This is a genomic window from Bradyrhizobium sp. USDA 10063, assembly GCF_054063735.1.
The window spans coordinates 8,252,183-8,367,525 of the sequence record NZ_JBSSGP010000002.1; the positions used below are offsets into that span (position 1 = coordinate 8,252,183).

Sequence of the window (115,343 nt, forward strand, 5' to 3'; positions counted from 1 at the left end):
TCGCGGGTTCGGCGTCGCCAGGTTTCTGTCTAACGTGATCCGCGACGGCCTCCCTCAATTTGTTATCCGCCGCCGGGATCCTGGCTTCGCGCGCCGCTTTCGGCTCCGGCGTTTCATTGTCATTCGGCACTTGCAGCTTTGCTCTATGATCGACGGCCATTGTGAGGGATGGATCGGCGAGGGTGCCGAGGCTCTTGGCAACGCTTGGGCCGACCTCGTTCGCGTCCTTCCCCTGTGCCTTCGCCATCGCGGCGAGGCCGACGCCGCCTTTTTCCAGGAAGGCCGGCCCCTTGATCATCTCGTGGTACACTCCCTTGCGAAGATGCGTCTCGGCAAGGATATGGATGGCGCTCGGAGCAAAGCGGAGGATTTCGGGGCTGTTTGCCGCCCACCCCACGCCGCACGCGGACCTGTTGGTTTTTATCCGTGGCGTTGAGCCGAGAGCTGCCGATAGCGTTCGCGTGAGCGTCCTTTGATGATCAGGGTGCAGGAGTTTTCCGGCCGAGGGCCCGAAGGATCGGGAAGCTATCTGAAGGACTTGTTGCTTGCGAGCCGGGATTTGCCCAGCTCCTCGATCCCCAGTCGTTGACTGACATTTTGCGAGGCTTGCACAAAGCCACAGATCTCATTCCCTCGCGAGAAGCTGAGCAACTCCGCCCGTCGCGGGGCGCCAGATCAAGCGGTGGCCGGGACGGCGCCGACCCGCAATTCCCATTCTCCTGAATTGCCGATCTTTCCGAGGTTACCCAATATTACCCAAGTTTGGGTCGAAAAGCCGCTCGAGACGGAAAAGTGGCAGCTTAGCCTTTGTTGGATTACGCGCCTGAAGCAAGGGCGCGTGAGGTCCAAAGAGCTTAAGGGGAGGGAATCATGTTAACGAAGCGCGCCGCTTTTCGCGGCTATTCGGTGAGTCTTGCTAAAAGTGCTCTCGTCTGTTCCACGCTTTTGGCCGGAACAGCCGTTGCGTTTGAGCAAGCCGACGCAGACGGCATCAACTGGCGGCAGTTCGAAGGTACTTCGATCGTCTGGGCTTACGACATTCATCCCTATGCCGACGCGGTCGCAGCTCAACTGCCCGAATTTGAGAAGCTAACTGGTATCAAGGTAACGCCGGAGCTTTATCCGGACGATGCCTACTGGAATAAGCTAACGATCCAACTCAGTACAAAATCTCCGACTTGGGATGTCGTGGGTACGGGGATTCAGCCGGCCTGGGATCTCGCACCAGGCCAGTTGCTCGAACCTCTCGATCGCTATCTGAACGACCCGAAGCTCACCGCAGCGAGCTACGATTACAAGGACTTTTTCCCCTCGCTTCGCGATGCGCTGACCTGGAAAGTGAAGGATGGACAAATCGAACCGGCAAGTGGCCAGGTGTGGGCCATTCCGCATGGTTTCGAGAATATCCAGCTATTCTACCGTAAGGACATCCTCGACAAATTCAACATCAAGGTTCCGACAACTCCGCCAGAGATGTCCGCCGCATGCGAAAAGCTGAAGGCTGCGGATCCCGCGATCACACCTTTGGGCGTGCGCGGCGTGCGCTTCTGGAGCAGCATCCACACGGCTGCGATATCGATTGCCAAATCTTACGGCGTGCATGACTTCGTCCTTAAGGACGGGAAGTTGGACACGGGTCTGGACTCGCCCGAGTCGATCGCGTTCCACAAGGACTATGTGGACATGATCAAGATGTGCGCGGCGCCGTCCTTCGCTAACGACAATTGGTATCAGGTGGTCGATGGCATCAACTCAGGGCGCACCGCGATGGCCATCGATTCCAACATGTTCGGCTTTTGGAATGACGTGGCGGGCAAGCCCGCCTCAGGTAAAATCGCATTCGCACCTCCGCTGCGCGCCCCGAACAGCAAAAATTTCGAATCGAGTATCTGGATATGGTCGTTAGCGATGAACGCCGCTTCCCAGAAGAAGGGGGCAGCTTGGCTGTTCATCCAATGGGCGACCTCAAAGCAGGTTGATCTGAACGGCGCCGTTGCCGGCAAGCTCGTTAACTCCCCGCGTGCCTCGACGTGGGCCGACAAGACCTGGCTAGAATATGCGGCAAAGCCGGAGTTCAACAACTTCGTCAATGCATTCGAAAAAGTGCAGGACAGAGCTGCACTGGCCTTTACGCCCCGCGTCGGCTTTGCCGAAGCGATGAATGCTTGGGCCGTCGCCATGCAGAAGATGGTCAATGGCGCTGACGTCAAAACCACGCTGCTCGACCTCGCTTCTGAGATCCGTTCGTCCATGTAAGGCGGAGAAGGGGCGGCGGGGAAAATTGCCGCCCCTCATAGCTTAAGAGATCCAATGCGATGGACCTTCGCGGATTCGACGCAATCGTCACGCTGCAGCCTTCAACCAGCCAATTTCCCTCGTCGAAGGATGAGCTGGTGAGGAACGCCAAGGAGCCGGGTCTGGACTGGTGGGCCATCGCTGCGATCGCTCCAGCCGTCATCATACTGCTCGGATTTCTTTTCCTGTTCTTCTATGGCGTCTTTCAGTCGCTGACCGACCTCAAGTTTGGTCGGCCGCTTGTCCGCTTTATTGGCTTCGACAACTATGCGGCCCTGATCAAGACAGATGATTTCTGGAACAGCGTTCGCGTGACTCTCGTTTACGCCGGGTCTGCGGTATTCATGGAGGCGGCGTTCGGGCTGGCACTTGCGAAGCTGTTCGCGACGGAAGTCTTCCTTGCGCGTTTGATACGACCCGTAATCCTGCTGCCATTGGTCCTGCCACCGATGAGCGTAGCGCTCATGTGGACGACAATGATGGACCCGCAAAGCGGGATTATGAACTATTTGCTGTCACTTGCTGGGATCAGCCCGTTTCGATGGATTTCGGACCCCGGCACCGCAATGTTCTCCCTGATCCTCATTGACGTGTGGACTTATACGCCCTTCTTCGCGCTGATCATATTCGCCGGCCTACAGGGTATTACCGAGGACGTGAGGGAAGCCGCGCGGGTGAATGGTGCGAAAGGGTGGCCAACCTTCCTGCATATCGAGCTGCCGCTCGTCGCTCCATACATCTTGATCGCCGCAGTGTTTCGGCTGATCGAATCTCTCAATCAATTCGACATCATCTTCGGGACCACGCAGGGAGGGCCCGGAAACAGTACCGCCGTACTTTCGGTACGGGCCTATATCACCGCGTTCCAGAATCTCGCCTTTGGCCGTGGGGCCGCGCTCATGGTCGTCAACTGGACGATCGTGCTGGTCGGGACGTTCGCCATGATCAAGCTGTGGCGGTTCGTGCGGCGGAGCGTAAGCTGAAGAGGTAGCACATGCGCTTGAAACGCGCGACCTGCACCAATTGGGTCCTTAACCTGCTCGTCGGTCTTTGTGCGGTGATCCTAACCTTTCCACTGGCCTGGATCGTGATGATGTCGCTGAAGCAGCAGGTCGAGGTTATGGCCTGGCCGCCGACTTTCGTCTTCACGCCGACCCTGGAAAATTTTCGTGTCTTGTTTGATGTCGCGCAGGCGGGATCGACCAGCTACGGCACCATCAAAGTGGACTTCCTGACACCGATCACGAACAGCGTCGTCATAGCGCTCGGATCGGTCATCATTTCTCTGCTCGCGGGAGTACCTGCCGGCTACGTCCTGGCGAGGCGGGACATACCCCTGAAGGAAGACATTGCTTTCTTCATTCTTGGATTCCGCTTCGCTCCGGTATTGCTGGTTGTCATCCCGCTGTTCAACGTGTTCCAGACGGTTGGCCTCTATGATACCTATTTCGGCATGATCTGGGTGTACCAGGTCGTTACGCTGCCGATGATCGTGTGGCTGAGCCGCTCCTACATTGACGATATTCCAAAGGAGATCGAGGAGGCAGCCGCCATGGATGGCGCGAAACCATTCCGCGTCGTGTTGCACATCGTGCTGCCGCTGTTGAAGCCCGGCCTGATCGGGGCCTCATTGCTGATCTTCCTGCTCGCCTGGCACAATTTCGCCCTCGGTCTCATCCTCAGCTCGACCAAGGCACCGGTCACGGTCGCTCTCCTCAAGCTGCTCAATCCGGGTGTGCAGTTCTATCCAGTCATGGCCGCCGGACTGGTCGTGACGATGATCATCCCCGTCATTTTGATCGTCATCGGCCAACGTCATCTCGAGCGTGGGCTTACTTTCGGTGCTGTGAAATGAGTGCCAGGCCATTTATGTTCTTCGGAACAACAAATCTCGATCTCTGCTTCAATGTCGAGCGGCTTCCGATGCCGGGTGAAAGCCTGATGGGCACCTTGACCCGCAACCCGGGAGGGAAGGGCGCCAATCAGGCCGTTGCAGCTGCTCGGCTCGGTCTTCGGCCACGCTTCTACACGCGTCTCGGCGATGATGACACCGGTCACTCGCTCTTCCAGTCGCTAAGTGAGGCCGGCGTTTGCGCGGATGCAATCGAGATCTGTGCGGGAGAGGTGGCTGGTTCAGCCTTGGTTATGGTCGGTGACGACGGCTCTAACATGATCGTCATTGACCCGGGCGCCAATCTTAACGTGACGCCAGAAATGATCGAGAGCGCAGCGGAATTCATAGAGCCCGACGCGATTGTCGTGGCCGAGATGGGCATGCCTATCGCGGCGCTCAATAGGCTCTTCGAGATGAAGTCACACAAGGGCTTCGAGCTCATCTTCAACCCAGCGCCGGTGAGGCCGGGGCTTTCATCGGCAGCATGGAGAAGTGTCGATTTCGTCACGCCGAACCAGACAGAAGCTTTTGAGCTGACGGGGATCGAGGTGTACGACTTCGACGGTGCTGCGCACGCGGCCGGGAAGCTTCTTGATCTCGGGCCGAGAGCCGCGCTGATCACCTTAGGAGCGCAGGGTGCCTATTATGCCGATGCGAAGAGCTCTTTTGCCCTGCGCGCCTTTCCTGTCAACGTCGTTGATACCACAGCCGCAGGAGATGCTTTTAATGGAGCATTCGCCGCATCGCTCGCCCAACGGCTGCCGTTGAGGGACGCAGTGAGCAAGGCGCTGGCCGTTGCAGCCCTGTGTGTGACACGGCGCGGCGCTCAAAGCTCGATGCCGACCGCCCACGCAGTTGACGAGTTTCTGAAGTCCCAAACGATCTTGGAGTTGGAATGACCGAACAGTTCTCAGTTTCAGATAGAACGGTGCTCGTAACCGGGGCAGGCGGCGGCATCGGTTCTGCCATTGTGAATGCGTTTCGCCAAGGAGGAGCAAACGTCCTCGCCACCGATACCAACTTGAATAACCTCAGAGACACTCTGGCCGGATTGCGCTATGGCAACGGCATATTGCCCATGGCAATGGATGTCGCGCGCGAGCAAGATGTCACGAAAGTACTCGATGAGGTTGCCAAACTCTTTGGTCGGCTCGACGTGCTGGTCAACAACGCCGGTATCAAATCTGCCCAACCGCTCCTGAATGGCAGTGTCGAGAAAATTGAGCGCACGATTCAGATTAACTCGGTCGCCGTCCTGCGCTGCTCAAAATTGGTCGTCGAGCGCTTCATGAAAGGCAAGGGGGGGCGCATCGTCAACGTTGGCTCCTCGTTGTCTTCGCAGGGGGCAGTGTTCAACTACCAGGCTGGCGGAGCGGACTATTGTTTGTCGAAGGCGATTGTTCACGATGTCACGAAGCTGCTCGCCTATGAATGTGCCCCCCTCAATATCAACGTGAACGCAATCGCACCTGGGATCATCGATACCCCGATGCACGGGCGTGCGCGGGAGGAGACCGAAGCGCGCCACGGTGGCCGGATCCCGTTGGGAAGGGTCGGAGTGCCCGAGGATATCGCTGGCCTTGCCGTCTTCCTCGCCAGCCCCGCGGCCGCCTACATCACAGGGCAGATCGTTCACGTCAACGGCGGGATGCTGATGAATGGCTGAAGCAGGCTCTTACTCCTGGCCGTCCATCGAAGGCATCATTTCCGATCTGGACGGCGTCGTCTATCGCGGGAATGCTGCGATTTCAGATGCCATACAGGCATTTGGACGATGGCGGGCGGCCGGATTGCCGTTCTGCTTCGTAACCAACAACTCGACGCATACGCCGGAGGATGTCGTCCGCAAACTGGAGAGGTTCGGACTTGCGATCGAGCCGCGAGACGTGGTTACGAGCGCCATTACCGCAGCGGAGGTCATCCGCGCGAAATACCCGGACGCGACACGCGTATATGTCATTGGCGCGCCATCCCTTGTGAAAGCTGTCACCGACGTGGGTTTCGAGGTTGCCGACCGAAAGCCCGAGGTCGTGGTGATGGGTCTCGATCGTCAGATCACGCATGAGAAGATGCGGATCGCCGTCGAGGCAATCTTGAACGGAGCAGCCTTCATCGGCACCAACCCTGATCTCCTCTTGCCGACCGATCGCGGGTTCGAGCCAGGAGCAGGCGCAACGATCACAGCCGTGGCCGCTGCGACGCAAGTAAAGCCCCTGATCGTCGGCAAACCCGAGTTGCATATGATCGAGAGTGCACTTTTGCGTCTGCGGACGGCTCGCAACTGCACATTGCTGATCGGTGACCAGATTCCAACGGATATTCAGGCCGGCAAGCGGGCGGGCCTTCCGACCGTGCTGGTCACGACCGGGGTGCGGGCACGAGAGAACTCATCATTGATGCCGCCCGATTTCACCGTGTCCAGTCTGGCTGAGATTGAGGTGGCGCCGGCGGTAATTGGACGTGCGCGACAGAGGAGAGAATGATGGCCGATGTTCGCTTGGAGGGAGTTAGCAAGGCGTATGGAACTATCCAGGTCCTACGGAATATCGACCTGGCAATCGACCACGGTGAATTCGTCGTCTTCGTCGGACCATCTGGATCGGGCAAGTCTACGCTCCTCAGAATGATCGGGGGGCTGGAGCGAATTAGCGGAGGGCGGCTCCTAATCGATAACGAGGTTGTCAACAATGTTGACGCCGCTGACCGCAACCTCGGCATGGTGTTCCAGAGCTACGCTCTCTATCCGCACATGACCGTGCGAGGGAACCTTGCGTTCCCTCTGCGTATGGCCAAAATTGATAGGGCCCAGATAGAGACGAGGGTCGCCGAAACTGCGTCCCTCTTGCAGATCGATCATCTGCTGGATCGTAAACCTCGACAACTTTCAGGCGGGCAGCGGCAACGCGTGGCGATCGGGCGAGCGATTGTGCGCGAACCCAAAGTTTTCCTGTTCGACGAACCCCTGTCGAACTTGGATACGGAATTGCGCGTGCAAATGCGGGTTCAGATTGCCAAGCTTCACAAGCAGCTAGGAAACACCATGATCTATGTGACTCACGATCAGGTCGAAGCGATGACCATGGCTGACAAGATCGTCGTGCTCAAGGACGGCAATATCGAGCAAGTGGGCAGCCCGCGTGATCTCTACCACAATCCGGCCTCTCGCTTTGTGGCCGGGTTCATTGGCTCGCCCAAAATGAACTTCCTCAAGGGCAAGATCGAGGCGGCGCACGAAGAGGGCATGGACGTCAGACTGGACGCTGGTGCGACAGTATCCGTCCCCGTCCAACCGGATAAAGTGCTCGTGGGCAAACCCATCATGCTCGGAATTAGGCCGGACGATTTCTCTTTATCCTCTGCGGAGAAGAACGAGATCGCGATCGAGCTCGACGTCGACTTCGTCGAGCATCTCGGTAGCGTCACCTATGTGTATGGCAACGCTGGAAACGAAGCAGTGATCGCAAGGGCGCCCAAGCCCGAGGCACCCAATAGCGCCGGCAAGATTCGTCTCGCTGCCTGTCCGGCGGACTGCCACCTTTTCATGACGAACGGAAAAGCATTGCGACGGTTGCACCCGCCCGCGAATTGGAGCTAATTTCGCGTTACCAGCCGTGCAAGATGTGGGGTCGGTATGCAGTCGCGGACGGACCAGGTGAAGGCCGGCGGGATCCGGCAGTTCTTTCGGAATTCCCGTTCGTTTGTGCTTGGGGCCGGAATCGGATCGGGCATGACCGCGAGAGCGGCCGAACGAGCGGGAGCGGATTTCGTATTAGCGCTCAATGCCGGACGCTTTCGCGCGATGGGTGGATCTTCGCCAGCCTCGATTCTTCCAATCCGCAATAGCAACGAATTCGTGGCCGGCTTCGCCCGGACCGAAATCCTGCCTAGCACCAGATTACCGGTTTTTTTCGGGGCCTGTACCTTCGATCCACAACTCGATATTGACCGCTGGCTCGACCGGATCATCAGATGGGGCTTTTCGGGTGTCACCAACTTCCCGTCAGTGATCCACATTGATGACTACAGGAGGTCGTTGCTTGAGAAGTGCGGTCTTGGCTACGCCCGCGAAATCGAACTTCTAGTCAAGGCCGCAAAGCGCGGCCTGATGAGCATCGCCTATACCCGCACCCAATCGGAAGCAAGACGCATGGTTGAAGCGGGCGTGGAAGCCATCTGCATTAATTTCAATCTCAATCGCAGCGTCGAGAATTCATCGCAACCATCGATCAGCTTATCAGAACTTGCTGCGCGCACAAGTGCTGTTGCGCGCGTCGCTCAATCCATCGACAAGAGCCTTATCTGCCTGCTTGGCGGCGGACCGATAACAAAACCCGACGAATTGCTGGATATCTGCCGCGAAACCGGTATCCGGGGATTCATCGGAGGCTCTTCGCTGGACCGCGTACCGTTGGAGATGTCGGTCCTTGAGGTGACTTCGCGCTTCAAGACCATTCATTTGTTGCGGGAGAAGGTCGATCTTCTTGAGCGTCAGCTCCAGTTGAGCGGGTATAGGCACGGAGTGATCGCGCAGTCGTCGGTCATGAAGCGCGTTCTCGAAGCCGCAAAGCGCCTGGCCACGAATCCCAATCCTGTGCTCATTTGGGGCGAGCCCGGCTCAGGCAAACGGAGGATAGCCGGCTTGGTCCATGCCTTTAGCGACCATAAGCACTCGAACGCGGTGCTGTTTCATTGTCGCAGGGGGCTGGCGATAGACACGGTCGGTGCGTTGTTCGGCGCGGAGCGCGATGAGAACAGGAGACGCCAACTATCCGCCCTGGAAACTGCAAGCGATACTGCCATTTTGTTGTTGCATCTCGATCAGCTTTCGCGCGACGGGCAGGAGCGTCTTGCAGATTACCTCGAGACTGGCAACTTCACGCCCCTGAATGGCAACTCTGTTCTCCGGTCCACTGCACGAATAATTGCGACCGCGAAGGTTGCTCGCGGAGCGGGGCTGGAAACTGTGCTATGTCCCCGGCTTCTCGCCTCGTTTGCCGGGCTCGACATTGCGCTCCCAGCTTTGCCAAACCGCCTGGAGGATCTTCCGCAACTTGTTCAACATTTCACCATAGAGGCGAAGGGACATTCGAACGCCCAAACGCTCGCCATTGAAAATTCTGCGTTCCTCGCGCTCGCTGGCCATCATTGGCCCGGCAACCTCAGGGAATTGCGCCAGGTCGTCAACCAGCTGGTGACGCTGCCAGATACCCATATTACAGCGGACTTACTAAGGCCGCTATTGAACGCATCTTCACCCGTCAAGCCCACAGCTGCGTTCTCAGAGCGCGAGTGGATCATCGAAGGCTTGAAACGAAACAGGCTTCACCGCGGAAGGACCGCACGCTCCCTGGGGCTTTCAAGAAAGACCTTGTACAACAAAATCAAGAAGTTGCGGATACTGGAATAGCCTGAGCCAATCAATTTTTTCGGACCCGCCGCTTCGACGCGATCCCATCCGAGAGCGCAAGCTTCGGCACCGACGATCCGTCCTCGCTGCCAAGGCTTATCAGCTCCATGTCGTCGCCAATCGTCAGCGTGAGAGCTTCTGGCGGAAAATAGACGATACCGTCGAGATGGGAGCCGAGCCTGCTCTCCGCCGTTGTAATTTCAAGATCGTTACTGGCGACAAATAACGCCTTGAACCCTAGGCTGGCGAACCACTCCATACGCCGAAGTTCGAGCTCCTTTCCAGCATCAAGCGGCACACCCGCGATCGATCGCTCGATGATGGATGCGGGTGGGAAGTTTATGACGCCAAAGATCCCCGCATCGTTCAATGAGTCGGCAAGATCCTCCCAGCACGCGAATGGATCGATCATGACCATCGCCGCATAGGCCCGAACGGATGTCCTCTTGTGAATGGTACGCAAGTCTCGCAAGAGGCAATCGTTCCAGTCGACGACGGGCAAGGTTGCCATGACGAGCATGGAGCCTTCTGGAAGATGACGCAAAGACGGCGCATAGATTTCCAGGTAGCGGCCCGAGGGGGCAGCCGACGGGCGTGAGGCAAGCTTACCGATGAGTGTCGCTTTCGCTTTCACCGCTTCTACCCAATCTTACCCATTCAGACCTTTCGCCGATCTTATACTCAGGTTCAGCCCGGTCTAGAGAATCTGTTGTTAAGAATGGTCCGGGAGGAAGATCGTGTCTCACCATGGCGCGGACGACCAGGGGTCGGTCCGGGATGGTAAGCTGTCCGAAGTTGCAGCTACCGCCTGCGGCGCCGTCGCCATCGTGGCCACACTGGATACAAAGGGCCGCGAAGCGTCATTCCTATCGGATATCGTCGAAGATTGCGGCCGCAAGACCGTCCTGATCGATATCGGCACGTCCAAGGGCGTTGCCGGGGCGAAACAAGCAGATGGTGACGACGCTCGCGTGACTTCGCCCGCCGAGCTCTTGAAGGAAATAGCGGCAGTCACCAGCGCAAAAGTCAAGGGCCTCCAAGCATCAGGAACTATCAGTGCGATCGTCGGTCTAGCGGGCGGCAAGGGCAGCGCAGTCTTCGGCGAGGTGGTGGCTGATTTGCCTTATGGCTTCCCCAAGCTTCTGGTCAGCAGCGCAAGGCCAGCGCTACTCGCCGAATTGGCGGTCCATAACGACATCATGCTCTATCCGACCTTGGTCGATCTCTTCGGCATCAACGCGTTCACCGCAAAGATGTTGGAGAATGCGGGACGCGCCGTTGCGGCGATGCATTATGCGCCCTCCACGCAGGCGCGGAGAAAAAAGATTGTTGCCATTACGGCCTTTGGCGTCACGACGCGCGCGGCAAATCAGTGCGTGGAGCGCTTTGCCGAGGCCGGCGTAGATGCGATCGTTTTTCCGGCCAACGGGGCCGGCGGCCGCAAAATGGAATCGCTCCTCGCTGCCGGTGAGTTCGACGCTGTCCTTGATCTGACCACAACGGAGCTCGCCGACGAAATCGTTGGAGGCACCGCCAGCGCCGGTCCGGATCGGCTCAACGGAGCTTCGCGACGCTTGATCCCACAAATGATCGCGCCTGGCGCGGTAGATATGGTCAATTTTGGCCTGCCATCCAGCGTCCCAGATCAGTTTCGAGGGCGCCAATTCTATTCCCATACACCTTACACAACGCTCATGCGCACGACTGCGTCGGAGAACGCGCGTATCGGCCGGCTCACAGCCGAGCGGCTGTCGCAAGCGCACGGGCCCAGCATTGTACTTTGGCCGGCGAAAGGCGTTTCCGATTACGACCGCGAGGGCGGCATTTTTCGTGACGCCGCTGCTGACAGAGCTTGGCTCGATGCGGTCAAGGCAAATCTCCCGCCGACTATCACGTGCCAAGAACTCAACTGTCACATCAACGATCCCGAGTTTGCCGAGGCCGCCACGACGTGGATCCTGAAACAGTTGCGAGAAGGAGGCCCATGCGATGCGGATGTTTGAGCGAACCGAAATACTTTCCAAGATCGCGCAACAGGTAGCGGAAGAGAAATCGCTTCTTGCTGCTGGGAGCAGCTGCGGTTTAGTTGCGAAATGCGCCGTTCTCGGCGGGGCTGACATGCTGGTGGTCTACAGCACCGGGCTCTCGCGTCTGATGGGCCTGCCCACCAGCCGAATAGGCGACTCCAACGCACGCACGCTCGAGTTGGCTGCGGAAATCCGCAACGTCGTGTCCTCCGTTCCTGTCATAGGCGGCGTCGAGGCATGGGATCCTCTCCGGCTCGACCTCGATGCGCTTCTGGACAGGTTCCGGGCGGCCGGCTTCTCAGGCGTGATCAACTATCCGACCATCTCCACCATGGGTGAAAAATGGCGTGAACGGCGCGGCCACGTCGGGCTCGGCTTCGAACGCGAGCTCGAAATGATCGCTCTCGCTCGCAAGAAGAGCATCTTCTCTCTTGCCTATGTTGCGACGGCGGAAGACGCCAAAGCGATGGCCAGTAGCGGAGCTGACTGCATCGTCTCACATGTCGGCGCAACCCGCGGCGGGCTCGTGGGTCATGAGGAAGGGCAGTCAATCCAAGAGGCGATCAAGCGCATCAATGAAATCAACGCGGCGGCGATAAGCGTCCGATCGGACATCATCCTCCTTTGCCATGGAGGGGCAATTGCGGAACCGCAAGATACGTTCGAGGTCTTTCGGTCGACGCAGTGTGTCGGCTTCGTTGGCGCCTCGTCCATCGAAAGAATCCCAATTGAACGAGCCGTGAAGGCGGCGGCAGAGGAGTTCAAAGCCGTCCCTCTACCGCGAAATCGTTGACGTTGATCGCAATACGGGCAGCGAGGCTGGCATGAACACGCCGAACGACCAATCAGCCGATCACGAGACGATCGCATTTCCTTCCCGAGGCGGATCCAGGCCCGATCAGGATTGGGAAACAGAAGTGCTCGTCATCGGCAGCGGTGCAGCCGGACTGTCGGCTGCGCTCTATGCGGCAAAGGCCGGACTGCGAGTGACCGTATGTGAAAAGTCTTCACAGCTTGGCGGAACGACAGGCCTGTCGAATGGCATGATCTGGATTCCGTGTTCATCCCAGGCGGGGTCTGCAAAGATCGATGATTCCATCGCGAAGGCGAAAAGCTATCTGCAGCATGAACTCGGCAAATACTATCGGGCAGACTTTATCGATGCCTATCTTGAGGATGGCCCAACCGCCCTCACCGAACTTGAAGACGGCACGGAGGTAAAGTTCACGCTGGCGTCGGCGCCCGACTATCACTCGAACCAGATCGGTGGACTTGATATGGGCCGGGCACTCAGTCCCGCGTCCTATGATGGACGGCATCTCGGCGCAGACTTTGATCTGATAGGCGATCCCATTCGTGTTGTGTTTGGGGGAATGATGATCTCATCTGGCGAGGTGAGAAGTTTTTTGAACCCGTTCCTGTCTTTTGCTTCGCTCAAGCATGTTCTGCGCCGCGTAAGCCGCTACGCGCGGGATCGACTCAGTTACAGGCGTGGTACTGAGCTCAGCGGAGGCAATGCTTTGATTGCGCGCTTGCTCGTAAGCTTACGCAGATGCGGCGTAGAGGTATGGCCGGGCTCTCCCTTGGTAGAACTCATCAAAGAAGAGGGACGCGTCACGGGTGCCGTGGTTAAACTGATCGGTTCTGACGTTCGGGTTCGCGCTTCACATGGGGTCATCCTCGCCACCGGCGGCTTTGCTCGCAACGCCCAACTAAGATCGAAGCTGAGCGGGGCGCACCAGCACAACGACACGCTGGCCCATACCGACGTAACCGGCGATGGAATTGTCCTTGCGAGCAGAATCGGAGCCGCGATTGACAACGATGTCGCTTCTGCCGGCTTCTGGACGCCAGTGTCGATCCTCAAGAGCGGGAGCGGCGCGCAGGTTGTCCCATACGGCTGGCTCGACCGTGGCCGTCCCGGTGTCATTGCGGTCGGGCCAAACGCCCGACGCTTCGTCAACGAATCCAATTCGTACCATGACATTTGCCTGGCAATGTTCGCAAACGGGTATCCCGCGGACAAGCGGTTCTACTTCATCTGCGATCAAGATTTCGTCCGCCTGAGAGGCTTGGGATACTTGCTGCCCTGGCCCTGGACCTTGAGCGTCGGAAAATATGCGCGTCTCGGCTACATCAAGATGGGCCGAACGATACCTGAGCTTGCCAAGAAAATAGGAATAGACCCCGGCGCGCTTCAAAGAACCGTCGAGGAACATAACGCGCACGCTGCCGAAGGACGCGATCCGTTCTTCAAACGCGGTGAAACAGCATTCAATCGTACGCTGGGCGATCCAACGGTGGGAACGAAAAATCCAAATCTCGGACCGATCAAGTACGGACCGTTTGTGGCTCTGCCTATCGTTCCGGCAACGCTCGGCACGGCGACTGGATTGGCAACCGACACTTACGGAAATGTCCTGGACGCAGAACGCAAACCGATCCCAGGTCTCTATGCTTGCGGCAACGACATGACTTCGCCAATGCGGGGAATTTATCCCGGAGCAGGCATTACGATTGGTCCCGCGATCGTGTTTGCATACCGCGCCGTCAACAGCATCCTGCTATCCGCTCATGAGGGGCAAAGAGTGGTGGCTTCCGGAGCCTGATCGTCAGGCTCGGGACGGCGTGTATTCGGTCGTACGGCGAAGGGCGAAGGACGAGTGACCCAGACAGCCTTGGCAAGGTGCGATTGTTCTGATCGACGTCCCCGGACGTCGCGATCGAGCTTCACACAGAACTCATCTCTGACCTAGAGGGTTCACGATGCGTCGTTCGCGCCATGCCAAGATCGTCGCAACAGTTGGTCCCGCAACCGCGGAGCCTGAAAAGATCCATGCTCTCTATCTTTCGGGTGCTGATACCTTTCGGCTAAACTTCAGTCACGGAACGCATGATGACCATGCGCGCGTCTATGCCTCGATCCGCGCGATCGAGCAAGAATTTGGCCGGCCGATCGGGGTGCTACAGGACCTGCAAGGTCCAAAAATCCGCATCGGCTCGCTTGAAGAGGGCAAGCTGGCTCTGACCGCTGGCGAAACAATTCGCTTTGTGCTCGATAGAGCGAAAGGCGGAAAGCAATCAATCCCGCTTCCTCATCCCGAAATATTTGCAGTCGCCCATCCCGGACAGAACCTTCTCATTGATGACGGCCGTGTGCGCCTGAGCATCGTTAGTCCGGGGGATGGCGAACTTGTCGCGCGAGTCGTTGTGGGCGGCGTGATCCGCGACCACAAAGGCGTAAACCTTCCCGGGGCGGTGCTCGACATATCTGCTCTCACCAAGAAAGATCGCGCCGACCTCGCCTTCGGCCTCGCACTCGGCGTCGACTGGGTGGCCTTGTCCTTCGTTCAAAGGCCTTCGGACTTGCTCGAGGCGCGGGCGCTGATCGGCGATGCGGCTGGCCTGATAGCCAAGATCGAGACGCCTCTGGCACTCGATCGTATCGACGACATCATTCAATTGTCAGACGGCATCATGGTCGCTCGCGGTGATCTCGGCGTCGAAATCCCGCCTGAAGAGGTGCCTGGGCGACAGAAGGAACTCGTCCGCGCCTGTCGGCTTGCCGCAAAGCCCGTGATCGTCGCAACGCAAATGCTTGACTCCATGGTGATTGCGCCGACGCCGACGCGCGCGGAAGCCTCAGATGTCGCGACCGCCATCTACGATGGCGCCGACGCGGTGATGCTGTCTGCTGAATCGGCAAGCGGGGCTTATCCGATCCAAGCAGTTGCCATGATGGATCGGATCATCAAGAGTACAGAACAGCATCGTCTCTATCGGTCCCTGGTTGAAGCCTCGCAAGCTGACGAAGACGTCACGGCTCCGCACGCCGTCGCTGCCGCAGGCGCAGATCTTGCCGCCATCATTGACGCCAAGGCGATCATCGGCTTCACCGCAAGCGGCACGACGGCCGCCCGGATCGCGCGCAAGCGGCCGCCGGTGCCGATCCTGGCTCTTACTCCGGATGAGAGGCTGGCCCGGCGCATCTGCTTGTTCTGGGGCGTGCACAGCCTCGTATCGAGCGATCCCTCTAGCTATGAGGAGATGACGCAGATCGCCACAGTGGCGGCGCATCAGGAAGGCTACGTGCGATCGGGCGACTTGGCCGTTGTCGTCTCTGGCGTGCCATTTGGACATAGAGGCGCGACCAACAATCTCCGTGTTGCCGCCTGTTAAGACGACGGCCCGCCCAGACTGGATCCGCTGGCAGGCCGGTCAGTCTGCTTTCTCCCGAGACTTGCGCCGCTGTTGGAGAAATCCGACAGCGGCGTTTTTTTCAGGTGTCCGCGTCGATTGCGTAGCGAAATGGGGCGAGTGTTGGCGCTTCGGCGAGAGCTCCTCACCATAGGGCCGCAATGTCGCTCACCGGTGCCGCCTTACCCAACATTACTCAGATCGCGTTGCGAGCCCTCTAGGCGATGCACTTGCGCCGCATATCGTCACGAAGCGTTCATAAGCGGCCGTAGTGGAAGCCGACGAGCGGCCCAACTTCCGGGATGAAACCTTCAGGAGAGCCTCGTGTCAGTTGCCCTTCCGACGCCAACCCAGCTTCGCAGCGTCGCCGAACAATGCGGTCTTTCGCTGAGCGATGAAGATGTCGCCTCGTTTCGCGGCCTGATGCAGAGCTCGATCGACGCCTACAACCTCGTTGCGGCGATGCCCGATGAATTGCCGCCGGTCAAATATCCACGTACGCCGGGCTACCGACCATCGCCGGCGGAAAACCCGCGCAACGCCTGGTACCGCAAGACGAAGGTCCAGGGTGCGGCCAGCGGTAAGCTCAAGGGCAAGACGGTTGCGCTAAAGGACAACATCATGCTGGCGGGCGTGCCGATGATGAACGGCTCGGCGACCCTCGAGGGCTATGTGCCCGATTTCGACGCAACTATCGTCACGCGCATGCTCGACGCCGGCGCCGAGATCGCCGGCAAGGCGCATTGCGAGTCCTTTTGCCTCTCCGGTGGTAGCCACACCAATGCAACCGGTCCGGTGCACAACCCGCACAAGATGGGCTATTCGGCTGGCGGCTCGTCCTCGGGAAGCGGCGTTGTCGTCGCGCTCGGCGAGGTCGACATGGCGATCGGCGGCGACCAGGGCGGCTCGATCCGCATGCCGTCCTCGTTCTGCGGCACCTACGGCATGAAGCCGACCTGGGGCCTCGTCCCCTATACAGGGATCATGCCGATCGAGATTTTTATCGACCACACCGGGCCGATGACGGCAACAGTGGCCGACAATGCGCTTCTGCTGGAGGTGATCGCCGGTGACGACGGCTACGATCCACGCATCAAGGCACCGAAGGTCGAGGAATACGCCAAGGCGCTAGCTGCCGGCGTCAAGGGGATGAAGATCGGCATCCTCAAGGAAGGCTTTGAGCAGCCGAGCGCGGAGGCCGCGGTCAACGAAAGCGTGCGCGAGGCAGCCGAGCGCTTTAAGGATCTCGGTGCGAGCCTTGAAACCGTCTCGATCCCGATGCATCTCTTGGGGGCGGCGATCTGGACCCCGATCGGCACTGAGGGGGCAGTCCAGACCATGATGTTCGGCGACGGCTATGGTCTCAGCCGAGGCGATCTGTACCCGACCTCGCTGATGGATTTCCATCGCGGCTGGCGCCGGCAGGCGGACTCATTGTCCGAGACAAACAAGCTGTTCCTGCTACTCGGCGCCTACATCAACAACGCCTTTGGTCCCCGGTTTTACGGCAAGGCGCTCAACATCTCCCGCCGCTTGGCTGCGGCCTACGACAAGGCCTTCGGGACCTACGACCTGTTGCTCATGCCGACGACGCCAATGAAGGCGACGCCGCTGCCACCGGTCAATGCCAGCCGCGCCGACTATGTCGCCCGTGCGACGGAGATGTTCACCAATACCGCCCCGTTCGACATCACGCATCATCCGGCGATGTCACTGCCTTGCGGCATGGTCGATGGCTTGCCCGTCGGACTGATGCTGGTCGGCCGTTATTTCGAGGAATCGACGATCTACCGCGCTGCCTATGCCTTCGAGCAGATCGGCGACTGGAAGAAGATGTGAGAGGAAGGCACATACTGGCGGACCGGATCGCAGCCTATGGCTAACGCATTCGTCGCGGCATTCGAGATCCTAAGCTTCGGCGCGATCATCGTCCTGATCGTGCTTGGTCTCGGGATCATCGCCAGCATGATGGGCATCTTCAATTTTGCCCAAGGCGAGTTCGTGCTGCTCGGCGCCTATATCACCTACCTCAGCTATAGCCACGGGCTCCCGATCTGGGTCGGCATGGCGGCCGCACCGTTTCTGGTTGGCATGCTCGGTTTCGTGCTCGAAGGACTCATCATCCACCGTTTCTATACGGCGCCGATCGTGGCGATGCTCGGCACCTATGCGCTTGGCCTGATCATCCGCGAGACGGTGCGCGGCCTGATCGGCGGCTTCTATCTGACGGTACCGGAGCCGATCGGCGGATCCATTGACATCGGCGCGATCCATATCTCGGCCTGGCGCTTCACCATCATCGTCATCACGGTCCTGGTGATGGGTGCCTGCTATCTTCTCTTGTCGCGCACCAGCTTTGGATTGCGCGTGCGCGCCACGCTGGAAAATCCCACGCTTGCCCGCGCCTCCGGCATTTCTACTCCGTTCATCTATGGCGCCACCTTTGCCTTCGGCGCGGCGCTGGCGGGGCTCGCGGGCGCGCTTATCGTGCCGGTGTTCACTTTGTTCGCCGATCTCGGCATTCGCTTCCTGATCCAGGGCTTTGTTGCCGTCATGGTCGGCGGCGTCGGCTCCTTTATCGGGCCGGTGGCAGGCGCCGGTGTAATTGGCGCACTGAGCGCGGCGCTGCCCTGGGTCATGGCGCCCGTGGTCGCCGATGTTCTCGTTTTCGTGCTTGCCATCGCCTTCATCAAGTTCCGGCCGCAAGGCCTCATCGCTGGAAGAGGAGTTTAGTGATATGATTGCTGATCGCGTCCAACTCACATGGCGTCGTTTTCTTTCGAATGTTGCTTTCGCGGCCGGTGCGATCGCCACAGGCGCCGGCAGTTGGGTGATCCGCCCCGACTGGGCCAATGCGGCGGAAGGTCCGATCAAGGTCGGGATTGCGACCGATCTTACCGGCCCGATCGCCTACGCCGGCAACGCGGATGCCAATGTCGCCAAGATGGTGATCAAGGAGATCAACAATGCCGGCGGCATCTTGGGCCGGCCGCTCGAGCTCTACATTGAAGACACCGCCTCCAATGAATCGGTTGCGGTGGGCAACGTCCGCAAGCTGATTCAGCGCGATAAGGTGGACATGGTGCTCGGGGGCATCACGAGCTCGATGCGCAACGCGATCAAGGATCCGATCGTGGCGCGCGGCAAAACGCTCTACATCTATCCGCAGCTCTATGAAGGTAAGGAATGCACGCCATACCTGTTCTGCACTGGCCCCACACCAGCCCAGCAATGCGACGAGTTCATCCCCTGGCTGATCAAGAATGGGAGCAAGAGGTTCGCCCTTCCAGGCGCCAACTACGTCTGGCCACACACCCTGAACGCGCATGCTCGCAAGTTGATCGAGTCCAATGGCGGTGAGGTTGTGTTCGAGGAGTATTATCCACTCGACCAGGTCGATTTCTCCGCAACTGTCAACCGCATCATCTCCAATAAGGTCGACACCATCTTTAACACCGTTATTCCGCCCGGGGTCGGTCCGTTCTTTAAGCAGCTGAGCGAAGCGGGCTACCTCAAGAACGGCGGGCGGCTTTCTGCCGTGACGTACGATGAGAACATGCTCAACATTCATCAGGCCAACTAAATTGAGGGACTTACGAGTTGTCTCGACTATTTCAAGGCGGTCGCCAAAGATGATCCGGTGTCTGCCAAAATCCAGGCGGCCTATGAAACGGAGTTTCCCGGGAACTTCCTGTTTGCCGCCGGCAGTGCTGCGACCGGCACCTATCGCGGCCTGAAATTGTGGGAAGCCGCCGTCAAGGAAGCCGGGAAGATCGACCGCGAGTCGGTGGCGGCGACGCTCGACCATGCGAAGATTGTCGAGGGACCGGGCGGGCCGGCGGAGATGGTGCCGGGCAAGCGGCATTGCAAGATGAACATGTACACGGCGGTGGCAAAGGGTGGGAAGTATGAAATCATCCGACGCAGCAACGGTCTCGTCGATCCCAAGGAATGCTGAGGCGGAATGCTGAAGGCGATGAGCGCGGTAAGAGAGGCCATCGACGCCAACATTGGCGACGAAGTTGACGTCACGATGGCTGCAGGCGAATCTGCGGGACGAGCTGGCCCTGGCAGAAAAGTTTTGCTCATCATCGAAGGGCTGGTTCTAATCGCAGCATTAGTCATGCCGCTGGTGCTGCAGGACTATCTCACGGTGTTCGCAACCCGCGTCGTGATTCTGGCGCTCTTCGCCCTCTCGTTCGATCTGGTGTGGGGCTATGCCGGCATCATGAGCTTCGGCCAGGCCCTGTTCTTCGGCTCGGCCGGGTACGGTGTAGCGCTCTTGGCACGCGACCTCGACATCACTTCGGTTTTCCTGGTGCTGCCGGCGGGAACGCTGATCGGCCTTGCCTTCGCGCTTCTGCTCGGCGGCTTCCTGCTGCTCGGCCGGCATCCCTCGAGCGTGATCTTTGTCGCGCTCGGTACCTTGACGGGCTCCTACGCCGCTGACCGCCTCGCACGCGGCTGGTACTATCTCGGCGGTCAGAACGGCATTCCCTCGATTGCGCCGATGACGTTCGGCTCCTACGAATTTTCGGAGGGGCCCGTCTATTACTATCTGGCGCTCGGCCTCCTCGTCGTCGTCTACCTCCTCTGCCGGTTCCTGGTGCGCTCGCAGTTCGGCCTTGCGCTCGCAGGTTTGCGCGAAAACGAGCAGCGCATCGCCTTCTTCGGCTACAAGACACAGCATCTCAAGGCCATCGTGTTCACGGTTGGCGGCGCCATCGCAGGGCTTGCCGGCAGCCTCTACGCCTTTCACGAGGGGTTCGTGTGGCCCAACATGGTCGGCGTGGTGGTCTCGACCCAGGTCGTGCTCTACGTGCTGTTTGGCGGCTCTGGCACGCTGATCGGCGCCGTCATCGGCACGGCCATCGTCGAAGCCGTCAGCTTCTGGCTGTCGGGCAACTATCGCGACATCTGGCCGATCATTCTCGGCGTCCTGCTGCTGCTCGTCATTCTGTTCCGGCCGCTCGGCCTGATCAGCGTCGTGCTCGGAGAGCGCGAGCGGGTCGGCAGCTTCGGCGCCAAACCCAAGGAGAAGCGCAATGCCGCTTCTTGAGGCCGCGGGGATCACCAAGATCTTCGGCAAGCTCACCGCGCTTGACGGTGCGGCGCTGACCGTGGGTCAAAACGAATTCCACGGCCTGATCGGTCCGAACGGCTCGGGCAAGAGCACGCTGATGAAATGCATCGCGGGTGCCGAAGTGCCGACGCAAGGCAAGATCAGCTTCGTCAACACCGACATCACTGCGTCCACGTCGACCGAGCGGGCGCGGGCCGGCATGAGCCTGAAATTCCAGATCACCTCGGTGCTCCCGACGCTGACCCTCTACGACAACGTCCTGCTCGCGCTGCAGGCGCAGTCCTCGCTGTTCGATCTCGTGTTCTCCCGGACCCGAGGACGTCTGCACGACCAGATCATGACGATGCTTTCTCAGTTTCGCCTCGCCGACCGCGCCTTTGATGCGGCGGCGACGCTGTCGCACGGCCAGCAGCAATGGCTGGAGATCGCGATGGCGCTTGCAGGCCGACCGCGACTGTTGCTGCTGGACGAGCCCACCGGCGGCATGAGCCTGGAGGAGCGCCGCGTCACCGGGGAGCTTCTGCAGCCGATCAAGAAGCACTGTTCGCTCGTCATCGTCGAGCATGATCTTGATTTCATCCGCGACATCTGCGACCGGCTCACCGTGCTCGACCAGGGTAAGGTGCTTGCGTCCGGCACCGTGGCGGACATCCAGGCCAACAGAAACGTCCAGGAGATTTACTTGCGCCGTGCCTGAGTTTCTCGACATCAAGCATCTTGACGCCGGCTATGGCCGCAGCCAGGTTCTGTTCGACGTCACCCTCGGCATTTCCTGGCGCGGCGGCGTCGCCGTGCTCGGCCGCAACGGCGCGGGAAAGACCACGCTGATGAAGACCATCGTGGGCGAACTGCCGGCGTGGAAGGGGGAGGTGACCTTCGATGGACGCGACATCAGCCGCCGCCGCACCGAGCAGCGGGTGCGGGCAGGCATCGGCTACGTGCCGCAGGAGCATTCGGTGTTTGCGCGCCTGTCGGTGCGCGACAATCTTGCGGTGGGCTCGCTGTTCAACAGCGATGCGCAGACCGTCGAGCGCGTGCTGACGATCTTCCCGAAGCTCGGCCAGCGACTCGACCAGGCGGCCGGCACGCTCTCCGGCGGCGAGCGCAAGATGCTCGCCATCGGTCGTGCGATGCTCGGCAATCCCAAACTGTTGTTGCTGGACGAGCCGACCGAGGGCGTTTGGATCGGCGTGATCGAGGAGATCACCGAGCGTCTGATCGAGCTCGCAAAGGAGATCGCCGTCGTCATCGTCGAGCAGCATCTCGATCTCGCCCTCCGCGTCGCCGACTACGCCTATGTGCTCGATCGCGGCCGCATCGCACTGCAGGGCGCGGCCGGCGATGTTCGTGGCAATCCCGAGCTGCTGCGGTATCTCGCGCCATAGGTTGTGCCGCAGTATCAGTTCTATACTGAGTTTGGAAACATTTGACGACTCTTAATCAGCGGGTCCCAGGTTCGAGCCCTGGTGCGCCCACCAAAAATCCTTTCGCAAAATAAAGCATCTAGCGTCTCACTCGCCAAGCACAGAGTGAGAACGTTTAGACGCTTTTTGACGCCATTTAGACGCTCTCGTGCGACAAACGTTCTCCCGAGTAACCGAGCCCATCTTTCTGAGCAGCCGCTTCCAGGTTGCGCATCGTCCCTCAAACAAGACAACCTATGCAATCATTGCCTGCAGCGCGGACCTCAGCTTTGCGTGGCCTTGCTTGCACTGCATGAGTGACGACAACTTCTTGTATCGGAAGCGAGAACGCGTCTAGATAATTGGGCTCGATGCCTTTCCCTGTTATCCCGATCCGAACGAACCCGCACCATGTTCTTTTTTGCACGCAACCATGTTTCGGAGCATTCCACTTAGATAGGGACATGGCTTACGCAAGGTTTGGATGCATTCTGCCCAGGAAGCAAAGTTCACCACGACACCACTTTAACTAATGCTGAAACCGTGGTTGTCCTCCAAATGCCTGATAACTTTGTCCAGGGCCCGCATTATCAGTAGCTGGTTCGCTCCGAACGCATAGTATCCGGTAATCGCTACCTCAGCGGATAGCGAACTATCTACATTCTTCCGCTTTATTTTGTCGCCGTTCGAGTCGATGAATGTGATCGGAAAGTGACGGCCTTCCCCTTCAAAGACCTCGTTAGGTCCCCATTTTTGCGTTTTTGCGTTGTAGCACTCCCGACCGATGATCCTCTCTATCTCTAAGAGCAGGCGAAGGCGTCTTTTCGTAATCTTTTTCAATTGCTTCCCGTGCACAATCACAAGCGCGGACCCTAGACTGCGTACTGCCGCCTTAGTCAATCATCCGACAGCAGCAGGTTCCGCGATGCAAGTTCGGCGGCCCCGTTCCGCCGGCCGCCAACGTGCGGGTTAAGATTCAGACGTTCTCGGTCCATGAAAGCGCCGCGTTCACCAACGTGTTGCCGTCGAGCATTGCCTCAAGCTTGCGGGCAGCGCTCTCAGCCATCCGCGCCTGCAGGAAGACCCCGTCGGCCCAGACGTAGACATAACGCCGCGCCGACAAGTCGCGCTTCTGCCAGCGCTCGTACTCGCTCTGCCATTGGCTCTTCAAGCCTGAGATCACCGAAGGCGACAGGTTCGGCGTATCCTTGCCGAGCAGCGCCAACAGCGCTTCCTGGAAATCGCCGCTCGAGATGCCGCGCAAATAGAGGATCGGCAGCATGGCATCCAGGCTCGTCGTCCGCCGCGCTCACAGCGGCAGGATTGCCGAGGTGAAGCGAATCCGATCAGCTCCAGTCGCACCGCGGTCCCTGACCTTGGGCCGCGCGACCTCGATCGCGCCGATCCCCGTAGCGATCTCGCGTGCAGGGCCAAAGCCGTGCCGCACCACCCTGGCACGGCCGTCCGGCAGCTTCAGCTCCGCGGTAGTCTCCAGAAATGCCTGCAGCTCAATCTCGACAGCCCGGGCGAGCAGCTCTCGGGCGCCGTTGCGCAGAATTTCTGTCAGTGGATCGTCAACCGCAGATGGCTGGCGGAAGGGGCAGGATGTTGGTAGTCTCGTCCATGGCGTATCGCTCTCCTCGAGAGGTTCTGGCAGGCTCGACACCCGCCTCGATACGCCGCCTCTCTCAACCCGTCATCACGCCACTTTCCCGCATAGCTCATGGCAAACTGCCAAACGTTGTATTGCTCGTTGCACAGACCTACTATAGTTGACGATCGCTCGCGGATATCAGTCAACGATGGATTGCAGTTTCGCAGAAAGCACTGCAAACTCTACTTGGCTAATCAATCTGACGTCCGGGGCCATCGCCAGGCGGGTGGTCATTCGACGCCAGACATTCAGAGCTACAGGTTGCAACACATGCTCAACTTCACACGCGGCCTTAACAAAAAGCCTGTGGCAAGCGAGTTGTTGCAGAAGGCGTTGTTGAAAGTGGATAGTGTCAGCGGAGAGTGTTTTTTCGGCTACCCTCTTGTCGCTACTCCAGACGGAAAATATTCGATCGACGCGACGATGGTGAGTCCTCAAAAGGGAATCGTCTTGTTCGATTTGGTAGAAGGTCCCAATATCGGTGACTACGCCGCTCGACAAGACGATCTCGCAAACAAGATTGAGGCGCGCCTCAAATTGCATCGCGAGCTTGTCAAAGGCCGCAGCCTTCAAGTCCCCCTGACTGTAGTCACCTATGCGCCAGGATTGCCGGACCCTCGGCGGCCGGCTGAAGACCGTTACCCTCTAGCGACGGACCAGACCCTCGCCGCAGTTCTAGCCGAGATTGATTGGCAAGGCGGAGACGACAATCTCTATCGTATGACTTTGTCGGCCATCGAGAGTCTTTCGTCAATTCGTAAGAGTCGGTCGAAGAGAGAAGTAACAAAGGCGGATTCGCGCGGAGCCAAGCTTAAGCAGCTCGAAGACAGCATTGCGACGCTGGATCATAGACAGAACCGAGCCGTGATTGAAACCGTGGAGGGCGTCCAACGAATTAGGGGGCTGGCTGGCTCTGGAAAAACTATCGTCCTCGCGCTTAAGGCGGCGTATCTTCACAGCCAACATCCTGAGTGGCGTATTGCGGTCACCTTCCACACGAGAGCACTTAAAGGTCAATTCAGAAGACTGATCAATAATTTCTGTGTCGAACAGAGTGGCGAAGAACCGGATTGGACAAAAATCCGCATTGTAAATGCCTGGGGCGCTCCGGGAGGCGTCGACCGGGATGGCATTTACTATGAATACTGTAGATCCGCGGGACAGGAGTTTTTGGATTTAAGAAGCGCCAGTCGACGCTTTGGAGGCAATGACAAGGCGTTCGAGGGCGCATGCCAAGCCGCCTTGGCGGCTCCTCCACATCCTCCTCAACTTTACGATGCGATACTTGTAGACGAGGCGCAAGACTTTGCGCCGAGTTTTCTGAGGCTTTGCTACGCAATGCTTCGCGAGCCGAAGCGCCTTGTCTATGCGTATGACGAATTACAGAACCTTTCTGGAGTCTCCCTTCCTCCGCCGGAGGAAATCTTTGGCAATGACATTGATGGTCATCCGCTTGTCACTTTGGGCGACGACTCTCGGCGCGATATAATTTTGCAGAAGTGCTACCGTAATTCTCGTCCAGTTTTGGTGTCAGCGCATGCGTTAGGTTTTGGAATCTATCGACAACCACCGAAGGCTGGCGACATCGGACTGGTGCAGATGTTTGAGCAGCCCGCTCTGTGGCACGAGATTGGGTATCGAATTGACGCTGGCGAATTAGCCAAAGGCAGTCCAGTAGTCCTTGAACGAACTACTGAAACGAGCCCATTGTTCCTCGAAAATCATTCACCAATAGACGATCTGGTGCAGTTTCGTGCGTTTAAGAGCGAGACAGCGCAGAACGACTGGTTGGTCGATCAGATACGGTCAAACCTGGAGCGCGATGAGCTTAGACACGACGACATCATTGTGATTCATCCGGATCCTATTTCTGCAAGAGACCGATTGGGCCCCATACGTCGAGAGTTATTTGCGGCTGGAATACAAACTCACTTGGCGGGAGTGGACACTGAAGCAGATGTATTCTTCCGTACCGAGACGCCCTCCGTTACGTTCACCGGGATCTATCGCGCGAAGGGAAATGAAGCGGGGATGGTGTATGTTGTTAATGCTCAAGACTGCGATGGAGCTGGTGCCGGGCTCGCTAGCCTACGCAACCGGCTATTTACTGCCATTACGCGGAGCAAGGCATGGGTAAGGGTCGTCGGCCACGGTCTGAGGATGAACAATCTTATCAACGAATTTTCCACATTGAAGGCCAAGCAATTCAAGTTGGACTTTGTTTACCCAACCGATCAGGTCTTGGGCAAGTTACGGATAGTCCATCGCGACTTGTCGCCGCACGAGAAATCGCGACTTGATCGAAAGAAAGGCCAAGCTAGTGAACTTGTTGAAGCCCTCGAAAGAGGCGAGCTCGTCCCAGATGATTTGGATGAGGAGACGAGGAGCAAGCTATTGAAGCTGCTTGGAGCGGCAAAATGACCGCACCGAAGCGAGCACTGCTGGTAAAGAAGGATCTAGATGGGCTCATCGCGAGCGTCATCGAGCGTGGTATAGGCGACGATTTCAATTTTTCCGTCTTGAGGCGGACAGGCTCGTCCTGGGAAGTAACATACGGCGGAGCTGAGCATGTTTCGATTGCTCTCGGAGACATCGAATATTCAGACATTCACCGGGAGCTAAGCGAAAAGAGATCCTATAATGCAAAGTTTCTCGATGGAGGTTTGCTCCAGCTCATGTATCGCTTCGAGGATGAGCGTCTACTTCAACATCGGCTCGCGTACTACCCCTCACCGGACCTTCGTCCTTTCCAGGATGATCCAGAGGCATACATGAGGGACGAGCTGTACATTGACATAGTCTCCAGACGAATTGTCCCGTTCCCACTGCGATTCGACTTTGACGATCGGGAAGGAGCCCACAAGGACGGAGCACATCCTAAGAGTCATCTTACGCTTGGCGATATTAAAGATTGTAGAGTGCCGGTTACATCGCCGTTGACTCCACGCTGGTTCGTGGAGTTTGTTCTCAGAAATTTCTACCAAACTGAAGAGCATAATTTCGTCACTGCTCTTCCTAAGCACTTATTTCATTTCGAAGAGTCGATATCCGCAAAGGAACGAACTCTCATTCACTTTTGTGTCCCCGCCCAAGCGTAAGTTGGATTGCTGGGCGTAACATTCCAAACCCTGCGGCGGGCGCGCCGCTTGCGGACGGTGAGCCCTTCTTCGCGATAAAGCCGGTAGATCCGGTTGATCCCCGACGGCTCACCCTCCCGTCGCAGCAGGACGAACAGCCGACGGTAGCCGAAACGCCGCCGCTCATTGGCGAGCTCACGCAGCCGGCCGCGCAGAGCCGTCTCCGGAGGGCGGCTGGGACGATAGCGGATCATTTTCCGATCCGCGCCCACGATCGAGCAGGCCCGCCGTTCCGACAGGCTCATGACGGCCTGCAGATGCGCGACCGCAGCGCGCTTGGCGGCGGGCCCTACCATTTTTTTGAAAGCAGCTCGCGAAGCGCTGCCGCATCGAGCATCTGCTCGGCCAGAAGCTTCTTCAGCTTCGCGTTCTCCTCTTCCAAGGCCTTCAGCCGCCTCGCCTCGGCAACGTCCATGCCGCCGAACTTGGCCTTCCAATTGTAGATCGTCGCTTCGGAGATCCCATGCTTGCGAGCCAGGTCAGCCGTCTTCGCCCCAGCCTCATGCTCCTTCAATATCGCGATAATCTGCTTCTGTATTCGGTCGGCTTCTGTCAAGCCCCTTAGAACACGCGCCGCGGGTACCTTGCTTCTGTTCGTGGTCGGTAAAGCCGCCACATGATGGGATTCGGTGGATGGTCGGTTCAAGCTCTTCGGCGTAGTCGCCCACCTTTGGGGTGGGACGCCACGACAGATCATACGAACTCGACCATCCCAACGCCCTGCGACGGGCGTCTGAGGGCAATGGCGCTTCTACGCCGCCGCCGTCCATCGGAATTCGGTTCTATCGACCCACATTCGGTGGAGGACGACAGCCATCTTTCTGGCCAACGCGACCTTCGCGCGCTTGCTCCCTTGCCGGTGTGCAACCCGCACGGCCCAAGCCTTCATCGGGGACCATCGAGTCGATGGTCTGAGAACGACATTAGCGGCCTCGAACAAGGCGGTGCGCGTCTCCGGGTCTCCGACTTTTGTGATCCGCCCAATCCGATCAATCTCGCCCGATTGATATCGACGGGGCGTCAAACCGAGATAGGCGCCCACGGATTGAGAGTGCACGAACCTTCTGGGATCATCGATGGTGGATCGGAAGGTCAGCGCAGAGACTGGTCCAATGCCGGGCATTGTCATCAAGAGTCGACACGCGGGGTCGCTACGCACGGTCTTCAGAACAAGACGATGCAGCCGGAGATATTCGCGCATCAGCGCTCCGCGTGCGGCAATAAGTGGATCGATGATCATCTGCAGTATGACGTCATTGGTGACTAATTCGCGCACTCGCGTCGCAAACAGATTCCGTGAGACGGTCCCAACTTTAAGGCCCAAAGGCCGCAGGAGGCCTCTGATGACTTGCTCTGCAGCAGCGATTGAGCGGATGACATGCTTGCGAGCCGCTGCCAGTGTTCGCGCCCTTTGGCTCCCGATACTCTTGATGTGGACCGGCTTGAACCAGCCCGTTCTCACCAACTGCGCGATCCCACGCGCGTCGTTCCGATCGGTCTTCACTGGCATAGCTGAAAGTGCTGCCTTGACCTGGCGGGCTTCCAAACTAACGGCCGGCAGCCCCAGTGCGATTAGATTCGCGGTCAGCCATTCTGAGGTCGGCCCTGCCTCCAGGCCCACCCGCTCAACCTGACCAGTCGATGGTGCGAGGTACCGTAGAATCGATGGCGCATCTGCCGACGTCGTTCCCTCCTGAAACAGCCGTCCGGTCTCATCGACCGCGCATATTGCAACGGAATTCAGGGAAACATCCAGGCCGACGTAGATCATGATTTTCCTCCTTTGATGGAATGGGTCCATGATCGTCAGTCAAAAACGGGAACTCAGCAAATAGGTCAGGCGATCGGGACCGAATACCCCATCTCTTCCGTGAACCTTGCTCGCTTCATCCGTCCGTCCTTCTTCAGGCCGGACTCTAACTCCATCTGGAGGAAATACGCAGTGGCAGGTCAGGAGCGGCATCATATTTAGCGCTCGGTGGTTCGCGTCGTAGCCCGAAGCAACCACTCCTCCGCATACAGTCACCGCCGCGGGCGCCGATCTGGCGGGCGCCTTTAATGCCAAGGCAATCATAGGCTTCACTGCAAGTGGGACCAGCGCTGCGCGGATCGCGCGTAAGCGGCCGCCTGCCGAATCTTACTCGTCCACCAAATGAGAAATGAGAGGGACGCGCGATGCCTGTGCCTATCGCGGAAAGATGATGGCCCGCCACACCGGCGGAGGACGACTGCAGCTTTTCGGGCGCTTGTGCGCAGCGTCATGTCCACTGAAGCGACCACAGCAAGGCTTCGAGGTCGAGGTGAAAGGTCCCGCGCTGTTAGCTGGGGAGCTGTTTACGTAGGCCCGCTGTAGTAGCGGGCCATGTGTGGAAACGAAGGCACTTCATCGCGATAGCCAATATCGCAGAAGCCCTGTTCTCCTCGGGCCAAGGAGATACCAACAGGTTGATCGAGAAGTTCGACTTCAGCAGACATCGTGGTCCGCAAGCTAGCGCGGCGCGCAGTGCCGGGACAGATTGTCCCGACACATTGCCTCGCTCCTTGATCGTCCACCTCTACCCCTCTTACAAGCGCTTGGTGCCACATGGGAGATTGCCGAGCCGAAGCATCGCTTAGGAGTATTCTGCTGCGACTCAAGGCGTCGGTCGCCTTGATCTATGAGCGGCCAGCGTGCCTTTCGGCGGTTCGAAAGTTGGCTCGGCGGACGCAACGCGCGCTGCTGTCCGAAAACCAACCACGCCCGATGTCTGAAATACACCAAATTGCTCACGAACGCGACACTCGGCCACAAAACCGCGACCGGATTCCTCTGGTTTGCCCTGGCCCGGATCCTGCTCCGCGCTCCGGACGAAGTCGACAGAATAGGGGACGCGTTTATGCGCATCTGCGGTATCAAACTGACGCATGACGGAGCGATCGCCCTTGTCGAAGACGGACGACTTGTCTTTTGTGTCGAGCAGGAAAAGCGGGGCAACAATCCGCGGTATCAAGCCATTGAAAATCTCGATGAAATTGTCGCCGCTTTGGCGGAGCACGGTATGGATTCGGGGGATGTTGATCAGTTCGTCATCGACGGCTGGATGGGGGATGTAGAGTCGCAGTTCGAGGTCCTCAGTGGTGCGGCGCCTATCACTCTCAAAGGGGGACCGTATCTGGAACGCCGTGCCGATGGCCTCCTCATTCCGCGCGACGGCTTTGGCCTGATGCTCGATGGCAGGGTCTTCCCTTATACTAGCTATCCGCACGTCACAGGTCATGTGGCCTCCGCATACTGCACCAGCCCTTTTGCCAAAGCCGGACAGCCCGCGTTCTGCTTGGTGTGGGATGGTAGCACCTTTCCACGTCTCTATTATGTAGAGCGCCGCGGCGCCCGGTTCCTCGAATGCCTGTTCCCGATGACAGGTCATGCCTATGCGTCTGCGGGCCATCACTTCGGACCGTATAAGCGGGCGGACCGCACCGAGTGGGACCTGGGTGTTGCCGGCAAGCTGATGGCCTACATCGCACTCGGGTCTGTTGACGAAGATATCGTGGCGGTGTTTCAAGAGCTTTACGAGGAGCGCTTTGCGGCCGATACTGAGGTTGCCCGACGATACAGCGCGGCAGCCTCGCGTGGGTCTGTGCAAGACCACTTCGACTTGCGTGCGGCTGTGCATGACTTCTTCGATGCCACCGCGCTCCGATTGAAGGCCAGTCGACCGGAAGATGTACTTGCGTCGTTTCATTGCTTCGTCGAGCGTCTGCTCGTCTGCAAAATGGCGATTGTCTTGCGCCGGCATTCGTGTGTTCCGGGACCGCGGAATTTGTGTATAACCGGTGGTTGCGGTCTCAACATCAAATGGAACAGTGCAGTACGTGCGACCGGGCTCTTCGATGCTGTCTGGGTGCCGCCCGTTCCCAATGACAGCGGCTCTGCGATCGGTGCCGCTTGCTGCGCAATGGCAGCGCAGAAAGGCTTCATAGCGCTGGAATGGTCGGTCTACAGTGGCCCGGCCCTGCGACGCAGTGAAGCGCCGCCCGAATGGGAGGGCGCGCCGTGCGAATTGCGCGAACTTGCGACGATTCTCGCCAGCAATAAGCCCGTGATTTTTCTTGCTGGGCGCGCCGAGCTCGGACCACGGGCATTGGGTAGCAGCCGCGACATCGGCCGGAATGAAGGACTATCTCAACGACATCAAACTTCGCGAGCACTTCCGGCCAGTGGCGCCGATATGCCTAGAGGATCGTGCGCCGGACTTTTTCAGCCCCGGCACACCAGATCCTTACATGCTGTTCGATCATCAGACACGGGCGGAATGGCGGGACAAAATCCCCGCCGTTGTACATCTAGACGGATCTGCCCGATTGCAAACTATTTCCAGAACGTCTCAGCACAAAGTGGCCGAGCTTCTCGTCGAATACGAGAAACTGACGGGCATTCCGCTTCTTTGCAACACGAGTGCCAACCACCATGGACGTGGCTTCTTCCCGGATGTCGCAGCAGCCTGCCAGTGGGGACGCGTTGAAAACGTATGGTGCGATGGCCGGCTGTGGACCAAGAAGGCTTACAGCTGAACTATCGCTGGCCGACAAGTCTTTCAAAAATGCTTCCACGCACCATGTGCTGGCAGATGGCACCGATGAAGCGCACTGCGGGCCATTGCCAGGCTTGAAACTCCGGAAGTATGCAGCCGCTCCGCTGAAGTAGGGAGGCGGCCGCGCAGGAGGCTTTCAAAAATTCAAAGAGCCTTACGGTGGTCGAGGGCGTCAGGAACGACGAGGAGTTTTCGGGCATAGGACCCCCTTCGAGGCGTCATCGAATAGACGCGATCAGTCTCCACCGCTGGTGCGCGAGCATGCCAAGGCTATGTTGGCCCTCTCGCGGTGCTGCAGTTGAAGGCGGCCGGTGAACCGCAATGCGTTCTCGACGTCATACTCGACATCACCGAAGAACATGACTTGCTGCAAACCTTAAGGTTGACGCGAAGCGCTACAGCGCTCTGGCTCAGATCGCAGGTGGGTCGCTATGGATCGGCAGTTCCGATGGTCGCGTCGCCGCGCTCGCGAACGCGAGGAAGGTCCGCGAAGATCACCATTCTGTGGTCGAAGAGTGGATCGATCTGTTCCATGAAGAGATGCCCGGTGCAGCTCTTAAAGGGTGGGCGGTCTCGGTCGAGACAGGGCCATCTTACAAGGTCGGGCACCGGTTAAGACTATCAGCCGCGGGATATCGCTGGTACCGGTGCACGGCCGTGCCGCTCAGGAAACCCTGGATGGTTAGCGTTCGGGATTGCTTTGGGCATTTGGATGGACGTGGACCACGAAGAACTCTCGGCCCGCACACTGCCCGATCAGGCTCACCGGGATGCAACTGCGCACCGCCGGCGGCATGCTGAACTGGTCGGTGAAGCAGTTGGCAGAGCGAAGTGGGTTTCGTCCGCGTTCATTCGCCAGCTCGAGGAGTATAGCGACACTCGGCCGATGCCGGGCGAGTTGATGGAAATCCTCCGGAACACGTTTTCGGACGCGGGAATCGAATTCCTGTTTCCGCTGGCTGGCAAGTCAGAGATCCGCCTGCGATAGGTTAACCTTTGCCGGCGCAGAACTTCAGATTTCTGACGATTTTTTGTCGTCGCTTTCACTTGACCATTCTAATTTCCCCGATAGTTCGGCGGTCGCTTCTCGAAGAAGGCGTTCATTCCTTCCTGTTGGTCGGACGTGGCGAATGCGTACCGGATAGCTTGCCGTTCGAATTCCAGGCCCGCGTCGAGTGTGGTCTGAAAGGCAGCGAGAACGGCCGCCTTGGCGAGTTCTGCCGAACGCGGCGGCTTGTGCGCGATGATATCTGCGATTTCGAGCGCTCGCGCCTGTGCCCTGCCATCTTCGACAACTTCCGCGACGAGGCCGGCCTGTATCGCTGTACGGGCCGAAATGGATTGGCCGGTTAGGATCATCAGCATCGCCAGCGATTTGCCGGCCACGCGTGTCAAACGTTGGGTCGCGCCGTCGCCTGGCAAAATTCCAATGTTGATCTCAGGTTGGCCGAACAGCGCGCCTTCGCCTGCAATGACGATATCGGCGAGCATCGTGAGTTCGTGGCCGCCGCCAAAGCAAATCCCCTCAACCGCAGCGATAAGCGGCTTGGGGAAATTGGCGATGTCCCGCCATGCGTTGCGTCGTGCGGAATTGTCGATTGCCTCAAAGCCGCGCTGCTGCATCTCCTTAATGTCGGCTCCGGCGGAAAAAAATGCATCGCTCCCGCAAAGGACGATGCAGCGAACATCATCATCGAGTGCGGCGCATGGCGGCAGGCGGACGCAAGCTCCCCGATCAGCTCATTGCTCAAGGCGTTTCGTTTGGACGTCCTGTTCAATGTCAGCAGCCGCACGTAGGGGCGGGGAGACGTCCGGAGAATTAGGTCGGACCTCGCGTTCATGCTGCGTCTCCAGAAATAGAAAAAGGGCGATCGCCCCCCTTGTACTGAAATCGATTTCAAAAAACAACCGCCGCGGCTGGCGTCCCCGGACTACTGGTCCCTGCTTCGCTGCCGTCTTGCCGGACGTTCGCTCGGCCGTGGCGGCGCCGTCGATGAGCGCATCACGAGCCGATACGGCAACTGGACGCTTCTGGGAACCGGAGTTCCGGCGATAGCATTGATCAGATAGTCGGCGGCCCCACGGCCGATTTCCGCGGCCGGAACGCTGATCGTTGTCAGCGGCGGGTCCATTTGGGCCGCCAGCTCGACATCATCGAATCCCGTAATCGAAAGGTCCCCCGGGACGCTCAACCCCATTTTTCGAGCTTCCGCCATTGCGCCGATGGCGAGCGTATCGGTCGTGCAGATCACCGCCGTCGTTTCTGGATGATCGGAGAGCAGTTGGCGCAGCGCGCTGCGGCCTTGGACGAGCGAGTAATCTGCCTTGATGATCTGGGTCGGCCTGAGCGGGATGTTGGCTTTAGAGAGGGCGCGCTGGATACCCTCGAGCCTGGCGCGCGATCGGTCGTTGGATGGAGGAACAACGTTGGCGATCGCTCCGAAACGAACATGTCCAAGCCCTATGAGATACTCGGTCATTTCGCGCGTGGCGCTCTCGTTATCGATGCCGATCGCGGGAATGCCGCCAGCCGCCTTGCAAACATAGGTCGTGATCACGGGTACACCGGCCTGTTCGATCAGCGCCCTGAGTTCACGTCCGTGCGAGCCCCCGACCAGCACGATGCCGTCGATGCCGCGTTCGATAAGGCTTTGCATTTCTTGGAATTCGCGGCGTTGATCATATTGGGAATTCGCGATGAACAGCGTGTAGCCGCTTTCGCTCAGGCGGTTTTGTAGCGCCTCCACACCCTCGGCAAAAATGCCGAGCGCTAGTGTCGGAACGATCACGCCAATGGTTCGCATGCGTCCCGATTTCAATGCCCTCGCAGCGCTGTCGCGCGTATAAGATAAGTCGGTGATGTATCGCATCACCCTGTCACGAAGCTCCGGCCGCACGATTTCAGGGTGATTGAGAACCCGCGACACAGTTGCCGGCGACACGTTTGCCCGTCGCGCAACGTCCTCAATTTTCACTCTTGGCTGCTGACGACTTTTGGGGGCGATTGTCGGCTTCTTGTCCATCTGGTCTGCTCAATCAGGCGAAGAGGGCATGGTTGATGTTCGATCAGGCTTAAACCACCCGAAGGGCAGTATTCTCAAGCCTCCGCAAGCCCGTAATCCCGTTGTTCTGAGCACTTAAGCGATGAAATGCCGGCGGCTCGCGGGCTTCGCGCATTCCGATACGCTTGACTCGGCTGGTCCGGTCGCCTATTCTGAAATCGATTTCAGAGATGAAGTAGTATAATACCTCTGCATGAGTCCAACGGAAAGCAAGAGCGTATGGCCGATCTTCTGGGCGGCATTCGAGTCCTGAGCTTCAATCACTTCCTGATGGGGCCGGTCGGCGTGCAGTTTCTCGCTGACCTCGGCGCGGACGTGATCGCCGTGGAGCCTCCGGATGGTGCGTTCCAGCGAAAATGGGGTGGAGCGGACAAGTGGGTCGATGGTCAATCCATGCTGCTTCTCGCCGGCAATCGTAACAAGCGCAGTCTGGCGCTCGACCTGAAGAAGCCCGAAGCCGTTGCGATTGCCAAAAAATTGATCGCGACATCGGACGTCATCACTGAGAACTTCCGCCCAGGCGTGCTGGACAAGCTTGGCCTTGGCTACGAAGACGCGAGGAAAATCAATCCTCATATCATTTACGCGGCGGCGTCCGGGTATGGTCCCGATGGGCCCTACGTCTATCGCCCCGGGCAGGATCTCTTGGTTCAGGCACTATCCGGCCTTGCCGTGATCACCGGAAGTCGCGAGCATGGACCAAGGGCCGTGGGCGTTTCGGCAATTGATCATCACGGCGCGGCACTGTTTGCGGCGGGTATTCTGGCCGCATTGGTCAGGAAAGCGCGAACGGGGCAGGGATGCCGGGTCGATGTCAGCCTTCTGTCAGCTGCGCTCGACCTGCAGATGGAATCCTTTACCTGCTATCTGAATGGCCAAAGGCCCGATGATGTGCGTCAGCCCGGACCGATCGCCGGTTGGTACTACGGTGCGCCTTACGGAATTTATCCCACGCGCGACGGCCATATTGCGATCTCTCTTGGGTCGCTCGGTGCGCTGTGGGAAGCCCTCGGCCTTCCTGCCGATGAGCGCATCCCCGACAAGGAGGCGTATCGCCGCCGCGACCAAGCCTCGGCGGCGATCGCGGCCAATGTCGCGAGCCGCACGACGGCCGAATGCGTCGCCTTGTTCGAGGCATGCGGAATTTGGCACGCTGCTGTCAACGACTATGCAGACGTCGTTGCCGATCCGCAGGTCGTGCACAACAGGAATTTCCAGGTCGTCACTGGGGCGACGGGCACCCCGATCACGCTTGTCAGCCATCCCGTTCGCTACGACGGCAAGCTGCCGGAAGTGCGTTTGCCGCCGCAGAAGCTCGGTGCTCAAACGGAGGAAATCCTGAAAGAGCTTGGCTACAGCGCCCGGCAATTGAAAGATCTCTACGACAAGGGCGCCGTCGGCGCCGTACCGTCTCGCTACCCAACAAGAACATAAGTGTCTCGATAGAAGCACGTTTTGGCAAGAGGAGGAAAACCATGGGAATGGGACATAAGCTCGCGCGCGCGCTTCTTATCGGCGGCGCCTTTGGTGCGGTTTGCTCGTCGACATCCGCGCAATCGCAAACGCCGCTAAGCATCTGCTACGTGAATCATCCCGTGCAGGTGGCAAACGTCGCGATACTCGAGAGTTGGGCCGCCAAATATGGCGTCACACTGAACAAGACGGTGGCATCCTATGCGGTCTATTTGCCCAAGATTACCCAGATGCTGACCTCGGGCGCCAACGACCAATGCGACATTATCTGGAATAATGACGATTGGGGGCAAGACCTCGCTCAGTATCTTGAACCGCTTGATGATGTTCCCAATGCTCGCAAAGTCGAGGCAGGACAACTCGAGCCATTCCATAATGCGGATGGAAAAACGACGGCGGTGTCGATGGCAACGACAGCCGGAATTCTGTTCTATCGCACCGATCTCATTTCCGAAGCTCAACTGCCGAAGACCTGGGATGATCTCGTGAAGATCAGCCAGAAGCTGCAATCGGAAAAGAAAGTGAAGTGGGGTTATGTTGGCGGCATGAGCTACACCAACACCTTTTTCAGCTTCTGGTGGACGCTCTGGAACAATAACTGCGACATCTATGCACCCGCCTTTGAGCGCGACAACCGCAAGCTCGCCGCGGACGGCTGGAAGCCGATGATCAATTCGCCCTGCCAAGTACAAACCGCGGAGTTCTGGTGGGACGCGCTCAACGCAAAGAAGATCAGCCCCCCCGGCATGACCACCTATTCGCGCGACGAAGCCAACGCCATCTTCCAGGCAGGTGATGCCGCCTTCACAGTTGCCGATACCACCTTTCTTGGCGCGTTCAACAACCCGGAGAAATCTTCGGTCGCCGGAAAGGTGGGGGTCGCTCCGTTCCCGGTCGGTCCCATGGGCAAGGGCGTCCGCACCTGGATCGACATCTGGGGCTGGTCAATTCCCGAAACCATACCTCTCGATCGCAAAGCGGCTGCCAAGAAGCTCCTCGGTGCGATGCTGGGCGACACTGATGGTCAGATCGCCCAATGGAGTCAGACGGGAGCTCCGCCGCCAAATACCGACGTCTGGTCAGCGCTCGAAAACACAGACGCTGCCTGGCGCAAGCTTCACGCCATCCTATTTGAGGCCGATCATGTGCACAGCGCGTACTACTTCCGTAGCTGGGCAGCCGTGCACAAGACCTACTCTGACACACTGATCCGAGCGATGAAAGGAAAACGTGAGGACATTGCTTCGACATTGAAGGCGGCCTTCGATCCTGTTCACTCCGGCGCAACGGCTGAGTGATGATCGGCCGCGCCCACACATTCGGTCTCGATGAGAAACAGCGATTTGTGCTCTTTCTCATCGCGCCGGCTGCCATCGTTCTTGTCTGCTTCCAGATCATTCCGATTCTGATTGGAATGAACGCGAGTTTTCGGGACTGGTCTCTCGTCAATCCGCAAAAGACCTGGGTTGGTCTCAAGCAATACCTCGCTGTTTTTACCGATCCCCTCTTTCTACAGATCGTCCTGCCCAACACCTTTCTCCTGATGGTCGTGTCGGTGGGCGTATCGCTAGCGTTCGGCCTTGCGCTTGCGTCGATGCTCAATCGCCCGTTTTTCGGACGGGTGGTCCTGCGGACAGTTATCCTTTTGCCGTTGACGATCGCGCCCGTTATTACCGCGACGATGATGCGATGGTCATTCAATGATCAGTTCGGGATCGTCACAACCTTCTTGTCGTATCTCGGTCTTCCTGACATTCCCTGGCTTTCGGACCGCTGGCCGAGTTTCGCGCTCGTCATCGCAACAGACATCTGGATCTGGACTCCCTGGTTTACGATCATCCTTCTCGCCGCCATGCAGGGCTTGCCGCGCGAGCCTTTCGAAGCCGCAAGGATCGATGCGGCTACACCGTGGTGCATTTTCAGGAATGTGACACTGCCCATGCTGCGGCCCGTAATTGTCGTATGCGTTCTGATCCGCGCGATAGATGCGTTCCGCACCTTTGATCAGGTCTGGATTTTGACCGGCGGCGGACCAGCGCGAAGCACGGAAGTCTTTAGCGTCTACACCTACGTTCAGGCGTTCGTAAATCTCGATGTCGGACGAGGCGCGGCAGCCGCCGGCGTCGGAGCCATCATCATGCTGCTTGTCGGGATTGGCCTCTACAAGCTCGTCAACCGGACTGTGGATGTCTCCAGATGATCGCTTTAGCCGTTGAAGCCGTGCGGCGGGCCGTATTCGCGATCAGCGCCGCTGCAATTTTCGTTCTGTTCCTGGGACCAGTCGCGATTCTAGGCGTGACATCACTCCGTCCCGCATCGGGTGTGTTCTATATCTGGCGCGGCACGAGTTTCACGCTCAACAACTTCGTCGAGGTGCTGCATCAGTCGCAGGTGATGCAGGCAATGTGGAACAGTTTGGTGCTCGCCACGTTTGCGACCATCCTGTCGCTCGGCATTACCGTCGGTAGCGGATATATGCTGTCGCGCTTCGCAGGCCTAATCCAGCGCAGCTGGTTTGCGACCATCTACATCTTCCGCACCGTTCCCTACATTTCCTGGGTGCTGCCGCTCTATCTCGTCAACACGCAGCTTGGAATCTATGACACCTATATTGGACTTCTATTGCCGCATATAGCCGTCCATGTCTGCTTTTTTTCCTGGCTGATGAAGGGCTTTTTCGACGGCATCAATCCATCGATGGAATATGCCGCCCTGATCGACGGCTGCACACGTTGGGGAGCGTTCCGCCGTGTGGCGCTTCCCGCTGCGCTTCCGGGGATTGCGGCGCTTGCAATCCTTTGCTGGCTCTCGACCTGGAACGAGTTCTTGTTTGCGTTGATCCTGTCGGGCAGGCGAACGCCCCTGATCACGTCGACCATGGCGCAATTCGTCACCGAGACAGGAACGGAATGGAATTTGATGAGCGCGACCGCGATACTTGCAATGCTGCCGGCGCTGCTCGTGACCATATTCGGTCAGAAATACGTCATTCGTGGACTGCGGATGTAGCCGTTCGAAACTCTTGAGGAAGATCATGGCAGAGGTCGTATTACGCAACGTCGTGAAGCGGTATGGCACACTGCAGGTCGTCCATGAGGTCAATCTCACCATCGCCGATGGAGAATTTGTCGTGCTTGTCGGACCCTCGGGGTGTGGGAAATCGACGACATTGCGCATGATCGCAGGTCTTGAGGACATCAGCGCATTCACGATTCGGATCGGCGACAAAGTCGTCAACGAGCTGCCGCCGAAGGATCGCGACATCGCGATGGTATTCCAGAATTATGCGCTCTATCAGCAAATGACGGTATTTGACAATCTTGCGTTCGGATTGCGGAACCGCAAAGTGCCTGAGCCGGAAATCCGCAAAGAAGTCGCCCGCGCGACCCAGATGCTTGGGCTGGACTCGTTGCTTGCGCGCAAGCCATTTCAGCTCTCAGGCGGGCAACAGCAGCGCGTAGCGCTTGGCCGCTGCATCGTGCGGCGACCGCAAGTGTTTCTGTTCGACGAGCCGTTGTCAAATCTTGATGCCAAACTACGCGCACAGATGCGTATCGAAATCAAGGCGCTGCGAGAACGTGTGCCAACAACGTCGGTTTATGTCACCCATGATCAGGTCGAAGCGATGACGCTGGGCGATCGGGTGGTCGTCATGAAAGAGGGCTGGATTCAGCAGGTCGGTACACCCCTTGAGATCTACAATCGTCCCGCCAACCGCTTCGTTGCGAGCTTTGTCGGGGCGCCAGCTATGAACTTCATGGAGGTCGAGCTGGTCGAGCAGCAGGATCTCATGTCAGCTCAAAGGAAGGACTTCGAGGTCCAGCTTTCACCGGAGCAGGCAACAGTACTGCGCAGGCACGGGTCAAAGACGGTAACTCTGGGAATTCGGCCGGAGCATATTCGCCTAGCTTCGCCTTCCGGGAACGAGGGCTCCTCATTTCGCGGGGTCGTCACTGTCACCGAGCAGCTCGGCTCGGAACTGGTGATCGGTCTCAATGTGGCGGATAACACCCTCATGGCCTCGCGCATCGCTCCCGAGATCGAGATCAGCCCTCATACAAGCGTACAGATGTGCGTGGATCGAAACGCGCTGAAGTTCTTCGATCCGAGAACCGAAGCGGCGATCAGATAACGTGCTGGACGGTTCTTGTGCAGGGACGGAAAGCCAATCGCCAGGACGGGCAAAAAAAGCAGGAGATGGTGAATATGGGCAAGTCGCAATGGAGCCAAGCGATCGAGCAGATGCAGGCGCGGATCGATCAGACGCTTGGCGTTCTGGGAACAGAGTTCCCGCATTGGGCGGACGCCACAACAGGCAAATGGACAACGACCCCGGATGGTGATTGGACCGGTGGAGCATGGCCGGGCATGTTATGGCTGCTGGCACGACGTTCGGGCGAGGCAAAGTACGTCGATGCCGCTCGGATGTGGAGCATCCGTCTCAAGCCGCGTGCTCATCTGCAAACCGCGTTCAAAGGGTTTGGCTTCTACTACGGTGCCGCGCTTGGCGATCTCCTGTGCGGAGACAGGGCCGCAGCTGCGCTGGCGATAGATGCAGCCCGGTCACTGAAGGCTCAATTCGCCCCGAAACTGGACCTCATTCCGCTCGGCGGCGATGCCGAGGAATCAGACGACGTTGGCAGTTCGTTCAGCAGTATCGATTCGTTGCAGGCGGTGCCACTCTTGTATTGGGCGGCAGGAAAGACGGGCGATGCATCGTTTGCCGACGTCGCGACACGACATACCACGCGCGTGCTCGACATTCACATGCGTCCTGACGGCTCAATCGTTCAGTCCAGCGAGCTAAATCCCGCGACTGGCGAAGTCGTCCGTCATTTCACCCACAAGGGGGTCAGCGACACGAGCGTGTGGGGCAGGGCGCAAGCCTGGGGGCTCGTCTACACGGCGATCGCGTGTGCTCACCGTCCGCAAGAGAGGCGCTGGATGGAGCAACTGATTGCAGGAGCGCATTGGTGGCTTTCGCATGTGCCAGCCAGCATGGTCGCGTTCTGGGACTTTGATGATCCTGCGATCCCCCATACCGAGACCGACACCGCGGCAACGGCAATCGCGTGCTCTGCACTGCTGAAGCTAGGGCAGCTCGCGCCGTCGGCGGAGTTGCGCGGCAAATATCGTGAGGCGGGCGAACGCACGGCAACGGCACTGATCAATGGTTATCTCACGACCGCGGGCCCGAACGAAGCCCGTCCGTCGGGTATGCTGGTCGGTGCCTGTTTCAACAAACGGCGCGACGCGCGCGCTCAGGATTCGGCGTGCAATGCAGAGACGATTTTCGGGTCCTACTATCTGTTGGAGTCTTTGAATGTGCTTGATGGAATGATCGAGCCCGAAAAGATCTGATCTTCGATGCAATCTGCTCCGTGGAGTGCTGCTCATGGCAAACCCAAAAGGCTCCGTTTATGATGGTCTCTTCCCCGTCGCGCCATCGCCCTTTACCGAAACCGGGGCGCTTGACCTTGAGGGGCAGCGGCGCGTGCTGGATTGCATGATCGATCAGGGCGTCGACGGAATCTGCATTCTGGCCAATTACTCGGAGCAGTTCCTGTTGTCGGACCAGGAGCGCAGCATATTAGTCGATCTCTGCCTGTCGCATGTGGGGGGCCGTAGGTCGGTCATGGTGACATGCAGCCATTTCAGCACCCGTATCGCGGTGGAACGCGCCCGCTATGCGGCCGAGCGTGGAGCAAGCCTTCTTATGCTGATGCCGCCTTACCACGGCGCAGGCCTCAAAGCCGACGAAGCCGCCATGCTCGAGCACTTCAGCCGTGTCGCAGACGCAGCCAAAATTCCAATCATGGTCCAGGACGCGCCGCTCAGCGGCGTGACGCTGACCGTACCGTTTCTCGCTCGTCTCGCCCGAGAGGTGCCGCTCGTCAACTACTTCAAGATCGAGGTGCCGTTTGCTGCGGCGAAACTGCGCGCGCTGATCGAGGCCGGGGGCGACGCGATCACTGGCCCGTTTGACGGCGAGGAAGCCATTACGATGATGGCAGATCTCGATGCTGGTGCGACCGGGACGATACCAAGCGCGCTGCTTCCCGATTTGTTGCGCCCAGTGATCGATCATCACAAGGCGGGGCGCAGGCGGGAAGCCGTTGCTGCCTATGCAAGGGTGTTGCCGTTAGTCAATTTCGAGAGCCGCCAATGCGGTCTGCGCGCTGCCAAAAGCGTCATGGCTGAGGGCCGCGTCATCAAGTGTGAGGCCGTGCGACATCCCCTCGAGCAAATTCACCCCAACACGAGAGCTGGATTGATTGAGCTTGCGCGCGAGGTCAATCCTCTAGCCCTCCATTGGGGACACTGAGTGACCTCGGCATCAGACAGCCGATCGGCGCGACCCCGTACAACTCTCGAGGCGCTCTCGACTGCGCTCTTGAAGCCGCAAAGGGATTTAACACGTGGCGAAAAATGTCGGCCTATGACCGATACAAGACGATGCGCAAGACCGCGGATGTCGTTCGTTCGGCGCGTGGCGGAAATTGCGCCGACCATGACCTTGGAGCAGGGCAAGCCCCTCGCAGAGTCGAGCGGCGAAACGGCGCTCGCCGCCGATATAATTGAGTGGTTCGCCGAGGAGGCGCGCCGCGCCTATGGCAGGATTGTGCCGGCGCGGTTCGGCAATGTCGCCCAGTTCGTGACAAAGGAGCTGGTCGGCCCGGTGGCGGCTTTTACCCCGTGGAATTTCCCTATCAATCAGGCCGTGTGTAAGATGTCCGGGGCGCTCGCGGCCGGTTGTTCGATCATCGTCAAGGGTCCCGAGGAGACGCCGGCAAGCTGCATCGAGCTGGTTCGCGCCTATATGGATATACCCGCTGGCGTCATCAATCTGGTCCTTGGCGTGCCCGCTGAAGTTTCAAAGTATCTCATCCGACGTCCGATCATCCGCAAAGTGTCTTTCACCGGTTCGACCGTGGTCGGCAAGCACCTCGCGGCACTTGCTGGCGCCCATATGAAGCGCGTTACCATGGAGCTCGGTGGGGACGCGCCTGCCATCGTGTTCGAGGACGCCAACCTGGAGAATGCCGCAAGAATCCTCCCGGCGAATAAATTTTGCAATGCCAGCCAAATCTGCGTCCCGCCTACTCGGTTTCTGGTTCATGAGAGTGTCTACGAGGAGCTCGTTGACAGGTTTGTTGCCGAGACCACGGCTATCAAGGTCGGCAATGGGCTCGAAAAAGATACGCGGATGGGACCGCTCGCCAATTCTCCGCGGGTCGATGCGATGGAGAGTTTTGTCGCAGACGCCGTTCAGCGCGGCGCCGAGTTGCGCACCGGCGGCAAGCGCATTGGCAATGAGGGCTTCTTCTTCGAACCGACCGTTTTGACTTCTGTTCCGCTTCGGGCGCGCATCATGAACGAAGAGCCTTTCGGCCTTATTGCGCCAATCACGGCAAGAGCTATGACGAGGTCGTCAGCGAGGCCAATCAACTGCCGTACGGCCTTGCCGCCTACGCATTTACGCAATCCTCCAAGACGATGACGGCTATTGGAGGCGACCTTGAAATCACCATGGCCTGGCCCTTCCAGAAGTCCCGTTCGGCGGAATCAAGGATTCTGGCTACGGTTCGGAAGGCGGCCTCGAGGCAATCGAGGGATATCTCAATACGAAGTTCGTGACCCAGCGAGCGCATAGTCAACTTGGCGACAGGGCGAGGGCGATGTTCTGTGAGCCGGCGCACTCGCTGCCTCGACCAAGCGATCTCACCCTATTCACCGTAGCGCAGCCATGGAACTCGACAGAATCGATGCTCGTCTTCTTGATCTCGTGCAACGCAACAATCGCTTGAGCAGTGAAGAACTCGGCGCGAAAGTCGGCTTGTCTGCATCCGGAGTTCAGCGTCGATTAAAGCGCCTACGATCGGAGCGCGTGATAGAAGGAGACGTTTCAATCATTTCTCCAAAAGCGATCGGACGCAACGTGACCGTCTTGGTTCTCATCTCGCTTGAGCGCGCTCGGGCCGACATCGTTGATCGCTGCAAGCGGACAATCTGCAAGATGCCGGAGGTGATGAGCGGATTCTACGTTACCGGCCAAGCCGACTTCGTCCTGCTAGTTACAGCAAGTGATATGGAAGAGTACGAACACTTCACTCGGCGCCTTGTACATGTAAATCCAGACATAAAGCGCTTTGAAACGATGGTCGTTGTGGATCGAGTCAAAACCGGCTTCGCTTTACCAATGGCTTCTATCGCATGCTGGTGACCGTTTTGACGTGACACTTGGCAGCTTGCCCCGCGAGCTACGGCTTGTTGCTTCATGTTGATGATCTGCTTGAACCTGCGCATCACCTTCACCGGTCGTCTGAGGCTTCGTCGGTCGCATCGCGCCCGCGGATGTGACCTGCCACTGAACTTTCATCCGGTAGCGGTTAGAGTCTCGAGTCCTCAGATCACTCTCGCAGAGATTTCGAGCTACAGCACCATATAATCCAGCAGCCAGCGTTTCGAGGGGCTGCGCCATAGAGTTCGGGCCGAAGCTTCTCGATCTGAAGTGCTGAATGAGCGACAACGCTTGCGTAGCGAAACTCAGTGCCTGTGCACGTGCCGCATCGTCGGGCGAACCGGAGATTGGTGAGCCGGCCGCCGCGCGCAAATCCGTTTTCATGATGATGCCCTTCTCACGCTCTTTAAGCTGGATAGCAGCTGCTCGTCAGCTCGTCGTCAGCTTCTCTCGGTATCCTCGCAGCAGGGCCTAAGAAGCCCAAACTTACCGCTAGGAAACTTACGAAGGGAAATGCGAATCGCCATGTATAACCGAATCGATGGCTCATCCACACGCGCTAGCCAGGCTGACGTACCAAGTCAGTCGGTGGATAGCGGCAGCTTTACGGAAACACTTGCGGATCTCGCGCCTCGGTGGAGCTCACAACCTGGGGAGTTGCCTGACAAAATGGGTCTCTGCTGCAGCAAGCCACACACCTCAGATGCAAATGTTCAAACTTCAAGCGCCTCCGATCCCAGTACATCCTCTCCAGCGAGTCCGGCCACCTCCTTGTTTGAATACAGGACAGCCGAGTTGCGTGATGCGAATGTAGACGGCATTTGCGTTGGGCTGACTGCGGAGTGGTTCCGCAATCTTAACAACAACCCATCAACCCGAACGAATTCGCTCACACCCGGATCGCAAGCGCACGGCTCAGCGGCTGAGCGGCAGCAGCAGTATCAGAACCTCAAGGATCAGTTGCGAAGCAGGGGGGCTGGATCTTCTCAGGCCGATCTTCAGGCACAAAATACCGTTTTGCAGGAAGCAGGCTTGGAACCATCTGGAGAAGAGAAGCGATTCGCGTTCGGCAAGCCTTCGAACGTCAAGCGCATGGTGAACGAAATCAACCAAGACGGATCGAACCATTTGGTCAGCTTGTATTTCGCCGAAGGCGGCGCACACACAGTTGCCACGTCGGCCTCGTCTGGAATGACCACGCTGTTCGACCCGAACTATGGAGAATTTACGGCCGAATCAAACCAGATGGCTTCGTTGTTTCAGAGCCTCGCCAACCGTTACAGGAACCCCAACGCGCAGCATTTGTCGACAGTAACCACACAACGGATGTACTGAAGCTGACCTGCAAGCCGGCGGTTAAAGTGGACCCCGGATTTTGGACCGGCGGCTTAGCTCGTGCGGATGCCGTTCCGTTTTGATAAACGGAGCGGACCATGAAGAAGACGAGAAGACGAGACGGAAAATCGATGCGGCGCTGAAGGCCAAGATCGCCTTGGAGGCGCTGCGAGAACAATCAACGGTGACGGATCTGGCGCAGCGCTACCAGGTGCATGTGAACCAGATTTATGCGTGGAAGAAGCAGCTTCACGATCAAGCGGTTCGGGCGTTCGACGCGGGCGCTGGTCGGGATGGCGAGGCGGCCACGAACTGGAGGTCGAGAAGTTCCACGCCAAGATCGGACAATTGACGATCGAGCGAGATTTTTTAGCCAGGAGGTCCGGAAGATGAGTGCGCCGGATCGCCGAGGATTGCTTCAGCGCGATCATGAGGGTCTATCGATCCGCCGGCAATGCCAACTGCTGAGCGTTGCGCGATCGAGCGTATATCGGCCGCCGCGGCCGGCCAATGACAACGACCTTGAGCTGATGCGGCGGATCGACCAGCTGTTCACGGCCTGGCCGTTCCTGGGCTCGCGGCGGATGACGGCAATGCTCAATGGCGAAGGCTGCCGCATCAATTGCAAGCGTGTGCAGCGGTTGATACCCAAGATGGGCATCGCGGCGTTGGGACCAAAATCCAGAACCACAAAGCCGGCGCCGGGACACAAGATCTTCCCGTATCTCCTGCGCCATATGGTGATCGACCGGCCGAATCAAGTGTGGGCAGCCGATATCACCTATGTGCCGATCGGCCAGGGCTTTCTGGATCTGGTGGCGATCATCGATTGGGCGAGCCGTGCGGTGCTGGCCTGGCGCCTGTCGAACGCGATGGACACATCGTTCTGCGTGTCTGCGCTCGAAGAGGCCTTGGCGGGCTTCGGCTGTGCCTGAGATCTCAGCGCGATGCGAAGCATCGTCGCGACAATCCCGACCAGGGCAGCCAGTTCATCAGCGCCGCCTTCACGGCCACGCTGGCCGCCACCGGCGTCAGGATCTCGATGGACGGTCGCGGGCGCTGGATGGACAACGTGTTCATCGAGCGGCCGTGGCGCTCGCTCAAATACGAGGACATCTATCTCAAGTGTCATTCGGATGGCCATGGGGGGATAGCCGGAATCGCCCGATGGATCGAATTTTGCAATTTCCAGCGCCTCATCAGGCGCTGGAAAACCGCGCGGCGATGGCGGTCTGGCGGGCCGGTGTCAGCGGCGCATTCGGAGAAGAGGCTGCGGATATGACGCTTCTCGCAAGCGAGAAGCTTGGACAACGCTGCGCGTTGCCCACATCCCCACAGCCACAACAGCAGCAAGCAAGAATAGCGTAAAGTTATTGGGGAGAACGAACGGCAGCAGCTCCACTTAAGAAACCGGACCCAGTGGCCCTCAGCATAGGGTCCACTTCATGGCGGCAGATTCCGCAAACTGCTCACGCAGATTGGAAGCGCCAACGACAAATGCAGATTGGAAGCGCCAACGACAAATCAAGAGCAAGACAGAAACCGCTCTCGCACTATCTGATCAACATCGCCCGACTCGGCGGTTATCTCGCCCGCGTAAGCGACCCGCCGCCCGGCAATACCGTCATCTGGCGCGGGCTGTCACGCCTCACCGACATCGCGCTAGGCACCATGGTCGGAGCGAGAATTTGTGGGTCATTGAAAGCGCCGCCACGGAGGGATACGGTCATATCGACAAGACGCATCTTGATGTGAGCACGCGCAGCGCTCGGGATAAATCCCGATCAGGGGCAACCTGCTTGTGCTACGCTCGCATCCACCTATACCAATGTGTATTCGAGCTAACCACGGGGATGAATTGGCATGAAGCGCGGGCGCAATCATTATGGCCTTATATTGTCCAGATAATTCGAGGGGCTATGTACACTCAAGTTTACTCCCTGTTCGGGGAGGCGCGGGAACGCACAGCTGAAGGTGGTGCACCTACCCGATATTCCAGTTTGATCGATGACCTGAGTCAGTTGAATTTCGCAGACGCGGATGACCGTCGAGCTTTCCCTCCGACACTACACAGCATATTAGCAAGGCATGGACTGTTCGGGCTCACTACACCAGCAGAGCACGGCGGATTAGCTCTTCCCTTGCAAGAGGCCATCGACCTCATCTCCGCCACTGCATCCTTCGATGTCTCGGCTGCCTCTACCCTCGTCATCCATAACTTCCTGGCCTTGCCCTGCATCGAAGCGGCACCGCACATCCCTGAACAAGGGCATGTCATGTGGGGTGCAACACGCGGCGACCTTTGCGCTTTCGCTTTGACAGAGCCTGGAGCCGGTTCTGCCCCGCGGCATATAGAGGCTTCGGCTTTCATGCACGAAGACAGAGTTCGCATCTCTGGCCGCAAAATCTGGATCGGCCTCGCTGACTGGGCTCGTTGGATCGTTTGCTTTGCGCGAGCCTCTGGTCCCGATGCGAAAGGTCGGTTAGTTGGTGTACTAGTTGATAGGCACGCTCCGGGCCTAAAGGTCACGCACGAGCATCGCACACTCGGTCTACGTGGCATTATTCAAAATACTCTGGAGTTCCAGGATGTCGAGGTGCCGAGTGCTTACGTGCTCTCTCGCGATCAAGACGGCTGGGGAGCAGCAGCATCTAGTATGAACCGCGGGCGTATCGGTGTGGCTGCTATGGGTCTTGGAGCCCTTGAGCGCGCTATCCAGGTCGCAGCCTCATATGCAAGCCATCGTCGACTAGGTAAGCTGCGCATGATTGAGAACAGCTATATCGAGCAGTTATTTGAGCAGATGGTGCTCCGGCGGGAAGTAGTGAAGGCAATGCTGGGTGCATCCTGCCGACTTGTCTCAGCGCAGGGCGCGCCCAACGTCCACCTTGCGTCGGCAACGAAGGTTTTGTCGTCGGAGTGGTGCGGCCTCGTCGCTGATCAATGCGTCCAACTGTTAGGTGGCCGTGGTTACGATGAGGGAACGCCTGTAGCTAAACTCTATCGAGACGCTCGCATTCTCCGCATCTTCGAAGGTCCGACTGAGACGCTCCTATCGCATCTCGGCCGCTGTCTTCTCTCTAGAGCCACACGTGACGGAATAGCCGATCTTTTTCTGTCTCTTGGTGCGGCGCCAGTCCATGCTGCTGCAATTGAGGAACTCTCTGGGCTCAATGAGACAGACGGCGCCGTGCTAATCTATGCGGGTTGGCTCACCACACTAGGACTGGCACAAGCTGTCATGTCTGCTGGTTGCTTCTCCGCCTCAGCTTGTGCCGCAGCCGCGGCTGACCTAGTCAGTTCCGAATTAGCAACTCTCCGTACTCGCGCGCCGGCGCAGCTATCTTTCGAAGGCCGCATTCGCGCTAGTCGGACTCTGAATACCTTCCTTCAAGACGCAGCTTCTTCCATCCGCTCACCTGTCCTCACAGACGATTACCTCAAATTGGTGCAGTATGTCTGACATCCTAGCCGTTCTTATGCATGGGAGGGATGATGAGGGCTGGCCAGTATAGTTTAAGCACTTGAAGCAGCGTAGGGTTGCTGAAGCCGATCCTGCTCCCCGTTCGAGGCTGCCACACCCGCCATGCCGGACGATACAACCGTTCCTGTTTCCAGCCGTTGGCCGCAAGAAGATCACCGCCGCTTTCGACGGCGGGCGCTTGTCGTCCGACGGCGGCGTCATGCTCCTCGCCCAAGCTGAGCGCCGCCTTGGCATCGCCGAGCGCCTGGCGCGCTTCATTCCAGACCAGCGGGATCCGACCCGCGTCAGGCATGCTGTGGCGGACATGATCCGCGCCCGGATCTTCGCCATCTGGCGTCCCAGCTGACCCTTTCGCGTCTGGAGAACGCCCCGAGCCTCCGCGATGCGATCCGTCTGACCTATGCTCTGGTGGATCAGTGGATGGCCAGCTACGCCACCGCGCCGGATGGGGTGGCGCTGGATGTCGACGACACCTGCGATGTCGTCCATGGCGTATTGCCTCATGGAGGAATTGCTCCCGAGGACGCGATTGTTGCCTCATTTATGCTCCCAAGAAGACGGACGGTCGGTACGGGGGAGGCCGGTCGTGGACCTGGCCGGGGTTGCGCAACGACCGGCCTCCCCCGTACCTGAAGTAAGCGCTGTCACCCGCGCAATCGGTGTTGCGTCGATCCGGGCCGCATGAGCCTCCGATCCAAACAGCGGCGCGCTTGCCTGCTCGCTGCGCCAGGATTTGAGGCGGCGCTGAAGCGTTCGCAGCAGCTTGTCCGGGTACGCGCCCGGATATTCCGCCTGTAACCTCGTCAGGAGTTCGGCGCCGGTTCGCCACGGCTCGGCCTTGAACCACTCCTGCAGCTGTGGGGTCGCCTGAACGAGCGGATCAGGGCGACGACGACCTCGCTTCGCTTTGAGGATCGGCCGGTCCGTCGGTCGAGATGCGCCCTCTTTCTAAGCTGTTCGCAAGCTGGCGAGGAACAAGTCGATCGGCGGTGCCACAGCAATCGAATTGCCCGCCGACTTCAGATCGGCAAGGTCGGCCAGACGTTGCTGTGCAGACCGAATGTCACGCAGCAACGCGACCGGGTCCAAGCTGACGCAGATTTCCTGCAGTCGGGCCCAAACTGCATTGGAGGTACGTGGGTCGGCTGCCAGCCGCTGATGCGGCGTCGTCGGCGCACTGTAAGATTTCCGGACGCGTGCGCCATCGCGCTGTTTTCCGATCAGCTTGAACGACGACTGGAAGAAGTTCACAAACAGCCGCGCTGAGCGATAGAGTTTTGCGAGCAACGCGGCCGCCTCGAGCCCTCACAGCAACCGTCGTAATCTGACGCTCTGTGTTTGTCGCGTTCAGCCGTGTCCAGTTGAAGACGTAATGTCCGGAGCCGGACACTGAGGCTCAAGTATTTCGCCGCCGCGGCGCAAAGAGGTGGTTTTTCCCTCTTCAAGTAAGGCCTGCACAACCTCTTTGGTGGCACGTGGATTGCTGTGAGACGGTGAGGATCCATAGGACGATAGCGGTCCCGCAGTCGGCCCCGCGCCACAAATTCAGAGGAATCTTGTTCGATTGATTCTCACTGCGATAGACGCTGCACGGTTAAGTGCGATCCCGCCAAATGAGGCGCTGCCGCGTCCTTCGGGGATGCCGCTGTCGTTGTTCGCGCTGGATAACTCTCAAGACTGGTCGGAGTCGATTAGCATTCAGCGCGGCAACTCCCGAGCAAATCCTGACCAGTGTGACAGGCTTAGGTCGCTATGTGGCGGGCGCCTTGGCCGGGAACTGCATGCATTGGCTGAGGGGTGAAGATGGCGCATTGGTCTCCTCTGGTGCACCGGGACGCTTGCGAGCCAGGCGATTGGGATAGGCAACGACTTGCAACCTCACCGATCGCTTCTACCGTCTTTGTTGGTAGTGGTACGCTAGCTATTAGGTGCGCGCAGCTAGCAAGGGAGATGGGCCACGACATCCGCGCGGCGCTGTGTGCCGACGCCACATTCGCCGAGTGGGCCGCTCGCGCCAATATCCTGTGTGTTGGGAGCGTTGAAGAGCTCTCCACGTTGCTGAAGACCGAACCGGTGGCGTGGATTTTCTCCGTTGCCAACCCGTTCATATTGCCGCCGGATGTGTTTGGGCGAGCGCGTCGAGGCGCTTTCAATTACCACGACGGTCCGTTGCCACGATATGCGGGAACTCACGCGACGTCTTGGGCGCTGCTGGCCCAAGAGACCGAACATGGCATCACGTGGCATCGTATCGATCATCGGGTTGATGCTGGTGACCTGGTGGTGCAACGCCAAGTCTTGATTGCGCCCAGCGATACGGCGTTAACCCTGAACCTCAAATGTTATGAAGCCGCGATCGAGGGCTTTGGCGAGCTGTTAACTCGCCTAACAAATGGAGAGCTCAGTGCCCGTCCGCAGGCGCTAGCGGACCGAAGCGTTTTTCCGAAACGTCGACGCCCAGATGCTGCGGGCTGTCTGCGATGGGATCGATCCGCGCAAGATCTGTCAGCGATGACACGCGCCTTAGACTTTGGGCCGTATCATTCCAATCCGTTGTGTCTGTCCAAGGCTCTTGTAGCCGATGGCGTTGTCGCCGTCAGGTGCTTGGAGGCGGCGGCTGGACGCTCGGGTTTTCCGGTAGGGTCCCTGGTTGAAATCCACCCCAGCCACTGGCGTGTGGCGACCGGTACAGAGGATGTCGATGTTTGGTTTGGCAGCTCGGATGGTCGGGCTTTGGACGCGCGGGCGCTGGCGAGGCGCTCTGATCTCGATGTAGGCGATCGCCTCCCGATTCTAAGCGATGACGAGGCGCGGAGCATAACTGTTACGCATGAAATGTTGGCGCCTCGGGAAAGTTTTTGGCGACAGCGGCTTGAGCAATTTAACATATTGCAGCTTCCTTTTCTGTCGTCTCCACAAGCTGTGGCTCCCCCGAGGTGGCAGTCGAGTTCATGGCTCATTCCAAGTGCTTTGGCTGAGCTGTCCCCCAGTGATCGCACGGAATATCTACTGAGCGCTTGGCTGATCTATCTCGCCCGCGTCACGGGAGAATCAGAGCTTCAATTGGGGTGGACTCCCGCAGCGAATGAATCGCGAGTCGGGGTGAAGGCGGTGGAGGTGCTTGTCGCTTCTGTCGTGCCAATGGAAATTATCGTAGATCTCGGTCATGATTTTGCAGAGGTGCGCAGGGCGGTGGCGGCGGAGTGCGCTCAGCTGAGGGAGCACGATAGCTTTGCGCGGGATCTTATCGCGCGCTACCCAACGTTGCGGGGTGCGGAGGCGCTACGATCGCGCCGTCCCTGGCCGATTGGCGTTACGGTTACTGCAAATAGCGGGTCTGCCGCTGGTGATCTTGCGTCAAGCCCGATTTTTGAGACGCCCCTATCCGGTGATTTGCTGACGTTTGAGGTTTGCGTTCTGGAAGGGAGCTTTCGATGGCACTTTGATGCAGGTCGCTTGGCGCCCAAGCAGATCGACCGCATGACGCAGCATTTGCAAAATTTGTTGTGTGCTGTGATGGCCGATGCGCAGCAGCCGGTAGGACGAATTGGGCTCTTGTCGTCCGCTGAGCGGGCGTATCTGTTGGAGGAGCTGAACCGGACGGCGGCGCCGTATCCTGAGCAGCAGTGCATCCATCAGCTGTTTGAGGCGCAGGTGCGCCAGGCGCCGGACGCGGTGGCGGTGGTCGATGCGGACGAACGCTTAAGCTATGGCGAACTCAATGCGCGGGCCAACCGCTTGGCGCATCATCTGATCGGGCTCGGGGTGAGGCCGGATCAGCCGGTCGCGATCTGCCTTGCGCGCCGCGTGGCGATGGTGGTGGGGCTGTTGGCGATCCTGAAGGCGGGCGGGGCGTACCTGCCGCTGGATCCGGCCTATCCGTCGGCGCGGCTGCGCCAGGTGCTCGACGATGCGGCGCCGCGTCTGCTGCTGGCCGATGCGGCGGGACGATCGGCGCTGGGCGGCGATGCGCTGGTGGATGTGACGGTGGTCGATCTGGAGACGCCGACCCCGGCCTGGGCGGAGCTGCCGGCCGCGAACCCGGACCCGCGCGCCATCGGCCTGACCTCGCGCCATCTCGCCTACGTGATCTACACCTCGGGATCATCAGGCACGCCCAAGGGCGTCATGGTCGAGCATCGGGGATTGGTCAATCTGGGGTTGGCTCAGATCGTGCTTTTTGGCGCTTGTTCCAATAGTAGAGTCGTGCAGTTCGCCTCCTTTGGTTTTGATGCAAGTGCTTCAGAGCTTGTCATGGCGTTTGGCTCAGGAGCCGCATTGCACTTGCCTGCGGGTGAGATCCGTCAATCGACTAAAGAGCTATCGGATTATCTGCGAAACGAAGCCATCACGCATGCGACGTTGCCTCCAGCATTGCTTCAGGGAGGCCAGCATCTGGAATATTTGGCGTCGCAACTTCTCGTTCTTGCTGGAGAGCTCCCGAAGGCCGAACTTATCCGAGCCCTGCCTGCAGCATCTATTGTCAACGCCTATGGACCTACCGAAGCAACAGTCTGCGCGACGACCTGGAGCTGCCCGGATGATTTTGATGGCGCAGTTGTCCCGATCGGCCGCCCGATTGCGAACACGCGGGTGTACCTGCTCGACGCTCATGGTGCGCCGGTTCCGTTTGGCGCGGTGGGGGAGCTTTACATCGGCGGCGCGGGGGTGGCGCGTGGCTATCTGAACCGGCCTGAGCTGACCGCGGAGCGGTTTTTGGAAGATCCGTTCAGCACTGAGCCCGGGGCGCGGATGTACCGGAGCGGGGATCTGGCGCGGTACTTGCCGGACGGCAATCTGGCGTTCTTGGGCCGCAACGACGACCAGGTGAAGATCCGCGGCTTCCGGATCGAGCCGGGCGAGATCGCGGCGCGGCTGGTCGAGCATGCGTGGGTCGACGATGCGGTGGTGGTGGCGCAACCGGATCGCACCGGCGAGCCGCGGCTGGTCGCCTATGTGGTCGCGGCGGCCGAGCTTGCCGGCGAAGCTGAGGGATCTGAGCTTGCCGCCACCTTGCGCACGCACTTAAGTGCGCGATTGCCGGACTACATGGTGCCGGCTGCGTTTGTGCAGCTGGCGGCACTGCCGCTGACACCGAACGGCAAGCTGGACCGCAAAGGGCTGCCGGCGCCGGACGATGCGGCCTATGCGCGCGCCGCCTACGAGGCGCCACAAGGCGAGATCGAGACCGCGCTGGCGACGATCTGGACGGAGCTTCTGGGGCTCGAGCGGGTCGGGCGGCACGACCACTTCTTCGCACTGGGCGGCCACTCGCTGCTGGCGGTGCAGCTGATCGAGCGTCTGCGGCGGCGGTCGCTGGGGGTGGAGGTGCGGACCCTGTTCGCCACGCCGGTGCTGGCGGATCTGGCGGCGAGCCTGGGCAGCCATCGCGAGGTGGCGGTCCCGGCCAACGCGATCACCGAACAGAGCACGGCGATCACGCCGCAGATGCTGCCGCTGATTGAGCTGGCGCAGGGCGACATCGACCGGATCGTCGCCACGGTGCCCGGCGGCGTCGGCAACATCCAGGACATTTATGGCTTGTCGCCGCTGCAGGACGGCATCCTGTTCCATCATCTGCTCGCCCGCCAAGGCGATCCGTATCTGCTGGTCAGTCAGATGGCGTTTGCCGACCGCGGGCTGTTGGAGCGCTATCTTGCCGCGGTTCAGCGCGTGGTGGACCGGCACGATATCCTGAGGACGTCGTTTGTCTGGGAGGGCCTGTCGCGCCCGGCCCAGGTGGTGTGGCGGAACGCGCCACTCGATGTGAGCGAGGTTGAGCTGGAGGGCTCTGGTGGTGCCGGCCCCGCGCAGCTCCGGCTCAGGTTTGATCCGCGCCAGCACCGCATCGATCTTGGCCGGGCGCCGCTGCTGCGGTTTGTGATTGCCCGCGAGCCCGGCAGCGGGCGCTGGCTGGTCTTGCAGCTGCAGCATCATTTGATCGGGGATCACACCACGCTGGAGGTGATGCATGCCGAGGTTCAGGCCATGCTCGAGGGACGTGAGCATGAGCTGACAGCCCCGCAGCCGTTCCGCAATCTGGCGGCGCAGGCGCGCCTGGGCGTTGATGCCAAGGCGCATGAAGAGTTCTTCCGGACGATGCTGGGGGACATCGACGAGCCGACCACGCCGTTCGGCTTGAGCGAGGTCCGCGGCGACGGCAGCGGGATCAGCGAGGCACGGCGGATGCTGCCGCAGGCGCTCAATGCGCGATTGCGCCGGCAGGCGCGGCGGCTGGGGGTGAGCCTGGCGAGCCTGTGCCATCTGGCCTGGGGGCAGGTGGTGGCGCGCAGCAGCGGCCGCGAGCAGGTGGTGTTCGGCACGGTGCTGTTCGGCCGCCTGCATGGCGGCGCCGGCGCCGACCGCACCATGGGCCTGTTCATCAACACGCTGCCGCTGCGGCTTGATCTCGACGGGACCGGGGTCGCGGCGAGCGTGCGGACCACGCACGCCCGGCTGGCCGAGCTGCTCGCACATGAACATGCCTCGCTGGCGCTGGCGCAACGCTGCAGCGGGGTTGCGGCGCCGGCGCCGCTGTTCAGTTCGCTGTTGAACTACCGCCACACCACGCCAGCGGCCATCTCCGGTTCTGGACCGAATGATGGGCTGGCGGGGATGGCATGGCTGGGCGGGGAGGAGCGCACCAACTATCCGCTGACCTTGTCGGTGGAGGATTTTGGCGAGGCGCTCGGGCTGACGACGCAGGTGGCGGAACCCGTCTCAGCGGATCGGGTCTGCGGCTACATGCAGCGCGCGCTCGAGCAGCTGGCGGAGGCGCTGGAGCGGGCGCCGAACACGCCGGTGCGGGCGCTGGACATCCTGCCACCTGGCGAGCGCGCGTATCTGTTGGAGGAGCTGAACCGGACGGCGGCGCCGTATCCCGAGCAGCAGTGCATCCATCAGCTGTTTGAAGCGCAGGTGCGCCAAGCGCCGGATGCGGTGGCGGTGGTCGATGCGGAGGCGCGCGTCAGCTATGGCGAGCTCAATGCGCGGGCCAACCGCCTGGCGCATCATCTGATCGGGCTCGGGGTGAGGCCGGATCAGCCGGTGGCGATCTGCCTTGCGCGCCGCGTGGCGATGGTGGTGGGGCTGTTGGCGATCCTCAAGGCGGGCGGGGCGTATCTGCCGCTGGATCCGGCCTATCCGTCGGCGCGGCTGCGCCAGGTGCTCGACGATGCGGCGCCGCGTCTGCTGCTGGCCGATGCGGCGGGACGATCGGCGCTGGGCGGCGATGCGCTGATGGATCTGACGGTGGTCGATCTCGAGACGCCGACCCCGGCCTGGGCGGAGCTGCCGGCCGCGAACCCGGACCCGCGCGCCCTCGGCCTGACCTCGCGCCATCTCGCCTACGTGATCTACACCTCGGGATCATCAGGCACGCCCAAGGGCGTCATGGTCGAGCATCGGGGATTGGCAAATCATACAATCTGGCAGGCGGATCGATTCCAGTTCGCTGCCCACGACATTTTCTTGCAGCGAACCTCCCCCTCTTTTGATGCTGCGGTTTGGGAGCTATGGACACCTTTGTCGATCGGGGCACGTTCAATTCTTCTTCCTCTCGACCGGCAATTAGATATTCGAACAATTTTGGGTCTGCTGGGTAAGTACCGAGTGACGGTTCTGCAATTGGTTCCGTCGCTTCTTTCAGCATTGCTTGGGATCACTGACGTTGAGCAAAAAGAAATCGATTGTCTGCGCTACATATTCTGTGGTGGAGAGCTCCTCAGAAACGGGTTAGCCGCTAAATGGCTGCAATTGGCATCGACAGCACTTGTCAACCTCTATGGACCCACTGAGGCGACGATTGACGCGACAGCTTGGTTTTACCGAGCTGGATTTGATGGCGCAGTTGTCCCGATCGGCCGCCCGATTGCGAACATGCGGATCTACCTGCTCGACGCTCATGGTGCGCCGGTTCCGTTTGGCGCGGTGGGGGAGCTTTACATCGGCGGCGCGGGGGTGGCGCGTGGCTATCTGAACCGGCCTGAGCTGACCGCGGAGCGGTTTTTGGAAGATCCGTTCAGCACTGAGTCCGGGGCGCGGATGTACCGGAGCGGGGATCTGGCGCGGTATCTGCCGGACGGCAATCTGGCGTTCTTGGGCCGCAACGACGACCAGGTGAAGATCCGCGGCTTCCGGATCGAGCCGGGCGAGATCGCGGCGCGGCTGGTCGAGCATGCGTGGGTCGACGATGCGGTGGTGGTGGCGCAACCGGATCGCACCGGCGAGCCGCGGCTGGTCGCCTATGTGGTCGCGGCGGCCGAGCTTGCCGGCGAAGCTGAGGGATCTGAGCTCGCCGGCACGTTGCGCACGCACTTAAGTGCGCGATTGCCGGACTACATGGTGCCGGCTGCGTTTGTGCAGCTGGCGGCACTGCCGCTGACACCGAACGGCAAGCTGGACCGCAAAGGGCTGCCGGCGCCGGACGATGCGGCCTATGCGCGCGCCGCCTACGAGCCGCCACAAGGCGAGATCGAGACCGCGCTGGCCAAGCTCTGGGCCGAGCTTCTCGGTGTGGAGCGGGTCGGGCGGCACGACCACTTCTTCGCACTGGGCGGCCACTCGCTGTTGGCGGTGCAGCTGATCGAGCGTCTGCGGCGGCGGTCGCTGGGGGTGGAGGTGCGGACCCTGTTCGCCACGCCGGTGCTGGCGGATCTGGCGGCGAGCCTGGGCAGCCATCGCGAGGTGGCGGTCCCGGCCAACGCGATCACCGAACAGAGTACGGCGATCACGCCGCAGATGCTGCCGCTGATTGAGCTGGCGCAGGGCGACATCGACCGGATCGTCGCCACGGTGCCCGGCGGCGTCGGCAACATCCAGGACATTTATGGCTTGTCGCCGCTGCAGGACGGCATCCTGTTCCATCATCTGCTCGCCAGCCAAGGCGATCCGTATCTGCTGGTCAGTCAGATGGCGTTTGCCGACCGCGGGCTGTTGGAGCGCTATCTTGCCGCGGTTCAGCGCGTGGTGGACCGGCACGATATTCTGCGCACCTCGTTTGTCTGGGAGGGCCTGTCGCGCCCGGCCCAGGTGGTGTGGCGGAACGCGCCACTCGATGTGAGCGAGGTTGAGCTGGAGGGCTCTGGTGGTGCCGGCCCCGCGCAGCTTAAGGATCGGTTTGATCCGCGCCGGCACCGCATCGATCTTGGCCGGGCGCCGCTGCTGCGGTTTGTGATTGCCCGCGAGCCCGGCAGCGGGCGCTGGCTGGTCTTGCAGCTGCAGCATCATTTGATCGGGGATCACACCACGCTGGAGGTGATGCATGCCGAGGTTCAGGCCATGCTCGAGGGACGTGAGCATGAGCTGACAGCCCCGCAGCCGTTCCGCAATCTGGCGGCGCAGGCGCGCCTGGGCGTTGATGCCAAGGCGCATGAAGAGTTCTTCCGGACGATGCTGGGGGACATCGACGAGCCGACCACGCCGTTCGGCTTGAGCGAGGTCCGCGGCGACGGCAGCGGGATCAGCGAGGCACGGCGGATGCTGCCGCAGGCGCTCAATGCGCGATTGCGCCGGCAGGCGCGGCGGCTGGGGGTGAGCCTGGCGAGCCTGTGCCATCTGGCCTGGGGGCAGGTGGTGGCGCGCAGCAGCGGCCGCGAGCAGGTGGTGTTCGGCACGGTGCTGTTCGGCCGCCTGCATGGCGGCGCCGGCGCCGACCGCACCATGGGCCTGTTCATCAACACGCTGCCGCTGCGGCTTGATCTCGACGGGACCGGGGTCGCGGCGAGCGTGCGGACCACGCACGCCCGGCTGGCCGAGCTGCTCGCACATGAACATGCCTCGCTGGCGCTGGCGCAGCGCTGCAGCGGGGTTGCGGCGCCGGCGCCGCTGTTCAGTTCGCTGTTGAACTACCGCCACACCGCGCCGGCGGCCATCTCCGGTTCTGGACCGAATGATGGGCTGGCGGGGATGGCATGGCTGGGCGGGGAGGAGCGCACCAACTATCCGCTGACCTTGTCGGTGGAGGATTTTGGCGAGGCGCTCGGGCTGACGACGCAGGTGGCGGAACCCGTCTCAGCGGATCGGGTCTGCGGCTACATGCAGCGCGCGCTCGAGCAGCTGGCGGAGGCGCTGGAGCGGGCGCCGAACACGCCGGTGCGGGCGCTGGACATCCTGCCACCTGGCGAGCGCGCGTATCTGTTGGAGGAGCTGAACCGGACGGCGGCGCCGTATCCCGAGCAGCAGTGCATCCATCAGCTGTTTGAAGCGCAGGTGCGCCAAGCGCCGGATGCGGTGGCGGTGGTCGATGCGGACGAACGCTTAAGCTATGGCGAGCTCAATGCGCGGGCCAACCGCTTGGCGCATCACCTGATCGGGCTCGGGGTGAGGCCGGATCAGCCGGTGGCGATCTGCCTTGCGCGCCGCGTGGCGATGGTGGTGGGGCTGTTGGCGATCCTCAAGGCGGGCGGGGCGTACCTGCCGCTGGATCCGGCCTATCCGGCGGCGCGGCTGCGGCAGGTGCTCGACGATGCGGCGCCGCGTCTGCTGCTGGCCGATGCGGCGGGACGATCGGCGCTGGGCGGCGATGCGCTGGCGGATGTGACGGTGGTCGATCTCGAGACGCCGACCCCGGCCTGGGCGGAGCTGCCGGCCGCGAACCCGGACCCGCGCGCCATCGGCCTGACCTCGCGCCATCTCGCCTATGTGATCTACACCTCAGGCTCCACCGGAACGCCCAAGGGCGTCATGGTCGAGCATCGGGGATTGGTCAATCTGGAGTTGGCTCAGAACGTGCTTTTTGGCGCTTGTTCCAATAGTAGAGTCGTGCAGTTCGCCTCCTTTGGTTTTGATACAAGTGTTTCAGAGCTTGTCATGGCGTTTGGCTCAGGAGCCGCATTGCACTTGCCTGCGGGTGAGATCCGTCAATCGACTAAAGAGCTATCGGACTATCTGCGAAACGAAGCCATCACGCATGCGACGTTGCCTCCAGCATTGCTTCAGGGAGGCCAGCATCTGGAATATTTGGCGTCGCAACTTCTCGTTCTTGCTGGAGAGCTCCCGAAGGCCGAACTTATCCGAGCCCTGCCTGCAGCATCTATTGTCAACGCCTATGGACCTACCGAAGCAACAGTCTGCGCGACGACCTGGAGCTGCCCGGATGATTTTGATGGCGCAGTTGTCCCGATCGGCCGCCCGATTGCGAACACGCGGGTGTACCTGCTCGACGCTCATGGTGCGCCGGTTCCGTTTGGCGCGGTGGGGGAGCTTTACATCGGCGGCGCGGGGGTGGCGCGTGGCTATCTGAACCGGCCTGAGCTGACCGCGGAGCGGTTTTTGGAAGATCCGTTCAGCACTGAGCCCGGGGCGCGGATGTACCGGAGCGGGGATCTGGCGCGGTACTTGCCGGACGGCAATCTGGCGTTCTTGGGCCGCAACGACGACCAGGTGAAGATCCGCGGCTTCCGGATCGAGCCGGGCGAGATCGCGGCGCGGCTGGTCGAGCATGCGTGGGTCGACGATGCGGTGGTGGTGGCGCAACCGGATCGCACCGGCGAGCCGCGGCTGGTCGCCTATGTGGTCGCGGCGGCCGAGCTTGCCGGCGAAGCTGAGGGATCTGAGCTTGCCGCCACCTTGCGCACGCACTTAAGTGCGCGATTGCCGGACTACATGGTGCCGGCTGCGTTTGTGCAGCTGGCGGCACTGCCGCTGACACCGAACGGCAAGCTGGACCGCAAAGGGCTGCCGGCGCCGGACGATGCGGCCTATGCGCGCGCCGCCTACGAGGCGCCACAAGGCGAGATCGAGACCGCGCTGGCCAAGCTCTGGGCCGAGCTTCTCGGTGTGGAGCGGGTCGGACGGCACGACCACTTCTTCGCACTGGGCGGCCACTCGCTGTTGGCGGTGCAGCTGATGGAGCGTCTGCGGCGGCGGTCGCTGGGGGTGGAGGTGCGGACCCTGTTCGCCACGCCGGTGCTGGCGGATCTGGCGGCGAGCCTGGGCAGCCATCGCGAGGTGGCGGTCCCGGCCAACGCGATCACCGAACAGAGCACGGCGATCACGCCGCAGATGCTGCCGCTGATTGAGCTGGCGCAGGGCGACATCGACCGGATCGTCGCCACGGTGCCCGGCGGCGTCGGCAACATCCAGGACATTTATGGCTTGTCGCCGCTGCAGGACGGCATCCTGTTCCATCATCTGCTCGCCAGCCAAGGCGATCCGTATCTGCTGGTCAGTCAGATGGCGTTTGCCGACCGCGGGCTGTTGGAGCGCTATCTTGCCGCGGTTCAGCGCGTGGTGGACCGGCACGATATTCTGCGCACCTCGTTTGTCTGGGAGGGCCTGTCGCGCCCGGCCCAGGTGGTGTGGCGGAACGCGCCACTCAATGTGACCGAGGTCGAGCTGGAGGGCTCTGGTGGTGCCGGCCCCGCGCAGCTTAAGGATCGGTTTGATCCGCGCCGGCACCGCATCGATCTTGGCCGGGCGCCGCTGCTGCGGTTTGTGATTGCCCGCGAGCCCGGCAGCGGGCGCTGGCTGGTCTTGCAGCTGCAGCATCATTTGATCGGGGATCACACCACGCTGGAGGTGATGCATGCCGAGGTTCAGGCCATGCTCGAGGGACGTGAGCATGAGCTGACAGCCCCGCAGCCGTTCCGCAATCTGGCGGCGCAGGCGCGCCTGGGCGTTGATGCCAAGGCGCATGAAGAGTTCTTCCGGACGATGCTGGGGGACATCGACGAGCCGACCACGCCGTTCGGCTTGAGCGAGGTCCGCGGCGACGGCAGCGGGATCAGCGAGGCACGGCGGATGCTGCCGCAGGCGCTCAATGCGCGATTGCGCCGGCAGGCGCGGCGGCTGGGGGTGAGCCTGGCGAGCCTGTGCCATCTGGCCTGGGGGCAGGTGGTGGCGCGCAGCAGCGGCCGCGAGCAGGTGGTGTTCGGCACGGTGCTGTTCGGCCGCCTGCATGGCGGCGCCGGCGCCGACCGCACCATGGGCCTGTTCATCAACACGCTGCCGCTGCGGCTTGATCTCGACGGGACCGGGGTCGCGGCGAGCGTGCGGACCACGCACGCCCGGCTGGCCGAGCTGCTCGCACATGAACATGCCTCGCTGGCGCTGGCGCAACGCTGCAGCGGGGTTGCGGCGCCGGCGCCGCTGTTCAGTTCGCTGTTGAACTACCGCCACACCGCGCCGGCGGCCATCTCCGGTTCTGGACCGAATGATGGGCTGTCCGGCGTGGCATGGCTGGGCGGGGAGGAGCGCACCAACTATCCGCTGACCTTGTCGGTGGAGGATTTTGGCGAGGCGCTCGGGCTGACGGCGCAGGTGGCGGAACCCGTCTCAGCGGATCGGGTCTGCGGCTACATGCAGCGCGCGCTCGAGCAGCTGGCGGAGGCGCTGGAGCAGGCGCCGAACACGCCGGTGCGGGCGCTGGACATCCTGCCGTCCGCTGAGCGGGCGTATCTGGTGGAGGAGCTGAACCGGACGGCGGCGCCGTATCCCGAGCAGCAGTGCATCCATCAGCTGTTTGAGGCGCAGGTGCGCCAGGCGCCGGACGCGGTGGCGGTGGTCGATGCGGAGGCGCGCGTCAGCTATCGCGAACTCAATGCGCGGGCCAACCGCCTGGCGCATCACCTGATCGGGCGCGGGGTGAGGCCGGATCAGCCGGTGGCGATCTGCCTTGCGCGCCGCGTGGCGATGGTGGTAGGGCTGTTGGCGATCCTCAAGGCGGGCGGGGCGTATCTGCCGCTGGATCCGGCCCATCCGGCGGCGCGGCTGCGCCAGGTGCTCGACGATGCGGCGCCGCCTCTGCTGCTGGCCGATGCGGCGGGACGATCGGCGCTGGGCGGCGATGCGCTGATGGATCTGACGGTGGTCGATCTGGAGACGGCGACGCCGGCCTGGGCGGAGCTGCCGGCCGCGAACCCGGACCCGCGCGCCCTCGGCCTGACCTCGCGCCATCTCGCCTACGTGATCTACACCTCGGGATCATCAGGCACGCCCAAGGGCGTCATGGTCGAGCATCGGGGATTGGTCAATCTTATAGCATGGCATGTGCAAACGTTTTGTCCGCAACCAGAAACCTGCTGTGCGCTCACGGCTGGAGTAGCATTCGATGCCAGCACTTGGGAGCTATGGTCTGCGTTATGTAACCGCAGCACATTGCTGCTCCCGCCCAGAGCGCCGGCAGGAGATCCTCTCCTTTTGCTGCAATGGTGGCGTGATCAATCGCTGGACTCCGCCTTTTTGATCACGCCGCTCGCCACGATTGCGTTAGAAGATAAGCTGGTAAATCCCACATTGGAGTACTTGCTTGTTGGCGGGGATCGTCTCCAGCGTGTGCCTGCGCCTCTACCAGCGGCTCTCAAGCTAATAAACAACTACGGCCCTACTGAAGTGACGGTCGTGGCGACCTCGGGACGGCTTTTCGTCGACATTGTGCCGCATATCGGCCGCCCGATTGCGAACACGCGGGTCTATCTCCTTGACGGTCACGGTGCGCCGGTTCCGTTTGGCGCGGTGGGGGAGCTTTACATCGGCGGCGCGGGGGTGGCGCGTGGCTATCTGAACCGGCCTGAGCTGACCGCGGAGCGGTTTTTGGAAGATCCGTTCAGCACTGAGCCCGGGGCGCGGATGTACCGGAGCGGGGATCTGGCGCGGTACTTGCCGGACGGCAATCTGGCGTTCTTGGGCCGCAACGACGACCAGGTGAAGATCCGCGGCTTCCGGATCGAGCCGGGCGAGATCGCGGCGCGGCTGGTTGAGCATGCCTCGGTGCGCGACGCGGTGGTGGTGGCGCAACAGGATCGCGCGGGCGAGCAGCGGCTTGTCGCCTATGTCGTTACGACTGCCGAGCACGCCGGCGAAGCTGAGGGGTCTGAACTTGCCGCCACCTTGCGCACGCACTTAAGTGCGCGATTGCCCGACTACATGGTGCCGGCTGCGTTCGTGCACCTGGCGGCACTGCCGCTGACACCGAACGGCAAGCTGGATCGCAAGGCGCTGCTGGCGCCGGCGGATGAGGCGTGCGCGCGCTCCGCCTATGAGGCGCCACAAGGCGAGATCGAGACCGCGCTGGCCAAGCTCTGGGCCGAGCTTCTGGGTGTGAAGCGGGTCGGGCGGCACGACCACTTCTTCGAACTAGGCGGTCACTCACTCTTGGCGGTGCAGCTCTCAAGCCGGCTGTCGCAGGCTGTTGGTGGCGAACTGCCGCTGACGAGGCTGTTTGCCAAACCGGTGCTGGCCGATCTGGCGGAAAGCATGGTCGAGACGATGAGCCGCTGCGGTCCGCAAGACCTCCCGGCCATTGTGGCCGTGTCGCGCGATGCACCGCTTGTGTTGTCGTTTGCGCAGCAGCGGCTGTGGTTTTTGGCGCAGCTGGATCAGGGCAGCACGAACTATCACATGCCGCTGGCCTTGCGGCTGCGCGGCGTGCTCGACCGCAGCGCCTGGCAGCGCAGCCTCGACCGTGTGTTGGCGCGGCATGAGGCGCTGCGCAGTGTCTTTGTCGCCTCGGAGGGTGAACCTTCGGTTGAGATTCTGCCGAAGGATGCGGGGCTGCCGGTTCTGGAGCACGATCTGCGGGACCGGCCGGACGCGGACACCGCGCTGTCGGAGCTGTGCCAGGAAGAGGCGCGCACGCCGTTCGATCTGGTGCGCGGTCCGCTGATCCGCGCGCGTCTGATCCGCACCGCCGACGAGGAGCACGTGTTCCTGCTGACCCAGCATCACATCGTCTCGGATGGCTGGTCGCTGGGTATCTTGGCGCGAGAACTCAGTCAGCTGTACCGGGCGTTCCTGGCCGGACAAGACGATCCGCTGCCGCCGCTTGCGATCCAGTATCCGGACTATGCCGCCTGGCAGCGGCAGTGGCTCTCGGGCGCGCGGCTGCAGGGCCAGGCGCAGTATTGGCGCAACGCCCTGACAGGCGCTCCGGCCCGTCTGGCATTGCCGACGGACCGGCCGCGGCCGGCGCAACAGTCGTTTGCCGGAGCCACTGTGCCTGTGGTGATCGATGCGAATTTGACGCGAGACTTGAAGCGGCTGAGCCGGCGGCATGGCACGACATTGTTCATGACGGTGCTGGCGGCGTGGGCGGCGGTGCTGTCACGTCTGTCGGGGCAGGACGACCTTGTGATCGGGGTGCCGAGCGCCAATCGCGGTCGGTACGAGATCGAACAGTTGATCGGCTTCTTCGTCAACACCCTGGCGCTGCGGCTCGACCTGTCGGGCGCGCCGAGCGTGGCAGAGCTGTTGCAGCGGACGCGGCGTACGGCCTTAGGGGCACAGGAGCATCAGGACCTGCCGTTTGAGCAGGTGGTCGAGCTCGTGCAGCCGCCACGGCATCTTGATCACACGCCGCTGTTCCAGGTGATGTTGGCCTGGCAGAACAACGCCGCTCAGTCCTTCGACCTTCCGGGGCTGAGCGTGGCGGCGGCGGCGGACGGGTACGATCAGGTCAAGTTTGATCTGGAATTGAACCTGCGCGAGCATGGCGAGGTGATCGCCGGAACGCTGGGCTATGCCACGGCGCTGTTCGATCAGGCGACGATCGAGCGGCAGCGTGGCTATCTGCTGGCGCTGCTGCGGGCGATGGTGGCCGATGCAGAGCAGCCGGTCAGCCGGATTGAGCTGCTGTCGTCCGCTGAGCGCGCTTACCTCCTGGAGGAGCTGAACCGGACGGCGGCGCCGTATCCTGAGCAGCAGTGCATCCATCAGCTGTTTGAGGCGCAGGTGCGCCAAGCGCCGGACGCGGTGGCGGTGGTCGATGCGGAGGCGCGCGTCAGCTATCGCGAGCTCAATGCGCGGGCCAACCGCCTGGCGCATCACCTGATCGGGCGCGGGGTGACGCCGGATCAGCCGGTGGCGATCTGCCTTGCGCGCAGCGTGGCGATGGTGGTGGGGCTGTTGGCGATCCTCAAGGCCGGCGGCGCCTATCTGCCGCTCGATCCGGTCTATCCGGCGGCGCGGCTGCGTCAGGTTCTCGACGATGCGGCGCCGCGTCTGCTGCTGGCCGATGCGGCGGGACGCGCCGCGCTGGGCGATGTGGGCGTTGATGTGACCGTGCTCGATCTCGAGACGCCGACACCGGCGTGGGCAAACCTGCCGGCGTCGGATCCGGATGTGCGCGCGCTCGGCCTGACCTCGCGCCATCTCGCCTATGTGATCTACACCTCGGGCTCGTCCGGCACGCCCAAAGCGGCACAGAATGAGCATCGGGCCATTATCAACCGCCTGATCTGGATGCAAAGAGCCTATGCTCTCAAAGCAACCGATGTCGTGTTGCAGAAGACGCCATTTGGCTTTGATGTCTCGGCCTGGGAGGTCTTCTGGACGCTGCTTGAAGGCGCGACCCTGGTGCTGGCGCCTCCGGATGCGCACAAAGACCCCGATGCATTGGTGGACTTGATCATCAGCCACCGCATCACCACGGCTCACTTCGTACCATCGATGCTGGTCAGCTTTATCGATGCGAAGTGTGTTGACCGCTGCACCTCGCTGCGGCGTGTTTTATGCAGCGGCGAAGCGCTTCCTGCCGCCAGTGTGCAGAAGGTTCGGCGCGTATTGCCTTGGACGGGCCTGCACAATCTCTACGGTCCGACGGAAGCTGCGATCGACGTGACAGCGTGGAATTGCCCGGATGATTTTGATGGCGCCGTTGTCCCGATCGGCCGCCCGATTGCGAACACGCAGGTGTACCTGCTCGACGCTCATGGTGCGCCGGTTCCGTTTGGCGCGGTGGGGGAGCTTTACATCGGCGGCGCGGGGGTGGCGCGTGGCTATCTGAACCGGCCTGAGCTGACCGCGGAGCGGTTTTTGGAAGATCCGTTCAGCACTGAGCCCGGGGCGCGGATGTACCGGAGCGGGGATCTGGCGCGGTATCTGCCGGACGGCAATCTGGCGTTCTTGGGCCGCAACGACGACCAGGTGAAGATCCGCGGCTTCCGGATCGAGCCGGGCGAGATCGCGGCGCGGCTGGTTGAGCATGCCTCGGTGCGCGACGCGGTGGTGGTGGTGGCGCAACAGGATCGCGCGGGCGAGCCGCGTCTTGTCGCCTATGTGGTGTGCGCGCCCGAGGCGGGATCGGATGGGCTGAATGGAAGCGAGCTTGCCGCTACCTTGCGCGCGCACTTAAGTGCGCGATTGCCCGACTACATGGTGCCGGCTGCGTTCGTGCACCTTGCGGCGCTGCCGCTGACACCGAACGGCAAGCTGGACCGCAAAGGGCTGCCGGCGCCGGACGATGAGGCGTATGCGCGCGCCGCTTATGAGCCGCCGCGGGGCGAGATCGAGACGGCGCTGGCGACGATCTGGACGGAGCTTCTGGGGCTCGAGCGGGTCGGGCGGCACGACCACTTCTTCGCACTGGGCGGCCACTCGCTGCTGGCGGTGCAGCTGATCGAGCGTCTGCGGCGGCGGTCGCTGGGGGTGGAGGTGCGGACCCTGTTCGCCACGCCGGTGCTGGCGGATCTGGCGGCGAGCCTGGGCAGCCATCGCGAGGTGGCGGTCCCGGCCAACGCGATCACCGAACAGAGCACGGCGATCACGCCGCAGATGCTGCCGCTGATTGAGCTGGCGCAGGGCGACATCGACCGGATCGTCGCCACGGTGCCCGGCGGCGTCGGCAACATCCAGGACATTTATGGCTTGTCGCCGCTGCAGGACGGCATCCTGTTCCATCATCTGCTCGCCCGCCAAGGCGATCCGTATCTGCTGGTCAGTCAGATGGCGTTTGCCGACCGCGGGCTGTTGGAGCGCTATCTTGCCGCGGTTCAGCGCGTGGTGGACCGGCACGATATCCTGAGGACGTCGTTTGTCTGGGAGGGCCTGTCGCGCCCGGCCCAGGTGGTGTGGCGGAACGCGCCACTCGATGTGAGCGAGGTTGAGCTGGAGGGCTCTGGTGGTGCCGGCCCCGCGCAGCTCCGGCTCAGGTTTGATCCGCGCCAGCACCGCATCGATCTTGGCCGGGCGCCGCTGCTGCGGTTTGTGATTGCCCGCGAGCCCGGCAGCGGGCGCTGGCTGGTCTTGCAGCTGCAGCATCATTTGATCGGGGATCACACCACGCTGGAGGTGATGCATGCCGAGGTTCAGGCCATGCTCGAGGGACGTGAGCATGAGCTGACAGCCCCGCAGCCGTTCCGCAATCTGGCGGCGCAGGCGCGCCTGGGCGTTGATGCCAAGGCGCATGAAGAGTTCTTCCGGACGATGCTGGGGGACATCGACGAGCCGACCACGCCGTTCGGCTTGAGCGAGGTCCGCGGCGACGGCAGCGGGATCAGCGAGGCACGGCGGATGCTGCCGCAGGCGCTCAATGCGCGATTGCGCCGGCAGGCGCGGCGGCTGGGGGTGAGCCTGGCGAGCCTGTGCCATCTGGCCTGGGGGCAGGTGGTGGCGCGCAGCAGCGGCCGCGAGCAGGTGGTGTTCGGCACGGTGCTGTTCGGCCGCCTGCATGGCGGCGCCGGCGCCGACCGCACCATGGGCCTGTTCATCAACACGCTGCCGCTGCGGCTTGATCTCGACGGGACCGGGGTCGCGGCGAGCGTGCGGACCACGCACGCCCGGCTGGCCGAGCTGCTCGCACATGAACATGCCTCGCTGGCGCTGGCGCAACGCTGCAGCGGGGTTGCGGCGCCGGCGCCGCTGTTCAGTTCGCTGTTGAACTACCGCCACACCACGCCAGCGGCCATCTCCGGTTCTGGACCGAATGATGGGCTGGCGGGGATGGCATGGCTGGGCGGGGAGGAGCGCACCAACTATCCGCTGACCTTGTCGGTGGAGGATTTTGGCGAGGCGCTCGGGCTGACGACGCAGGTGGCGGAACCCGTCTCAGCGGATCGGGTCTGCGGCTACATGCAGCGCGCGCTCGAGCAGCTGGCGGAGGCGCTGGAGCGGGCGCCGAACACGCCGGTGCGGGCGCTGGACATCCTGCCACCTGGCGAGCGCGCGTATCTGTTGGAGGAGCTGAACCGGACGGCGGCGCCGTATCCCGAGCAGCAGTGCATCCATCAGCTGTTTGAAGCGCAGGTGCGCCAAGCGCCGGATGCGGTGGCGGTGGTCGATGCGGAGGCGCGCGTCAGCTATGGCGAGCTCAATGCGCGGGCCAACCGCCTGGCGCATCATCTGATCGGGCTCGGGGTGAGGCCGGATCAGCCGGTGGCGATCTGCCTTGCGCGCCGCGTGGCGATGGTGGTGGGGCTGTTGGCGATCCTCAAGGCGGGCGGGGCGTATCTGCCGCTGGATCCGGCCTATCCGTCGGCGCGGCTGCGCCAGGTGCTCGACGATGCGGCGCCGCGTCTGCTGCTGGCCGATGCGGCGGGACGATCGGCGCTGGGCGGCGATGCGCTGATGGATCTGACGGTGGTCGATCTCGAGACGCCGACCCCGGCCTGGGCGGAGCTGCCGGCCGCGAACCCGGACCCGCGCGCCCTCGGCCTGACCTCGCGCCATCTCGCCTACGTGATCTACACCTCGGGATCATCAGGCACGCCAAAGGGCGTCATGGTCGAGCATCGGGGGATGACCAATTATCTGTACTGGGCCTGTCATGCCTACGATTCCAGATCATCCTCCGTGGTCTCCTCTCCTCTGGCCTTCGATGCAACAGTTACCAGCCTGTTTGCACCTTTGATCTGTGGTGGCCATGCAGATCTTATGATGGAGGGACAAGAGGTCGAGGGGCTAAAAGCAAAGATCAGCGCGGAATGCGGGACAATCAAGATCACCCCGAGCCATCTGGATGCTCTTGGGCAACAGATGCTGGCGGACTCCGCTGCCAGCCAAGTTGAATCATTTATTATCGGCGGTGAAGCGCTGTCGCATTCAACAGTTGAGTTGTGGCGCAGGATCCAGCCCAGGGCCCGAATGGTGAATGAATATGGCCCAACCGAAACAGTTGTCGGTTGTATCTTTTATGACGTTCCGACAGAAATGGCTGTATCTGCGAACATCCCGATCGGCCGCCCGATTGCGAACACGCAGGTGTACCTGCTCGACGCTCATGGTGCGCCGGTTCCGTTTGGCGCGGTGGGGGAGCTTTACATCGGCGGCGCGGGGGTGGCGCGTGGCTATCTGAACCGGCCTGAGCTGACCGCGGAGCGGTTTTTGGAAGATCCGTTCAGCACTGAGCCCGGGGCGCGGATGTACCGGAGCGGGGATCTGGCGCGGTATCTGCCGGACGGCAATCTGGCGTTCTTGGGCCGCAACGACGACCAGGTGAAGATCCGCGGCTTCCGGATCGAGCCGGGCGAGATCGCGGCGCGGCTGGTTGAGCATGCCTCGGTGCGCGACGCGGTGGTGGTGGTGGCGCAACAGGATCGCGCGGGCGAGCCGCGTCTTGTCGCCTATGTGGTGTGCGCGCCCGAGGCGGGATCGGATGGGCTGAATGGAAGCGAGCTTGCCGCTACCTTGCGCGCGCACTTAAGTGCGCGATTGCCCGACTACATGGTGCCGGCTGCGTTCGTGCACCTTGCGGCGCTGCCGCTGACACCGAACGGCAAGCTGGACCGCAAAGGGCTGCCGGCGCCGGACGATGAGGCGTATGCGCGCGCCGCTTATGAGCCGCCGCGGGGCGAGATCGAGACGGCGCTGGCGACGATCTGGACGGAGCTTCTGGGGCTCGAGCGGGTCGGACGGCACGACCACTTCTTCGAACTGGGCGGTCACTCGCTGCTGGCGGTGCGGTTGCTCAGTCGAGCGCTCGATCTTGGGCTGAAGCTCAGCGCCGCCGACCTCTTCCATGCCCCTGTTTTGAAGGAACTTGCATCGAAGGTTGAGTTGCAGCCGCACCGCAGCGCAGCCGGAGTGCTATCCGTTCGTGTAACGGGATCGCAACCGCCACTCTTCTTTGTCCCCACAGGTTTGGGGGATTGTTCCTATGCTGTCAGTTTGGTCAAAGAAATGGACATAGACTGTCCTGTCTATGCTCTGCCATGGCCGTCCTTCGATGAACTTTGTTCACCAACTCTTGAGGCGATAGCCTCGCAACTAATCTCGGCGATCAAAGAGATTCAACCGCAAGGCCCATATCGCTTCGCCGGATATTCCTCAGGGGCATTCTTGGCCTACGCGATTGCCCAGCGCTTACTAAGCCTCGATGAAACTGTGTCATTCATGGCTTTCATCGATGTTACGTTACCTGCAAATCCATTGGGCATGTCGCCAGCCCAAATAGTACTAGGAATGGTGCTAGAATCTCTCGAGCCCTTGGATGATGAGCGGTTCGAAGTGTTGGAGCACTTTGCTAGACAAAGTTCAGTTGCCCAGTTGCTTGAAAAGGCGCAGCAACTTGGGGCGCTATCTCTAGATCGTGATCTCGAAATTGACGCTTTGAGGTGTGCAAGAATTGCCCAATTTCGAAGGGCGCTGCAAGTGTACCAAGTTCCATCCCTGCCAGTTGAAATACATCAGTTTTATGCCACAGAGGCAAGTTCGCCCATGCGCGGTTGGGACCAAGTTTTGAGTGCAGCGGCCGTTCATGCTGTGCCAATTCCAGGCAACCACATGACGATGATGAGTGCTCCAGAGAACCGCCGAGTTCTGGCTCGATCCATATCAGCGGCCTTAAACACCAATTTGGGAGCTTGAATCACAGGCGCGGCCAAGTACGACGACGGCGCTGGAGCGAAAGATCAATCCGACACGGGTTCCGATCGAGCAGAAGGAGAGCATCCGCTGGCTGGAGAATCTACGGCAATCGACCGACCTTCTCGCTGCCCCTGGACGATGCGTTCATATTGGTGATCGCGAGAGCGACATCTATGAGCTGTTTGGCTGGCCAAGGAGGTTGGAACGCATTTTTTGGTGCGAACCTGTGTTGATCGGCTTGCCGGCGGCTTGCCGGGGAGGGCAATCATACAATTGCCGACGAAATGGACGGGGTTACGGTCAAAGGCCTACATCGGATCAAGGTCAAGGACGACAAAGGCGATCCGGATGAAACGCTTCTCGAAATTCGTTTCCGCAAGCTTCGAATTCTGCCGCTGATCGGCAAGCAGAAGAGATATCCCGCACACTCAGTCTGACGGTGATCCATGCTCAGAGCGGGGAAGGCCGAAGCGGCGACAGAAGATCGAGTGGAAGCCCCTCACCGATCTCCCGGTCCAATCGCGCAAAGACACCGTCGAAAAGATCGAATGGACGAAGTTTTCCATAATATAAGATCCTCAAATCGGGCTGCAAAGCGGAGGAGTCGAAATTGCGAACCGCTGAGCGTCTGGTCAATCTGATCGAGGTTTTCTGCATCGTGAGTTGGCGCGTCTTCTGGATGACGATGCTCAATCGTTCCTCGCCGAATGCCCTACCGCAAACGGCGCTGACAGATCCTGAAATCAGGCTTCTTGATCATTTGGTGAAAGACAGGGGGGCGCCCGCTTTCGACGAAGCACGCTCTCGCACTATGTCATCAAGATCGCGCGGCTCGGAGGATACTCGGCCCGAGCCAACGATCCGCCTCCAGGAAATACCGTGATCTGGCGGGCACTATCGCGGCTGACCGACATCGAACTGGGAGCCGCGATCGAAGCGGTAATTGAATGATCAGCTTGGCGCTTACGGAAGAGCAGATCGCGCGATCAATTCTCGACGGCACCTGGTGCGCGTGCGCGTCGACCGCAAGGCGACCGCGATCTCGCTGCTAATCTTCATCGGCGTGCGTGCGGACGGTCAGAAAGTGTTGCTCGCGATCAAACGTATCGGCGGCGAGAGCACCGAAGCCTGGCGTGCCGTGCTCGACGATCTCGTCCGGCGCCGGCTGCGGCGGCCCCGAGTTCCTCATCGTCGATGGCGCGCCAAGGCTTGAGGGCGCGTTCGCCGTCGTCTGGGATGGCGCGCCAGCACAGCGCTGCACGGTCCACAAGCACCGCAACCTGTTGGCGCATGCGCCCGAGGGCCTGGATGAGATCACCGCCGATGCCGATTACAACGATATGATATACGCGGCGACGCGCGAGGAGATCGAGGCAGGGCGCAAGGCTTCATCCGCAAATGGCGCCTCAAGCATCGTGCCGTGGCGACAGCCTGCAGGAAGCGGCGATCGGCCTTCACCCCCACAGACCGCCGCCGAGCCAGTGGAAGAGCGCGCGCACAACGGATGAGATGGAAAAGCGATTTTTCATGACCGAGATGACGATTGCGGAATCGCTGCAAGTCCATTCTTTTGTTCGGCCGCGGCCGCGGCCGCGGGTCATTCTTCCGACTCGGCCATTGATCTCGCAGCCGCCGCGTGCAGGGGCGGTCAAGGCTGGTCGCACTTGCGGCCACCGCAAGGCTTGGCCTTGACCGGCCCGCACGGCGGTACGCTGGCGTGGAGCGGGACTGCACTCCTGGCGTGGCTGGAATTTGCCGTCAGCGGCGATTATGGTTGTCGGGCGCGGGCGACCTCGTGGCGTGACGCGTCGGCTGCAAGCGTCACCGGACTGCCTATTTTGTCCTGCCGCGCTGAGGTGCCCGCGCGCCGGTTTTTGGCCGCCGCGGTTTCCACTGCGCCACGAATCGTTCGTAGCCTTGCTCCTCCGCCTGGGCGGCAATCAACATGTCGCGGTCGCGCAGCGCCTTGATATTGTAGGTATAGGCTGGCCCACGCCGGCTGCCTTTCTGTTGCGGATGTCCGGCTTGAAGTTGCATCGCGCGGGTCTTGTTGGCGAGCCGCTCATGCAGATCGCGGATGCCGTCGCTGTCGAGGATCGCGAGGCCAAAGCTTTCGGAGATGCGCCGGGCTTGCGCCGTATCGGGGCAAGCAAGACGGATCATTTCGAACGTGGTGCCCTTGCGAAGGGGGATGACACGGGCGCTGGCGCGAGAGGAACGAGCAGCCGGCACAAGGCGAGAAACAGATGGCGCGGCCATTGATCCGGCGTCGAGAACCGCATCTCAATTGACGGATCTTGCCGACCAAGTTCCGTCAAACGCTCCCGCATACGTTCCAGCGCCGCTTCCGCCGCGAGCCGCTCGCCGGCCGTTGCGGCACCCGCGAAAAGGGTCTCGATCTTCGGTTGAGTTTAAAAAACCACCATTCGGCCATATCGACGTTAAGCTCCCGGGCATCGATATCCACGCCATTCACTCGCCGTGAGGCAAACGAACGCTATCCCTGAACGGCCCAGCTCGACGCTCTTACTCCCAATCAGCACGCAATCACCGTGATTACGCGCCTCGAAATCGCACAGCTAATGCAAGGATTCCTCCGACAAATGGGAGATAAATTCCATTTATGGTTGACTATCGAAAGTCATAGGTTTTTCCAAATTGACAATCTCGGCCTGGAAAAACCCGCTCTGGTCATTCGTCCTGACTTCGACATCTTGAAAATCCAAGAATTCACCAGTTGCCGGCGCATATGATTTGTATACAGCTTCCTTTATTACGAAGATCAATTTTGGACCGAAGCGACTACTGGACCACTCCCTACGCTCTATCTCCGCAGGGGTGCATATGATCGGCAGAAGGTCGGTTCCCAGCGGTTCTTCATCTTCAATGTCCAATCCCAGAGCGAGCACGTTGCTGGAGCGTCCGGCAACCGCTCCGCAATCAGAAGAAGAGTGGGAAATGCTCCCGACGACTCCCGAAGGCCAAAGAGGAGCCCGATCTACTCTCGACAAAATCGGAACGGGAGCGAAACCCAGACGAGGCAACACCTCACAAGCGTGATGCCGTCCCCAGGCGAACTCACGCTGACGATGCAGCGAGACGTTCCCCAACATTTCAGCTTCCGCGGGAAATGGGACGGGAACGGGAGCACCTATCGGTCCGCCCGAAAAGGTTATGTCATACGCCAAAGCTGCGCCGATGACAGCCCCTAACGTCGCAAGCGTTTTCATAGCTGAGGCGAGTCTTTGTTATGGTCAATGTGAAGCTGCAAACTTGAACTGGCTTTGGGGTAGCTAGCCTGAGATCGCGGGCAACTCAAGGTCCCACCGCGCGCCAACGTGGTCGGTCGCCTAGGCATCCAATCAATGAAAAACCGACAGACAGCATCGCTGCAGCCGGCCGCGAGTACGTAATATCCGCTCTCGTGGCCGAATTAGAACCATTTTTCTCAATCAGAGATCTGTTGGGCTTGAACTCGAGCCAGACGTCACTCGAACTGTCAATTTGGAGTAAGATGCCGCGCGTGAACTTTTTCCAGCCAGTAGAAATCTGTTTCCGGAGTGCTTAAGAAGAGCTGGCCGTTGGCTGTAATGGTTGTTGCGAAGATGAAGCTAGAGATATTCTCCTTGCGGGAACGGCCGGATCTGATCCCCTTGGTCTTTTCGAAGGATTTGGATGGTGTATGGCCCGAGTTCATGCGTCACGACGCGACGGCCAAGCTCTATTTTGGCGGATCTGTATTCTTCGACTACCTTGACTACGCTTTTGGAGGACTTGTCGATGGCGAGGTCGTCGGACGCGCATTCGGTGTTCCATTCGCTTTCAACATCGAGGGCCGCACCGAACTGCCGGACGGCGGCTGGGACCAGGTTATACGCTGGGCCCATGAAGACAGGCTTATTGGGCGGACGCCAACCACAATGAGCGCACTAGAAATCGCGCTTGTCCCCAAAGCGAGAGGCATTGGCAATGCGCTGGCGATGATGGATGCGTTGAAGGCATGCGCGAAGAAGCTGGGCTTTGCAGAAGTGTTTGCCCCTGTCCGGCCCAGCCAAAAGCAACTCGGCTCGCGGGTGCCGATGCGCGAGTATATCAAATTGCAGCGTGCCGATGGTTTGCCAATGGACGCATGGTTGCGAACCCACGTTAGTGTCGGAGGCAGAATCGTGAAGATCGCCCCCTATTCCATGACCATCGTTGGGACTATCGCGGAGTGGTCACAATGGACAGGGGCAGTGTTCGAACATTCAGGCCCGGCAGAGGTCGAGGGCGCATTGGTACCAGTGATTGTGTCGGTTGAACAGAATTATGGAGTTTACGTGGAACCGAATGTGTGGGTCCAACACGCATTATGATATCCACGTCCCTCTCTGAACAACGAGGGTAGCGGGATCCGCAGGTCTTTATTCGGCCATGAGGAACGCTGATTTCAGCCTGTGACGAGCTGAAGTCGGACGGGTGAGTTGGGCAAGGATTTGGGACAGCAAAAGACTGAGCCACCGGATCAGACGGCGGAAGATACTATATGCCATGGAGTTCGTAGTCTCTGATGATCATCCGGGCTTGAAGAAGGCGATCGCCGAGGTCCTGTCTGGGGCGTTCTGGCAACGCTCCTATGTGCACTTAAAGAACGCGCTCGACTACGTGCCCCGCAAGGTCGACGACGATTGCCTGCTTGAACTCCGATGGATGTCCGGCCGGCGCGATCTTGCCGAGGTGCGGCGCGATCTGGCCGCCTGGCTTACCAAATGGAGCGGCAAGCATTCCGAGCTCACCGGCTGGGTCGAGGAAAACATTGAGGCGGCGCTGACCTATTTCCGCCCGCCGCTGGCGCACCGCAAACACATGAAGTCGACCAACATGCTGGAACGCCTCAACGAGGAAATCAGGCGGCGCCCCTATGTGGCGCGTATCCCCAATGCCGAGAGCTGCATGCGGCTGGTGCGGGCGCTGGCCGTCGAGGCCTGGCTCGAGGACTATCGTTATCTGAATATGGATCTGCTGAAAGAGCGCCAAAAGGAGGCGTTACGCCCTGCCGCCTGACCATGCTCAGGCCCACCAAGGGGATGGGCCACCCCTCTCCGCCGCCGTCGCTCGCCAGCGCTGCGCTGGGGGCAAGCGAGCGACGGCGGCTCCGAGGGGATGGCTTCGCCGGACCCCACAATCAATTTGCTGAACTTGACGCACACAACTGCACCCTCGGTGCAAGGAGAAGAATTGCTAAGAGCTCTTGACAGGAGACACCCCATACAAGTTGTAGCCGGCGGCTGCGAGGACGGCATTGGCGGCATCGCCCTCGCGGTGCCAGAGATAGTTCCGGCCCATGCGATGTTCAGACTTGAGATGTCCGATGACCGGTTCGTTGGCCGAGCGCCGGCGCAACTCACGTTTGATCTTGGGCGTCACCCGCCGCTTCTGGCCTGATGTGAACACCCTGAACTTGTAATCGGGCGGGGCATTGTCGCCGCGGTAGCTGTGGTCGGCGAAGAGACGTTCGATGGTGTTGCCAATCAGCGCCTCCATGTCCGGGATCACGATTTTAAGCGTGTGGCCGTCATAGGGATTACCGGGCAGCGCCTTCACATGGGCGACGAACTGGCCGCCGCAGGCCGGCGCCAGCGTAGTGGCAACGGACATCTTGACGCCGATCTATGGACCACGCCCGCGTTGCAAGAGGAATCGACAAAGGGATGTAGCGGTCTGCGCCAATCTATCCGGTTTCGATTTGAGGCTGTCGCCCCGAGCCATTATGGATATCCGCCCACTTCCGTCCTCAATAACTCGCCGGCCTCAAGAAGGGCCATGGCGTCGAACCAGGCTTCAGAAGTGTCGGTGCAACCGTTCCTCCATTCGTCCTTTCCGTCTCGCAAACCTCGGCGGGATAGTGTGCTATTCCGATCGGATCGTGGATCTTCCTTCCCGGGTCGGACGTCCTTATGCAGCGTGGCCCAGGAAACTCGCTTCGTAGTCACGGCCTTTTGCGAGCATGCTCCAGGCCATGCGCGCGAGTTTTGCGGCCAAGGCAACAACCAGTACATTCGAGTGGAGTCGCTTCGATGCTGCCTCCAGCCAGGCTCCGAAGCCGTGCCTGGCCCAGGTTTGGCGCATCAGCAGTACGGCTCTGGCTCCCTGAATGAACAGTGTTCGTGGATAACGGTCGTCGTCGCCCCCGACTGACCAAGATCCCGGTCGAGGGTTCGGATTTGGTCTGGCCTCCAGCCGAGGAGGCCGGCTTTGCTCAACAGATTGTATTGGCGCTCCGTACTCTTCTGGTGGAAGCGGACTTGACCCATTGTTGATTGGCGGATGTAGACGTAGGCTTGCCGGCATAGATGTCTGTCGGTGATCTTCGCACTTGTCGTCATCAGGCTCCTCCGGGTCGAACGGCGGGGCGCCGGCTGCAAGGTACGATACGATCATGTCGGCGAGGATGGCGCCAGCCTTGGCAAAATCGAAGGCGACGAGTGCCGGGTCCATAGCGATCTATCCAAGACCCTCGCGACGTCGGAGAAGGTCGGTGTTGCAAGTGATCTCAGATGCCGGCGAATGCAATAAGAATATTCCAACAAGCCGCCGAAGTCGCAGGATTAAGTGCAGGGTGACCATGCTGGTGCCGTGAAACGGCCGCGACCATTGAAAGAGGCTCTTCGCGGCGACGCGATGACTAGCCCACACCTGCACAGCAACAAACGATGCGTCCGCTGCGAAATAAAAAGAAGCTGATTATCTCCGCGCGACGAAAAATAGTTCGTCTTGGACTCGCACGGTCCAAGAATCTTTGAGAGGATTGATCATCAAGCGATGGTGCCAATCAGGAGCTGATGATGCGCAACAACATGTTCGACAAGGTGAGGCATTCGGTTGTGCGCGAGCTTGTCGATGAGTTGTGTTCGTGTCTTTCCTGAGCGGTGTCTCAATGTCCAAGAGCGATCTGACCCGAGATCGCCCTAGCTCCTCGAAATCAACAACCTAAACGGTGGCTAGAACAGCGGCATCGGCACTCACTCGTCTTGAGCGAGTGTGGTCGCATGGTGCTGCCTGACTCAAGCCGTCAGCTATTTCACCGCAAATGCAATTTTCAAGAGACAAGCAGGATGTCTGCGAACAACAATCCGATCAAATTCGCCTACTGGCTGCCGAACGTATCCGGCGGACTTGTGATTTCTTCGATCGAGCAGCGTACCAGCTGGGACATCGACTACAACCGGAAGCTCGCCCAGATCGCCGAAAATGCAGGCTTCGACTACGCACTAAGCCAGATTCGTTTCACGGCGGGGTATGGGGCGGACAAGCAGCATGAGCCGGTCAGCTTCTCGCACGCGCTGCTAGCTGCGACCGAAAAGCTCAAGGTCATCGCTGCTCTCCTGCCCGGCCCGTGGAATCCGGCGGTGGCGGCAAAACAGATCGCGACGATCAGCCAGCTCACCAATGCGCGTGTTGCGGTCAATGTCGTCTCGGGCTGGTTCCGTGGTGAGTTTCACGCCATCGGCGAGCCCTGGCTTGACCACGACGAACGCTACCGCCGCTCTGAGGAGTTCATCCGCGCGTTGCGCGGGATCTGGACCCAGGAGAGCTTCACGTTCAAGGGCGACTTCTATCGGTTCAATGATTATTCGCTTAAGCCGAAGCCGCTCGATCCGCTCCCGGAGATTTTCCAAGGCGGCTCCTCGCGTGCGGCCCGCGACATGGCTGCTCGCGTGTCGGACTGGTATTTCACCAACGGCAATACACCAGACGGCCTGAAAGCGCAGATTGATGACATCAGGACCAAGGAAAAGTCCTTCGGCAAGAGCTTTCGAACCAAGATCGGAATCAATGCGTTCGGCATCGTCCGGCAGACCGAAAAGGAAGCGAAAGACGTCCTGCGGGAGATCCTCGACAAGGCGATACCGGATGCGGTGCGCGGCTTCCACCATGAGGTTCAGAATGCCGGCAACGCCAGCCCCGAGCGCGAGGGCAACTGGGCCAAATCCACGTTCCAGGATCTCGTTCAGTACAACGACGGCTTCCGCTCGAACCTGATTGGCACGCCACAGCAAGTCGCCGAACGCATCATCGAGCTCAAGCGCGCCGGCGCCGACCTGATCCTGCTCGGGTTCCTGCATTTCCAGGAATCGGGTTCCTGCATTTCCAGGAAGAGGTCGAATATTTCGGCAAACATGTGATCCCGCTGGTCCGCGAACTTGAGGCGAGGACCCCCGTGCGCGTCCAGGCCGCGGAATAGGCACAAAGCGCGTGACGGGGATTGCGACAGGGGTGGGCGTGTTTCGTCTGGAGGAGATACCTCCACACGAATACGCTGATGCATCGCGCGGAAAAGGCGAGGAGGCGCTAGAGGGTCGCGCGGAGCATGCTGCCATAACCCCCGTACGGCCGGCGCTCGGACTTTCGAACATTTCGCTGACATTTGGCGGCATCGCAGCGCTGCGCGATATCGATCTGGACGTCGCGGAGGGCGAGATCCGCGCGGTAATCGGACCGAACGGCGCCGGCAAGAGCTCGCTCCTCAACATCGTCAGCGGGCTTTACCGGCCCGACCGCGGCGAGGTGTGGTTTGGTGAGCGCTTCTTTCGCGAAGTGCCGACGTCGAAGCTTGCCGCGCTTGGCGTGGCGCGGACGTTTCAGAATCTTGCGCGCTTCAAGGGACTTTCCGTCTTCGACAATGTGCTGATGGGGCTAGCGCATCGCTTACGTGCGGGTTTCGTGCGGCAGATCGTCGGCTCGCCACTGGCGCGACGGATCGAGGCCGAGAATCGCGCGGCGGCGCAAGAAGTGATTGGCTTCCTGCATCTTGCCGAGGTTCATGACCAGCCTTGCTGGAACACTCCCTTACGGAGTGCAGAAGCGGGTTGAGCTGGCGCGGGCGCTGGTTGCTCGGCCAAAACTGCTCCTACTGGACGAGCCGTTCGCGGGCGTGACTCTCACCGAGAAGCGGGAGCTGTCGCAGCATGTGCGCAACGCCCGCGACAGCCTCGGCGCAGCAATCGTCCTGATCGAACATGACATCGGCGTGGTTATGGGGCTGTCCGATCGCGTGGCCGTACTCGACTACGGACGAAAGATCGCCGACGGCACGCCCGACCAGGTCCGCGCCGATCCGGCGGTGATCGACGCCTATCTCGGCGTCGCACATGAGGACGATACGGAGCTTGCGATTTGATGTTTGATTATCAGTTTCTGGTTGAGGTGCTGATCGGTGGCCTGCTTTCGGGAGTGATGTACTCGCTGGTCGCAATCGGGTTCGTGCTGATCTACAAGACCTCCGGCGTGCTCAACTTCGCACAAGGCGCGATGCTGTTGTTCGCGGCCCTGACCTTCGTCAGCCTGGTCGAGCGCGGTGCGCCATTCTTTGCGGCACTGGCTGCGACGCTGGTAATCATGGTCGTGCTGGGCATCGCCACCGAGCGCGCGGTGCTGCGGCCGTTGGTCAACCAGCCGCCGATCACCTTGTTCATGGCAACGCTCGGGCTCTCCTATGTCATCGAGGGCACTGCACAGCTTCTGTGGGGTACGCAGGTGCACGGCCTCGACATCGGCATCAGCGACGTGCCGTTCGAAGTAGCGGGCGTGCTGATCAGCCGGTTCGATCTGTTCGCGGCGGCGGTCGCGGGTAGTCTGGTCGCGCTGTTTGCGCTCTTCTTTCGCTACACCCGCACCGGACTGTCGTTTCGCGCCGTGGCCGATGATCAATTTGCAGCGCTTGCGGTCGGCCTGCGGCTGCCGCGGGTCTGGGCCGCAGTCTGGACGGTGGCAGGGATCGTCGCCCTGGTCGGTGGGCTCCTCTGGGGCGCGCGGCTCGGCGTGCAGTTCTCGCTGTCGCTCGTCGTCTTGAAGGCGCTCCCGGTATTGGTCCTCGGCGGGTTCGATTCGATCGCCGGTGCGATCGTCGGCGGTCTTTTGGTCGGTGCAATCGAAAAACTGGCGGAGGTCTATGTCGGACCGTCCTTTGGCGGCGGCATCGAGGCCTGGGCAGCCTATGTCGCGGCACTGGCGCTCCTGCTGATCCGGCCATCGGGCCTGTTCGGGCAGAAGCTGGTGGAGGGTGTAAGGCATGCCGGCCCTCACTCCTGCCAAATCGAGCTGGTTCTCCGGCGAGACCCTGTGGATCGGCCTCGTGATTGTGGCTGCGTACGGCATCGTTCCGCTCGCGGGGTCGGACTATCTGCTCGACGCCGTGCTCACGCCATTCCTGGCGCTGTCGCTTGCTGCTGTCGGGCTCAACGTCTTGACCGGCTATGCCGGGCAGGTCTCGCTCGGCTCGGCCGCCTTCCTCGCTGTCGGCGCCTACGCCGCGTACAATCTTCATTTTCGTGTCCCCGCATTGCCGCTGCTCATCGATCTGGTGCTGGCCGGGGGTGTCGCAGCCGCCATCGGCATCGTATTCGGGCTGCCGAGCCTGCGGTTGCGCGGGTTCTATCTCGCGGTATCGACGCTCGCCGCGCAGTTCTTCGTGCAGTGGGCGCTGACCAAATTCAGCTGGTTCTCCAACGACAATCCATCTGGGGTGATTGATGCACCGGTTCTCAGTATCGGCCGCATCGCGTTCACAAGCGCCGCCGAACGTTACGTCTTCTCGCTGACGATCGTGGTCGTTTTGACTCTGCTGACGCTGCGATTGCTGCGTTCCCAATCCGGCCGCAACTTCATCGCGGTGCGCGACCATGAGATCGCGCAAGGTGATCGGCGTGCCGCTCTTGCGCACCAAGCTGCTCGCCTTCGCCATTTCGTCCTTCCTCATTGGAGTTGCCGGCGTGCTCTGGGCGTTCGCATATTTGCGCACGGTCGAGCCGGCCGGCTTCAATCTGGATCGCTCGTTCCAGATCATGTTCATTATCATCATTGGCGGCCTTGCCTCGCTGCGGGGCTCCTTCATCGGCGCTGCCTTCATCGTTGTGTTCCCGCTTCTGCTCTCGCGGATCGGCGCCGCCATATTCGGAAGCGTCTTCGATTCCGGCGTCCTGGAGATGAGCCAGCGTATCGTCATCGGAGCGCTCATCATCGCCTTCCTCGTCGCCGAACCGCGCGGGCTGATCGCCCTGTGGGATCGCGCCTGGGCCGCCATTCGGCCCGCCAAACGCCCGGCGATCCCGACTTGAGATCTGCTTAACCAAAGGAGCTTGCAATGAACATGATCAGGCGCTTGAAAGTAACAATGGGGGTGGCGCTCGCCGTAGGCCTTGCCAGTACGTTGGCGGTGCGCGCCGACGAACAGTTCTTTCCACTGCAAAGCTATCGTGTAGGCCCCTATGCTGCCGGCGGTACCGGGTTCTTTGGCGGTTTCATCGACTATCTCAACCTGATCAACATCCGCGATGGCGGCGTCAATGGCGTCAAGCTCACCTGGGATGAAGGTGAGACCCAGTACGAGGTCGAGCGCGGCGTCGAGGTTTATGAGCGGCTGAAGAGCCGTCCCGGGATTGCGGCCTGGAACCCGCTGTCGGTCGGCATCGCCTATGCCATGATCGACCGCATCACCAAGGACAAGGTGCCGCTGATCACCATCAACCTTGGCCGTACCGATTCGACCGATGGCCGCGTGTTCCCTTACGTCTTTCCGCTGCTGCTCAACCCCTACAGCGAGACGTCGGGAATCGTGAACTACATCGCGTCAAGAGAGGGCGGCCCGGACCAGCTGCAGGGCAAAAAGATCGTCGTGCTCTATCACGGCTCGCCCTACGGCAAGGAGACGATTCCGATCTACAAGCTGCTGGCGGATAAATACGGCCTCAGCCTGGAGCAGATCGAGGTCCCACACCCGGGCAACGAGCAGCAATCACAATGGCTGTCGATCCGCAGGGCGAAGCCCGACTACGTGGTGCTGCGAGGCTGGGGCGTGATGAATCCGGTGGCGTTGAAAACCGCGCAAAAGGTCGGCTTCCCCGCCGATCACATCATCGGCAACGTCTGGTCCAACTCCGAGGAAGACGTCATTCCCGCGGGCGATGCGGCCAAGGGGTATATCGCGATCACAACCCAGGCTTCCGGCGCCCAATATCCGGTGCTGCAGGAGGTGATCAAGACCGTCTACGGAGCGAACACGGGCAATCTCGATGACAAAAAGCGGATCGGCAGCGTCTATCACAATCTCGGAATCGTGAATGGCATCCTGAATGTCGAAGCGATCCGGATTGCGCAGGCAAAGTTTGGCAAACGCACCTTGACCGGCGACGAAGTCCGCTGGGGGTTTGAGCACCTGCAGCTCGATCCGGCGCGGGTGGAGGCGCTGGGCGCTAAGGGTTTGTTCCACTCGATCAACGTCACTTGGGACAATCACGAGGGCGACGGCCGCGTCACCTTCCAGCAGTGGGACGGCACCAGATGGAAGGTCGTGTCGGACTGGATCGCGCCGGACTGGGCATTCCTCCGTCCGATCATCGAGAAATCGTCGACCGCCTACGCCAAGGAACACGGCATCAAGATCCGTACCTCCGGCGATGATGCGGTGAGCCAGTAGCGCAAGGCAAAGGCAGTACCTGCGGGCCGTGGGCTCCCGCAGGTCTGAGAGGGGACAATCAGGGCATGAGTGCCGTTCTGCTTTCGGTCGAGGGGCTGGCCGCAACCTACAATCACGCGATCGACGCCGTGAGCGACGTGTCGTTCGCGGTCCGGCGCGGCGAGATCGTCGGCGTGCTAGGCGCAAATGGTGCCGGCAAGTCGACGACGCTTCAGGTGATCTCAGGGCTGCTGCCGGCGCGGCGCGGCCAGGTCGCCGCTGGACGCATTGTCTTCGACGGCCACGACATTGCAGCCGCTTCTCCGGCGAAGTTGGTCCGAGCGGGAGTCGTTCCGGTGCTCGAAGGTCGGCATTGCTTCCTCTCGCTGACGGTGGAAGAGAACCTGATCACCGGTGCGATCGGCCGAGACGCAAAGTCCCGCGCAATTCGCGCCGATCTGGACGAGATCTATGAGCTTTTTCCGCGACTGAAGTATCATCGCAGGTCGATCTCGGGGCTCACCTCAGGCGGAGAGCAGCAGATGACTGCGATCGGCCGCGCGCTGATGTCACGTCCACGGCTCTTGGTGCTCGACGAACCGTCGATGGCGCTCGCGCCGCTTGTCGTCGAAGGCATTTTCCGGGCGCTGAAGCAGCTCAACGACGAGCAGGGTCTCTCGATCCTCGTCGCGGAACAGAACTCGACCGTTACGCTGCGCTTTGCCGACCATGCGGTCGTGCTTGAGAATGGCCGCAGCGTGCTGTCCGGTGCATCAGTCGAATTGCGCAACCGCGACGACGTCAAGGCGATTTACCTCGGCGGCTCGCCGCAAACTGACGTCGCCGAGAAACCGCTTATCCATGCCGTTGCCAGACTATGACTAACCTAGGGGAGAATGACCATGGCTAACGACAATCTGGCGTTCAGGATCGATCAAGACATCTATTCCCGGCTGGACGCTGCGATCGATGCGACCGTAAAGGTCAACGCCGATCGCAATGATCTTGAAAGCCGTTTTCCAAGAGAGAATTTGAGGGCATTGGCGGAAGCCGGCTGGACCGGCGTGGTGAACGAAACACGTTTTGGTGGCCTTGGTCTTGGCCATGTTGATTTCGCGGAAGCCGCTTACCGTATCGGACAGGCCGATGCATCGACCGGCCTCGTCTACGTCATGCATGTCGGCGCGGCACAGACCATCAATCTGTTTGGTAACGATGATCAAAAGGAGCGCTGGCTCAAGGCGAACAACGGCGCTTTGCTTGGTACATACTCGACCAGCGAACGCGCCACCGGCGGGCACTGGTGGTATAATCTTTCCGAGGCGTCGCGCGACGGGGATAATTATCTCCTCAACGCTGAAAAATCGTTCACAACGAGCTCCGGCCAGGCCGATTTCTATGTGGTACAGACGCGCACTCCCGGCGCCAAAGACCAGACCGACATCGTCTTCTTCATTGTCGACGGCAAGTCTGAAGGCATCGAATCCAAGCCTTGGGATGCGCTCGGTGTCCGCGGCAATCACTCGGGTCCGATCCGCTACACCAACGTGCGGGTGCGGCAGCGTGATCGGCTCGGCACTGAGGGGCAGGGGAAGGAGATCATCTACGATGGCGTATCGCCGGTCTATCTGATCGGGCTCGGCGCGGTCTGGGAAGGCGTGGCCCGCGGCACGCTGAACGCAGCGGTCAAGCACACCACGAGTTTCGTTCACAAGGATCGAAACAAGAGTCTATCGGACTATCAGGCGATCCGGCAGGAACTTGGCGCGGCCAAGGTGTTGGTCGAGACGTTGCGGCCGTGGCGCCTGGAGCTCGCGGCAAGGCTGGATGAGCTTTGGCGGGCCGGTAAGCCGCAGAGCGAGATCCTGATTCCTCTGACCGAGTTCAAGGTGCATGCCGCCGAGGTTGCGAACAAGGTCGCAGCAGCGGCACTCACGGTCACGGGAGGTTACGGCTACCACCGCGGACCCATCGAGCGCTCCTTCCGCGACGCGCGGGCAGCCATCGCCATGGGACCGTCGAACGTGATTGCTCGGGACTGGATCGGCAAATCGCTGGTCGGCCTGCCGCTCGAGCTATTCTACGAGGGCAGAGAATAGGTCGAAATTTGTAGCGCTGGCGCGGCGCTGGGCCCCGCTCGCGCCGAGCTCAGCGTCACGAGCCACTTCGGAATGCGACTTCGTACCGTTCTCGATCATGCGACCCTGCGGCGTAGGCTACGCTTTTCGAAATCCATTCGCGCCGAAGCCAACAGATGCAGCGAGAGTTTTCTTCCTGTTCCTGAAGTGCCTCCGAAATCATCCTACACGCAGATTTTCTGCGGACAGTTTGCCTGAGCTGCCTGTCCTGAGTTCGAAGCTGATCCGGGCTCCCTCCGCAAGCTCGGTGTAGCCGGCCTTCTCAACCGCCCTGATGTGCACGAATACGTCGGCTCCGCCATCATCGGGTTTGATAAAACCGTAGCCCTTGGTCGCGTTAAACCACTTTACAATACCGGTCGCCACTACAGTATATCTCCAATTCAAATGACGGCGATCTACCTATTCTTTACAGAAGGATCAAGACATTACTCGCTTGGCCGGTGCGGTCTTGTCGCCGCACAATATAAAGCGACATCGTCGTCGCAACCAGCTTCGCAGGACGGTTAGGCCGACCAACCTTCGCGCGCCCTCGGCCGCTTCCGGCGATGCCTGCGACCGCGACTACCGTTGCGGCGCCGCGGGAAGCACTGGAAGCTTACTTGCGAGAAGCTTCTCACTCGTCTCTTCGAGCGCTCGCTCCTGAGCGGCCAGTACGGCTGCCTGTTCCAGCGAAGCAAGAAGGCCCGGCCCTCTTCCGTGAAGATCTACTGGCCGGATTGTCGCGCAACCAGCCTCTGTCCGAAAATATCGAGATCTGGCGCCCGCTCTGCCAGTCGCTTCATACGAGCCGTCCACTCCGGTCCGCTGGTGTAGAACACCGCTAGGTAATCCTTCAGGACACCGAGACTGGCCCGGCCATCCGGTTGGTCGGCGAGAATTCTAAGTATCGAGAGCTGAAAACTCACATTCGTCAATCGAACGCAGCAACATGAACGTGGCGCGTATCTGCTGGCGTAACTGTGTTGAAGATGGGAGCTGGCCCTCCCGGAGCCGGCCTGCAGGGGCAGGCTTCAAACCACTCCAGGCTGCTGCGTTTAAGCGACGTGGTGGTGAGTGCTGGGGAAAAGGCGGCGGACTACGCCGTCAGGTAGGTGATGAGAAGATGAGCGCAAGCGAACCGCCGATGACGTATCGAAATGGGTCCAAACGCTGTCAAAACGGGCATGGGGTTAATGATGCTCGGAAGAGTGTGGGCGATACCTGCTTATGGTTCACTCGGCAGCCGGTGTATAGACGCCAGCCACCACGTAAGGGCGGCGTTGGTCTGATCCGTACACATCACGTCGGGCAGTCCAAAGTGCGACAGCCAGGGGTTTTCCCCAATGCGTGTCCAATACCCATGTGATGACCTCGGACGCTTTCAACGGGGTGACCGGGAAAAGCGTCCCGACATAAGCCCGCGCCGCGGCAAATGTCATGTCGCCCGCTAGGCTCCGGACCGCCAGCGACTTTCAATGCCCGCCCGACCAATTCGATCGCGATCCTTGTTGCCGCTCTCGTGACAGTACTGAGCGACCGCCCCATAGGACAGGAACTTGGGACCGTCGCCCCGTTGCGGAGGATTCAGTGCCAAGGTGTGTGTTCGGACAAATCCTTGCCCATCTCAAAGCGCTCGGCAGGCGGGAGTTGGGAGTTGTCCTTCGCCCGGATCGAAGAGTTGGCGCGTCGCCGCGGCCATCCACGTCTCGGAGGTCTTGTCGATCGCGTCGCGAACCAACCGGCGCAGTATCGGCAGGCCGGACTGCATGTCTTGCATTTTGTGGAGCAACACCTCCGCATGAAGCACGTGAAAGTTGATATCATCCGGCATTACCGCCGCGATAGCCTCTTCCCTGAAGGGGCCGTCGTCCAATCCTCGGCCTTCATACCCGGCCGCAATTTGGCGAGGATTGGCCTGGTCACCGCGCGCTTTGCGCGTTATCTCGCGCGTCGTGTGTTTGCCTTCGGCGATCCGCTGCGTATCACCGGGTACCGGAACGCTACCGTGGCCGGGTGTATGGTCTATCCGGTCTTCATGCAACTCCGCGCTTCATGGCGATGAACCCGGACTGCCATGTCTCTTCATTCGGAGATGTTCAATCATCTGGTCGAGGGCAACGGCGGCTCGCCGCAGGCAGAAAGGATGTGCCATAACGATCGCCGTGCCCGGTCGTCTTTCTCGGCCGAAAGGTATGCCCGAAAAAGTCAGATGAATAGATCGGTAGGATGTACACCGGTGATATGCATGATTGAGAAGTAATGCTCCGGGTGATGCTGAACGTCGTTAGCTTTCACATTGGAGAGCGTGATCGAATTACCCTCTCCGAGGTCAACGACCGTGGAATTCGAGCCATTCGCTTCGATGCGATGGGCAAGATCGGCAACCGTATGAATACCAGTGTGATTGATGCCGTCTTCGATGTGCAGTTTATCCCCCACCGTGAAGTCCATCACGGCATCCTTGCCGTTCCCGCTCGTGAACATGAAGTTGTCGTTGCCGTCATTGCCGAACAGAACGTCGTTGCCCTGATCGCCGAACAGAAAATCGTCGCCCGCATTACCAGAAATCGTGTCGTCGCCCTGATTGCCCTCCAGATCATCGGCGCCCGCGCCACCAGCGAGCCAGTCGTTCCCGCTCAGGCCTTGGATAAAGTCCCTATCGGGCGTCCCATACAGGCGATCGTTGGAGTCTGTGCCGCGGATAAAAGCCATGTCGTTCTCCTGTGTTGTGTCTGCTAGGCGAGCGGTCACGCAAGTGATCGCGCTCTGGCTACGAAACATAAGCGGTGAACCTGACGAAAACCTGATTGCACACTCAGCCAAAACGGATGCGATGGGTCGTCTAATTGCCGACCATTGTGCAAGTGGGTTTCAATACCCCTCCGGCTCGACACTGGGACCGGTACTGTCAAGTTGACGTCGGGTGGGTGGATGCGAGACCTCACAGCGGTCGTAATAACAATGGCCTTGAGGTTTGACTCAGATTGGGGAGTCCCAAATCAGTGAGTTCCTGAATCGATAGTTGCTCTTTAGGAGAGGAGCGACATCGCTTGGGGGCGGCGGGAGCGATCAGCCGGTTTGATTTGACAGCACCTGAACTTCGCAAGGCGGCGCAGCGGATGTTGGCACCTGCGCTGGTTGTTGAAGCAAGATCCTCGCAAAGCTCGGTTGTCCGCCTCTCGGTGCGCGCCCCGTGTCATTCCCAAGCCGACGAAGAGGCTCAGCAGGCATTCAAAAAAGTTTACCGCAACCGTTGCGGCAGCTCGCGCGGCACGCCCAAAGCAAGCCGATCGAAATCTGGTTCCTGTGTATGGTTCGCCTCCGGCTCGCAAGAAGAAACGACGGTCCCGAGAGACCGTGCTTCAGCGTGTCCGGCTTGTTGGTCGGCGTAATTTTGCAAGAGCCACAGTGGGAGCCGCTGGGATGCCTTCCTTGCAAGACAACCAGATCTTTTGATCTGCTGCCACCACCAGACTTGGCACACCCGGCTCAAGCAGGAGTTCAATAAAATAGCTTGAAGTTTACGTGGCGTCAGGTTGTAGGCTTCGACGAACGCTGACCAAACCTACACGACGAAGGCATGGGAAGGGCCGGGAAGAATGACGGGTAGTCCAATCGAGCGAGGACTGCTTTCGAACGCGCGGTAGGGCGACCGCATCTTCAGTTTATTGCTCCTTCAGAGGCCGCTCCGCGACGTGTCACATAAGGTCGAACAGATCCTGGTCAATGCATTGACGAGAGACGCAAATCAACTCTCTGCGCCATCACCGAAATGCGGTCGCGAACCCGCTCCGGCGTAACGCGACCTAAATGGACGATGGGTACAAACGCCGGTGCCGCGTGGCTTTCACGTACCCCTTTTGGAGACTGGATTTTATGGCAGCCGTTCCCGCCGTGCGACGTTTCGAACTGGGTGAGGCGTTGCGCGCATGTCGCAGTGCGTTCATCGGCGTCGGTCTCATGAGTTGCATGATCAACCTGCTCTACCTGACAGGTTCGATGTTCATGCTGCAGGTCTACGACCGGGTGCTACCGAGCCGCAGCGTTCCCACCCTGGTCGGCCTCGCCGTGATCGCCGCCGGTCTCTACATCGCTCAGGGCGTGCTCGACCTGCTGCGCGGACGGATCCTCGGCCGCATCGGAACCTCGCTCGACGAAGCCCTGAATGCACGGGTGTTCGATACCGTCGTGCGGCTGCCGCTGATGATGGGCAATCGCAACGAGGGCCTGCAGCCCCTGCGCGACCTCGACAATGTCCGCTCGTTCCTCGGCAGCATGGGACCCGGCGCGTTCTTCGATTTGCCCTGGCTGCCGTTCTACATGGCGATCTGCTTCGCGTTCAATTGGCTGCTCGGCGTCACCGCATTGGTCGGCGCGATCATCCTGATCGCGCTGACGCTGATCACCGAATTCATGTCACGCAGCCCCGCCAAAGAGGCGATGACGCTCGCCGCCCATCGCAATGATCTCGCGGCGGCGAGCCGCCGCAACGCTGAAGTGCTGGTGGCAATGGGTATGTCCGGCCGACTGAGGCGGCGCTGGAGCGAGGCCAACGAGAGTTATCTCGCGGGCAACCAGCGCGCGAGCGACATCGCCGGCGGGCTCGGCGCGGTTGCCAAGGTGTTGCGCATGATGTTGCAGTCCGCGGTACTCGCAGTCGGCGCGTATCTGGTGATCCACCAGGAGGCGACCGGCGGCATCATCATCGCGGGCTCGATCCTGAGCGCCCGCGCGCTGGCGCCGGTCGATCTCGCGATCGCGCATTGGAAGGGGTTTGTCGCCGCTCGGCAGAGCTGGCAACGCCTTAACCGGCTATTGCAGCAGATGCCGCAGGCCGGCACCCAGACCTTGCTGCAGGCGCCGACCAAGCGGCTGTCGGTCGAAGCCGTCGCGCTCGCGGCGCCCGGCGACCAGCGGGTGATCGTGCAGGACGTGACGTTTGCGCTCGAAGCCGGCAGCGGCGTCGGCATCATCGGTCCCAGCGGCTCCGGAAAATCATCGCTGGTGCGCGCGCTGGTCGGCGTCTGGATGCCGTTCCGCAGCAAGGTCCGGCTTGACGGCGCCGCGCTCGACCAATGGTCGCCGGACGTGCTCGGCCGCCACATTGGCTATCTGCCGCAGGACGTCGAGCTGTTCGCGGGCTCGGTGGCGCAAAATATCTCTCGCTTCGACGCGGAAGCGAAGTCTGACGATATCATCGCCGCCGCCAAGGAGGCCGGCGTGCACGAGATGGTCATCAAGATGCGCGAGGGCTACGACACCCAGGTCGGCGAGCAGGGCGCAGCGCTGTCGGCCGGCCAAGCGCAGCGGATCGCGCTGGCGCGCGCGCTCTATGGCGATCCATTCCTGATCGTACTGGATGAGCCGAACTCCAATCTCGACAGCGAAGGTGACGAGGCGCTGACGCGGGCGGTGCGCTCGTCGCGCGAGCGCGGCGCCATTGTGGTGGTGGTGGCGCATCGGCCGATCGGGATCGAGGGCGTCGACCAGATCCTGGTGCTGAAGGAAGGCCGCATGCAGGTCTTCGGCCCGAAGGAAACCGTGCTGGCGCAGGTGCTGCAGCCGCGCGTTGCCCCGACGCCGCCGGTCAAGATTGTCTCCGAGGCAGGAGCCAAATCATGAGCGAGGAATCGCGCGGGGCGCAGCGCTCGATCCGGCTGCATCTGATCATTGGCCTCGTCGTCGTGCTGGTGGTGGCCGGCGGCTTCGGCGGTTGGGCCTCCACCGTGCCGATCTCGGGCGCTCTGATCGCGCCGGGCGCGGTTGTGGTCGATTCCAACGTCAAGAAGGTGCAGCACCCGACCGGCGGCGTGGTCGGCGAGGTGCGGGTGCGCGACGGCGACCTCGTCAAGACCGGCGACATCGTGGTGCGATTGGACGAGACGGTGGTCAAGGCGAGCCTTGCGATCGTGGTCAAGACGCTCAACGGGCTCTATGCGCGCGCCGCGCGTCTGGAAGCCGAGCAGCAGGGCCGCGACAAGATTGTCTTTCCGAAGGCCTTGACCGAACGCGCCGACGATCCCGATGTCCGCGATGTCATGGCCAGCGAAACCAAGCTGTTCGAGGTCCGCGTCAACGGCCGCACCGGCCAGAAGGCGCAATTGCGCGAGCGCGTCACCCAGCTCAACGAGGAGATCGCCGGCCTCAGAGCGCAGGAGGTCGCCAAAGACAAGGAGATCGAGCTGGTGCAGAAGGAGCTGGTCGGCGTCCGTCAGCTCTTCGACCAGCACCTGGTGCAGCTTACGCGGCTGACTACGCTGGAGCGCGACGCCGCTCGGCTTGCCGGCGAGCGTGCGCAATACATCGCCGCCCGCGCGCAGGCCAAGGGCAAAATCACCGAGACCGAGCTGCAGATCATCCAGGTCGACAAGGACATGCTGGCCGAGGTCTCCAAGGACCTGCGCGAGACCAACGACAAGATCGGCGAATTCGTGGAGCGCAAGGTGACTGCGGAAGACCAGCTTCGCCGCATCGACATCCGGGCGCCGCAGGACGGCATGGTGCTGCAGTCGACGGTTCACACCGTCGGTGGCGTGATCACGGCGGGCGACGCCATCATGATGATCGTTCCGCAGGCCGACGATCTCTCGGTGGAGGCCAAGGTCAATCCGCAGGATATCGACAAGCTACAGATCGGCCAGAAGACCCTGCTGCGCCTGTCGGCGTTCAACCAGCGCACCACGCCGGAGATCAACGGCGTCGTCACCCGTATCTCCGCCGACGTCACCACCGACCAGCGCACCGGGCAGAGCTACTACACCATCCGCGTCTCGATGCCGCCGGACGAGGTCAAGCGCCTTGGCGACGTCAAGATCATCCCGGGCATGCCGATCGAAGCCTTCGTCCAGACCGGCGACCGCACCATGCTGTCCTATCTGATGAAGCCCCTGAGCGACCAGTTCATGCGCTCGTTCAGGGAGAAGTGAGTCCTTCTCGCTGTGTTGGATTCATCGCCTCCGCGAACTTCACTTCGCCTCCTCCCTTGTGGGAGGAGTTATAATGATAGCACGGAAATGGGCGAATTTTGACCACGCCTGGAGCGAAGTGAAGATCGTTTGCATGGCGACTCTCCGAACTCAAAATCGTTAAGCGACTAGCCTCCCGCAGACCTTGATCGGCAGCAAGATCGCGGCGAGCTTATGCTTTGCTGGCTCACATCAACAGCGCAAGGGTGCTGCTTCGATGCTAGAGGCCGAAGGCAGGCTGTCCCGACAATGGACAAGGCGCTTTGCCAGTCCGGGGTTTAGGGCGCGGTAACGATCGGTGGGTGCCAACGTCTAACATGAATCTCGGTGGCCTTGCTGTTCATCTCGATCGTATTTGTACCATTTGCGAGCGACTTGCCGAGGCCGGCCTCATCATATTCAAGCTGACTTTCGGAGTGCGCGGCAAACCTTTAACGACTGCCGAACGCTGGCCAGCCGCTCGAATTGCCAAGCCAACTGCTCCATGCAAGCCTGCGCCCGTCCGCAAATTCCAATCCATGACATTATCCATGGCTGACCAACGAGAAGGGCGAGCCCTCGGGCGATCCGATCCCGATCAAGCCCAATCAGGCCCCCGAGGCTGTTGCGCGCGTTGAAACCAGGCGGCGTTGGAGCGAAGATGGCTGGTTCAACCGGCGGCTCGAATATTCGCCGCGCGGCATCGTGTAGGCGGCTAGGAACCGGCTTTCGCCGCTGCAACAGCTAGGGCGCGAGAGAGTTTGAGAGCCTGATCTACCGTTACCTGAAAATGAACGCCCACAACGCTCGCGATGGAGACGGTGATCTCGTCCTCGAGTTGCTCAACCGTGATCGCAGCCGAGTCGTCGATTTCGATATGTTCGACATAGTTGGCCCAGAGGTCACCCGGTTCCTTCGCCGTCGCTGTACTCTCCATGCATTCCCGGCGACAGTATAGCGGAGATCCTGTTTCCGGCCACGAGATCATGAGCCAGTCGGTTGCGCAGCAAAGGAGGCCTCCACGTTTTCCGGACAGCGGGGCTCGTCAGCTTCTCGACAGCTAGCCCGAGTAGGAAGAGACAGTCGCCCTATCACTCCTGACGGGGCGGTGGCTCGGGCCGAGTCTCCAGGCCCGTCCCTCCCAGAGACTGGCCCGGCTGCCGAAAGGTGGCCGGGGCTTTTTGTGTTGTTGGAGGAGGGTGTGATGCCAAAAATTCGGGGCGCCGAACGGATTGCGGCCGCGGCGGTGGGTGTGGCGCCTCCGCGGAGGATCCACGAAGTTGTCGTTAGCGTGAGGCCGCCCAACGGACGGGACGAGTAGAGATGGAGGGCTTAGTGCCGGGGTGGTTGTATTCTCTTTGTGTGCTGCTGGGGACCATCAGCGACCGCAGATGCTTGGAGAGTAGTCCCATGATTCGAAGAAAGTTGACTGAGTTTGAGAAGGTGCAGATTGTTGCTCAGCACAGAGCAGAACATCTGCGCCAGTTTTGGTTTTGGTTCAACGAAATCGAAGTGATTGTGGAGGACTACACGGATGACCGAGGCAATCCTCGCGTGACCATCCGCGTAAAGAGCTGACAGGGAGCAACATATGAACCCTCTCATCCGGCGGGATCCAGTTTCTGACCACGAGCAATGATTGTTGGGCAGACGATAAGGGCTAAGGGTCGGGCACCCATTCTCGGCGACGGGAATTCAGCACGGATGTCCGCGCCGTGCTTCCCGTATTTCTGGCAAACGAACCGCTATCTCGGAGAGCCTGAGCTCGTCCGGCCAGAGGTCGGGGGTCATGACTACGTGATCGCTACACCGAGGGTTGGCGCAGTAGACCATGACGCGCCGGCAGCCCTGTGCGCGGAGCTCGTCGAAGGTGATCTTTTGAGGATGGGGAGCCATGTCGGCAGATTAGCGGGATGATTGCCTTGCTGGGCGTGGGGACGAAGAGCTCGGAAGGTGCAAAGAAACTGTGGCACGTATCGCGCCACGGTCGCGCTTGCACGATCAGTTGCAGCCGCACACAACCTTGCCATTGTTGGACTGCTGGCGCTGGTAGCGCGTGCCGGCCGCGGGCTCGGTTGGATTATTCCGATGGCCAGCGCTTAAGCAACTCCGGATTTCTTTATAAATTTGGATGAGATCGATGAGGCGTTCGATGCGGAAGTCGGTGAACGCCTGGACACTGTCTTCGCCAAGGCCATAGACCCATATGGCTCCGTCCTCGAACTCCATTTCATTGGCGACGTCTCGCAGCCAATCTTCGTCTTCGCCGAGGTCCCCCGCGACCTTGGTGATGGTGGTGACGTGACCCGAGACGTTTTTCGGCGGCCAATGAGAAACCGTTCGAGCATCACTCATCTCGAATGCTCAAGCGCTTCGGGGGTGTGAAGTATCGATATTTGCCGGTAAGCGTTCCATTGACGAACTGAAGGCCATGATCGCCATAGATCATAATATCCTCACGTACGTAGCCGTCCGCTATGGCTTCTTGATTGTTGCCGCCGACTGTCTTCCGGGGCCAACTGCTCCTATGAGCAGCAAGACCAGCTTCCCGAAATTGCAGATGCTTCTTCAGCAGTAAGTCGGTCACACCGTAGGCTGACACATCTGTCTTCATTGTTGCCTCCTTCTCGATGAGAGGATCAATCAGTGGTGCCGGTCGGCAGCTCCTGCCGCCGGCAACGAGAGACACTCAAGAGTCGTGCCAACTGCGCGGAAAAAGTCCCTGAAAAGCCGTCCTGCATTTTATTCAACGACTTAACTGCGAGCGCGGCAGCCCGTCGGTCGAATATCATGTGTCGCGGACGCGACAAACGTACGTCATCCGGTGTAGCTTACGATTACCCACATTTCTGGGTTAGATTTCAACTCCGATTGCGATGTCGATGAGACGCGATAATCCGCGCCACATGACCAGGTTGCCGGGTGGCCGATCGTTAGCACGGGCGAGGTAACCGCCGGGTCTGGCAATCTTGATCAGATAATGCGAGAGCGTCCTTCGTAACGGGCTCACCGAATTTTTGTCTTTGACAAGCCGATCAAGCAATTTGATTTCGGCCTTGGTCAGAGCAAATTCTGGCGGTGCCTTTGATGCCGCTCGGTTGAGCATGGTCATCCAAAATAGACGCCAGCTCACAATGCAGAGCAACATAATCAAGTTTGTCAATCGTTGCGCGGTCCGCAGCTGCAAGTCCTCTGCCTTGCAACCAGACTTGAGGATCTTGTGGAAGACTTCGATTTTCCACCTTAGAGAATACCACTCCAACTTCTCGATTGCATCCTTACGAGAGTGCACCGGAAGATCGGTCAAGAGCTTCCATTCGATCTTCTTTCTGCTCTTCGGAGTTCCCCTTTCGATCGCATGGATTACCGTCAAAGTCAGACCGGGATAGCGCGCCTTCTTGCCAATCGGCGGCAGAATGCGGATTTTGCGATATCTTACTTCAAGAACGGCCTTGTCCGGATTGCCCTTGCTGTCCCGCACCTCGAGCCGATGCAGGCCTTTGACTGCGACTTCATCCATTGCTGCTGCAACAGTATGATCGCCGTCTCCTGCCAAACGATCGACACAGGTTCTTACCAAAAAGTGCGTTCCAACTTTCTGCGCCTCGCAAAACAATTCATAGATGTCGGCCTCGCGATCGCCGATATGGATGCATTGCGTGGGATCGTCGAAAAGCTCCGTGGATTGCTTGAGGTTTTCCAGCCATCGAATGCTTTCCTTGGTTTCGATGGGGATCCGCGTCAGATTGACTTCGCGTCTGAGCGCCGCGACCCCTCGAAATTTCTTCCTGGTCCAGAATTTTACCGCACCGAGCCCCAGCGGAAGTCCGTCGAGCGTCACCGCAAGGCTCGAATGCATCAGTATTCCGCATGCCGCGTACGATTGAGGTTTGCCGTCCAGACCTCGTCGGCCATTCGGGATGCGCTTGGTCATCCCAATCAGCTCCGGATGCTCTCTCTTATAGGTGAATTCCGTCGTGTCATGCAGGATCAGAATCGGCGCCTTCACCGTCGCGATGCGCTCGCGTGTCGTTTTGAAGTGGCCGGACAAGATGTCGGCCTCGCTTACCCGTTCATTGGAGAAAAAGCGATAGGCCGCCTTGGTATTCGCCCAATCCTAACAAACCATCGGAATGCTCTGCCCGATGTCACCGCCAATCTGCTTCAGCAACACGCGAAATCTCTCACCAAGTCGCGCGTCCTTGAATTCACACATCGCAGCTTCGCGATCAAACCAAGTCTGCACATCAGGCGTCGACCGGCATACCTTTCTGCTCGCACCGGCCCGTAAACGTAGTCCCATAGAGCACCCCTTCATCCCGAATCAGGTGCTCCACAAAGAATCACAAGTGATTCTTCCGATTCAAGTTTCTGGCTCAGGCGCGCGTCTCAAAATCAGTAAATTTTGTGGGTAATCATAAGCCGGTGTAGTCGGTGTAGCCCGGTGTAGGGCGCAGGCCGGTTGGATCATTCCCGTTGCCAGCGCGTGAGCAGTCCTGGGTTTTTGACCTGCCACCGAACTTTCATCCAGCCCGGGGGCTGGCTTTCCATACCGAGCAAATTTTCAGATTTACCGGCAAGGGGCGGCGGCGCGAGCAACCCCTTTCGATTCAGGCCGCTGTGTTTCGATTTTGGTCTCAGATCCGTCCCAAACGAGCGGCACATCTCTATGGTTCTTACGGCGTTGGTGTACCGGCCATGTTCACATTGAGGGATCATTTTGTCGAAGGAAGAACTCGCCAGGGATGCGGCGGAGATATTTCGGTTGCTGCGCGCGTTCCGCGCCATCAAAGACCGAACGGTGAGGCGGCACGTCGTCGAGGTGATCGAAGCGATGGCGGAAAACCGCACGGCATCTAACGACAAAGCCGTCACCAAACGACCGGATTGATATCGCCGGTCGATCACCAAGATCAAGCGCCATCCGATCTGCTGTCCGTAACGGTACCGAGACTCATGGTCGACGTGGCGGCATAAGCAGGCCATTCGACGCCTAACGTTCGTTTCCAAAACGCCGGCAACGGCTGAATGTTGCCCTGCTCATCCAGTACGACAAGAATCTTATCGAGCCTAAAAGAGCGCTCCGCCCCATCTTCGTAGGAAAAGCAGTGCAATACCGGGACAAGACCGCGATCTACATGGGCCGAGATGAGCTTAACCAATCGCGGGCACGGCTGCCTGCCACCCTCATATTCGATATAGAATGGTGGCGTCTCCGTCAGCTTGTCGAAATTCGGAATAAAATTCTGTGCGCGGCTAAGCGCGTTGCCACTGACGACCGATTGAGATGGCCCATTTCGTTCGGGAGCGGCTTTCCAAGAAAGAAGCTCTGCAACGTCACGCTCGCGCTTTGGAGAGTCGGCCCATTGACGTAGCACTTTCCATTTCTGTGGACCAACGCAGTCGATCAAGGTCTGCAACGGTTCGGGATAGAGCGGATCTAGCTTGATGTTGCCTAAATCTGTCACCGTGGCATACGCTCCCGGTAGAGCTGGGATCGAAGTTCGAGAAGTCTCCTTACCTTGACCAGCTCGATACGCCCGCTCCATCTGTTCAACGAAGATGTCGTCGCGAGACTCTGGCAGGCTCACGATCCGGCAGCAAGGTGACGACCCGGCGCCTTTCCAGGTTGCAGATGATGCTGGCGTATCGGTGATTGCGCCGCCAGGCCCAGTCATCGATGCCAATGACCTTGAGAGGATCGGCCGGCGACCGGCTGCGGCGTCGGACCACACGCAGAAGCGTGTCCTTGCTTACTGGCAGCATTAGCCGTTTTGCAAAGCCCGCTGCCGGTCGACCGCCAAGCGCCAGACCCAAGTGATGGACGATAGAGTCCAGCCTCGCCGTGCGTCGCGCCGATGGGGCCAATATCCCGTCGGCGAAACGCTCAGTGAAGATCTGGCGTCCGCACAGGACGGCGTCGCAGCGGAAGCGGCGGGCGATCACCAGGAGCTCTACGACCCGCCCGGACAGTGGCAGATCGGTCACGCGTCGCCGATACCGGCTATGGATACGCCGCGAAACTGTCCCGCATGATGGATACAGCCGACACTTCCGGACGCCCGGACCGTGATGACGGCCTTATCGTCCTCGTAGCACGCACTCTCTACAACAAACCCACGCGGCACCAGACTGGAGCGGTGGAGTGCTTGCCGCATGGCGCTGATTCTCCTCCAATCAACGCGCCAGAGATCCCTCGAACTGCATCAAAAGTGAGTCAGAACCCCAATTGCACGCCGATCGGCCGTCCAATGTGGGTCTCAATGAACCCTCGCAGCGTCTCGGAAATTTCCCGGCCTTCCTCACCGACGCGCCGGGCCAGCTCAACCGCGACGTCTTCGGAGGCGTCACGCGACCACCCCTCGATGGGATTGAACGCCACCACGCGCAGCGGTTGTTCGTACTGGCCAGAGGTAGATCGCCGATGAGCGTCGGATAGTCGGTCTCGCCTTCGTCTGTCTCGCGCCGCGCTGGGCCGCTGCGGAACTCCTCCAACACGAGGTAGATGTCCCGGTCGAGCCGATCGGTCGGGATGATCGATGGCGAGGTACGCATACGCAACTACAGGTAGTGGGTCAGTTAGGGCGTTTGTTGGGTGGCTAGTCATTGCAGACTTTCCCGTCTGGACGCTTGACCAGTTCGAATGTGGCAACGTGGGTGCTTTCCGCCCAAGACTCTAATACCGCCCCGCAGACTTCACAGGATACGTGGCCGCTATGCGGCATTAAGCACGTCGGTTCGATGCGCTTATATTCAGCGCCGCACTCGCATCGCATACGTGTTATTTCCATTCTCGAAATATGCGCCCGGAACTACCCGTTTTCCAGCGTGGATAACTGCAACAATCAAACTGACCCACTACCCAACTCCATTCAGGATGGAGTTCAGCTATGTCATCGCCAACCGGAAGGCGAGTCAGGCGCCGGGCCTCAGTGCCGCCAGCCCTTTTCGTCGAAGGCCGTCGCGTAGCCCTTTGGAAGGCGCGGAGCTTCGCCGGGCTCCGGGACATTGCAGACCGGGCAGGGCGCGCCGGCTCCACCGCAGCCGCAAGCATGCTCGCCCTCCCATGCCCGCTTTGGGTGGTTCTCACAGACCCAGCCGCTGTCCTCCAACGCACTTCATGTTGTACACATAGGAATTTGCTGGGGGAATGCGAGTCGTTTACGTTGAGGGTGTCACGATTGGCTGGCAGGCCAACCCGTGACACCTCTGGTAGTCTTCGTGTCTCAGAACACGTAAGGTGTGGAAGCCCGACTATTGCGGCCTACGACACTGACCGCATCCGTTCGCTGATCCAGCATCAGTGCTCCGCGCCGCATATGTCTCGTCGCGGCATTTGATGGAGGGGGCAACGGCACCGTTCGGCCGAAGCTTTGGAAGGACAAAGTCATCGTCGCCCGCCGCAAGAGCCGAACAGCCTACACCGCCTCGACTATGTCACCTTCGAGGAGGACCAAGCCAACACGCTGCGCCTGCTCTTGGGCGGCATGACCCGCGACAAGTTGCGGAAAAGCAAAGCGTACGACGGGGTGGCGGGGCGTGGTTCCGTACGATTTTCCGGAAGGTGAAGTCTGACGCGGTCAGGTGCAAGCCGGCCAGGTCGGCCACATCGTGAAAACTGCCCGAGTGCGTTTACGACATGCCCATCTGTGGACGCCCCGGTGGATGCAAGAAGAATCTTTCGATCAGGTGTTGCGCGTAGTCGGGTGCTGACATCTGTCCGGCCTTTATTGCGACCGTCATATGTCGCGGGCCCGTATGGGAGTTCGCGGATCAGGTCCAAATCACAGCGGCGTACTTGGAAGCACCTGGGCATGTACTGGTTTTCCTGACCCCGTCTCATCGACTGTTGCGCCGTACCTTCCGTTTGACCTTCCTACCTCCTCGACGACCTCTGGTCGGGCGGACTAAGCGATTAAGCCGCTGCGACCGGAGCTTTGTAGACCCCACCGTTGACCATCAAAGCCCAAACGGTACGAGCCATCTTGTTGGCAAGAGCCACGGCGACAAGCATGGGCGGCTTACGAGCGAGCATGCGCTCCAGCCATCTCCCTTGCGATGCGCCGCGTCGGCGAGCCAGCTTCACCACCGCACTCGCCCCGATGATGAGGAGACGCCGCAGTGTTCGCTCACCCATTTTCGATATTTGGCCGAGCTTCTGTCTTCCACCAGTGGAACGTTGCAGCGGCGTCAACCCCAACCACGCGGCGAAATCCCGGCCACGTTTGAAGTTTTCAGGCTCAGGCGCCAGAGCCATCAGAGCTGTCGCCGTGATTGGGCCGATGCCAGGAACCGTCATAAGCCGTCGAGCAACTTCCTCTTCTCGGGCTCGTCGCGCGATCTCAATATCGAGCTGCTTGATTTGTTCTTCCAGCACCCCCAGCATCTTGACCAGGATATCGAGCGCCGGGTGTGCCGCCGTTGGCACGCTGCTCCCGGAAGCTTGCGCGTGCTCAACCAGCGCGGCGACATTGGACGCTCCCTTTGCAACGACCAGGCCGTATTCGGCGAGGTGACCTCGCAACGCGTTTATGATCTGAGTACGTTGCCGGACCAAAAGATCGCGAGCGCGAAACACGACCGCGCTCGCCTGCTGGTCCTCACTCTTGACGGCGGCAAAGCGCATGGTGGGGCGTTGGGCTGCTTCGCAAATCGCTTCTGCATCGGCCATATCGTTTTTCTGGCGCTTAACAAAGGGCTTTACATAGGACGGTGGAATCAGACGCACTGTGTGCCCCAGCTTGCCAATCTCACGAGCCCAGTGATGGGCGCTGGCGCAGGCTTCCATCGCTACCAGGCACGCAGGCTGCTCGGCAAAGAAAGCCAGCACTTTGTCACGACGCAGCTGTTTGCGGAAAACAACATCGCCGCCAGCGTCTGCGCCATGTGCCTGAAAAACATGTTTCGCCAAGTCTAGTCCAATCGTGCTAGCTTCGTTCACGGACGCCTCCTCTTTTGTGACGGTTCAACACCCTTCACTTTGGCACATCGATGCCGTCGAGGGGCGTCCACCCCATCACAGCAACAGCAGCAGCAGACAGAGTCTCTGGCAGCGTGATAGAAAGGGATCAGGAGCGGTCAGTTTTCAACTAACAAATCGGTTCAAGTGGTCCCGTTCCGCGGGTCCATTTCAGCCTACGGACAGGCAGGCAACAGAGCGCGTTTCAGATTATCGGCGTCATGCTGGGACTGGGCGGTTGGCGCCTCCGTCGTGAAGATGGAGCCGTCGGTCCAGAAGCGGTGAAGGATCGTCCCGATCTGGCGAGCCAATGCGATCATGGCGTGCTTCCGGCCGCGGCGGCGGGCCATCCGCGTCGCCCACGCATGTTCTCAGCCATGAAGACCGGCCGCGGTTCATCACGTCGAAATCGCTTTGGGCCTTTTCCACGACGACTAACAAGGCAGAGGTCAGCACAGTCGCGAGCAAGGTCGCGGTCACCGACATGGCAAGATAGAAATGATGGCGGCGCTGTGCGCGGCAAGCGTATCGTGCTTCTGCACGACGCCAGTGCCGGTCGACACGCACAGGAGCGACAAATGTGTAAGCAGGTTCCTTGCTGATATTCTCCACGCCATGATCCTGTAGGGGACCTCGGGCGAAGATCACGAAGCTGTCGCGGACAAGCAGGAGAACGGGAAGAGGGCGTGAGCATGGGGGCCCCGGCAGCGGTTTAGCCGTTCGGTGCAGGAGTGTGCGGCAAGCGGAATTCTGCCAGTTTGAGGCTTGTGATCGTTGTCTGGTTTCCGACATCCGCTCAAATCCTGTTTGGTTCAAAACAATCGGTCGGCTCGTCAGTTTTTCAAAGCTGATCAGAAGCTTAGAGAGCGAGGCCAGCGCTGGCACGGCGGTTGCTACTAGGATGCAGCAACACTGAGTGAGGGCTGAGTGCACGCAGACGCGCAAGACGAGCGATGCTCTCCTTCCCTTAAGCCGTGTGCCCGAAATAGCCCGTAACTTTTCGCAAATCGGTTCATGGAAACTAACATGTCTTCACTGAGACAAATCGCGTTCTACGGCAAGGGCGGCATCGGCAAGTCGACCACCTCGCAGAACACGCTGGCGGCGCTGGCCGAGATGGGTCACAAGATCCTGATTGTGGGCTGCGATCCCAAGGCGGACTCGACCCGCCTGATCCTGGACGCCAAGGCGCAGGACACGATCTTAAGCCTGGCGGCGAACGCCGGCAGCGTCGAGGACCTCGAAATCGAGGACGTGATGAAGGTCGGTTACAAGGACATCCGCTGCGTGGAGTCGGGGGGGGGCGGAGCCGGGCGTCGGCTGCGCCGGCCGCGGCGTCATAACCTCGATCAACTTCCTGGAGGCGCTGGCCAAGAAGCTCGGCACCCAGCTGATCTATTTCGTGCCGCGCGACAACGTCGTGCAGCACGCGGAGCTGCGCCGCATGACGGTGCTGGAATATGCGCCGGACTCCAAGCAGGCCGATCACTATCGCAATCTCGCGACCCGGATCCACAACAATGGCGGCAAGGGCATCATTCCGACCCCGATCACCATGGACGAGCTCGAGGACATGCTGATGGAGCATGGCATCATGAAGCCGGTTGACGAGTCCATCGTCGGCAAGACCGCCGCCGAACTCGCCGCCTCGTAACGTGCGCACCGACGGAGGCCGGCCTCACCAATGCTCATAAGGGAGGCCGGCGTTCCGGCGAAAGATCTCATGACCGGCGAAGCATGTGGCGAAGCATAATCGGCAGCAGCGGAAATTTCGCAAAACTTTGTCGGCGCGATTCCCGAGCAAGGTCCTGCTGGCCCGGTTATTTCCGGGCGTGCGCTTTTCGGCGTCAACGCGCGTGGGGTCCGACAAAGACGCCGAGAAATCGGCCGACAGGTTCGCTCTGCTCAAGTCGTGTTGGCGCCGCTCAGTGCGTGCTTCGGGATTGGTGAGGGAGGGAGCTATTATGAACGACGAGGCCAAATTTCTACGTCAATGTTCGTCGCGCGGCACTCGGGCGTGAGACTTCCGAGGCCAATAGAAGGTTTCAATAGAGGGATTCGCTGACTCTATCTCCGGTACAGTGATCTTGCCCTACGGCCGGGCGGCGGCCGGTCCCAATGAAACCAAACAGGAATCCTTAATGGGCACCGTTGCAGATCAATTCGTCCAGCTGCTTGCACGCGCCGGTGTTAAACGGGTTTACGGCATCGTAGGCGATAGCCTCAATGGCTTAACAGATGCCATTCGTCGACAAGACAAGATCGAGTGGATCCAGGTGCGCCACGAGGAAGTGGCCGCGCTTGCGGCGGGTGCGGAGGCCCATCTGACTGGTTCGCTCGCAGTGTGCGCGGGAAGTTGCGGACCAGGAAATTTGCACTTGATCAACGGATTGTTCGACTGTCACCGTTCGAAGGTCCCGGTACTCGCGATCGCCGCACACATTCCGTCGGCCGAGATCGGCAGCGGCTATTTTCAGGAGACGCATCCACAGACGCTGTTTGGGGAATGTAGTCATTATTGCGAGCTCGTGTCCGGCAGCGACCAGATGCCACGGGCACTTGAAGTCGCCATCCGTGAGGCGGTTGGCAAGCGTGGCGTCTCGGTCATCGTGATTCCGGGCGACGTGGCCTTGCAACCGGCGCTTGATAGGCCGCTGCCAAAACCTGCCGCCCTGCTGCCAGCTGCACCAATTGTCACTCCATCCCAAGAAGATCTCGACCGCTTGGCGGTGCTGCTCAACGGCAGCCGCCGCGTCACCATTCTTTGCGGTTCGGGATGTGCAGGTGCTCATAACGAATTGCTGGCACTGGGCGAACTCCTGAAGGCACCGATGGTGCACACCTTGCGTGGTAAGGAATATGTTGAGTGGGAGAATCCCTTCGATGTCGGCATGACCGGGTTGATCGGCTTTTCGTCTGGCTATTACGCTATGCGCGACTGCGACGTGCTTCTGATGCTCGGTACAGACTTCCCGTATCGACAGTTCTATCCCGATGGAGCTGGTGTTCGCATCGCACAGGTGGACATTCGGCCGGAGCACCTTGGCCGGCGAGCGGCTGTCGACCTGGCAATCGTCGGAGAAGCTCGGGCGACGCTTAATGCCTTGCTTCCGCTCCTTCAGAGAAAGCGCGATGAAGCGCATTTAGAACAAGCTCAGCGGCACTACGCCAGGTCGCGCAGAGAGCTCGATGAGCTGGCAGCGGGCAGCAGCCGCAAGAGCCTGATCCATCCACAACAGATCGCGAAGGCAGTGAGTGCGCGATCGACCAGGGATGCCATTTTCACATGCGACGTCGGCCTTCCGACGGTGTGGGCGGCGCGATATCTCGCCATGAACGGTCATCGCAGTCTCATTGGCTCCTTCTGGCATGGCTCCATGGCGAATGCGATGGCCCAGGCAATCGGTGCCCAGGCGGCTTCTCCCAGTCGTCAGGTGATCTCACTTTCCGGCGATGGCGGGTTCACCATGCTGATGGGCGATTTGCTCACGATCGCTCAGTACAAACTGCCGGTGAAGGTCGTTGTGTTCAACAACGGAGCATTGGGATTCACTGAGCTCGAGCAAAAGTCTACCGGATTTCTTGGTTTCGGGATCGAGCTAAAGAACCCGAATTTCGCAGCGATGGCTGACGCGATTGGAATTCGCGGCATCAGGATTGTCGATGCATCAGAAGTTGATGACGGGATCGCCGCCGCGTTTAGCCATGACGGACCTGTTCTGATCGATGCACTTGTCAACCGTACTGAGCTTGTGATGCCGCCATCGGTCACCGCAGAAATGGTCAAGGGATTCTCACTCTACACCATGAAAGCTATCATGAATGGTCGAACCGACGCAGTCATCGATCTCGCTAGCTCGAACCTTTGGCGCTAACATAGGAAGCTGCAATGAAAATCATGACCTTTCTCGCCCCGATCACCGGCGGCTCTATTGGACGCGTGAACGTGCCGGGCCTTGGCGGTCGATCAAACCGCTCATTTTGCCTATTCGCTGGTGGGATCGAGCATAGAAATCGTCGGATAGCTCTTGCGCACGGCAATAAAGCGAAGCGCGCACGTCTCTTTGCGGCCTGGCAAAGCGAATGGACGAGCGCGTGGACAGGCCGCAAGTTTCGGGAGCAGAGTTCCCCTTGAGCATTGAGCGTGGTGGCTCTGAACAACAATGGAAGCGAGTGCAGAAGCGGGAGAAGCACACAAGTCGCGGCTCGTGAGTTGTGAGGCGCTGTCATTTTTCTTGCTGGCCCAGGAGCTTTCCAGTTTTGCGATTTATAAAGTGAAGCTGCGAACAAGCAGGGCAAACAACGCCTCGAAATTCGTTTTCTGATGCGTCGTCAGCACCATCTAACCATTGCTGGATGATCATCTTGGTGATCGGGCAGGTGAAAGTGACGGCGCCCATATCGTTCCTGTGCTGTTGAGTGCTGGTCAAGTGCAGCATTGCCAAACCCTGTATGCCTAGTAGCCGGACCTCTTCAGCCGGAATAGCCTCGGCGCCGGGATACTTAACGACAATACGAATTCCTGATTAGCGGCGCTTTGTTCTCGCTCAAGCCAGCCAGGTTATTATGACGGCAGTCTACAGTCCAAGAATCGCTGCTCTCTGCGAGACATTCCGCGCATTCCGTTCGGTTAGGCCACGACGATTGCACAGCTTCGAAAGAACCCATGACCTCGGTGAAAGATGGCCTCGCGGACTCCTTGACGCAGAAAATCCACACGTCCGAACAAAGTAATTCGAACACAACAGCTATCGTATCACAAATTCACCCGAAAGCCGGCGCATGCTGATTTCAATCGACAAGATCGAGAGCCTTCGCGACGACGTCATGTCTCTCTTGCACGCAAATATGTTTAGCTTTGATCCAGGAGATTGGCATCTCCTTGATGCCTCGACCGCACCCTATGGAATGAGTTGTAGAACGGACGACTTACGACCTTGTTCTTGGGCAGCGTTCGCGGTCGAAGGTACAATGACGTGCTCGCGAACGACGATGGCAATGTGGGCGCCCAGCACGCTTCTTGGGTCGATGGTGGCTTTCTTGCCGCTCTGCGAGTATTGCGGAGCGGCAAATTCCGCAGGAGTGTTAATGGATACAAGAACAGTTGTGATCCTGCGACGTCCACGATCGACGATGTGTAACGCCGGCATTTATGCCGAACATTATTTCGTTGCAGCAATGCCGTTCGGCAGCCTGCCTGAACTATGCAGCTCGTTAGGGCAACAAGAGCGCAAGCCGGTGCGCGTCTGCTTAGTTTCGTTACGTTTTATTAGTTCGATCGCTTGTAGCCCAAGAAACGTTCTCTCTGCATAACCGGGGTTCAAATGCCAGTTACCCACGCGTTTCCCGTTCAATTGCATCAGCCCTTAGAAGTGCCGACTGGCGAGCATCTGGCTCACCAAGCTCACGGTCTATTCGGAGCTCATCCGTTCGCTGCCGAGCTGTCCAAAGATCAGGTTGGCAGCCTACTGCCTGAATTCTTTGCGATGTCACAAGCGTTCCCCCATCTGCAAGCGGGATCGCAAAAGGATCTCATATTCGACGCAATACACCGCAATCGAGAGCTTCCCAGGGACGTTGAGCTGACCAGTGTCGTCGCAAATTTCATATGCTGGGATGAGACGGGAGGTCATAGACAGGTTCTCCATGGCGGCAACGCCGCGCTACCCAATATTTTAGATACGGAAAACTTCCACTCAAAGCTGTTTAGAAAGGATGCATCGCGGCTGCTTGGCCGAGTGATCCAGCCCAACTACAGCGCCTCGACGTGCCGGTACCTGCGTGCACTGTATCGTGGCTTGTCGTCGACCGACGCCGTAGTTCGCTGCGCCTATATGGTTGCGTTTGAGCTACATGCTGCGGACATGATCCAAGCACTTTGGACCACCCTGGCCAAAGCGTTTGATGTTCAATTGGACGATCTTGAGTATTTTCGAGTCCATGTGGGAGGCGAGGACCCCGCAGAGAAATATCACGGAGAGATGACAAGCCGCCTCATCGAAGAACTGGTCCCTGCTGGTAGCGGTATGCGTTTCTTAGATGAGTTCAACGGCGCGTATCGTCTCAGCTTAGAGTGGTGCCGCAGTCTGATCCCAGTTGCTCCGCTTGACGGAGATGGCTGGCCGGAGGTCGAACACAGTGGCAGCTGTCACTGTGGTGGTGTCAAGTTTTACGTCCGAGCGCCAGCAGCCATTTCTGCAGTCAAATGCAATTGCTCAATCTGCCAAATGTCGGGTTTTTTGCACATGCTCGTTCCTGCCGAGAAGCTCAAGGTCGAACGTGGCGAAGAATTCCTCACTTCGTATCAATTCAACAAGAACATCGCGAGGCACACGTTTTGTCGGGTTTGCGGCGTAAAGCCATTTTATCGGCCGCGCTCCAATCCGTCAGGATTCAGCGTAAATGTCCGATGCCTCGACGAGACGACGATCGAAAGCATAAGAATAGACGAGTTCGATGGCAAGAACTGGGAGCAGGCGATCCACTCGCTTGAGCCGGATGAGAGTGAAAGGCGCGAACAATGAGCGATCAACGTACTTTGTCGTCAGAAGAGGCCCTAGCGAACTACCGCGCAGAGTTGAGAGATAAAGGGACGGTGCTACTTCCCCCTGAGACGCTGTTTACCCTGGATGAGCTGGCTAGGATCGATGAGCTGCAGTCCGATATTCCCGAAGAAGAGGTTCGAGAGGGTGATGCTGATGACTCTCACAACGTTTTTGTAAAGCGACTTCGAGCAAGTCGCCCCGGCTACCATCCTAGCAACGTGAATGGTATTGCATCGGAGCAAATCATTGACCTGATCGAAAGGACAGAGCGGATCTCTAAGCTTAGCAAGATCTTCGGAGAGGCACCAGAGTACGTCATTCGTCGATGCCAGATGCATCGGATGGTGTCTGGGTCCTTTGTTGGTATCCATTTGGACGCTGAAAGCGATCCTGACTTCGAATATTCCGTGATTGTTCAGCTCGCGAAAGATTTCGAGGGCGGTGAATTCGTCGTATATCCAAACGAACGTGAAAACCAGGTGTTTCGCCCGATGTTGGGAGCCGTCCTTATCACAACGTGCAAGTTCCGCCACGAGGTAACTCCGGTGCGGAGCGGGGAGCGCCGGTCACTGGTCTATTTTTGTTCAAGGCACCGTGGTGCGAATCGTCGGAAGATCGAAAAACCCGCCGTTGACGCATAAGGTCGGCTCGCTAGGAGCAACGAACGATCTCAGCTTCCATCAAAACGGGGACCATCGCTACTCGGCGTCGACGAAATGGTCCAGTTCTCTATGACTGTCATCTTCACGCAGCAGGAGTTTGGGCGATTTCGCTGGCTGTATCTGGGACGTCGGGTCACGGGAATTTCGAAGTGCGCCGGAGCTCAAGTCCAGCCGCTCGCTTCTATCCTCGCCGATCCGGTGCAACTCGCTCCGGCAGCAGGGACAGGTCTTGTCCTCGATGTCAACCACGACCTCGATCCGCGGCAGGTGCCTCGGCAAGGCACCACGGTTGCCGCAGCGCTTGTGAGCCCGCGCCTCCCGGACTTCAGGGGTGCTCACGTCCTGCGCCGTTTCACTGTACGCGGCGACCTGCTCGACGCCTTCCAGACCCAGCAACATCTGATCTTCAGGCAGCGTCTCTGCTCGTCGGCCAAACAGATGTCGCTGCAATTCCTTGATGATCTGACGCAGCCGTTCGCTCTTACGGCGCTCGGCCAGCAGCATCGCTTTCAGCGTCTCAAGATCGTCGGGCGGGGCGTCGCTCACGCTCAATTCAGTCCATTTTTGACGCCATCTGGCGACGCGTTCGATTCTCCTGACTCACTTTGCCGCAGCGCTGCCAATAACGGACGAGATGGACAGGCGGCTTGTCGTGGACGAACAAAACTCGTCGATGTGGTCGCACCCACTGACGATAAGGAGGTCGCTCGGCTTCTTGGTGATCTTGCATCGGCTCCGCGTGGGCTTGGCGAGGACGAGGACTTTCGGATCTCGATCGCGCTCAGGAAAAAACGCGCTCTTGTTCTGGAAAGGACGTTGGTACAAGCCACAGGCGACAACGGCCATGACGCACATTCTCAAACCGCAGATTGGCAGACTGCCGAACGGCATCAATCTTTAGCTTCGAGAATGAGTCTTTCTGCCTCAAGCGGACAGCCGCGCTTGGACTTCGAGCGCCTCCGTCGCGATCGAGGAGTTTGAAGGCACCGCGTGCTCGTGCTCGAGCGGTTCGATCGCCGTTGGACCGGCGATAATCGTGAGCGTCATTCGGCGACCACGCACTGAGGGCTGATTTGGTCGGCTAGGAAGATCTCGTGGATTGGTTCGTCACGAGGTCACCATGTCAAAAGATAGTTGTAAGGATGGCGATAAGGATAGGCATGCGCGTATCCTTGAGGACGGCTCCGACACGCTGCAGCGCGTCGAGATCATCACGGGGACCGGCCGACGACGGCGCTGGTCGACCGATGCGAAAGCGGCGATTGTCGCGGAGAGTTTCGCGCCGGGTGCAAGTGCTTCCGGGGTGGCGGGGCGACACGACATCAGCCCGAGCCTGTTGTTTCTTTGGCGTCGTCAGGCAACGCGGGCGAAGCTCGCGGAGCGCAGGGATGAAGGCGTGCCATCAGGCTTTGTGCCGGTCGCGATCACGGGCTGCGGGGGCAAATTGCCGCCATGCGAGGAGCGGGGGGCGATTGAGATCGACGTCGGCGTGGTTCGCATCCGTGTCGTGGGAACGGTCGACCGGCGAGCACTCTGCGAGGTGCTTGCGGCAGTCGGAACGGTTGGCCGATGATCGGGCTCCGCGCTGGGTTATCGATCTGGATCGTGACGCAGCCGGTCGATTTCCGTCGCGGCATGGACTCGCTGGCGATGCTGGTGAGCGAGGCGTTTGGAGCCAATCCGTTCGACGGCGGGCTGTGGGTGTTTCGCTCCAAGCGCCGAGATCGCTTGAAGATCCTGACCTGGGACGGAAGCGGCCTTGTTCTTTACTACAAGAGAATCGAAGGGCAGTTCAGCTGGCCGCCAATCAAGGAAGGCGTCATGCCGCTATCTCATGCTCAGCTCTCGGTGCTGCTCGACGGCTCGGACTGGAAGCGTGTGCCGATGCGGGTTGTGGATCAACCAACACGAGCTGGTTGATCATCATCAAGAGTAGTTCGGCATTCATGCAGAGCTGTAGTAGAACGCGCTGCATGATTGATTTGCCTTCCGATCCAGCATTGCTCCGTACTCATCCGAGGGCGGCCGCCTTGCAGAGGTTGGCTATCGCATGATTACAGGCAGTATGGACACCATATCGACTGCCAATAATGCGAAAGTTATGGAGATCGTCGACACAGGACGGCGCCGACGGTTCAGCATTGAAGCGAAGCAGCGGATTGTGGAGGAGAGTTATTGCTGTGGCGATCCTGTTTCTGTCGTTGCTCGCCGCCACGGACTTTTTCCTGGTCAACTGTTCGGGTGGCGACGCCTGGCGCGGCAGGGCACTCTTGCAGCGCTGAACGCCAAAGATGGCGATTACGGGTTTGTCGCGGCGCTGATTGAGCCGGAGCCAACGAGAAGCGAAGGGAGCCGTGACGACGCTCGCTGCGAGCAGACTGTTGGACGGATGGAGATCGTGCTCGGCAGCGGTGTTCGTCTGATCGTTGGCGTGGATGTCGATACCGCCGCTTTGTCGCGCGTCTTGAGAGTGCTGGAGGGGCGATGATCCCGATTCCGACGGGCGTTCGTGTCTGGCTTGCCACCGGCTACACCGACATGCGGTGCGGCTTTCCGAGTTTGGCTCTCCGCGTGCAGGAAGTGCTCAAGCAAAATCCGCTCGGCGGGAATCTTTTTTGCTTCAGGGGGAAGCGCGGCGATCTTTTGAAGGTCATTTGGCACGATGGCCAGGGGGCATGTCTGTTTACAAAAAGACTCGAGAGAGGAAGGTTCGTCTGGCCTTCGGTGGCAGGCGAAGCAGTGACGATCTCTCCGGCGCAATTGAGCTATCTCTTGTCCGGAATCGACTGGCGCAATCCTCAAGAAACGTGGCGTCCAACGCGAGTTGGATAGCGATTTGCGGTTGAACTTGCCAGCAAATATGATTCATTGGCTTCATGAGTCTGAAGCCGGATGATCTTCCCTTGGACCTTGCCAGCGCCCAGGCCGCACTGCTGGTCGAACGTGAATCGTTGCGGGCTGAACGCGAAGCGCGGCTGAAGGTTGAGGTTGAGCGCGATGCGGCCGTGGCCCAAGCCGCCAAGGTACAGGTCGAGGCCATCAATTGGCAGGTCGAAGCCGCCAGTGCGCAGGCGAAGCTGTCCGACACCGAAGCGTTGATCGCGCATCTGCAGCTCACGATCGAGAAGCTGAAACGAGAGTTGCACGGGCCGCGCTCCGAACGCACGGCACGGCTGATCGAGCAGCTGGAGCTGCAGCTGGAAGACCTGGTGACGTCAGCGACCGAGGATGAGCTCGCAGCACAGGCCGCGGCGGCGAAAACCCAGACCGTGCGCGCCTTCACGCGCAAGCGACCGATCCGCAAGCCCTGGCCGGATGACATCGAACGCGAGCGCGTCGTCATCGATCCCCCGGCCGCCTGCGCCTGCTGCGGCGGATCGCGGCTGTCGAAGCTGGGCGAGGATGTGACCCGGACATTGGAAGCGATCCCGCGCCGTTACAAGCTGATCGAGACGGTGCGCGAGAAGTTCACCTGTCGGGATTGCGAGGCGATCACGCAGCCGCCGGCGCCGTTCCACGCCACGCCGCGCGGCTTCATCGGTCCCAGTCTGTTGGCGATGATCCTCGTCGATAAATTTAACCAGCATCTGCCACTCAATCGTCAGAGCACGCGCTTCAAGTGCGAAGGGATCGACCTGTCGACGCAAACGCTGGCCGATCAGGTCGGCTACGGAACCTTCGCCGTCATGCCGCTCTTCGAGCTGATCAAGAGCCATGTGTTCGCCGCCGAGCGGCTTCACGGTGAGGACACCACCATCCGCATTCTGGCGAAGAGCAAGTGCACGACCGGACGGATCTGGACCTACGTGCGTGACGATCGTCCCTTCGGTGGCACCGCGCCGCCGGCGGCGGTCTATTACGCCTCCGGCGACCGGCGGGGTGAGCACCCGCAGAAACATCTGGCGCTGTTCAACGGCATCCTGCAGGCGGATTGCTATAACGGCTTCGAGCCACTGTTCGATCCGAAGAAAAAAGTGTTGCCGATCACGCCGGGATTTTGCCTTGCGCATGCGAGACGGAAGTTCTTCGAGCTGGCCGACATCGGAAAAAATGCGCGGGAGGGCAAGAAAGGCAAGCCGATCTCCCCGATGGCGCTGGAGGCCGTCAAGCGCCTCGATGCACTCTTCGCCATCGAGCGCGAGATCAACGGCCTGACCGCCGCCGAGCGAGTTGCCGTGCGACAGCAAAAGAGCAAGCCGCTGTTCGATGAGATGCACGAGTGGTTGACCACGGAACGCGCTACTCTCTCTCGCGCCTCCGAGGTCCGCGGGCCGATCGATTACATGCTCAAGCGCTGGACCGACTTCGCCCGCTTCCTCGATGACGGCAGAATCTGCCTGACCAACAACGCGGCGGAAAGAGCGCTGCGTGGTATCGCTCTTGGACGACGTAACTGGACCTTTGCCGGCTCTCAGCGCGGTGCTGACCGTGCCGCCGTCATGCTGACACTCATCACAACCGCACGCCTCAATGACGTTGACCCGCAAGCCTGGCTCGCCGACATCCTCGCGCGCATCGCCGATCTGCCTGCTTCGCGCCTGCACGAGCTGCTTCCCTGGGAATGGAAAAGGCTGCGCGAGGTCGAAAAGCCCGCCGATCAGCGGCCCGTCGCAGCCTGAACTGTCCTCCATCATAACGCAGTCACGACTGCTCGCGCGAGAGACCGTTACGCGGCCTTCCTCTGATGCGTACGCCCGCTGCGCCGCCGGCAGACCACGGATACGGTCTTCGATGGCATAGAACATCGCAATCCGTTGCAGCGCTTCCGCGGCAATCGGCGACTTCGTCGCGACGTGAACATCCCAGAACTTCCGCCGCGCATGCGCGAAGCAGAATGCCAGTTGCACCAGACGGCCGCCGTTCTTGATCAGACCCTTGTAGGCGGCATAGCCGTCGACCTGCAGGATGCCCTGGTAGTCTCCGAACAGCTGTTTGGCGCGGATCGCCTTGCGATCCTCGGCAAATACGCAGACCACCGCCGGCGGTGCCGGGCCGTCCCACGGGCGGTCATCGGTGGCGAACATCTGTTCCTGCCGATACAGCGGCAGCTGGTAGCCGTATTTCATCACCGCGATGTGGGCCAGTAAGGCTTCCGTCACCATCCCGCCGTCGACCGCCTGGGCCGGCGCGGGTGTCTGCAGCACACCCTGGCGGCATCCCCGGCAACCATAGCGCGGACGCACGATGCGCTTGACCCGGTATTGCATCGGAACGACGTCGAAGGCTTCCTTGACGGTCTCCCCGATCTTGTGCAGCCGCTCGCCGCAGCAGGGGCAGATATGGCTCTCGATATCGATCACGACGTCGATGCGCGGCAAATGCTCCGGAAGCATCCCCCAGTTGCGTCGCGCCGGTCGCTTTCCACGGCCTTCCGCTCCATCAGGCCAGCCTGCCTCCGGTCACGTCGTCGTTGGCATCAGCCGCCTGCGCCGTGATGGTGAAGAGAGACAGCTGTCCGGGATCCAGTGTCTCGGACCGGGGACCGAAGATCGTGCGCTTGTACTGCGACAGGATCACCAGGAGCTTATCGTTCTCCTGGATCGCAGCATCGCGCTGGGCGATCGCTGCATCACGCTCAGCCGCCAGCGTGCTGCATTCCGCCGACAACACGGCAAGCCGTGACGACAGCGCCGTCACGGCTTGCTGGAGCAATGTACGCATCAGAGGAAGGCCGCGTAACGGTCTCTCGCGCGAGCAGTCGTGACTGCGTTATGATGGAGGACAGTTCAGGCTGCGACGGGCCGCTGATCGGCGGGCTTTTCGACCTCGCGCAGCCTTTTCCATTCCCAGGGAAGCAGCTCGTGCAGGCGCGAAGCAGGCAGATCGGCGATGCGCGCGAGGATGTCGGCGAGCCAGGCTTGCGGGTCAACGTCATTGAGGCGTGCGGTTGTGAT

General features: G+C 60.2%; 69 protein-coding genes and 20 pseudogenes (1 of these 89 cut by a window edge). 60 read left to right on the forward strand and 29 right to left on the reverse strand.

Features of this window, described 5'->3' with window-relative positions:
• The first annotated feature begins 870 nt into the window (after window positions 1–870).
• The 8 genes from ACVJGD_RS40720 to ACVJGD_RS40755 all read left to right on the forward strand — a co-directional run bounded on the left by ACVJGD_RS40720 (window position 871) and on the right by ACVJGD_RS40755 (window position 9,596).
• A complete protein-coding gene (locus tag ACVJGD_RS40720) occupies window positions 871–2,256 on the forward strand; it encodes an extracellular solute-binding protein (RefSeq protein ID WP_456639392.1) in 1,386 nt (461 codons plus the stop codon).
• 59 nt (window positions 2,257–2,315) lie between these two features.
• Entirely contained in the window at window positions 2,316–3,278 is a 963-nt protein-coding gene (locus tag ACVJGD_RS40725) for a carbohydrate ABC transporter permease (protein WP_456639393.1), read from the forward strand.
• 11 nt (window positions 3,279–3,289) lie between these two features.
• The gene (locus ACVJGD_RS40730) at window positions 3,290–4,150 is read left to right on the forward strand and encodes a carbohydrate ABC transporter permease (RefSeq protein WP_456639394.1); all 861 of its coding nucleotides are present in this window, start codon (window positions 3,290–3,292) and stop codon (window positions 4,148–4,150) included.
• Window positions 4,147–5,088: a ribokinase gene (locus ACVJGD_RS40735; protein WP_456639395.1), complete on the forward strand. Its 942-nt coding sequence runs from the start codon at window positions 4,147–4,149 to the stop codon at window positions 5,086–5,088. The genes ACVJGD_RS40730 and ACVJGD_RS40735 overlap by 4 nt, the downstream gene beginning before the upstream one ends.
• Window positions 5,085–5,855: an SDR family NAD(P)-dependent oxidoreductase gene (locus ACVJGD_RS40740; protein ID WP_456639396.1), complete on the forward strand. Its 771-nt coding sequence runs from the start codon at window positions 5,085–5,087 to the stop codon at window positions 5,853–5,855. Before ACVJGD_RS40735 ends, ACVJGD_RS40740 begins: the two co-directional genes overlap by 4 nt.
• On the forward strand, window positions 5,848–6,672 hold the full coding sequence (locus ACVJGD_RS40745) for an HAD-IIA family hydrolase (protein ID WP_456639397.1): 825 nt from the start codon (window positions 5,848–5,850) through the stop codon (window positions 6,670–6,672). The genes ACVJGD_RS40740 and ACVJGD_RS40745 overlap by 8 nt, the downstream gene beginning before the upstream one ends.
• Window positions 6,669–7,784, forward strand: coding sequence for an ABC transporter ATP-binding protein (locus tag ACVJGD_RS40750; RefSeq protein WP_456639398.1), 1,116 nt, complete (start codon window positions 6,669–6,671; stop codon window positions 7,782–7,784). Before ACVJGD_RS40745 ends, ACVJGD_RS40750 begins: the two co-directional genes overlap by 4 nt.
• Before the next feature lie 132 nt (window positions 7,785–7,916).
• The gene (locus tag ACVJGD_RS40755; protein WP_456639399.1) at window positions 7,917–9,596 is read left to right on the forward strand and encodes a phosphoenolpyruvate hydrolase family protein; all 1,680 of its coding nucleotides are present in this window, start codon (window positions 7,917–7,919) and stop codon (window positions 9,594–9,596) included.
• A gap of 10 nt (window positions 9,597–9,606) precedes the next feature.
• Here ACVJGD_RS40755 and ACVJGD_RS40760 read toward each other — a convergent pair whose 3' ends face one another.
• Window positions 9,607–10,230: a hypothetical protein gene (locus tag ACVJGD_RS40760; protein ID WP_456639400.1), complete on the reverse strand. Its 624-nt coding sequence runs from the start codon at window positions 10,228–10,230 to the stop codon at window positions 9,607–9,609.
• Between the two features lie 103 nt (window positions 10,231–10,333).
• On the opposite strand from ACVJGD_RS40760, the gene ACVJGD_RS40765 reads away from it, so the two are divergent.
• The 10 genes and pseudogenes from ACVJGD_RS40765 (at window position 10,334) to ACVJGD_RS40810 (ending at window position 22,288) form a co-directional block, all read left to right on the forward strand.
• Window positions 10,334–11,599: a Tm-1-like ATP-binding domain-containing protein gene (locus ACVJGD_RS40765; RefSeq protein ID WP_456639401.1), complete on the forward strand. Its 1,266-nt coding sequence runs from the start codon at window positions 10,334–10,336 to the stop codon at window positions 11,597–11,599.
• Window positions 11,586–12,416 (forward strand): phosphoenolpyruvate hydrolase family protein, encoded by an 831-nt coding sequence (locus tag ACVJGD_RS40770; RefSeq protein ID WP_456639402.1) that lies wholly within the window; start codon window positions 11,586–11,588, stop codon window positions 12,414–12,416. Before ACVJGD_RS40765 ends, ACVJGD_RS40770 begins: the two co-directional genes overlap by 14 nt.
• 31 nt (window positions 12,417–12,447) lie before the next feature.
• Window positions 12,448–14,232, forward strand: a complete 1,785-nt coding sequence (locus tag ACVJGD_RS40775) for an FAD-dependent oxidoreductase (RefSeq protein WP_456639403.1) — start codon at window positions 12,448–12,450, stop codon at window positions 14,230–14,232.
• A 157-nt stretch (window positions 14,233–14,389) separates the two neighbouring features.
• On the forward strand, window positions 14,390–15,802 hold the full coding sequence (pyk, locus tag ACVJGD_RS40780) for a pyruvate kinase (protein WP_456639404.1): 1,413 nt from the start codon (window positions 14,390–14,392) through the stop codon (window positions 15,800–15,802).
• A gap of 342 nt (window positions 15,803–16,144) precedes the next feature.
• Complete coding sequence (locus tag ACVJGD_RS40785; protein ID WP_456639405.1) at window positions 16,145–17,659, forward strand: amidase; 1,515 nt, start codon at window positions 16,145–16,147, stop codon at window positions 17,657–17,659.
• Between the two features lie 36 nt (window positions 17,660–17,695).
• Window positions 17,696–18,553: a branched-chain amino acid ABC transporter permease gene (locus tag ACVJGD_RS40790; protein ID WP_456639406.1), complete on the forward strand. Its 858-nt coding sequence runs from the start codon at window positions 17,696–17,698 to the stop codon at window positions 18,551–18,553.
• A gap of 7 nt (window positions 18,554–18,560) precedes the next feature.
• Window positions 18,561–19,778 (forward strand): annotated as a pseudogene (locus ACVJGD_RS40795) (substrate-binding protein).
• A 6-nt stretch (window positions 19,779–19,784) separates the two neighbouring features.
• Complete coding sequence (locus ACVJGD_RS40800) at window positions 19,785–20,879, forward strand: branched-chain amino acid ABC transporter permease (protein WP_456639407.1); 1,095 nt, start codon at window positions 19,785–19,787, stop codon at window positions 20,877–20,879.
• Window positions 20,866–21,600, forward strand: a complete 735-nt coding sequence (locus tag ACVJGD_RS40805) for an ABC transporter ATP-binding protein (RefSeq protein WP_456639408.1) — start codon at window positions 20,866–20,868, stop codon at window positions 21,598–21,600. The genes ACVJGD_RS40800 and ACVJGD_RS40805 overlap by 14 nt, the downstream gene beginning before the upstream one ends.
• Complete coding sequence (locus ACVJGD_RS40810; RefSeq protein ID WP_456639409.1) at window positions 21,593–22,288, forward strand: ABC transporter ATP-binding protein; 696 nt, start codon at window positions 21,593–21,595, stop codon at window positions 22,286–22,288. The genes ACVJGD_RS40805 and ACVJGD_RS40810 overlap by 8 nt, the downstream gene beginning before the upstream one ends.
• Before the next feature lie 1,069 nt (window positions 22,289–23,357).
• Here the strand turns inward: ACVJGD_RS40810 and ACVJGD_RS40815 are convergent.
• Window positions 23,358–23,931: pseudogene (locus ACVJGD_RS40815) on the reverse strand (transposase); the annotation flags it as partial.
• Between the two features lie 299 nt (window positions 23,932–24,230).
• On the opposite strand from ACVJGD_RS40815, the gene ACVJGD_RS40820 reads away from it, so the two are divergent.
• The gene (locus tag ACVJGD_RS40820; protein ID WP_456639410.1) at window positions 24,231–26,381 is read left to right on the forward strand and encodes a DEAD/DEAH box helicase; all 2,151 of its coding nucleotides are present in this window, start codon (window positions 24,231–24,233) and stop codon (window positions 26,379–26,381) included.
• Window positions 26,378–27,058 (forward strand): DUF2290 domain-containing protein, encoded by a 681-nt coding sequence (locus ACVJGD_RS40825; RefSeq protein WP_456639411.1) that lies wholly within the window; start codon window positions 26,378–26,380, stop codon window positions 27,056–27,058. The genes ACVJGD_RS40820 and ACVJGD_RS40825 overlap by 4 nt, the downstream gene beginning before the upstream one ends.
• Window positions 27,059–27,087: 29 nt before the next feature.
• Here the strand turns inward: ACVJGD_RS40825 and ACVJGD_RS40830 are convergent.
• Both ACVJGD_RS40830 and ACVJGD_RS40835 read right to left on the reverse strand, forming a co-directional pair.
• Window positions 27,088–27,653, reverse strand: a pseudogene (locus ACVJGD_RS40830) (transposase); the annotation flags it as partial.
• Between the two features lie 195 nt (window positions 27,654–27,848).
• Window positions 27,849–28,868 carry an IS110 family RNA-guided transposase gene (locus ACVJGD_RS40835; protein WP_456639412.1) on the reverse strand — a complete coding sequence of 340 codons (1,020 nt, stop codon included), beginning with the start codon at window positions 28,866–28,868 and terminating at the stop codon, window positions 27,849–27,851.
• A gap of 1,105 nt (window positions 28,869–29,973) precedes the next feature.
• Here ACVJGD_RS40835 and nodU point away from each other — a divergent pair.
• A pseudogene (gene nodU, locus ACVJGD_RS40840) lies at window positions 29,974–31,651 on the forward strand (nodulation protein NodU).
• A 732-nt stretch (window positions 31,652–32,383) separates the two neighbouring features.
• The gene (locus ACVJGD_RS40845) at window positions 32,384–32,659 is read left to right on the forward strand and encodes a hypothetical protein (RefSeq protein WP_456639413.1); all 276 of its coding nucleotides are present in this window, start codon (window positions 32,384–32,386) and stop codon (window positions 32,657–32,659) included.
• Between the two features lie 68 nt (window positions 32,660–32,727).
• On the opposite strand, the gene ACVJGD_RS40850 is transcribed toward ACVJGD_RS40845, so the two are convergent.
• Window positions 32,728–33,387, reverse strand: coding sequence for an enoyl-CoA hydratase-related protein (locus ACVJGD_RS40850; RefSeq protein ID WP_456640545.1), 660 nt, complete (start codon window positions 33,385–33,387; stop codon window positions 32,728–32,730).
• 215 nt (window positions 33,388–33,602) lie between these two features.
• Window positions 33,603–34,694, reverse strand: coding sequence for a LacI family DNA-binding transcriptional regulator (locus ACVJGD_RS40855; RefSeq protein WP_456639414.1), 1,092 nt, complete (start codon window positions 34,692–34,694; stop codon window positions 33,603–33,605).
• A 258-nt stretch (window positions 34,695–34,952) separates the two neighbouring features.
• Here ACVJGD_RS40855 and ACVJGD_RS40860 point away from each other — a divergent pair, with 258 nt between their 5' ends.
• From ACVJGD_RS40860 to ACVJGD_RS40920, 13 genes and pseudogenes are all read left to right on the forward strand, one after another.
• Window positions 34,953–36,167 carry a CaiB/BaiF CoA transferase family protein gene (locus tag ACVJGD_RS40860; RefSeq protein WP_456639415.1) on the forward strand — a complete coding sequence of 405 codons (1,215 nt, stop codon included), beginning with the start codon at window positions 34,953–34,955 and terminating at the stop codon, window positions 36,165–36,167.
• A 41-nt stretch (window positions 36,168–36,208) separates the two neighbouring features.
• The gene (locus ACVJGD_RS40865) at window positions 36,209–37,504 is read left to right on the forward strand and encodes an extracellular solute-binding protein (RefSeq protein WP_456639416.1); all 1,296 of its coding nucleotides are present in this window, start codon (window positions 36,209–36,211) and stop codon (window positions 37,502–37,504) included.
• Window positions 37,504–38,406: a carbohydrate ABC transporter permease gene (locus tag ACVJGD_RS40870; protein ID WP_456639417.1), complete on the forward strand. Its 903-nt coding sequence runs from the start codon at window positions 37,504–37,506 to the stop codon at window positions 38,404–38,406. The genes ACVJGD_RS40865 and ACVJGD_RS40870 overlap by 1 nt, the downstream gene beginning before the upstream one ends.
• Complete coding sequence (locus ACVJGD_RS40875; RefSeq protein WP_456639418.1) at window positions 38,403–39,215, forward strand: carbohydrate ABC transporter permease; 813 nt, start codon at window positions 38,403–38,405, stop codon at window positions 39,213–39,215. Before ACVJGD_RS40870 ends, ACVJGD_RS40875 begins: the two co-directional genes overlap by 4 nt.
• A gap of 25 nt (window positions 39,216–39,240) precedes the next feature.
• On the forward strand, window positions 39,241–40,338 hold the full coding sequence (locus ACVJGD_RS40880) for an ABC transporter ATP-binding protein (protein ID WP_456639419.1): 1,098 nt from the start codon (window positions 39,241–39,243) through the stop codon (window positions 40,336–40,338).
• Between the two features lie 74 nt (window positions 40,339–40,412).
• On the forward strand, window positions 40,413–41,567 hold the full coding sequence (locus tag ACVJGD_RS40885; protein WP_456639420.1) for a hypothetical protein: 1,155 nt from the start codon (window positions 40,413–40,415) through the stop codon (window positions 41,565–41,567).
• A gap of 34 nt (window positions 41,568–41,601) precedes the next feature.
• The gene (locus tag ACVJGD_RS40890) at window positions 41,602–42,531 is read left to right on the forward strand and encodes a dihydrodipicolinate synthase family protein (protein WP_456639421.1); all 930 of its coding nucleotides are present in this window, start codon (window positions 41,602–41,604) and stop codon (window positions 42,529–42,531) included.
• Window positions 42,519–43,849: pseudogene (locus ACVJGD_RS40895) on the forward strand (NAD-dependent succinate-semialdehyde dehydrogenase); the annotation flags it as partial. The gene ACVJGD_RS40890 and the pseudogene ACVJGD_RS40895, both read left to right, overlap by 13 nt.
• A gap of 104 nt (window positions 43,850–43,953) precedes the next feature.
• Window positions 43,954–44,430 (forward strand): Lrp/AsnC family transcriptional regulator, encoded by a 477-nt coding sequence (locus ACVJGD_RS40900; RefSeq protein ID WP_456639422.1) that lies wholly within the window; start codon window positions 43,954–43,956, stop codon window positions 44,428–44,430.
• A 687-nt stretch (window positions 44,431–45,117) separates the two neighbouring features.
• A complete protein-coding gene (locus ACVJGD_RS40905; protein WP_456640546.1) occupies window positions 45,118–45,783 on the forward strand; it encodes a YopT-type cysteine protease domain-containing protein in 666 nt (221 codons plus the stop codon).
• Between the two features lie 82 nt (window positions 45,784–45,865).
• Window positions 45,866–47,019: pseudogene (locus tag ACVJGD_RS40910) on the forward strand (IS3 family transposase); the annotation flags it as partial.
• Window positions 47,020–47,702: 683 nt separating this feature from the next.
• The gene (locus tag ACVJGD_RS40915; protein ID WP_456640547.1) at window positions 47,703–49,247 is read left to right on the forward strand and encodes an acyl-CoA dehydrogenase family protein; all 1,545 of its coding nucleotides are present in this window, start codon (window positions 47,703–47,705) and stop codon (window positions 49,245–49,247) included.
• Window positions 49,248–49,356: 109 nt separating this feature from the next.
• Window positions 49,357–49,760, forward strand: a pseudogene (locus ACVJGD_RS40920) (transposase); the annotation flags it as partial.
• Window positions 49,761–49,955: 195 nt separating this feature from the next.
• Here ACVJGD_RS40920 and ACVJGD_RS40925 read toward each other — a convergent pair.
• A pseudogene (locus ACVJGD_RS40925) lies at window positions 49,956–50,573 on the reverse strand (ISNCY family transposase); the annotation flags it as partial.
• 645 nt (window positions 50,574–51,218) lie between these two features.
• On the opposite strand from ACVJGD_RS40925, the gene ACVJGD_RS40930 reads away from it, so the two are divergent.
• Both ACVJGD_RS40930 and ACVJGD_RS40935 read left to right on the forward strand, forming a co-directional pair.
• On the forward strand, window positions 51,219–71,786 hold the full coding sequence (locus ACVJGD_RS40930) for a non-ribosomal peptide synthase/polyketide synthase (protein WP_456639423.1): 20,568 nt from the start codon (window positions 51,219–51,221) through the stop codon (window positions 71,784–71,786).
• Between the two features lie 959 nt (window positions 71,787–72,745).
• Window positions 72,746–73,304: pseudogene (locus ACVJGD_RS40935) on the forward strand (transposase); the annotation flags it as partial.
• Window positions 73,305–73,619: 315 nt separating this feature from the next.
• Here the strand turns inward: ACVJGD_RS40935 and ACVJGD_RS40940 are convergent.
• Entirely contained in the window at window positions 73,620–73,949 is a 330-nt protein-coding gene (locus ACVJGD_RS40940) for a hypothetical protein (protein ID WP_456639424.1), read from the reverse strand.
• A 458-nt stretch (window positions 73,950–74,407) separates the two neighbouring features.
• Window positions 74,408–74,899, reverse strand: coding sequence for a 4'-phosphopantetheinyl transferase family protein (locus ACVJGD_RS40945; protein WP_456639425.1), 492 nt, complete (start codon window positions 74,897–74,899; stop codon window positions 74,408–74,410).
• Window positions 74,900–75,481: 582 nt separating this feature from the next.
• On the opposite strand from ACVJGD_RS40945, the gene ACVJGD_RS40950 reads away from it, so the two are divergent.
• Window positions 75,482–76,141 (forward strand): hypothetical protein, encoded by a 660-nt coding sequence (locus tag ACVJGD_RS40950; protein WP_456640548.1) that lies wholly within the window; start codon window positions 75,482–75,484, stop codon window positions 76,139–76,141.
• A 166-nt stretch (window positions 76,142–76,307) separates the two neighbouring features.
• Window positions 76,308–76,829 (forward strand): annotated as a pseudogene (locus ACVJGD_RS40955) (transposase); the annotation flags it as partial.
• Window positions 76,830–77,039: 210 nt separating this feature from the next.
• Here the strand turns inward: ACVJGD_RS40955 and ACVJGD_RS40960 are convergent.
• Window positions 77,040–77,432 (reverse strand): annotated as a pseudogene (locus ACVJGD_RS40960) (IS5/IS1182 family transposase); the annotation flags it as partial.
• Window positions 77,433–78,880: 1,448 nt separating this feature from the next.
• Here ACVJGD_RS40960 and sfnG point away from each other — a divergent pair.
• From sfnG to ACVJGD_RS40995, 7 genes and pseudogenes are all read left to right on the forward strand, one after another.
• Window positions 78,881–80,010, forward strand: a pseudogene (gene sfnG, locus ACVJGD_RS40965) (dimethylsulfone monooxygenase SfnG).
• A gap of 134 nt (window positions 80,011–80,144) precedes the next feature.
• A pseudogene (locus ACVJGD_RS40970) lies at window positions 80,145–80,946 on the forward strand (ABC transporter ATP-binding protein).
• Window positions 80,946–81,833: pseudogene (locus tag ACVJGD_RS40975) on the forward strand (branched-chain amino acid ABC transporter permease); the annotation flags it as partial. The pseudogenes ACVJGD_RS40970 and ACVJGD_RS40975, both read left to right, overlap by 1 nt.
• Window positions 81,834–81,837: 4 nt before the next feature.
• A pseudogene (locus tag ACVJGD_RS40980) lies at window positions 81,838–82,882 on the forward strand (branched-chain amino acid ABC transporter permease).
• Window positions 82,883–82,938: 56 nt separating this feature from the next.
• A complete protein-coding gene (locus ACVJGD_RS40985; RefSeq protein ID WP_456640549.1) occupies window positions 82,939–84,240 on the forward strand; it encodes an ABC transporter substrate-binding protein in 1,302 nt (433 codons plus the stop codon).
• Window positions 84,241–84,305: 65 nt separating this feature from the next.
• On the forward strand, window positions 84,306–85,100 hold the full coding sequence (locus ACVJGD_RS40990; RefSeq protein WP_456639426.1) for an ABC transporter ATP-binding protein: 795 nt from the start codon (window positions 84,306–84,308) through the stop codon (window positions 85,098–85,100).
• Between the two features lie 21 nt (window positions 85,101–85,121).
• Window positions 85,122–86,318 carry an acyl-CoA dehydrogenase family protein gene (locus tag ACVJGD_RS40995; protein WP_456639427.1) on the forward strand — a complete coding sequence of 399 codons (1,197 nt, stop codon included), beginning with the start codon at window positions 85,122–85,124 and terminating at the stop codon, window positions 86,316–86,318.
• A 198-nt stretch (window positions 86,319–86,516) separates the two neighbouring features.
• Here the strand turns inward: ACVJGD_RS40995 and ACVJGD_RS41000 are convergent, their stop codons facing one another.
• Window positions 86,517–86,723, reverse strand: coding sequence for a cold-shock protein (locus ACVJGD_RS41000; RefSeq protein WP_456639428.1), 207 nt, complete (start codon window positions 86,721–86,723; stop codon window positions 86,517–86,519).
• 1,270 nt (window positions 86,724–87,993) lie between these two features.
• Here ACVJGD_RS41000 and ACVJGD_RS41005 point away from each other — a divergent pair.
• Window positions 87,994–88,401 (forward strand): hypothetical protein, encoded by a 408-nt coding sequence (locus ACVJGD_RS41005; RefSeq protein WP_456639429.1) that lies wholly within the window; start codon window positions 87,994–87,996, stop codon window positions 88,399–88,401.
• A gap of 143 nt (window positions 88,402–88,544) precedes the next feature.
• Here the strand turns inward: ACVJGD_RS41005 and ACVJGD_RS41010 are convergent, their stop codons facing one another.
• Window positions 88,545–89,051, reverse strand: a complete 507-nt coding sequence (locus tag ACVJGD_RS41010; RefSeq protein WP_456639430.1) for a calcium-binding protein — start codon at window positions 89,049–89,051, stop codon at window positions 88,545–88,547.
• A gap of 1,164 nt (window positions 89,052–90,215) precedes the next feature.
• Here ACVJGD_RS41010 and ACVJGD_RS41015 point away from each other — a divergent pair.
• Both ACVJGD_RS41015 and ACVJGD_RS41020 read left to right on the forward strand, forming a co-directional pair.
• Complete coding sequence (locus ACVJGD_RS41015; RefSeq protein ID WP_456639431.1) at window positions 90,216–91,961, forward strand: type I secretion system permease/ATPase; 1,746 nt, start codon at window positions 90,216–90,218, stop codon at window positions 91,959–91,961.
• Window positions 91,958–93,265, forward strand: a complete 1,308-nt coding sequence (locus ACVJGD_RS41020; protein ID WP_456639432.1) for an HlyD family type I secretion periplasmic adaptor subunit — start codon at window positions 91,958–91,960, stop codon at window positions 93,263–93,265. The genes ACVJGD_RS41015 and ACVJGD_RS41020 overlap by 4 nt, the downstream gene beginning before the upstream one ends.
• 733 nt (window positions 93,266–93,998) lie before the next feature.
• On the opposite strand, the gene ACVJGD_RS41025 is transcribed toward ACVJGD_RS41020, so the two are convergent.
• Window positions 93,999–94,220: a hypothetical protein gene (locus ACVJGD_RS41025; protein WP_456639433.1), complete on the reverse strand. Its 222-nt coding sequence runs from the start codon at window positions 94,218–94,220 to the stop codon at window positions 93,999–94,001.
• A gap of 473 nt (window positions 94,221–94,693) precedes the next feature.
• Here ACVJGD_RS41025 and ACVJGD_RS41030 point away from each other — a divergent pair, with 473 nt between their 5' ends.
• Complete coding sequence (locus ACVJGD_RS41030; protein ID WP_456639434.1) at window positions 94,694–94,861, forward strand: hypothetical protein; 168 nt, start codon at window positions 94,694–94,696, stop codon at window positions 94,859–94,861.
• A gap of 423 nt (window positions 94,862–95,284) precedes the next feature.
• Here ACVJGD_RS41030 and ACVJGD_RS41035 read toward each other — a convergent pair whose 3' ends face one another.
• The 10 genes and pseudogenes from ACVJGD_RS41035 to ACVJGD_RS41080 all read right to left on the reverse strand — a co-directional run bounded on the left by ACVJGD_RS41035 (window position 95,285) and on the right by ACVJGD_RS41080 (window position 102,562).
• A complete protein-coding gene (locus ACVJGD_RS41035; RefSeq protein WP_456639435.1) occupies window positions 95,285–95,638 on the reverse strand; it encodes a hypothetical protein in 354 nt (117 codons plus the stop codon).
• Window positions 95,631–95,897: a hypothetical protein gene (locus ACVJGD_RS41040; RefSeq protein WP_456639436.1), complete on the reverse strand. Its 267-nt coding sequence runs from the start codon at window positions 95,895–95,897 to the stop codon at window positions 95,631–95,633. Before ACVJGD_RS41040 ends, ACVJGD_RS41035 begins: the two co-directional genes overlap by 8 nt.
• Before the next feature lie 240 nt (window positions 95,898–96,137).
• A pseudogene (locus ACVJGD_RS41045) lies at window positions 96,138–97,370 on the reverse strand (IS4 family transposase); the annotation flags it as partial.
• Window positions 97,371–97,400: 30 nt separating this feature from the next.
• On the reverse strand, window positions 97,401–97,601 hold the full coding sequence (locus tag ACVJGD_RS41050) for a transposase DNA-binding-containing protein (RefSeq protein ID WP_456639437.1): 201 nt from the start codon (window positions 97,599–97,601) through the stop codon (window positions 97,401–97,403).
• Window positions 97,602–97,750: 149 nt separating this feature from the next.
• Window positions 97,751–98,200 (reverse strand): hypothetical protein, encoded by a 450-nt coding sequence (locus ACVJGD_RS41055; RefSeq protein ID WP_456639438.1) that lies wholly within the window; start codon window positions 98,198–98,200, stop codon window positions 97,751–97,753.
• Entirely contained in the window at window positions 98,197–98,751 is a 555-nt protein-coding gene (locus tag ACVJGD_RS41060) for a hypothetical protein (protein ID WP_456639439.1), read from the reverse strand. The genes ACVJGD_RS41055 and ACVJGD_RS41060 overlap by 4 nt, the downstream gene beginning before the upstream one ends.
• A gap of 112 nt (window positions 98,752–98,863) precedes the next feature.
• Window positions 98,864–99,441, reverse strand: a pseudogene (locus ACVJGD_RS41065) (transposase family protein); the annotation flags it as partial.
• A gap of 59 nt (window positions 99,442–99,500) precedes the next feature.
• On the reverse strand, window positions 99,501–99,668 hold the full coding sequence (locus tag ACVJGD_RS41070) for a hypothetical protein (protein ID WP_456639440.1): 168 nt from the start codon (window positions 99,666–99,668) through the stop codon (window positions 99,501–99,503).
• A 1,530-nt stretch (window positions 99,669–101,198) separates the two neighbouring features.
• Complete coding sequence (locus tag ACVJGD_RS41075; protein ID WP_456639441.1) at window positions 101,199–102,224, reverse strand: IS110 family RNA-guided transposase; 1,026 nt, start codon at window positions 102,222–102,224, stop codon at window positions 101,199–101,201.
• Between the two features lie 194 nt (window positions 102,225–102,418).
• Window positions 102,419–102,562 (reverse strand): hypothetical protein, encoded by a 144-nt coding sequence (locus ACVJGD_RS41080; RefSeq protein ID WP_456639442.1) that lies wholly within the window; start codon window positions 102,560–102,562, stop codon window positions 102,419–102,421.
• A gap of 706 nt (window positions 102,563–103,268) precedes the next feature.
• On the opposite strand from ACVJGD_RS41080, the pseudogene ACVJGD_RS41085 reads away from it, so the two are divergent.
• The 3 genes and pseudogenes from ACVJGD_RS41085 to ACVJGD_RS41095 all read left to right on the forward strand — a co-directional run bounded on the left by ACVJGD_RS41085 (window position 103,269) and on the right by ACVJGD_RS41095 (window position 106,377).
• Window positions 103,269–103,896 (forward strand): annotated as a pseudogene (locus ACVJGD_RS41085) (AAA family ATPase).
• 487 nt (window positions 103,897–104,383) lie between these two features.
• Complete coding sequence (gene poxB / locus ACVJGD_RS41090) at window positions 104,384–106,117, forward strand: ubiquinone-dependent pyruvate dehydrogenase (RefSeq protein WP_456639443.1); 1,734 nt, start codon at window positions 104,384–104,386, stop codon at window positions 106,115–106,117.
• 14 nt (window positions 106,118–106,131) lie between these two features.
• Entirely contained in the window at window positions 106,132–106,377 is a 246-nt protein-coding gene (locus ACVJGD_RS41095) for a hypothetical protein (protein ID WP_456639444.1), read from the forward strand.
• A gap of 91 nt (window positions 106,378–106,468) precedes the next feature.
• Here ACVJGD_RS41095 and ACVJGD_RS41100 read toward each other — a convergent pair whose 3' ends face one another.
• Complete coding sequence (locus ACVJGD_RS41100; protein WP_456639445.1) at window positions 106,469–106,681, reverse strand: hypothetical protein; 213 nt, start codon at window positions 106,679–106,681, stop codon at window positions 106,469–106,471.
• 885 nt (window positions 106,682–107,566) lie between these two features.
• Between ACVJGD_RS41100 and ACVJGD_RS41105 the strand changes: the two genes are divergently transcribed.
• Both ACVJGD_RS41105 and ACVJGD_RS41110 read left to right on the forward strand, forming a co-directional pair.
• Window positions 107,567–108,766 carry a GFA family protein gene (locus ACVJGD_RS41105; RefSeq protein ID WP_456639446.1) on the forward strand — a complete coding sequence of 400 codons (1,200 nt, stop codon included), beginning with the start codon at window positions 107,567–107,569 and terminating at the stop codon, window positions 108,764–108,766.
• Window positions 108,763–109,428 carry a 2OG-Fe(II) oxygenase gene (locus ACVJGD_RS41110; protein WP_456639447.1) on the forward strand — a complete coding sequence of 222 codons (666 nt, stop codon included), beginning with the start codon at window positions 108,763–108,765 and terminating at the stop codon, window positions 109,426–109,428. Before ACVJGD_RS41105 ends, ACVJGD_RS41110 begins: the two co-directional genes overlap by 4 nt.
• A 128-nt stretch (window positions 109,429–109,556) precedes the next feature.
• On the opposite strand, the pseudogene ACVJGD_RS41115 reads toward ACVJGD_RS41110, so the two are convergent.
• Both ACVJGD_RS41115 and ACVJGD_RS41120 read right to left on the reverse strand, forming a co-directional pair.
• Window positions 109,557–109,953 (reverse strand): annotated as a pseudogene (locus ACVJGD_RS41115) (IS66 family transposase); the annotation flags it as partial.
• A gap of 96 nt (window positions 109,954–110,049) precedes the next feature.
• A complete protein-coding gene (locus ACVJGD_RS41120; protein ID WP_456639448.1) occupies window positions 110,050–110,295 on the reverse strand; it encodes a hypothetical protein in 246 nt (81 codons plus the stop codon).
• A gap of 274 nt (window positions 110,296–110,569) precedes the next feature.
• Between ACVJGD_RS41120 and tnpA (ACVJGD_RS41125) the strand changes: the two genes are divergently transcribed.
• From tnpA (ACVJGD_RS41125) to tnpC (ACVJGD_RS41145), 5 genes are all read left to right on the forward strand, one after another.
• Window positions 110,570–111,022 (forward strand): IS66-like element accessory protein TnpA, encoded by a 453-nt coding sequence (gene tnpA / locus ACVJGD_RS41125; protein ID WP_456639449.1) that lies wholly within the window; start codon window positions 110,570–110,572, stop codon window positions 111,020–111,022.
• Complete coding sequence (gene tnpB, locus ACVJGD_RS41130) at window positions 111,019–111,369, forward strand: IS66 family insertion sequence element accessory protein TnpB (RefSeq protein WP_456639450.1); 351 nt, start codon at window positions 111,019–111,021, stop codon at window positions 111,367–111,369. Before tnpA (ACVJGD_RS41125) ends, tnpB (ACVJGD_RS41130) begins: the two co-directional genes overlap by 4 nt.
• Window positions 111,370–111,514: 145 nt before the next feature.
• On the forward strand, window positions 111,515–111,937 hold the full coding sequence (gene tnpA, locus ACVJGD_RS41135) for an IS66-like element accessory protein TnpA (protein ID WP_456636252.1): 423 nt from the start codon (window positions 111,515–111,517) through the stop codon (window positions 111,935–111,937).
• Window positions 111,934–112,281, forward strand: a complete 348-nt coding sequence (gene tnpB / locus ACVJGD_RS41140; RefSeq protein ID WP_456632751.1) for an IS66 family insertion sequence element accessory protein TnpB — start codon at window positions 111,934–111,936, stop codon at window positions 112,279–112,281. The genes tnpA (ACVJGD_RS41135) and tnpB (ACVJGD_RS41140) overlap by 4 nt, the downstream gene beginning before the upstream one ends.
• 44 nt (window positions 112,282–112,325) lie before the next feature.
• Window positions 112,326–114,068: an IS66 family transposase gene (gene tnpC, locus ACVJGD_RS41145; protein WP_456639451.1), complete on the forward strand. Its 1,743-nt coding sequence runs from the start codon at window positions 112,326–112,328 to the stop codon at window positions 114,066–114,068.
• A gap of 120 nt (window positions 114,069–114,188) precedes the next feature.
• Here the strand turns inward: tnpC (ACVJGD_RS41145) and ACVJGD_RS41150 are convergent.
• From ACVJGD_RS41150 to tnpC (ACVJGD_RS41160), 3 genes and pseudogenes are all read right to left on the reverse strand, one after another.
• A pseudogene (locus tag ACVJGD_RS41150) lies at window positions 114,189–114,782 on the reverse strand (IS66 family transposase); the annotation flags it as partial.
• Between the two features lie 46 nt (window positions 114,783–114,828).
• Window positions 114,829–115,110 carry a transposase domain-containing protein gene (locus tag ACVJGD_RS41155; protein ID WP_456639452.1) on the reverse strand — a complete coding sequence of 94 codons (282 nt, stop codon included), beginning with the start codon at window positions 115,108–115,110 and terminating at the stop codon, window positions 114,829–114,831.
• A 65-nt stretch (window positions 115,111–115,175) separates the two neighbouring features.
• Window positions 115,176–115,343 (reverse strand): IS66 family transposase gene (gene tnpC, locus ACVJGD_RS41160; protein ID WP_456639451.1); it runs 1,577 nt beyond the window's last position. Within the gene, window positions 115,176–115,343 belong to an annotated coding region that runs on past the window's edge; the region does not span the whole gene.

Coding starts and splice junctions, on each gene's coding strand:
- ACVJGD_RS40870 (WP_456639417.1), top strand. CDS start 37,504: ATGATCGGCCGCGCCCACACATTCGGTCTCGATGAGAAACAGCGATTT.
- ACVJGD_RS41110 (WP_456639447.1), top strand. CDS start 108,763: ATGAGCGATCAACGTACTTTGTCGTCAGAAGAGGCCCTAGCGAACTAC.
- ACVJGD_RS40940 (WP_456639424.1), bottom strand. CDS start 73,949: ATGATCCGTCTTGCTTGCCCCGATACGGCGCAAGCCCGGCGCATCTCC.
- ACVJGD_RS40750 (WP_456639398.1), top strand. CDS start 6,669: ATGATGGCCGATGTTCGCTTGGAGGGAGTTAGCAAGGCGTATGGAACT.
- ACVJGD_RS40915 (WP_456640547.1), top strand. CDS start 47,703: ATGTACACTCAAGTTTACTCCCTGTTCGGGGAGGCGCGGGAACGCACA.
- ACVJGD_RS40900 (WP_456639422.1), top strand. CDS start 43,954: ATGGAACTCGACAGAATCGATGCTCGTCTTCTTGATCTCGTGCAACGC.
- ACVJGD_RS40825 (WP_456639411.1), top strand. CDS start 26,378: ATGACCGCACCGAAGCGAGCACTGCTGGTAAAGAAGGATCTAGATGGG.
- ACVJGD_RS40930 (WP_456639423.1), top strand. CDS start 51,219: ATGGGCCACGACATCCGCGCGGCGCTGTGTGCCGACGCCACATTCGCC.
- ACVJGD_RS40770 (WP_456639402.1), top strand. CDS start 11,586: ATGCGGATGTTTGAGCGAACCGAAATACTTTCCAAGATCGCGCAACAG.
- ACVJGD_RS40755 (WP_456639399.1), top strand. CDS start 7,917: ATGACCGCGAGAGCGGCCGAACGAGCGGGAGCGGATTTCGTATTAGCG.
- ACVJGD_RS41120 (WP_456639448.1), bottom strand. CDS start 110,295: ATGGCCGTTGTCGCCTGTGGCTTGTACCAACGTCCTTTCCAGAACAAG.
- ACVJGD_RS40735 (WP_456639395.1), top strand. CDS start 4,147: ATGAGTGCCAGGCCATTTATGTTCTTCGGAACAACAAATCTCGATCTC.
- poxB (WP_456639443.1), top strand. CDS start 104,384: ATGGGCACCGTTGCAGATCAATTCGTCCAGCTGCTTGCACGCGCCGGT.
- ACVJGD_RS40730 (WP_456639394.1), top strand. CDS start 3,290: ATGCGCTTGAAACGCGCGACCTGCACCAATTGGGTCCTTAACCTGCTC.
- ACVJGD_RS40845 (WP_456639413.1), top strand. CDS start 32,384: ATGGACGTGGACCACGAAGAACTCTCGGCCCGCACACTGCCCGATCAG.
- ACVJGD_RS40820 (WP_456639410.1), top strand. CDS start 24,231: ATGCTCAACTTCACACGCGGCCTTAACAAAAAGCCTGTGGCAAGCGAG.
- ACVJGD_RS41105 (WP_456639446.1), top strand. CDS start 107,567: ATGCCAGTTACCCACGCGTTTCCCGTTCAATTGCATCAGCCCTTAGAA.
- ACVJGD_RS41095 (WP_456639444.1), top strand. CDS start 106,132: ATGAAAATCATGACCTTTCTCGCCCCGATCACCGGCGGCTCTATTGGA.
- ACVJGD_RS40905 (WP_456640546.1), top strand. CDS start 45,118: ATGGGTCTCTGCTGCAGCAAGCCACACACCTCAGATGCAAATGTTCAA.
- ACVJGD_RS40725 (WP_456639393.1), top strand. CDS start 2,316: ATGGACCTTCGCGGATTCGACGCAATCGTCACGCTGCAGCCTTCAACC.
- ACVJGD_RS40740 (WP_456639396.1), top strand. CDS start 5,085: ATGACCGAACAGTTCTCAGTTTCAGATAGAACGGTGCTCGTAACCGGG.
- ACVJGD_RS41015 (WP_456639431.1), top strand. CDS start 90,216: ATGGCAGCCGTTCCCGCCGTGCGACGTTTCGAACTGGGTGAGGCGTTG.
- ACVJGD_RS40880 (WP_456639419.1), top strand. CDS start 39,241: ATGGCAGAGGTCGTATTACGCAACGTCGTGAAGCGGTATGGCACACTG.
- ACVJGD_RS40885 (WP_456639420.1), top strand. CDS start 40,413: ATGGGCAAGTCGCAATGGAGCCAAGCGATCGAGCAGATGCAGGCGCGG.
- ACVJGD_RS41020 (WP_456639432.1), top strand. CDS start 91,958: ATGAGCGAGGAATCGCGCGGGGCGCAGCGCTCGATCCGGCTGCATCTG.
- ACVJGD_RS41030 (WP_456639434.1), top strand. CDS start 94,694: ATGATTCGAAGAAAGTTGACTGAGTTTGAGAAGGTGCAGATTGTTGCT.
- ACVJGD_RS41050 (WP_456639437.1), bottom strand. CDS start 97,601: ATGAAGGGGTGCTCTATGGGACTACGTTTACGGGCCGGTGCGAGCAGA.
- ACVJGD_RS40745 (WP_456639397.1), top strand. CDS start 5,848: ATGGCTGAAGCAGGCTCTTACTCCTGGCCGTCCATCGAAGGCATCATT.
- pyk (WP_456639404.1), top strand. CDS start 14,390: ATGCGTCGTTCGCGCCATGCCAAGATCGTCGCAACAGTTGGTCCCGCA.
- ACVJGD_RS41100 (WP_456639445.1), bottom strand. CDS start 106,681: ATGCTGCACTTGACCAGCACTCAACAGCACAGGAACGATATGGGCGCC.
- tnpA (WP_456636252.1), top strand. CDS start 111,515: ATGGACACCATATCGACTGCCAATAATGCGAAAGTTATGGAGATCGTC.
- ACVJGD_RS40950 (WP_456640548.1), top strand. CDS start 75,482: ATGCGTCACGACGCGACGGCCAAGCTCTATTTTGGCGGATCTGTATTC.
- ACVJGD_RS40890 (WP_456639421.1), top strand. CDS start 41,602: ATGGCAAACCCAAAAGGCTCCGTTTATGATGGTCTCTTCCCCGTCGCG.
- tnpA (WP_456639449.1), top strand. CDS start 110,570: ATGTCAAAAGATAGTTGTAAGGATGGCGATAAGGATAGGCATGCGCGT.
- ACVJGD_RS40995 (WP_456639427.1), top strand. CDS start 85,122: ATGGCTAACGACAATCTGGCGTTCAGGATCGATCAAGACATCTATTCC.
- ACVJGD_RS40775 (WP_456639403.1), top strand. CDS start 12,448: ATGAACACGCCGAACGACCAATCAGCCGATCACGAGACGATCGCATTT.
- ACVJGD_RS40990 (WP_456639426.1), top strand. CDS start 84,306: ATGAGTGCCGTTCTGCTTTCGGTCGAGGGGCTGGCCGCAACCTACAAT.
- ACVJGD_RS41035 (WP_456639435.1), bottom strand. CDS start 95,638: ATGAGTGATGCTCGAACGGTTTCTCATTGGCCGCCGAAAAACGTCTCG.
- ACVJGD_RS40945 (WP_456639425.1), bottom strand. CDS start 74,899: ATGTTGGGGAACGTCTCGCTGCATCGTCAGCGTGAGTTCGCCTGGGGA.
- tnpB (WP_456639450.1), top strand. CDS start 111,019: ATGATCGGGCTCCGCGCTGGGTTATCGATCTGGATCGTGACGCAGCCG.
- ACVJGD_RS40720 (WP_456639392.1), top strand. CDS start 871: ATGTTAACGAAGCGCGCCGCTTTTCGCGGCTATTCGGTGAGTCTTGCT.
- ACVJGD_RS40835 (WP_456639412.1), bottom strand. CDS start 28,868: ATGATCTACGTCGGCCTGGATGTTTCCCTGAATTCCGTTGCAATATGC.
- ACVJGD_RS41155 (WP_456639452.1), bottom strand. CDS start 115,110: ATGCGTACATTGCTCCAGCAAGCCGTGACGGCGCTGTCGTCACGGCTT.
- ACVJGD_RS41010 (WP_456639430.1), bottom strand. CDS start 89,051: ATGGCTTTTATCCGCGGCACAGACTCCAACGATCGCCTGTATGGGACG.
- ACVJGD_RS41080 (WP_456639442.1), bottom strand. CDS start 102,562: ATGATCGCATTGGCTCGCCAGATCGGGACGATCCTTCACCGCTTCTGG.
- ACVJGD_RS41025 (WP_456639433.1), bottom strand. CDS start 94,220: ATGGAGAGTACAGCGACGGCGAAGGAACCGGGTGACCTCTGGGCCAAC.
- ACVJGD_RS40860 (WP_456639415.1), top strand. CDS start 34,953: ATGGCCGATCTTCTGGGCGGCATTCGAGTCCTGAGCTTCAATCACTTC.
- ACVJGD_RS40800 (WP_456639407.1), top strand. CDS start 19,785: ATGCTGAAGGCGATGAGCGCGGTAAGAGAGGCCATCGACGCCAACATT.
- ACVJGD_RS40805 (WP_456639408.1), top strand. CDS start 20,866: ATGCCGCTTCTTGAGGCCGCGGGGATCACCAAGATCTTCGGCAAGCTC.
- ACVJGD_RS40865 (WP_456639416.1), top strand. CDS start 36,209: ATGGGAATGGGACATAAGCTCGCGCGCGCGCTTCTTATCGGCGGCGCC.
- tnpC (WP_456639451.1), top strand. CDS start 112,326: ATGAGTCTGAAGCCGGATGATCTTCCCTTGGACCTTGCCAGCGCCCAG.
- ACVJGD_RS40875 (WP_456639418.1), top strand. CDS start 38,403: ATGATCGCTTTAGCCGTTGAAGCCGTGCGGCGGGCCGTATTCGCGATC.
- tnpB (WP_456632751.1), top strand. CDS start 111,934: ATGATCCCGATTCCGACGGGCGTTCGTGTCTGGCTTGCCACCGGCTAC.
- ACVJGD_RS41040 (WP_456639436.1), bottom strand. CDS start 95,897: ATGAAGACAGATGTGTCAGCCTACGGTGTGACCGACTTACTGCTGAAG.
- ACVJGD_RS40985 (WP_456640549.1), top strand. CDS start 82,939: ATGGGGGTGGCGCTCGCCGTAGGCCTTGCCAGTACGTTGGCGGTGCGC.
- ACVJGD_RS40790 (WP_456639406.1), top strand. CDS start 17,696: ATGGCTAACGCATTCGTCGCGGCATTCGAGATCCTAAGCTTCGGCGCG.
- ACVJGD_RS40855 (WP_456639414.1), bottom strand. CDS start 34,694: ATGGACAAGAAGCCGACAATCGCCCCCAAAAGTCGTCAGCAGCCAAGA.